General features: G+C 61.5%; 107 protein-coding genes and 3 pseudogenes (1 of these 110 running past the window's edge). 62 read left to right on the top strand and 48 right to left on the bottom strand.

The window, feature by feature from the left end:
• The 17 genes from ABJ076_RS22840 to ABJ076_RS22760 form a co-directional block, all read right to left on the bottom strand.
• Window positions 1-415, bottom strand: partial view of an ABC transporter ATP-binding protein gene (locus ABJ076_RS22840; RefSeq protein WP_348195900.1) — the 5' portion only. Its footprint begins 377 nt before the window's first position; the window shows 415 of its 792 coding nt (coding positions 1-415); the start codon lies at window positions 413-415; the stop codon falls past the left edge of the window.
• Between the two features lie 61 nt (window positions 416-476).
• On the bottom strand, window positions 477-1,715 hold the full coding sequence (locus ABJ076_RS22835) for an ABC transporter substrate-binding protein (protein WP_348195899.1): 1,239 nt from the start codon (window positions 1,713-1,715) through the stop codon (window positions 477-479).
• 35 nt (window positions 1,716-1,750) lie between these two features.
• Window positions 1,751-2,803: a branched-chain amino acid ABC transporter permease gene (locus tag ABJ076_RS22830; protein WP_348195897.1), complete on the bottom strand. Its 1,053-nt coding sequence runs from the start codon at window positions 2,801-2,803 to the stop codon at window positions 1,751-1,753.
• Window positions 2,804-2,806: 3 nt separating this feature from the next.
• A complete protein-coding gene (locus tag ABJ076_RS22825) occupies window positions 2,807-3,691 on the bottom strand; it encodes a branched-chain amino acid ABC transporter permease (protein WP_348195896.1) in 885 nt (294 codons plus the stop codon).
• Between the two features lie 15 nt (window positions 3,692-3,706).
• A complete protein-coding gene (locus ABJ076_RS22820) occupies window positions 3,707-5,704 on the bottom strand; it encodes an AMP-binding protein (protein WP_348195895.1) in 1,998 nt (665 codons plus the stop codon).
• Window positions 5,705-5,708: 4 nt separating this feature from the next.
• Window positions 5,709-6,488 (bottom strand): ABC transporter ATP-binding protein, encoded by a 780-nt coding sequence (locus ABJ076_RS22815; protein ID WP_348195893.1) that lies wholly within the window; start codon window positions 6,486-6,488, stop codon window positions 5,709-5,711.
• A 223-nt stretch (window positions 6,489-6,711) separates the two neighbouring features.
• Window positions 6,712-7,557 carry a MaoC family dehydratase N-terminal domain-containing protein gene (locus tag ABJ076_RS22810; protein WP_348195892.1) on the bottom strand — a complete coding sequence of 282 codons (846 nt, stop codon included), beginning with the start codon at window positions 7,555-7,557 and terminating at the stop codon, window positions 6,712-6,714.
• A 10-nt stretch (window positions 7,558-7,567) separates the two neighbouring features.
• On the bottom strand, window positions 7,568-8,731 hold the full coding sequence (locus ABJ076_RS22805) for an acyl-CoA dehydrogenase family protein (protein WP_348195891.1): 1,164 nt from the start codon (window positions 8,729-8,731) through the stop codon (window positions 7,568-7,570).
• A gap of 3 nt (window positions 8,732-8,734) precedes the next feature.
• On the bottom strand, window positions 8,735-9,529 hold the full coding sequence (locus ABJ076_RS22800; RefSeq protein ID WP_348195889.1) for a citryl-CoA lyase: 795 nt from the start codon (window positions 9,527-9,529) through the stop codon (window positions 8,735-8,737).
• A complete protein-coding gene (locus ABJ076_RS22795; protein WP_348195887.1) occupies window positions 9,529-10,443 on the bottom strand; it encodes an SDR family NAD(P)-dependent oxidoreductase in 915 nt (304 codons plus the stop codon). Before ABJ076_RS22795 ends, ABJ076_RS22800 begins: the two co-directional genes overlap by 1 nt.
• Before the next feature lie 12 nt (window positions 10,444-10,455).
• Window positions 10,456-11,415, bottom strand: a complete 960-nt coding sequence (locus tag ABJ076_RS22790; protein WP_348195885.1) for a hydroxymethylglutaryl-CoA lyase — start codon at window positions 11,413-11,415, stop codon at window positions 10,456-10,458.
• A gap of 4 nt (window positions 11,416-11,419) precedes the next feature.
• Window positions 11,420-13,426 carry a biotin carboxylase N-terminal domain-containing protein gene (locus ABJ076_RS22785; protein WP_348195884.1) on the bottom strand — a complete coding sequence of 669 codons (2,007 nt, stop codon included), beginning with the start codon at window positions 13,424-13,426 and terminating at the stop codon, window positions 11,420-11,422.
• A gap of 10 nt (window positions 13,427-13,436) precedes the next feature.
• Window positions 13,437-15,044 carry a carboxyl transferase domain-containing protein gene (locus tag ABJ076_RS22780; protein ID WP_348195882.1) on the bottom strand — a complete coding sequence of 536 codons (1,608 nt, stop codon included), beginning with the start codon at window positions 15,042-15,044 and terminating at the stop codon, window positions 13,437-13,439.
• Window positions 15,041-16,432, bottom strand: coding sequence for an AMP-binding protein (locus tag ABJ076_RS22775; RefSeq protein ID WP_348195881.1), 1,392 nt, complete (start codon window positions 16,430-16,432; stop codon window positions 15,041-15,043). Before ABJ076_RS22775 ends, ABJ076_RS22780 begins: the two co-directional genes overlap by 4 nt.
• A gap of 26 nt (window positions 16,433-16,458) precedes the next feature.
• Entirely contained in the window at window positions 16,459-17,619 is a 1,161-nt protein-coding gene (locus ABJ076_RS22770; RefSeq protein WP_348195880.1) for an acyl-CoA dehydrogenase family protein, read from the bottom strand.
• Window positions 17,620-17,629: 10 nt separating this feature from the next.
• A complete protein-coding gene (locus tag ABJ076_RS22765) occupies window positions 17,630-18,409 on the bottom strand; it encodes an enoyl-CoA hydratase/isomerase family protein (RefSeq protein WP_348195878.1) in 780 nt (259 codons plus the stop codon).
• Window positions 18,406-19,587, bottom strand: coding sequence for an acyl-CoA dehydrogenase family protein (locus tag ABJ076_RS22760; RefSeq protein WP_348195876.1), 1,182 nt, complete (start codon window positions 19,585-19,587; stop codon window positions 18,406-18,408). Before ABJ076_RS22760 ends, ABJ076_RS22765 begins: the two co-directional genes overlap by 4 nt.
• A gap of 93 nt (window positions 19,588-19,680) precedes the next feature.
• Between ABJ076_RS22760 and ABJ076_RS22755 the strand changes: the two genes are divergently transcribed.
• Both ABJ076_RS22755 and ABJ076_RS22750 read left to right on the top strand, forming a co-directional pair.
• A complete protein-coding gene (locus ABJ076_RS22755) occupies window positions 19,681-21,717 on the top strand; it encodes an NADPH-dependent 2,4-dienoyl-CoA reductase (protein WP_348195875.1) in 2,037 nt (678 codons plus the stop codon).
• Window positions 21,718-21,744: 27 nt separating this feature from the next.
• Window positions 21,745-23,265, top strand: a complete 1,521-nt coding sequence (locus tag ABJ076_RS22750; protein ID WP_348195873.1) for an AMP-binding protein — start codon at window positions 21,745-21,747, stop codon at window positions 23,263-23,265.
• 81 nt (window positions 23,266-23,346) lie between these two features.
• Here ABJ076_RS22750 and ABJ076_RS22745 read toward each other — a convergent pair whose 3' ends face one another.
• From ABJ076_RS22745 to ABJ076_RS22725, 5 genes are all read right to left on the bottom strand, one after another.
• Window positions 23,347-23,802, bottom strand: coding sequence for a PaaI family thioesterase (locus ABJ076_RS22745; RefSeq protein ID WP_348195871.1), 456 nt, complete (start codon window positions 23,800-23,802; stop codon window positions 23,347-23,349).
• A 22-nt stretch (window positions 23,803-23,824) separates the two neighbouring features.
• The gene (locus ABJ076_RS22740; RefSeq protein WP_348195870.1) at window positions 23,825-24,565 is read right to left on the bottom strand and encodes a helix-turn-helix domain-containing protein; all 741 of its coding nucleotides are present in this window, start codon (window positions 24,563-24,565) and stop codon (window positions 23,825-23,827) included.
• The gene (locus ABJ076_RS22735; RefSeq protein WP_348195868.1) at window positions 24,549-25,403 is read right to left on the bottom strand and encodes an SDR family oxidoreductase; all 855 of its coding nucleotides are present in this window, start codon (window positions 25,401-25,403) and stop codon (window positions 24,549-24,551) included. Before ABJ076_RS22735 ends, ABJ076_RS22740 begins: the two co-directional genes overlap by 17 nt.
• Window positions 25,400-27,337, bottom strand: coding sequence for an AMP-binding protein (locus ABJ076_RS22730; protein ID WP_348195867.1), 1,938 nt, complete (start codon window positions 27,335-27,337; stop codon window positions 25,400-25,402). Before ABJ076_RS22730 ends, ABJ076_RS22735 begins: the two co-directional genes overlap by 4 nt.
• Window positions 27,338-27,451: 114 nt before the next feature.
• Window positions 27,452-28,213 carry a glucose 1-dehydrogenase gene (locus ABJ076_RS22725; RefSeq protein ID WP_348195865.1) on the bottom strand — a complete coding sequence of 254 codons (762 nt, stop codon included), beginning with the start codon at window positions 28,211-28,213 and terminating at the stop codon, window positions 27,452-27,454.
• 138 nt (window positions 28,214-28,351) lie between these two features.
• Here ABJ076_RS22725 and ABJ076_RS22720 point away from each other — a divergent pair, with 138 nt between their 5' ends.
• Entirely contained in the window at window positions 28,352-29,707 is a 1,356-nt protein-coding gene (locus ABJ076_RS22720; protein ID WP_348195863.1) for a TetR family transcriptional regulator, read from the top strand.
• Here the strand turns inward: ABJ076_RS22720 and ABJ076_RS22715 are convergent.
• The 6 genes from ABJ076_RS22715 to ABJ076_RS22690 are packed head-to-tail and all read right to left on the bottom strand — an operon-like array spanning window position 29,696 to window position 34,675.
• Window positions 29,696-30,097 carry a PaaI family thioesterase gene (locus ABJ076_RS22715; RefSeq protein WP_348195861.1) on the bottom strand — a complete coding sequence of 134 codons (402 nt, stop codon included), beginning with the start codon at window positions 30,095-30,097 and terminating at the stop codon, window positions 29,696-29,698. The genes ABJ076_RS22720 and ABJ076_RS22715 overlap by 12 nt on opposite strands.
• 1 nt (window position 30,098) lies before the next feature.
• On the bottom strand, window positions 30,099-30,578 hold the full coding sequence (locus ABJ076_RS22710) for a PaaI family thioesterase (RefSeq protein WP_348202925.1): 480 nt from the start codon (window positions 30,576-30,578) through the stop codon (window positions 30,099-30,101).
• 12 nt (window positions 30,579-30,590) lie between these two features.
• The gene (locus tag ABJ076_RS22705) at window positions 30,591-31,394 is read right to left on the bottom strand and encodes an enoyl-CoA hydratase-related protein (RefSeq protein ID WP_348195858.1); all 804 of its coding nucleotides are present in this window, start codon (window positions 31,392-31,394) and stop codon (window positions 30,591-30,593) included.
• Complete coding sequence (locus tag ABJ076_RS22700) at window positions 31,387-32,202, bottom strand: SDR family oxidoreductase (RefSeq protein WP_348513299.1); 816 nt, start codon at window positions 32,200-32,202, stop codon at window positions 31,387-31,389. The genes ABJ076_RS22705 and ABJ076_RS22700 overlap by 8 nt, the downstream gene beginning before the upstream one ends.
• Window positions 32,203-32,246: 44 nt before the next feature.
• Window positions 32,247-33,446 (bottom strand): acyl-CoA dehydrogenase family protein, encoded by a 1,200-nt coding sequence (locus ABJ076_RS22695; protein ID WP_348195857.1) that lies wholly within the window; start codon window positions 33,444-33,446, stop codon window positions 32,247-32,249.
• 14 nt (window positions 33,447-33,460) lie between these two features.
• The gene (locus ABJ076_RS22690) at window positions 33,461-34,675 is read right to left on the bottom strand and encodes an acyl-CoA dehydrogenase family protein (RefSeq protein ID WP_348195856.1); all 1,215 of its coding nucleotides are present in this window, start codon (window positions 34,673-34,675) and stop codon (window positions 33,461-33,463) included.
• A 136-nt stretch (window positions 34,676-34,811) separates the two neighbouring features.
• On the opposite strand from ABJ076_RS22690, the gene ABJ076_RS22685 reads away from it, so the two are divergent.
• The 5 genes from ABJ076_RS22685 to ABJ076_RS22665 are packed head-to-tail and all read left to right on the top strand — an operon-like array spanning window position 34,812 to window position 41,009.
• The gene (locus ABJ076_RS22685; RefSeq protein ID WP_348195855.1) at window positions 34,812-35,597 is read left to right on the top strand and encodes an enoyl-CoA hydratase-related protein; all 786 of its coding nucleotides are present in this window, start codon (window positions 34,812-34,814) and stop codon (window positions 35,595-35,597) included.
• A 19-nt stretch (window positions 35,598-35,616) separates the two neighbouring features.
• Entirely contained in the window at window positions 35,617-37,416 is a 1,800-nt protein-coding gene (locus ABJ076_RS22680; protein ID WP_348195854.1) for an acyclic terpene utilization AtuA family protein, read from the top strand.
• A 10-nt stretch (window positions 37,417-37,426) separates the two neighbouring features.
• Window positions 37,427-38,896: a biotin carboxylase N-terminal domain-containing protein gene (locus ABJ076_RS22675; protein WP_348195853.1), complete on the top strand. Its 1,470-nt coding sequence runs from the start codon at window positions 37,427-37,429 to the stop codon at window positions 38,894-38,896.
• Window positions 38,896-39,399 (top strand): biotin/lipoyl-containing protein, encoded by a 504-nt coding sequence (locus tag ABJ076_RS22670; RefSeq protein WP_348195852.1) that lies wholly within the window; start codon window positions 38,896-38,898, stop codon window positions 39,397-39,399. Before ABJ076_RS22675 ends, ABJ076_RS22670 begins: the two co-directional genes overlap by 1 nt.
• Before the next feature lie 2 nt (window positions 39,400-39,401).
• Window positions 39,402-41,009, top strand: coding sequence for a carboxyl transferase domain-containing protein (locus ABJ076_RS22665; protein WP_348195851.1), 1,608 nt, complete (start codon window positions 39,402-39,404; stop codon window positions 41,007-41,009).
• 54 nt (window positions 41,010-41,063) lie between these two features.
• On the opposite strand, the gene ABJ076_RS22660 is transcribed toward ABJ076_RS22665, so the two are convergent.
• Window positions 41,064-41,675, bottom strand: a complete 612-nt coding sequence (locus tag ABJ076_RS22660; protein ID WP_348195850.1) for a transferase hexapeptide repeat family protein — start codon at window positions 41,673-41,675, stop codon at window positions 41,064-41,066.
• Between the two features lie 336 nt (window positions 41,676-42,011).
• Here ABJ076_RS22660 and ABJ076_RS22655 point away from each other — a divergent pair, with 336 nt between their 5' ends.
• The 27 genes and pseudogenes from ABJ076_RS22655 to ABJ076_RS22525 all read left to right on the top strand — a co-directional run bounded on the left by ABJ076_RS22655 (window position 42,012) and on the right by ABJ076_RS22525 (window position 70,129).
• The gene (locus ABJ076_RS22655) at window positions 42,012-43,196 is read left to right on the top strand and encodes a lipid-transfer protein (RefSeq protein ID WP_348195849.1); all 1,185 of its coding nucleotides are present in this window, start codon (window positions 42,012-42,014) and stop codon (window positions 43,194-43,196) included.
• 24 nt (window positions 43,197-43,220) lie between these two features.
• Window positions 43,221-44,051: an SDR family oxidoreductase gene (locus ABJ076_RS22650; RefSeq protein ID WP_348195848.1), complete on the top strand. Its 831-nt coding sequence runs from the start codon at window positions 43,221-43,223 to the stop codon at window positions 44,049-44,051.
• A 174-nt stretch (window positions 44,052-44,225) separates the two neighbouring features.
• On the top strand, window positions 44,226-44,855 hold the full coding sequence (locus tag ABJ076_RS22645) for a TetR/AcrR family transcriptional regulator (RefSeq protein WP_348195847.1): 630 nt from the start codon (window positions 44,226-44,228) through the stop codon (window positions 44,853-44,855).
• A 3-nt stretch (window positions 44,856-44,858) separates the two neighbouring features.
• Entirely contained in the window at window positions 44,859-46,457 is a 1,599-nt protein-coding gene (locus tag ABJ076_RS22640) for a carboxyl transferase domain-containing protein (protein WP_348195846.1), read from the top strand.
• A gap of 9 nt (window positions 46,458-46,466) precedes the next feature.
• Entirely contained in the window at window positions 46,467-47,261 is a 795-nt protein-coding gene (locus ABJ076_RS22635; protein ID WP_348195845.1) for a crotonase/enoyl-CoA hydratase family protein, read from the top strand.
• The gene (locus ABJ076_RS22630) at window positions 47,258-49,261 is read left to right on the top strand and encodes a biotin carboxylase N-terminal domain-containing protein (protein WP_348195844.1); all 2,004 of its coding nucleotides are present in this window, start codon (window positions 47,258-47,260) and stop codon (window positions 49,259-49,261) included. Before ABJ076_RS22635 ends, ABJ076_RS22630 begins: the two co-directional genes overlap by 4 nt.
• Window positions 49,258-50,424 (top strand): acyl-CoA dehydrogenase family protein, encoded by a 1,167-nt coding sequence (locus ABJ076_RS22625; protein WP_348195843.1) that lies wholly within the window; start codon window positions 49,258-49,260, stop codon window positions 50,422-50,424. The genes ABJ076_RS22630 and ABJ076_RS22625 overlap by 4 nt, the downstream gene beginning before the upstream one ends.
• A 45-nt stretch (window positions 50,425-50,469) precedes the next feature.
• Window positions 50,470-51,048 carry a biotin transporter BioY gene (locus ABJ076_RS22620; RefSeq protein WP_348195842.1) on the top strand — a complete coding sequence of 193 codons (579 nt, stop codon included), beginning with the start codon at window positions 50,470-50,472 and terminating at the stop codon, window positions 51,046-51,048.
• A gap of 607 nt (window positions 51,049-51,655) precedes the next feature.
• On the top strand, window positions 51,656-52,870 hold the full coding sequence (locus ABJ076_RS22615) for a CoA transferase (RefSeq protein ID WP_348195841.1): 1,215 nt from the start codon (window positions 51,656-51,658) through the stop codon (window positions 52,868-52,870).
• Window positions 52,867-54,033: an acyl-CoA dehydrogenase family protein gene (locus ABJ076_RS22610; RefSeq protein ID WP_348195840.1), complete on the top strand. Its 1,167-nt coding sequence runs from the start codon at window positions 52,867-52,869 to the stop codon at window positions 54,031-54,033. Before ABJ076_RS22615 ends, ABJ076_RS22610 begins: the two co-directional genes overlap by 4 nt.
• Window positions 54,034-54,137: 104 nt before the next feature.
• A complete protein-coding gene (locus ABJ076_RS22605; protein ID WP_348195839.1) occupies window positions 54,138-54,995 on the top strand; it encodes an SDR family oxidoreductase in 858 nt (285 codons plus the stop codon).
• The gene (locus tag ABJ076_RS22600; RefSeq protein WP_348195838.1) at window positions 54,956-55,846 is read left to right on the top strand and encodes an ABC transporter ATP-binding protein; all 891 of its coding nucleotides are present in this window, start codon (window positions 54,956-54,958) and stop codon (window positions 55,844-55,846) included. The genes ABJ076_RS22605 and ABJ076_RS22600 overlap by 40 nt, the downstream gene beginning before the upstream one ends.
• Window positions 55,839-57,758 carry an AMP-binding protein gene (locus ABJ076_RS22595; protein ID WP_348195837.1) on the top strand — a complete coding sequence of 640 codons (1,920 nt, stop codon included), beginning with the start codon at window positions 55,839-55,841 and terminating at the stop codon, window positions 57,756-57,758. The genes ABJ076_RS22600 and ABJ076_RS22595 overlap by 8 nt, the downstream gene beginning before the upstream one ends.
• Window positions 57,759-58,646, top strand: coding sequence for a branched-chain amino acid ABC transporter permease (locus ABJ076_RS22590; RefSeq protein WP_348195836.1), 888 nt, complete (start codon window positions 57,759-57,761; stop codon window positions 58,644-58,646).
• A gap of 4 nt (window positions 58,647-58,650) precedes the next feature.
• Window positions 58,651-59,724 (top strand): branched-chain amino acid ABC transporter permease, encoded by a 1,074-nt coding sequence (locus tag ABJ076_RS22585; RefSeq protein WP_348195835.1) that lies wholly within the window; start codon window positions 58,651-58,653, stop codon window positions 59,722-59,724.
• Between the two features lie 5 nt (window positions 59,725-59,729).
• Window positions 59,730-60,548, top strand: coding sequence for an ABC transporter ATP-binding protein (locus ABJ076_RS22580; protein ID WP_348195834.1), 819 nt, complete (start codon window positions 59,730-59,732; stop codon window positions 60,546-60,548).
• 34 nt (window positions 60,549-60,582) lie between these two features.
• Window positions 60,583-61,827, top strand: a complete 1,245-nt coding sequence (locus ABJ076_RS22575; protein ID WP_348195833.1) for an ABC transporter substrate-binding protein — start codon at window positions 60,583-60,585, stop codon at window positions 61,825-61,827.
• A gap of 40 nt (window positions 61,828-61,867) precedes the next feature.
• The gene (locus tag ABJ076_RS22570) at window positions 61,868-63,160 is read left to right on the top strand and encodes an ABC transporter substrate-binding protein (protein WP_348208676.1); all 1,293 of its coding nucleotides are present in this window, start codon (window positions 61,868-61,870) and stop codon (window positions 63,158-63,160) included.
• 90 nt (window positions 63,161-63,250) lie between these two features.
• Window positions 63,251-64,027, top strand: a complete 777-nt coding sequence (locus ABJ076_RS22565; protein ID WP_348195831.1) for an enoyl-CoA hydratase-related protein — start codon at window positions 63,251-63,253, stop codon at window positions 64,025-64,027.
• 11 nt (window positions 64,028-64,038) lie between these two features.
• Complete coding sequence (locus tag ABJ076_RS22560) at window positions 64,039-64,821, top strand: enoyl-CoA hydratase/isomerase family protein (RefSeq protein WP_348195830.1); 783 nt, start codon at window positions 64,039-64,041, stop codon at window positions 64,819-64,821.
• Window positions 64,822-64,865: 44 nt separating this feature from the next.
• Window positions 64,866-65,624, top strand: a complete 759-nt coding sequence (locus ABJ076_RS22555) for an electron transfer flavoprotein subunit beta/FixA family protein (RefSeq protein WP_348195829.1) — start codon at window positions 64,866-64,868, stop codon at window positions 65,622-65,624.
• On the top strand, window positions 65,624-66,550 hold the full coding sequence (locus tag ABJ076_RS22550; RefSeq protein ID WP_348195828.1) for an FAD-binding protein: 927 nt from the start codon (window positions 65,624-65,626) through the stop codon (window positions 66,548-66,550). The genes ABJ076_RS22555 and ABJ076_RS22550 overlap by 1 nt, the downstream gene beginning before the upstream one ends.
• Window positions 66,551-66,866: 316 nt before the next feature.
• On the top strand, window positions 66,867-67,895 hold the full coding sequence (locus tag ABJ076_RS22545; RefSeq protein ID WP_348195827.1) for an IS110 family transposase: 1,029 nt from the start codon (window positions 66,867-66,869) through the stop codon (window positions 67,893-67,895).
• Window positions 67,896-68,215: 320 nt separating this feature from the next.
• Window positions 68,216-68,374: pseudogene (locus ABJ076_RS22540) on the top strand (transposase); the annotation flags it as partial.
• A gap of 40 nt (window positions 68,375-68,414) precedes the next feature.
• Window positions 68,415-68,564: pseudogene (locus tag ABJ076_RS22535) on the top strand (transposase); the annotation flags it as partial.
• A pseudogene (locus ABJ076_RS22530) lies at window positions 68,550-68,711 on the top strand (IS3 family transposase); the annotation flags it as partial. The pseudogenes ABJ076_RS22535 and ABJ076_RS22530, both read left to right, overlap by 15 nt.
• Before the next feature lie 260 nt (window positions 68,712-68,971).
• Window positions 68,972-70,129 carry an acyl-CoA dehydrogenase family protein gene (locus ABJ076_RS22525; RefSeq protein WP_348195826.1) on the top strand — a complete coding sequence of 386 codons (1,158 nt, stop codon included), beginning with the start codon at window positions 68,972-68,974 and terminating at the stop codon, window positions 70,127-70,129.
• Between the two features lie 25 nt (window positions 70,130-70,154).
• On the opposite strand, the gene ABJ076_RS22520 is transcribed toward ABJ076_RS22525, so the two are convergent.
• Window positions 70,155-71,321 (bottom strand): CoA transferase, encoded by a 1,167-nt coding sequence (locus ABJ076_RS22520; protein WP_348195825.1) that lies wholly within the window; start codon window positions 71,319-71,321, stop codon window positions 70,155-70,157.
• A 4-nt stretch (window positions 71,322-71,325) separates the two neighbouring features.
• Window positions 71,326-72,495 carry a CaiB/BaiF CoA-transferase family protein gene (locus ABJ076_RS22515; protein ID WP_348208673.1) on the bottom strand — a complete coding sequence of 390 codons (1,170 nt, stop codon included), beginning with the start codon at window positions 72,493-72,495 and terminating at the stop codon, window positions 71,326-71,328.
• Window positions 72,496-72,591: 96 nt separating this feature from the next.
• On the opposite strand from ABJ076_RS22515, the gene ABJ076_RS22510 reads away from it, so the two are divergent.
• From ABJ076_RS22510 to ABJ076_RS22465, 10 genes are all read left to right on the top strand, one after another.
• A complete protein-coding gene (locus tag ABJ076_RS22510) occupies window positions 72,592-72,969 on the top strand; it encodes an OB-fold domain-containing protein (RefSeq protein WP_348195823.1) in 378 nt (125 codons plus the stop codon).
• A 3-nt stretch (window positions 72,970-72,972) separates the two neighbouring features.
• Window positions 72,973-74,124, top strand: coding sequence for an acetyl-CoA acetyltransferase (locus ABJ076_RS22505; protein WP_348195822.1), 1,152 nt, complete (start codon window positions 72,973-72,975; stop codon window positions 74,122-74,124).
• Window positions 74,125-74,146: 22 nt separating this feature from the next.
• The gene (locus ABJ076_RS22500) at window positions 74,147-75,004 is read left to right on the top strand and encodes a MaoC/PaaZ C-terminal domain-containing protein (protein ID WP_348195821.1); all 858 of its coding nucleotides are present in this window, start codon (window positions 74,147-74,149) and stop codon (window positions 75,002-75,004) included.
• Between the two features lie 11 nt (window positions 75,005-75,015).
• Window positions 75,016-76,149: a CoA transferase gene (locus ABJ076_RS22495; RefSeq protein ID WP_348195820.1), complete on the top strand. Its 1,134-nt coding sequence runs from the start codon at window positions 75,016-75,018 to the stop codon at window positions 76,147-76,149.
• A gap of 67 nt (window positions 76,150-76,216) precedes the next feature.
• Window positions 76,217-76,936, top strand: a complete 720-nt coding sequence (locus ABJ076_RS22490; RefSeq protein WP_348195819.1) for a transglutaminase family protein — start codon at window positions 76,217-76,219, stop codon at window positions 76,934-76,936.
• Complete coding sequence (locus ABJ076_RS22485; protein ID WP_348195818.1) at window positions 76,933-77,382, top strand: MaoC family dehydratase; 450 nt, start codon at window positions 76,933-76,935, stop codon at window positions 77,380-77,382. Before ABJ076_RS22490 ends, ABJ076_RS22485 begins: the two co-directional genes overlap by 4 nt.
• Window positions 77,369-78,496 (top strand): acyl-CoA dehydrogenase family protein, encoded by a 1,128-nt coding sequence (locus ABJ076_RS22480; RefSeq protein ID WP_348195817.1) that lies wholly within the window; start codon window positions 77,369-77,371, stop codon window positions 78,494-78,496. Before ABJ076_RS22485 ends, ABJ076_RS22480 begins: the two co-directional genes overlap by 14 nt.
• Window positions 78,493-79,644: an acyl-CoA dehydrogenase family protein gene (locus ABJ076_RS22475; RefSeq protein ID WP_348195816.1), complete on the top strand. Its 1,152-nt coding sequence runs from the start codon at window positions 78,493-78,495 to the stop codon at window positions 79,642-79,644. Before ABJ076_RS22480 ends, ABJ076_RS22475 begins: the two co-directional genes overlap by 4 nt.
• 33 nt (window positions 79,645-79,677) lie before the next feature.
• A complete protein-coding gene (locus ABJ076_RS22470; RefSeq protein WP_348195815.1) occupies window positions 79,678-80,487 on the top strand; it encodes an enoyl-CoA hydratase/isomerase family protein in 810 nt (269 codons plus the stop codon).
• A gap of 27 nt (window positions 80,488-80,514) precedes the next feature.
• Entirely contained in the window at window positions 80,515-81,711 is a 1,197-nt protein-coding gene (locus ABJ076_RS22465; protein WP_348195814.1) for a hypothetical protein, read from the top strand.
• 231 nt (window positions 81,712-81,942) lie between these two features.
• On the opposite strand, the gene ABJ076_RS22460 is transcribed toward ABJ076_RS22465, so the two are convergent.
• Window positions 81,943-83,069 (bottom strand): IS3 family transposase gene (locus ABJ076_RS22460; RefSeq protein ID WP_348195813.1). Its coding sequence is split into 2 segments (ribosomal slippage): window positions 81,943-82,805 and window positions 82,805-83,069, totalling 1,128 coding nucleotides; the frame shifts between segments, so codons are not numbered across the junction.
• A gap of 118 nt (window positions 83,070-83,187) precedes the next feature.
• On the opposite strand from ABJ076_RS22460, the gene ABJ076_RS22455 reads away from it, so the two are divergent.
• From ABJ076_RS22455 to ABJ076_RS22415, 9 genes are all read left to right on the top strand, one after another.
• Window positions 83,188-83,979 carry a CoA ester lyase gene (locus tag ABJ076_RS22455; protein ID WP_348195812.1) on the top strand — a complete coding sequence of 264 codons (792 nt, stop codon included), beginning with the start codon at window positions 83,188-83,190 and terminating at the stop codon, window positions 83,977-83,979.
• Window positions 83,980-84,506: 527 nt separating this feature from the next.
• Window positions 84,507-85,352, top strand: a complete 846-nt coding sequence (gene panB, locus ABJ076_RS22450; protein WP_348195811.1) for a 3-methyl-2-oxobutanoate hydroxymethyltransferase — start codon at window positions 84,507-84,509, stop codon at window positions 85,350-85,352.
• Window positions 85,349-86,212 (top strand): pantoate--beta-alanine ligase, encoded by an 864-nt coding sequence (gene panC / locus ABJ076_RS22445; RefSeq protein ID WP_348195810.1) that lies wholly within the window; start codon window positions 85,349-85,351, stop codon window positions 86,210-86,212. Before panB ends, panC begins: the two co-directional genes overlap by 4 nt.
• Window positions 86,213-86,319: 107 nt before the next feature.
• Window positions 86,320-88,017, top strand: coding sequence for an electron transfer flavoprotein-ubiquinone oxidoreductase (locus tag ABJ076_RS22440; protein WP_348195809.1), 1,698 nt, complete (start codon window positions 86,320-86,322; stop codon window positions 88,015-88,017).
• A gap of 28 nt (window positions 88,018-88,045) precedes the next feature.
• Entirely contained in the window at window positions 88,046-89,050 is a 1,005-nt protein-coding gene (gene coaA, locus ABJ076_RS22435) for a type I pantothenate kinase (protein WP_348195977.1), read from the top strand.
• Window positions 89,051-89,125: 75 nt separating this feature from the next.
• The gene (locus tag ABJ076_RS22430; RefSeq protein WP_348195808.1) at window positions 89,126-90,154 is read left to right on the top strand and encodes an MBL fold metallo-hydrolase; all 1,029 of its coding nucleotides are present in this window, start codon (window positions 89,126-89,128) and stop codon (window positions 90,152-90,154) included.
• Window positions 90,155-90,259: 105 nt separating this feature from the next.
• Complete coding sequence (locus tag ABJ076_RS22425) at window positions 90,260-90,997, top strand: LuxR family transcriptional regulator (RefSeq protein ID WP_348195807.1); 738 nt, start codon at window positions 90,260-90,262, stop codon at window positions 90,995-90,997.
• A gap of 83 nt (window positions 90,998-91,080) precedes the next feature.
• Window positions 91,081-91,749 (top strand): acyl-homoserine-lactone synthase, encoded by a 669-nt coding sequence (locus ABJ076_RS22420; RefSeq protein ID WP_348195806.1) that lies wholly within the window; start codon window positions 91,081-91,083, stop codon window positions 91,747-91,749.
• Between the two features lie 296 nt (window positions 91,750-92,045).
• Window positions 92,046-92,372 (top strand): transcriptional repressor TraM, encoded by a 327-nt coding sequence (locus ABJ076_RS22415; protein WP_348195805.1) that lies wholly within the window; start codon window positions 92,046-92,048, stop codon window positions 92,370-92,372.
• A gap of 57 nt (window positions 92,373-92,429) precedes the next feature.
• Here the strand turns inward: ABJ076_RS22415 and ABJ076_RS22410 are convergent, their stop codons facing one another.
• From ABJ076_RS22410 to trbB, 12 genes are all read right to left on the bottom strand, one after another.
• Window positions 92,430-93,134, bottom strand: a complete 705-nt coding sequence (locus ABJ076_RS22410) for an autoinducer binding domain-containing protein (RefSeq protein WP_348208665.1) — start codon at window positions 93,132-93,134, stop codon at window positions 92,430-92,432.
• An 80-nt stretch (window positions 93,135-93,214) separates the two neighbouring features.
• Entirely contained in the window at window positions 93,215-94,507 is a 1,293-nt protein-coding gene (gene trbI, locus ABJ076_RS22405) for an IncP-type conjugal transfer protein TrbI (protein WP_348195803.1), read from the bottom strand.
• A complete protein-coding gene (gene trbH, locus ABJ076_RS22400) occupies window positions 94,504-94,941 on the bottom strand; it encodes a conjugal transfer protein TrbH (protein ID WP_348195976.1) in 438 nt (145 codons plus the stop codon). Before trbH ends, trbI begins: the two co-directional genes overlap by 4 nt.
• Before the next feature lie 35 nt (window positions 94,942-94,976).
• A complete protein-coding gene (gene trbG / locus ABJ076_RS22395) occupies window positions 94,977-95,801 on the bottom strand; it encodes a P-type conjugative transfer protein TrbG (RefSeq protein ID WP_348195802.1) in 825 nt (274 codons plus the stop codon).
• Between the two features lie 19 nt (window positions 95,802-95,820).
• Complete coding sequence (locus ABJ076_RS22390) at window positions 95,821-96,483, bottom strand: conjugal transfer protein TrbF (protein WP_348195801.1); 663 nt, start codon at window positions 96,481-96,483, stop codon at window positions 95,821-95,823.
• 8 nt (window positions 96,484-96,491) lie between these two features.
• A complete protein-coding gene (gene trbL, locus ABJ076_RS22385) occupies window positions 96,492-97,655 on the bottom strand; it encodes a P-type conjugative transfer protein TrbL (protein ID WP_348195800.1) in 1,164 nt (387 codons plus the stop codon).
• Window positions 97,636-97,857, bottom strand: coding sequence for a hypothetical protein (locus tag ABJ076_RS22380; RefSeq protein ID WP_348195799.1), 222 nt, complete (start codon window positions 97,855-97,857; stop codon window positions 97,636-97,638). Before ABJ076_RS22380 ends, trbL begins: the two co-directional genes overlap by 20 nt.
• Complete coding sequence (gene trbJ / locus ABJ076_RS22375) at window positions 97,854-98,603, bottom strand: P-type conjugative transfer protein TrbJ (protein WP_348195798.1); 750 nt, start codon at window positions 98,601-98,603, stop codon at window positions 97,854-97,856. Before trbJ ends, ABJ076_RS22380 begins: the two co-directional genes overlap by 4 nt.
• Before the next feature lie 19 nt (window positions 98,604-98,622).
• Entirely contained in the window at window positions 98,623-101,073 is a 2,451-nt protein-coding gene (locus ABJ076_RS22370; protein WP_348195797.1) for a conjugal transfer protein TrbE, read from the bottom strand.
• A 6-nt stretch (window positions 101,074-101,079) separates the two neighbouring features.
• Entirely contained in the window at window positions 101,080-101,379 is a 300-nt protein-coding gene (locus tag ABJ076_RS22365) for a conjugal transfer protein TrbD (protein ID WP_348195796.1), read from the bottom strand.
• The gene (locus tag ABJ076_RS22360) at window positions 101,372-101,746 is read right to left on the bottom strand and encodes a TrbC/VirB2 family protein (protein ID WP_348195795.1); all 375 of its coding nucleotides are present in this window, start codon (window positions 101,744-101,746) and stop codon (window positions 101,372-101,374) included. Before ABJ076_RS22360 ends, ABJ076_RS22365 begins: the two co-directional genes overlap by 8 nt.
• Window positions 101,736-102,707, bottom strand: a complete 972-nt coding sequence (trbB, locus tag ABJ076_RS22355) for a P-type conjugative transfer ATPase TrbB (protein WP_348195794.1) — start codon at window positions 102,705-102,707, stop codon at window positions 101,736-101,738. Before trbB ends, ABJ076_RS22360 begins: the two co-directional genes overlap by 11 nt.
• A 518-nt stretch (window positions 102,708-103,225) precedes the next feature.
• On the opposite strand from trbB, the gene repA reads away from it, so the two are divergent.
• From repA to repC, 3 genes are all read left to right on the top strand, one after another.
• Window positions 103,226-104,437 carry a plasmid partitioning protein RepA gene (repA, locus tag ABJ076_RS22350; protein ID WP_127524575.1) on the top strand — a complete coding sequence of 404 codons (1,212 nt, stop codon included), beginning with the start codon at window positions 103,226-103,228 and terminating at the stop codon, window positions 104,435-104,437.
• A 208-nt stretch (window positions 104,438-104,645) separates the two neighbouring features.
• A complete protein-coding gene (repB, locus tag ABJ076_RS22345) occupies window positions 104,646-105,650 on the top strand; it encodes a plasmid partitioning protein RepB (protein ID WP_348195793.1) in 1,005 nt (334 codons plus the stop codon).
• A 193-nt stretch (window positions 105,651-105,843) separates the two neighbouring features.
• Window positions 105,844-107,160 (top strand): plasmid replication protein RepC, encoded by a 1,317-nt coding sequence (repC, locus tag ABJ076_RS22340; RefSeq protein WP_348195792.1) that lies wholly within the window; start codon window positions 105,844-105,846, stop codon window positions 107,158-107,160.
• A 43-nt stretch (window positions 107,161-107,203) separates the two neighbouring features.
• On the opposite strand, the gene ABJ076_RS22335 is transcribed toward repC, so the two are convergent.
• The 3 genes from ABJ076_RS22335 to ABJ076_RS22325 all read right to left on the bottom strand — a co-directional run bounded on the left by ABJ076_RS22335 (window position 107,204) and on the right by ABJ076_RS22325 (window position 110,026).
• Window positions 107,204-107,419, bottom strand: coding sequence for a hypothetical protein (locus ABJ076_RS22335; protein WP_348195791.1), 216 nt, complete (start codon window positions 107,417-107,419; stop codon window positions 107,204-107,206).
• Window positions 107,420-107,506: 87 nt separating this feature from the next.
• Entirely contained in the window at window positions 107,507-108,448 is a 942-nt protein-coding gene (locus ABJ076_RS22330) for a recombinase family protein (RefSeq protein ID WP_348195790.1), read from the bottom strand.
• Between the two features lie 447 nt (window positions 108,449-108,895).
• Window positions 108,896-110,026: a tyrosine-type recombinase/integrase gene (locus ABJ076_RS22325; RefSeq protein ID WP_348208658.1), complete on the bottom strand. Its 1,131-nt coding sequence runs from the start codon at window positions 110,024-110,026 to the stop codon at window positions 108,896-108,898.
• Window positions 110,027-110,153: 127 nt separating this feature from the next.
• On the opposite strand from ABJ076_RS22325, the gene ABJ076_RS22320 reads away from it, so the two are divergent.
• From ABJ076_RS22320 to ABJ076_RS22310, 3 genes are read left to right on the top strand one after another with little or no spacing between them, the layout of a single operon-like run.
• Window positions 110,154-111,107 carry a DUF1403 family protein gene (locus tag ABJ076_RS22320; RefSeq protein ID WP_348195789.1) on the top strand — a complete coding sequence of 318 codons (954 nt, stop codon included), beginning with the start codon at window positions 110,154-110,156 and terminating at the stop codon, window positions 111,105-111,107.
• 3 nt (window positions 111,108-111,110) lie between these two features.
• On the top strand, window positions 111,111-111,821 hold the full coding sequence (locus ABJ076_RS22315) for an SMC-Scp complex subunit ScpB (protein WP_348195788.1): 711 nt from the start codon (window positions 111,111-111,113) through the stop codon (window positions 111,819-111,821).
• The gene (locus ABJ076_RS22310) at window positions 111,818-112,750 is read left to right on the top strand and encodes a restriction endonuclease (RefSeq protein ID WP_348208656.1); all 933 of its coding nucleotides are present in this window, start codon (window positions 111,818-111,820) and stop codon (window positions 112,748-112,750) included. Before ABJ076_RS22315 ends, ABJ076_RS22310 begins: the two co-directional genes overlap by 4 nt.
• Before the next feature lie 111 nt (window positions 112,751-112,861).
• On the opposite strand, the gene ABJ076_RS22305 is transcribed toward ABJ076_RS22310, so the two are convergent.
• Window positions 112,862-113,050 (bottom strand): hypothetical protein, encoded by a 189-nt coding sequence (locus ABJ076_RS22305; protein WP_348195786.1) that lies wholly within the window; start codon window positions 113,048-113,050, stop codon window positions 112,862-112,864.
• A gap of 135 nt (window positions 113,051-113,185) precedes the next feature.
• Here ABJ076_RS22305 and ABJ076_RS22300 point away from each other — a divergent pair, with 135 nt between their 5' ends.
• Complete coding sequence (locus tag ABJ076_RS22300; RefSeq protein WP_348195785.1) at window positions 113,186-113,467, top strand: metal-sensing transcriptional repressor; 282 nt, start codon at window positions 113,186-113,188, stop codon at window positions 113,465-113,467.
• Window positions 113,467-114,161, top strand: a 695-nt coding sequence (locus ABJ076_RS22295; protein WP_348513298.1) for an MFS transporter, incomplete at its 3' end; no start/stop codon positions are given. The genes ABJ076_RS22300 and ABJ076_RS22295, both read left to right, overlap by 1 nt.

Raw genomic sequence — 114,161 nt, 5'->3', positions numbered from 1 at the left:
CGGCGGTGCGACTGCGCAGGTCCGCAAGGCGCGGCATCAGGGAATATACGTGATCCAGCCGGTGTTTCAATTCGGTCGCGTTGGGCGCCATATGCCCGCCCACGATCAGGTTTTGCTCGGAGGTCAGGTGACGCAACACGCGTCGGCCCTCCATCACATGGATCAGTCCGTTCTTTACAACATCCGACGCTTCCAGATTCTGGACCGGCTTGCCGTTTAAGATGATCGATCCCGCCGAAACTTTCCCGTCTTCGGATTTCAGCGTCCCGGAAATGGCTTTAAGCGTTGTGCTTTTTCCGGCCCCGTTGCCCCCAAGCAGCGCGACGCATTGACCTTCGCGTACAGTGATGGAAACACCCTTGAGCGCCAAGATAACGTCGGAATAGATCACTTCTACGTTGTTGAGTTCCAGCATGGCCTTCGCGCCTGGGTTTCGGGACGGAAACGGGCGCCGCTTGTGCGGCGCCCGGTTCATCTCACCATTTTTGAACGACGGGAATGTCGACGCTCGTCGCTTCGATGACGATCTTGCCGTTTCTGACCGTGCCAATATTCACCTTGAGGCCTTCCAGCGGGAAGGGCGCATCAGGGGTAAAGGTTAGCGTCGGCAGGAAACCGTTCGTTTCCTCGGTGGTGATCGGCTTGGAAAAGAGCGCCTTGCGCACAGCTTCGCCGGTCAGACCTTCGGCGCCGTTTTCCTGGATCGCGTGCTCGATGACCGTGGCGACAAAGAGACCTTGAGAAATGCCCATGGCGGTCACCACGTTCCAGGGCGCTTTAAGCCCGTAGTCCGAGGTCAGGGTGTTATAGAACTGCCGGGCCGGGCTGTCCTCGTCGGCCGCAATCGCCATACCGTAGGCTTCGTAATCGCCTTCGAGCTGTTCGAGACCGCCCAGGGCCCCTCCGGAGGCCGGCAACCCGTTGTGCGAGCTCATCATGATCGGGACGTTGGCGCCGTTGGCCTGCAATCCGCGCTTCGCGGCCACGACGATCGAAGTGTTGGTCTGGATGACCAGCGCCTCGGCCCCTGAACGTGCGACGCGGCGCATCTGGGTTGTCAGATCGGTGGGCTGCACCTCGGTATAGATAACCTCGACGATGTCGATATCATCGGGATTCTGTTCGGCATAAAGCTCGAGACCCTTCGCCATGTCCACATAGGCAGGAGAAGCTTCGGAGGCCAGGATCGCAACCTTGATCGGCTCGTCTCCGCCCCGCTGCTTGCGCAGCCAGGACAGAAATCCTGCGCTCTCATGCGAATAGGTCGGGCGCGGATTGAAAATCCAGGAATCGGGCTTCCAGGCAAAGCCATAAGCGGCCGTGGACATGAACATGGGGATCTTGTCTTCCGGCAGCCGCTCAGACAGAGCGGCGACATCGGGCCCGCCCAAACCAACAACCGCTATCGGATTCAGTTCCGATTTGATGCCGGGCCACAGGCTTGCAACCTGTGCTGCATCGTAGCGGGTTTCATAGTTCTTGAAGTTCAGCGTGACCCCAAGTTCCTTGCCGCGTGTCTCATTCCACCAGTTGAACACGGTCTCGCGGCCGCTTGCCAGAACAGGCATGATATCGGCATAGGGACCCGAGAAGTCCGACAACAGGGCAAGGTTATAGCTCGTTTCGGCTTGCACCTTCGCAGGCACGACGGTTGCGAAGGCGATAGCGCTCACTGCCAACAGACTACGAAGGCCTGAATGTGTTTTGTAGGTCATTTTGCTTCCTCCTTGGTTGCTGGCCGCCCGATCCGTCAATAAGGGAACGGCCAGATGCGATAAGATGACTTCAGGATGTTCCAGCGATGCATCAGCCCTTTCGGTTCGAGGATCATGAATAAAGCGATCACGCCGCCGAGAATTACATTCATGCCGGCGAACACGATGTCGCCGCCCACGAAAGGCACTGACTCGGCGATGTTGGGGCCAACCGTCGCGATAATTTCCTGAATGATGCGAATGACGAAAACACCGATCAACGCCCCCACGATCGACCCCATCCCTCCGACAATGATCATCGCTACGAAGAAGATGGAATGGAACAGCGTGAACTGATCGACCCCGACAAAGCGGATCATATAGGCCCAAAGCGCCCCACCCACGCCGGCGTAGAAAGCACCGATCAGAAAGGCGTTGGCCTTGGTGGCCGCGACGTTGATCCCCATGATACCCGCAGCCACGTCATCGTCCCGGACCGCGACGAAGGCACGGCCGAACCGGGACCGGACGATCCCGAATGCGCCCGCAATCATGATCGCGGCAACAGCGAAACTCAGATAGAACTGCGCGGTCTCGCTGACGAAGCGCAGGCCGAAAAGTTCCGCAGGCGGCACAGTGATACCGTTTGATCCACCCATCCAGGTCGACGGCAGATTCAAGACCGCGAAATGAAAGATGAACTGTGCCGCGATCGTCGTCAGGGCAAGATAGAAACCCTTGATCCGGGCCGCGGTCAGTCCGAAGAGAAAGCCGAATACCGCGGCTGCGATTCCCGCCAGGGGAATGACCAACAGGAATGTAAGCCCGGTTTTGGAGGCCAGTATCGAGGCGGTATAGGCTCCGACACCCATGAATGCCGCTTGGCCCAGATTGATCTGGCCGGCATAACCCGTGCATATCTGAAGTCCCACGGCGATGACCGCGCTGATCAGCATCATGTTCAGGACTGCGATGATGCGCGCGCCCACCAGATAGGGAGCGGCCAGCATGAGAGCGAGGAACAGGACGAGGGCAAGTGCCTGCCAGCGCGTGCGTATGAGGCGTCTGTCGGCTTGATAGCTTGTCGGGAAGATGCCTGAAGGATCCATGGCTTATACCCGCTCGATGGTGCGCCAACCGAACAGGCCGGTGGGACGGATCAGCAGAATGGCAAGCATGATGATATAGGGCACGACACTGCCCAGGGAGCCGCCGATAACTGGGTCGAGGTAGTTTGTTGTCAGGCTCTGGACGATGCCGATGATGACCCCGGCCAAAATCAGCCCTCCGATCGATTCCAGCCCGGCGAATAGCGCCACGGGCAGCGCGGCAAATCCGATATCGGAGGCCAGGAAGGTCAGGGATTTGCCGCTGAGAAAGATCATCGCGCCAACCGTGGACAGGATTGCGCCGAGAACCCAGGCGAAGGCGATCGAACTCTTCACGGAGATCCCCATTGAAGACGCAACGACATGATCTTCGGCCACCGCTGTCATCCGCAGCCCGGGTCGGGTCCGGTTGAAGAACCACGACAGACCGGCGGCCGCGACAATGGTGATGATTCCACCAATCAGCAGGTTCAACGGAATCAGCATGTCCCCAAGGAAGAGGGGTTTCAGCGGGAAGATTACCGGGAAGGGCCGAACCGCGGGGCCGAACAGCAGCAGAACAAACCCGCGAAGCAAAATCAGCAGGCCGACTGTCACCATGACCATCGAAAAGACTGATTCACCGATCAGTTTTGTCAGAAATATCCGCTCGATCAGGTATCCTACAAAACCTGCGAGAAGCAGCGACAGCGGTATCGACAGCCAAAGGCTCAATCCGGCCTGCAAGGTGGTGAACCAGACGATGAAGCCGCCGATGATCACCAGTTCGCCCTGAGCGAAATTGAAAACCTTGCTGGCGCGGTAGATCACGACAAAGCCCATGGCCACCAGCGCGTATAGCAGGCCGATCAATGCCCCGGTTATGATATCATTGACGAAGTAGACCACTGTTGCCGACCTCCCTTATGTTTCCGACTGCCGGTTGACAGTCTTTGATATGCTCTCGACATCCAACACGAGAACCTTGGCCTCAAGCGTGCCCTGGCGGCCGTCCTGATAGGTCACGGCGATCTTGAGATCGGCCTTGTCGGCACCGCTATAGATAGCCGCGACAAGGTCCGCATATCGCTCTTCCAGAAATCCGCGCCGAAGTTTCCGGCTCCGGGTCAGTTCACCTTCGTCCGGGTCGAGTTCTTTCGGAAAATTCGCAAACCGCGCAACGTGTGAACCTTCCGGCAGCAAGGCGTTAATGCGCGTAATCTCGCCCTTTATGAGATCCAGAATCTCGGGCTTTTGCGACAGATCGGTATAGGTCGAGAAGCTGATATTGTTCTCTTCCGCCCAGCGGCTGAGGACTTCCATGTCGATATTGATCAGCGCGCCGACGAAGTCACGGGATTCGTCACCCAATGTCATTAAATCTTTGATGAAGGGGCTGTAGCGCAACCGCGTTTCAATGAACTGCGGCGGATAGCTGTGACCGTTTGCCAGGCGGCGCATGTCTTTCACCCGGTCATAAAACAAGAGCTCTCCATCGTCGGTCATCGAGACCGCGTCGCCGGTGGCATACCAGCCGTCTTCGGTCTGCGCCTCGGCCGTCTTGTCCGGTTTGCCGAAATATCCGCCAAAGCCCGACCCGCCGCGCACCTGCAATTCGCCCTCAGGGGAGATCCGGAATTCGAGCGGATCGCCATAGGCGGGATTGGTCTGCATCCAGCAGCCGCTGGTTTCCAGCTGATAGCTTTCGCCCATATGCGCGGTCATCAGCCCGACCTCGGTCGCGCCATAGACGTTGCGCAGCTTGACGCCCATCGCGTGGAACATGCGGAACACGTCCGGAGCCATCAGTGCGCCGCCGCTCATGGCGTTCCGGGCCTTTCCCAGGCCGAGATTGTCGCGCAGGTGGTGCAACACCAGAGCCTCGGCAAAGGGCAGTTGAAGCCGCGCGGCAAGCCTTGGCGTCCGGCCTTCCAGGCGTTCGACATAGACGCCGCGGCCGACCTTCATCCCCCAGTTGTACAGCGCCCGGCGTATCGGACCGGCGCCCAGCATCCGCGCCTGCACGATCGAGGCGAGGTTCTCCCACTGGCGCGGACTGAAAACCAGCGCGTCCACCGCTAATTCGCGGATATTGGCGAGCACGTCTTCGGGACCTTCGGGGAAATTCACCACCATCGGGCCGATCAGGCCGATGGACAGGCCAAAGATCTGCTCGGTCACCCAAGCGGGGGAGATGTAGGTCAGGTATTCCGTCCCCGGGGTGATGTCGATCGCACCCATCACCCGCGACGTGTTGTCGAACAGGTAGCGGTGGGTGATGATCACACCCTTCGGCTTGCCGGTGGTGCCGGAGGTATAGGACAGAACCGCGATGTCGCCGGCCTTGCCGCGCCGCACATGGTCTTCGAACCTTTCTGGGTCCTTGGCGTGGACATGCCTCCCGGTCTGGCTGACCCTCTCGAACGAGCGCAGCATGGGGTGATCGTAGTTCCACAGCCCGGAATCATCCCAATAGACGATCCCAAGCACCCCCTCGACCCGGTCGACGATCTCCAGGCATTTGTCGACCTGTTCCTGATCCTGCGCCAAAAAGACACGGGTGCGAGAATCCTGCGCCAGATAGAGGATCTCTTCGGTTGTCTGGTCGGGATATACCGACAGGACCTTGCCGCCCAAAGACTGAACCGCGTATTCGGCCCAGAAATGTTCGGGTTCGTTCTCGCCGATCAGCATCACCGAGTCGCCGGCCGAAAGACCCATCTCCTCCAGACCAAGCGCCAGCGCCCGGACGCATTCCAGCACATCGGCCCAGGTGAACTCGCGCCAAATGCCCAGCCGCTTGTGACGCTGGGCCAAGGCATCGGGGGCGGAGCCCGCCCGCGCCAACAGGACCTGCGGCAGGGTTTCGCTTTGCGTGACGGCGGGGTCGGTGAAGGTTTTGGCAGATTGCTGCGTGACCATGAAACTATCCCAGATAAGCTTTGATCACGGCCGGGTTCTTCTGGATTTCCGCCGGCGTGCCCTCGGCGATGACCCGCCCGAAATCCAGCACCACCACGCGGTCGGCAAGATCCATCACCACGCTCATGTCATGTTCGACAAGGACCACCGGGATCTTGCGCGCCTCGCGCACGTCCAGGATGAACCGGGCAAGGTCCTCTTTCTCCTCCGAATTCATCCCGGCCATGGGTTCGTCCATCATCAGGATCGACGGCTCTTGCGCCAAGGCGCGGCCCAGATCGACCCGTTTGCGCAGGCCATAGCCCAGCGTGCCCACAGGCTTGTTGCGGATCGCCTCGATTTCCAGAAAGTCGATGATCTCCTCGGCAGCCTTGCGGTGCTCGGCCTCTTCGCGCATCACCGGGCCAAAGTGGAAAAAGGCCTGAACAACGTTCGAATTCATCAGGGTGTGCCGGCCGATCATGATGTTTTCGATCACGGTCTGCCCGGCGAAAAGATGGGTGCCCTGAAAGGTTCGCGCCAGACCGCTGCGCGCGATCTGGTCGACCCGCAGCCCCGTCACGTCCTTTCCCGACAGTTCCACATGCCCCTGCTGGGGGCGGTAGAACCCGGCGGTCACGTTCAGAAGAGAGGTCTTGCCGGCGCCGTTCGGCCCGATGATCGCAAGCAGTTCGCCGTCGTTGACGGTGACCGAAACATCGTCAAGCGCGGTCACCCCGCCGAATTTGAGCGTCGCGCCGCGCACCGCAAGCGGTGCCGCACTGGTTTCCGCCGCGGCGCTCATGACATGGTTCCGCAGATGCTGCGACACACACTGCGCGGCTGCAGTTCAACACAGGTTGCCGCCGCAGAAACAGCGAGACGACTCTTTGGCAATGTTCTCCTCCCGGCCCCGTTTTTGTATCGGGCCGTCAAGTCCGTTTTTGCGAACTCTGTTAGTATTTTTCTAACATACGTTAGAAATATGAGTCAATATGAAACGCCGCGTGACCGACGTTGCCGTTGCGTCATTTTCCGGCGTAGTTCGCGATGAAACTGCGCAATCCGGTCTGGTCCTGACACCAGACCGCGCCTTCGCCGCCATCGTCCCTGCAATGCAGATGCAACCTGCAGGGAAGAGTGACCGGCGCGGCCCCGCGGAACGAAAACCGCCCCGGCGTATGCCCCAGCGCATCGGCCGCGATATTCAGGAGTAGGGTCGCCTGCAACGGTCCGTGAACCACCAGGCCCGGATAAGCCTCGGTTCGGGTCGTGTAGACATGGTCATAATGGATACGATGCGCATTGAACGTCAGCGCGGAATACCGGAACAGAAGCGTGGGATCCGGAGTGACCACGGATTTCAGCGTGTTCGGTTCCGTTTCGTCGGGCGCTGCGTGTGCCGGCGCGGTCCGGGGGGGCGCGACATCCTTGTATACGATGTCCTGGCGTTCCGAGATGCAGACCTGGCCGCGGCAGGTATATTCGTGCCGCACGGTGACGAACACCAGTTCTCCGCTGCGGCCCTGTTTCGCGGCGATGTCTTCGACCACCGAATGCCGAGTGACGGTTTCGCCAACCGTGAGCGGGGCGATATGGGTCACGTCACCTCCTGCCCACATCCGCGAGGGCAGGGGGACCGGCGGCAGAAAGGCACCCTTCTTGGTGTGCCCGTCAACGGCCAGGGCGTCGGACGGCACCGCCTCTAGCGCCAGGCACCAGTGAATCCCCAGCGGGGCCGCGCCCGCCCGGTCGCTAAGATGTGTACCAAGAGTGGCGCGGAACCGTTCGATCAGCCCCGGGGTCAGGATGTCGTCCTTGGTGTCGGTGCGCCCCAGCCAGGGCTTGAGTGTGCCAAGATCGGTTTTGCTCATGGTCCCCGCCTCAGAAGGATCGCGGCATACCCAGGATATGCTCGCCGACATAGGACAGGATCAGGTTGGTCGAAATCGGGGCCACCTGATACAGCCGGGCCTCGCGGAACTTTCGCTCCACATCATATTCCCGCGCGAAACCAAAGCCGCCATGGGTCTGGATGCAGGCATTGGCCGCTTCCCAGCTGGCCTCCGAGGCCAGCAGCTTGGCCATATTCGCCTGCGCCCCGCAATCCAGCCCGGCATCGAACCGTCTGCAGGCCTCAAAGCGCATCAGGTTGGCGGCCTCGATGTTCACATAGGATCTGGCGATGGGAAACTGCACGCCCTGGTTCTGGCCGATGGGACGGTCAAAGACCACGCGGTCGCCGGCATAGACGCGGGCCTTATCCACGAACCAATAGCCATCGCCGATGCATTCCGCCGCAATAAGGGTCCGTTCGGCATTCAGACCGTCAAGAATGTGGTAAAACCCGCGCCCCTCGGTGCCGATCAGGTTCTCGGCGGGGATTTCTAGGTTGTCGAAGAACACCTCATTGGTTTCGTGGCCGGGCATATTGGCGATGGGGCGGACCTCCATGCCTTTGCCGATGGCCTCTCTCAAATCGACCATAAAGATCGACAGGCCCTGCGACCTTTTCTTGACCTCGTTCAGCGGCGTGGTGCGTGCCAGCAGGATCATCAGGTCGGAATGCTGGATGCGGCTGATCCAGACCTTCTGGCCGTTGATCACATAGCGGTCACCCTTTTTGACCGCCGTGGTCTTCAGTTTGGTGGTATCGGTCCCGGTGGTCGGCTCGGTCACGGCCATGGATTGCAAGCGCAACGCGCCGCTGGCGATGCCGGGCAGGAATTTCTGCTTCTGCTCCTCCGAACCGTGTCTGAGAAGCGTGCCCATATTGTACATTTGCCCGTGACAATGGCCCGCATTGCCGCCGCAGCGGTTCACCTCTTCCATAATGATCGAGGCCTCGGTCAGCCCCAGACCCGAACCGCCGTATTCCTCGGGGATCATCGCGGCCAGCCACCCCTCGCGGGTCAGCGCATCGACAAACTCCTCGGGGTAGGTTTCGTTTTCGCCGAACTTGCGATGATATTCTGGCGGAAACTGCGCGCAGAGTGCGCGCACGGCGTCGCGCAGATCGGTGTGAGTGTCTGGGGCTGACGTCTGCATTGGTTACTTCGCTCCCGGACCCGACGTTTCAAGAATTTCCTGCTCGGCACGCTGCCAAAGCTCGTAGGAAATCGGGTTTTCGCTCTCTTCGAGGATGTGACCGACCAGACCGATCGCCCTCGCCATCACGCCAAAGCCGCGCACGATCTTCCACGGGAAGCCGAATTCGCAGCAGATCGCGCCGATCGCGCCGGTGGCGTTGATCGGCAGCATCTTGCCCGATTTCTCCTCGGCCACGGCTTGAATCTTCTGGATCAGCGCGATGTACTCGCCCGACTTGCCGTTCTCGGCCGCGATCTGGAACAGACGCGGCGCGCGCGGGTCGACGGGCTTGTGGACCGGATGGCCCAGACCCGGCACGATGGCCTTCCTGGCACGGAACTTCTCGACGGTCTCGACGGCGATCGCGTCCAGATCGGCGCTGGTGCCCAGCTTGTCCTGGGGCAGCGCCTCGTAGAGCATCTTCGATGCGCCTTCCATCGAGCCGACAAAGACTGTGCCCAATCCGCACAGCCCGGCCGCAACGGCGGCCTGAAGCGATTCCGGCGCGCCCATATAGGTCATCCGCGCGGCCAGGGCAGAGGGCGTGATGCCATGTTCCACCAGCGTGATGACGATGGCGTTGAAGACCCGGCTTTCCTCGGGCGTGGCCTTGCGGCCCGTCAGTTGCAGAAACGCCAGATCGCCGAGGTTCATGTGGCCGAGGATTTCGTTGGGCAGGTCGAGCCCGCGCACGTTGATCTGGTCGGGCGTGCTCCAGCCGATTTTCGAGCTGATCTTTTCCTTGCGTTTTCCCATCAGACCGGATCCCACGAAAAAACATCCGCCGAAACCTCGAGCGGCGTGAATTGCGATTTGAGCGCGGGAATGGCGCGCTCGGCGATTTCATCGGCGGTCCAGCCATCACCGGAATGGACCGACCGCACCGGGCGGGGCTGGTTGAACAGGAAGATCTCGTTCTTGCGCACCGCGAAGATCTGTCCCGTGACGTCGACGGAGCGGTCGCTCATCAGGAAACAGGCCATCGGCGCGACCTTGGCCGGGGTCATTTCCTTGATCTTCTCGACGCGCGCCTTCTGTTCGGGCGTGTCGGTCTTGATCGACGAGATCATCCGGCTCCAGGCGAAGGGAGCGATACAGTTCGACCGCACGTTCCAGCGCTTGAGGTCCAGCGCGACCGACTTGGAGAAGGCCGCGATACCGAGCTTGGCGGCGGCGTAGTTCGCCTGGGCGTAATTGCCGATCAGACCCGAGGTCGAGGTCATGTGCACCAGCGCGCCGCTTTCCTGTTCGCGGAAATAGTCGGCCGCCGCGCGGCTGGTGTTGAAAGAGCCGTAAAGATGGACCTTCACCACCGCGTCGAAATCCTCATAGGTCATCTTGTGAAAGAACCCGTCGCGCAGGATGCCGGCGTTGTTCACCACCGCGTCGATGCGGCCGAATTCCTTGACCCCGGCTTCGATCATCGCGCGTGCGGCGTCGGGATCGGTGACGTTGCCGCCATCGGCGATCGCGTCGCCGCCTGCGGCCTTGATTTCCTCTACGACCTTCTGGGCCGCGGTCTCGGTCTGGCCGGTGCCCTTCAGCGACGCGCCCAGGTCGTTCACTACCACCGCGGCGCCTTCCGCCGCCGCCATTAGGGCGATGTCGCGTCCGATGCCGCCGCCGGCGCCGGTGACAAGGACCACCTTTCCGTCAAGTGCCTTCGCCATCTTCGTCCTCCCTCAGCTTGCCTTGCGGTAATTGTCGAGACCGCCTGAATGCATGACCCGGCCCATTAGTGGTGCGCCGATAATCTCTTCGGCCTTGACGGCCGCTGCGATCAGCTTGTCCAGGTCGATGCCCGTCTCGATGCCCATTTCGTGGCACAGGAACACCGCGTCCTCGGTGCAGACATTGCCGGCGGCCCGCGCATGGCCGTGGCCCGCGAAGGGACAGCCGCCAAGCCCGGCGACCGAGCTTTCGAACATGTCCACGCCCATCGACAGGGCGGCATAGACGTTGGCGATGCCAAGGCCACGGGTGTCGTGGATGTGCATGCCAATGCGGGCCTCGGGCGCCATTTCGCGCAACGCGCCGATCATGCGCTTGACCGCCTCGGGGTTTCCCCAGCCCATGGTGTCGGCGATCACGAGGATCGGCACGGGGATGTCCTCTTCCTCGCACAGATCAAGGATAAAGCGGAAATCGTCCAGAATGCGTTCCTGCGGGATCGGGCCTTCGTAGTTGCAGCCGAAGGCGGTCATCACATAGGCCGCGTCGACGGCATAGCCCTCTTCCTTGTAAAGGCGCACCCAGTCGCGCTGCCGCTCGCGCATTATGGCGGAGGAGCAGTTGTTGTTGGCTTGCGCGAAGGCTTCGGAGGGGTAGAACAGCAGGCGCGGGTCGATATCGACCTCATGCGCCGTCAGGGCCTTGCGAAACCCCTTGTCGTTCAACCAGAGCGAGGTGTAGTTCACGCCCGGCTTGCGCTTGATGCGCTGGAACAGCTCGCCCGTATCGGCCATCTGGGGCACGAATTCGGGGCTGACGAAACTGCCCACCTGGATACGCTTCAGCCCTGTCTCGCTGAGCATGTCGATCAGTTCGATCCGCTGTTCGATCGGATAAATCTTCTTTTCGATCTGGAAACCCTCGCGCGGGCCTTCCTCGCGGAATTCAACGAATTTGGGAAAGTCGCTCATGCGGTCACTCCTCGGGTGGCAGGATCTCGGCGATGACCTGGCCGCGGTCGACCATGTCCCCATTCGAGACGGTGATGTTGTTGGCCGTACCGGCAGCCGCGGCGCGAATCGAGATCTCGAGTTTCATGGACTCCATGACGGCGATGACATCGCCCTCGGCCACGATCTGGCCGTTGGTGACCTTGACCTCGACGATCATGCCGGTCAGCGGCGAGGTTACGGCGCGATCCGCGGCCGCGTCGCCGCCGGCAAAGTCGAGCGGCGCGGCGGGGTGGAAAACCAGCCGTCCCTCGGGCGTATCCAGCTCGACTACGCCGGCATGGAGCCGCGCTTCGATCAGGTGGACGGTGTCGCCTTCGCTCAGCCGCCAGCGGCCCGGCGTGATTTCACGTGCCGACAGTGTCAGCGCCTCGCCGTTTTCCGAATAGACGGTGAATCTGGCACCCGGTTTGACAGGACCGACGCGCAATTCCTCGGACTTGTCGTCAGAATCGGTCAACGCCACACGCTGCCCCGCCTCCAGCGCGTCGCCGCCCAGGCCCAGCCGCCAGCCGGTGAAGGTATCGCGGTTGGTCCAGGGCTCGGCCGCCGTGTCGCGCCGCCCCGCGGCCACGAACAGCACCGCCGCCGCCGCTTTCCACAGCACGGGGCGGGCCAGCGCGGGCGGTTGCGTTAGCTGATCTATGCGGCCGTCGATCCAGCGGGTATGCACCTGCATCCGTTCGAATTCATGGTTTCGCGCCAGCGCCGTCAGAAAGGCGCGATTGGTCTCGACGCCTTCGACCGCGACATGATCAAGCGCCGTGGCAAGACGCGCCAACGCGGTTTCCCGGTCGGGCGCGTGGACGATCAGCTTGGCGATCATCGGGTCGTAATAGGGTGTGACCGCATCGCCTTCCTCGACACCGCTGTCGATCCGCAGGCCCGATGGCAGGCTGAGCGTGGTGAGCGTGCCGGTCGACGGGGCGAATTGCATCGCCGGGTCTTCGGCGTAAAGCCGCGCCTCGACCGCGTGTCCGTTGATCTTGAGGTCATCCTGCGCCAGGCCCAGGCCCGCGCCTTCGGCGATGCGCAGGTGAAGCGCGACAAGGTCCAGCCCGGTGATCGCTTCGGTGACAGGGTGTTCCACCTGAATGCGCGGATTTACCTCAAGGAAGAAATACTCGTCCCCCGCGACCAGAAATTCCACAGTGCCGAGGCCGCGATAGTCCAGCGTTTCGCCCAGACGCACCGCGTCATGGGCGATCTCGTCCAGAAGCGTGCGCGGCAGACCCCAAGCGGGCGCTTCCTCGATGACCTTCTGGTGGCGGCGCTGAAGCGTGCAGTCGCGTTCGAACAGGTGCACCACGTGGCCCTTGCCGTCGCCGGCGATCTGCACCTCGATATGGCGCGCCTCGGGCAGGAACCGTTCCAGCAGCAGCCCTTCGGAGCCGAAGGTGGATTTCGCCTCGCGCAGTGCGCCCTGGATATCCTCCATCAGCGTGGTCTCGTCGGTCACCAGGCGCTGCCCGCGCCCGCCGCCGCCGCCGACCGCCTTGAGCAGCACCGGCAGGCCCATCTGGCGCACCTCGTCTGCAATTTGCTGCGGATCGGACCGCGCGCCTTCGGCGCCCGAAATCACCGGGACGCCGGCAGCCACGGCGGCCACTTTGGCGCTGGCCTTGTCGCCGAAACGCTCCAGCGTCTCCGGCGTCGGCCCCATGAAGATCATACCGGCGGCTTCGACCGCGCGGGCGAAATCGGGGTTTTCGGCCAGAAAGCCGTAACCGGGATGGATCGCATCCGCGCCCACCGATTGCGCGGCGGCAATCACCGCGTCGATTTTCAGATAGCTCTCGGATGCAGGACCGGCACCGATACAGACAGATTTGCCGATCTCGCGCACATGCAGGGCATTGGCGTCGGCCTGCGAATGCACGCCGACAGGGGTGATACCGCTGGCCCGCGCGGTGCGCGCGATCCGGCAGGCAATTTCGCCGCGGTTGGCAATCAGAAGCGTTTTGATTTTCACGGTTCGCTCCTCACATCCTGAACACGCCGAAGTTGGTATCGACCTTGGGTCTGCGCGATGTCACATCCAGCATCAGCGCCATGACGTCACGGGTCTCACAGGGCTCGATCACGCTGTCGATCCAAAGGTTGGAGGCGAAATTATAGGCTCCTTGAAAATCTTCGTATTCCTTGCGGATCGGCGCCTTGAAGGCTTCCTCCTCCTCGGGGGTCCAGCTTTTGCCTTCGCGTTCGTTGATCTGCGCGCGGACCTGCGCCAGGACGCTGGCGGCTTGTTCCGGCCCCATGATCGCCGACCGTCCCGTCGGCCAGGCGAACATCGCGTCCGGCTGGAACGGGCGCCCCAGCATCGCCAGGTATCCCGCGCCGTAAGAGCCGCCGGTGATGATGGTGAATTTCGGCACCCGGGCCGAGGACATGGCCGTGATCATCTTGGCACCGGCCTTGGCGATGCCCATCTGCTCGACCTCGCGGCCCACCATAAAGCCGTTCACATCGGCCAGGAACAGCAGCGGAATATCGCGCTGGACGCAAAGATTGATGAAATGTGTCGCCTTCAACGCGGCTTCGACGAACAACACGCCGGTATTGGCGAGAATGCCCACTTCGTGCCCATGAATACGGCCCCAGCCGGTCATGATCGTATCGCCATAAAGCGGCTTGAACTCGTGGAAATCGCTGTCATCCACCAGCCGCGCTACGATCTCGCGGTTGTCGGTCGGCACTTTGGGGTCGCGGCTGACGATGCCGTAGATTTCCTCGACCGGATAGGCGGGCGCACGCGGCGCTTCGGGCGTTTTGCGGGGCTTGGGCTTTTCGCCCAGATGGCTGACGATCTCGCGCGTGATGGCCAAGGCGTGGGCGTCATCCTCGGCCAGATGGTCGGTCACACCGGAGACGGACGAATGCATCTTGCCGCCGCCCAGCTCCTCGGCATCCACCTTTTCGCCGGTTGCGGCAAAGGTCAGCTCTGGCCCGCCCAGATACATGAAGCCCTGGCCGCGCACGATTACCACCTCGTCGCAGAGCGCCGGGATATAGGCACCGCCAGCGGTACAGGGCCCCATGACCACGGCGATCTGCGGCACCCCGTCACCGGACATGCCGATCTGCTGGTGAAAGATCGACCCAAACTGCCCTTCGTCGGGGAAGATGTTTTCCTGATCGGGAAGGAATGCACCGCCGGAATCCACCAGCGTGATGACCGGAAGCTGGTTCTTCCAGGCAATCTTCTGGGCGCGGACGTGCTTGCGCGAGGTCATGCCGAAATAGGTGCCGCCCTTCACAGTGGCGTCATTGGCGATGATCATGCACTGGCGGCCCTCGATCACGCCGATACCGGTGATGATACCCGCGCCCGGTGGCACGCCATCGTATTTTCTCAGTCCGGCCAGCTCGCCGATCTCGAGGAAGGGCGTGCCGGGGTCGATCAGGCGCTCGATGCGTTCGCGCGGCAGGATCTTGCCCTTTTTTACATGCCGTTCGCGCGCCTTTTCGGGGCCGCCGACGCGTTGCAGAAGCCGAAGCGCATGCAGTTTTTCGACCTTCTCGCGATAGCGCGCGTCGTTTTTCCGGAAGTCGTCGGACCCGGTATCGAGTAGGGATTTCATTCGTGTCATGGCAGGTCTGGGTATTTCCTGAGAACAAAGGCAACCTTGGCGGCGCTGGGTTTTTCGAAAGTGTCGGCCGCAACCAGATGCACGTCGGCCTTGAAGACCAAAGAGTCGCGCAGCCGCTGCTCGATCTTCTTTTTGAGGGCGGCGTCGTCGGCCGGATCGCGGCCGGGGCCGCGTTCGACAATCACCGTCAGCGCGCCCTGCGTTGTGTGACCCTCGAAATCGGCCACGATACGCATGACGCCATTGGTCTCCGGCACCATCTCGGTGATGACGCTGTTGATGGCCGACGGAAAGACATTGGCCCCGCGCACGATCAGCATGTCGTCGGTGCGGCCGGTGCAGCGGATCTTCGGCCCGGTGCGGCCGCAGGTGCATTCGGTGTCGATGACTTCGATATAATCGCCAGACCGGAACCGCACCAGCGGGCTCGCCTGTCGGCCGATCGCGGTATAGATCATCTCGCCTTCGGCCCCCTTTTCCCAGGGGATGATTTCGCCGCTGTCAGGGTCGAGCAATTCGGTGATGATATAGTCCATGTTGACCATATGCATGCCCGACTGCTCCTCGCATTCGGCCCAGTAGGTCACGCCCAGATCGGTGCCGCCCAGCATTTCGGTGCATTTCGCACCCCAGGCGGCCTCGATCTTGGCGCGGATTGCGGGAATGCCGCCGCCGGGCTCTCCGCCGACGATCACATGTTCGACCCCCAGTTCGCTGGCCTTGCACCCCAGCACCTCGGGCGCCTTTTCCGCCAGGTGCAGAACGAAATTCGGCGCGCCGACGATACAGCGCGGGCGCGTGTCGGCACAGGCGCGCAACAGGCGGTCCGCACCGCCATCCGCCCCCACCGGCACATCGATCGCGCCCATGTACTGCAACCCCTGCATCACCGGGATACCGCCGACAAAGCCCTTGGCCAGCGAAAACGCATGCAGCACCATGTCGCCGGGCCGAACGCCGTTGGCAAAGAAACAGCGCGCTGTCATCTCGTGCCACATTTCGGCGTCGGATTCTGTCAGGGCCACATATGAAGGACTGCCTGTGGTGCCCGACGAGGCCTGCATCTGGATGATCTCCGACATGGGCGCGGCACGATGCTTGCCAAAGGGCGGCTCGGCGGCAAGGCTCTCCCTGATCTCGGTCTTGTAGGTATAGGGCAGCTTCCGCAGGTCTTCGATGGTACGAATATCGTCGAATTCCACACCGGCTGCGGCGAACTTTTCCTGATAGAAGGTCGAGTTCGCCCTGAGATAGGCCATCTGATCGCGCAGCCGCTCTTCCTGAATGCGGCGGACCTCGTCCAGGGGCTTACCCTCGATCTCGTGCCAGAAACGATCATTCAACTTGTCGGCGGCGTCCTCCCGCCGGAAGCGCATTCCAAATTGCATGTCATCCTCCGTGACGTGCAGCGCGATCAATAAGACCGCGGCATGCCCATGACCTTTTCACCGATGAAGCTCAGGCACAGTTCGCGGTTCACCGGCGCCGTGCGCAGCAGACGCACCAGCGGGTACATCTCGTAGAGCCCCGTGTCTTCGGTGAAACCCGATCCGCCATGCGCCTGAAGCGCGGCATCCACCGCTTCGATCCCGGCCTCGGCGGCGGCGTATTTCGCCATGTTCGACGACGCCCCCGCCGGCAGCTTGTTATCGAACTCACATGCCGCGCGGCGGGTCATCAGGCTGGCCATCTCGACCGCTGTATGCGCCTTGGCCATCGGGTGCTGCACCCCTTGGTGCGCGCCAATGGGCTGACCAAAGACATTGCGCTCGGACGCGTAGCTCACCCCCTTGTTCAGCGCGAAACGCCCGATACCGCAGCACAGGGCGGCCAGGATGATGCGTTCGGGGTTGAGGCTGTCGAACAGGATCGAGAAGCCCTCGTCGACCTCGCCGACCACATCCTCCGGGCCCAGGTCCACCTCGTCGAAGAACAGCGTCCACTGTTCCTCCGGCAGGGGGATCGAGATCTTCACCCGCTGCTTTTCGACACCTTTTTTCTTCAGATCCACGGCGAACAGGGTAAAGCCGTCGGTCTTGCGACTGACCTCGGTATGCGGCTTGGTCCGCGCCACGACCAGGCAATAGTCCGAGACCTCGGCCCCGGTGATAAAGGTCTTTTCGCCTGACAGGCTGAACCGGTTGCCCCGGCGCTTGGCCAGCGTGGTGGCCTTCATCGTGTTCGACCCGGCCCCCGGTTCGGTGATCGCGAAACAGAACTGGATATCGCCGCGGCAGGCCGCCGGCAGCAGCTCTTTCTTGTGGAATTCGCTCCCGTGGCTGGCGATATGGGCCAACGACATGGTCGGCCCGACCACCATCATCAGAAGCGGAATGCCGTGGTTCGCGGTGCCCTCCATGAACAAGGCCATTTCGGTCATGCCAAGGCCCGCGCCGCCGTATTCCTCGGGCACCATGATGCCCAGGAAGCCGTCATCGGCAATCTGCTTGAACATCTCCCGCGGGAACTCGTGCCTGCGCGCGTGGTCCAGCCAATAGGCATTGTCGTATTTCTGCGCCAACTGGCCGCCGTATTCGTAAATCTGGCGCTGTTCGTCGTTTAAAGTGAAGTCCATAGTCTCTTCCTCAGGCCTTGAATTCGGGCGCGCGCCGGTTCTCGAACGCGTCGAGCCCCTCGGCGACGTCATCGCTGGGCAACGCGCGCACGGCGGCGTCACGCTCCAGCCGCATTTGCTGGTCGATGCCGAGATCCGCGCCTTCGCGTGCCAGCCGCTTCATCTCGGCGATACCGGGACGCGAGCGGGTGGCAATCTTCTGGCAGTATTCCAGCGCGGCCTGATGCAGATCCGCATCCGGCACGATGTAGTTGACCAGGCCGGCATCCTTGGCCTCGTCCGCCTTGAGCCAGCGGGCCGAGAACATCAGGTCCAGCGCACGGCGCAGGCCCATCAGACGCGTCAGCCGCTGTGACCCACCCCAGCCCGGGATCAGGCCGAACTGCGCGTGCTGATCGCCGAATTGGGCGGTCTCGGCGGCGAAACACACGTCACAGGACAGCATCAGTTCGATCCCGCCGGCCAGACACAACCCCTGCACCGCCACGACCACTGGGAGGGAGGAGGTTTCGAGCGCGCGCAGGTTGTTCATGCCGAAGGCGATGAAATGATCCAGCGCGGCGGGATCGTTCAGTTTGCCTTTCACTTCCACCAGATCGGCACCGGTGCAAAAGTGCTTGCCTTGCGCCCGGATGAGGATCGCCCGAATAGCCGGGTTCGCCTCAAATTCCGCACGTGCGGCAGATATGCGCTCATGCACCTCAAGTGACAGGCAATTGAATTTCTCGGGGCGGGCCAGTTCGATGATGCCGACGTTGCCCTCGGCGCTGACGATGACGGGATCGCTCATTTCGCGGACCCCTTCGCCTTCTTGTCATATTGCAACGCCATGCGACCGACCTTCTCGCGGGCGATCACCAGCTTTTGGATCTGCGCGGTCCCGTCGCCGATCTGAAGGCCCAGAACGTCGTTGTAGCGCTGATGATGCGGCAGGTCTGTGGTATAGCCGTAATGCCCGTGCAGGATCAGACACTGGTGCAGGATCTCGCAGGCGGTCTTGGGCAGGTACCATTTGCACATCGCTGCCTCGGAGGTGTGGGGCAGGCCGCGGTCCCGCAGGTCCAGCGTGTAGTAGCAAAGCTGGCGCATCATGGTCAGTTGCGTTTCCGCCTCGGCCAGCGGAAAGCTGACGCCCTGATACTGCACGATCGGCGCGCCGAACGCCTCGCGCTCCTGCACATATGCCCAGGTCTCGTCCACCGAAGCCTGCGCCGCGCCCAGGCATTCCAGACCGATCAGCGCACGGGAATAGTCGAATCCCATCATGATGGTGCCAAAGGCGCGGTCCTGCTCGGCCATCATGTTTTCGGCCGGCACGAAGACATCGTCGAAGAACACCGATCCACGCCCGACGGGCTTGGTGCCGATGTCGTCGAAATGCGTGCGCTTGATGCCGGGTTGGTTCAGGTCGATGAAGAAGGCGCTGACCCCGCGCGAACCGCCATTGGGATCGCCGGTACGGGCAAAGACTACCGCCGCATCGGCCTGGCTGGCAAAACTCATGGAGGTCTTTTCACCGTTCAGCCGCCAGCCGTTTCCGGATTTCTCGGCCTTCAGAATCAGGTTCGCCGCATCCGAACCGCCGCGCGGCTCGGTCAGGCCCAGACCAATGACGGCATCACCCGAAACCACCTTGGGCACCCATTCCGACGCGATGTCGCGCGAGGCGTGCTTGGCGACCATGCCGCCCATGAGCGATCCCAGTAGCTGCACGTAACTTGCGTTGAAATCGGCATAGGCGATCTCTTCGACGATCAGCCCCGACGTGACAGAGCTTTCGCCCAAGCCGCCGAATTCCTCGGGCAGGTCGGGGCCGATCAGGCCGAGCGCCCCCATTTCCCTGATCAGGTCACGGTCGAATTCGTGCTTGGCGGCCCGCTCCTGATAGCTGGGGGCCAGCTTTTCGGTGGCAAAGCGTTTCGCCGTCTCGCGGAACGCTTGTTGGTCCTCTGTAGGCTGGAACTGCATTCCCTCCGCCCTCCCATTGCGGTGAATTCCTCTTTAAAAAAATCTAACAAACGTTAGAATGCAGCGCAAGAGGTGTTTTCAAAGGAGGGGAGCATGATGAAGTCTTTGGATGAAACGGGCTACGGGGCGCTGCTTTCACCAATCAGCGCGGGCAGCAGGACGTTGCGCAATCGCGTGATAATGGGCTCGATGCATACGCGCCTTGAAACCGAACCTGACGGTATCGCCAGGCAGATTGCCTTTTATGCGGAGCGGGCCCGCGGCGAGGCGGCGATTTTGGTCACGGGTGGTTTTTCGCCCAATGCCGATGGAATATTTGATCCCGACGGTCCGCGTATCGATGATCGGGACGAGGCGCTGAAACTGCGTCCCATCTGCAAAGCAGTCCAGGCCGAAGGTAGCCTGATCTGTGCGCAGCTTCTTCATGCCGGCCGATATGCAAAGATTGAAGACTGCGTTGCTCCGTCGCCGATTCGCGCGCCGATCAATCGTTACACGCCCCGCGAGATGAGTGATGCAGATATCCGCCGTACAATCTTGGATTTCGCAGAAGCCGCTGCCAATGCTCAAGCTGCCGGATTCGACGGTGTCGAGATCATGGGCTCCGAGGGTTATCTCATCAACGAGTTCACCGTCACGCACACGAACAAACGCGAGGATGACTGGGGCGGAAGCGTCGAGAACCGGCATCGCTTTCCGGTCGAGATCGTGCGCGCCGTTCGCGCGGCCTGCGGACCGGATTTCCTGATCATCTACCGGATCTCCGCCGCGGACCTGATCGAAGAGGGGGCACCGACCGAGGAGATCGCAGCGCTGGCACAGAAGATCGAGAAGGCAGGAGCCGACATTCTGAACACCGGAATCGGCTGGCACGAAGCGCGTGTACCGACCATAGCCTATCCCGTGCCACGGGGGGCCTGGCGAAAGGCCGCGGCCAACGTGAAGGCCGCGGTTTCAATTCCGGTAGTGGCCTCGAACCGCATCAACACTCCCGATATCGCGGAGGATATTATTGTTTCCGGTGAGGCGGATATGGTCTCGATGGCTCGGCCATTCCTGGCGGATCCGCTTTTCGTGAAGAAGGTGCGCGAAGGCCGCGCCGAGGAAATCAATACCTGCATTGCATGCAACCAAGCCTGTCTCGATTTCATATTCTCCGACCGACCGGTCGGGTGCCTCGTCAATCCACGAGCCGGGCGCGAAACGGAATTCCGGGACACGCCCGCGGAATTGCCGAGGAAGGTGGCGGTTGTCGGCGGCGGGGCCGCGGGAATGGCGGCGGCGGCCGAAGCGGCGCGGCTTGGCCATGACGTCACGCTTTTCGAAGCTACGGACGAACTTGGCGGTCAACTGAACCTTGCGCGCGCGGCGCCGGGTAAGGACGAGTTCAACGAAACCCTTCGTTATTATGCTGGTCAGATGAGAAAGCACGGAGCAAAGCTGCGGCTGGGACAGCGGGCGCAAGCCGATGATTTGGAGGGTTTCGATCATGTGGTGATCGCGACCGGGGTGGTCCCGCGCATTCCCGATCTGCCGGGCATAGACCATCCCAGTGTCGCAACCTACGCCGAGATTCTCTCTGGCGCGCGCGTCGCAGGCGAGACTGTTGCGGTGATGGGCGCGGGCGGGATCGGGCACGACGTAGCCGAGTTCCTCGTGACCGAGCCAGCCGAGGTCCACAACACCGGAACATTCTGCTCGACATGGGGCGTCGATCCGGAATTCGCCGCACCGGGCTCCTTGGTAAGCGATCCATTGGCGCCAAAACCCTCGCGGCGTAGAGTTGTCATGCTCCAGAGAAAGACTTCGAAGCCCGGTGCAGGGCTCGGCGTCTCGACGGGATGGATCCTGCGCAACGCCCTGCGCAAGCATGGAGTCGAGGCCTTGTGCGGCGTGGTCTATGACAGCATCGACGACGACGGGCTGCATATCCTCTTGGACGGCAAGCCAAGGGTCATTGCCGCCGATACCATCATATTGTGCACTGGCCAGGAACCCGAGCGGAGCTTGGCCGACGAGCTTGCATCGCGCGGCGTTGCGGTCACAATGATCGGCGGTGCCAAGGAAGCCGCCGAACTCGATGCATTGCGCGCCATTGATGAAGGGGTGCGCTTGGCTCAAAGTTTCTGAGATGGCACCGTAACAATGGAGGATGCGATGCTGCCTGAGGTGCTGCGCGCGGGCCGCGCTGATCTGTACTCGGTCTTCCGCACCTGCGCGGTGGGGAGGGACGGCGCGCTTGCGGTCGAGGATGGCGAGACCCGCCGCAGCTATGGCGAACTGGTCGACCGTGTGGATCGCTTGGCGTCGGTGCTTCTGTCGCGAGGGGTGGCGCCCGGCGACAGGATCGCCATCCTGTCGCATAACCGCGTCGAGTATCTTGAGCTGGAACTTGCGGCGGCGGGAATCGGCGCCATTGTCGCCTGCCTGAACTGGCGGCTCGCCGCGCCCGAGCTGAAGCATTGCATCGAACTGGTCGAACCGGTGCTGGCCGTGGTCGAACCCGAATTGCGTGATGCCTTTCGCGCAGTGTCGGATCTGCCCGGCCTGGAGATCGGACCCGAATGGGAGCAGGCGCTGGCCTCGGCGAACCCGGACCCGCGCACCGGCACGCTGGTGGATGATCCTGAGGCTGGCCTCACGATACTCTATACCTCGGGAACAACCGGGTTGCCGAAAGGCGCCCTAATCAGCCACCGTGCCCATATCGCGCGTGCCATGGCCTTTGCGGCGCAGCTTGCGCTGGATCCCGATGACGGTTTCATCGCATGGGCGCCAATGTTTCACATGGCATCGACCGATCAAGCGCTGGCGACGCTTCTGCGTGGCGGGACTGTGGTGATGGTGGATGGACTGCAGCCCTCGGTCATGAATGAGGCGCTGTCACGCCACAGGATTGGCTGGTTCGTGATGATGCCCGGGGCGCTTGAGGCCTTCATCGCCGAACGGCGCGCTAATCCACTGCCGTTGAAAGGGATCAAGGTCTGCGGCGCGATGGCCGATCTGGTGCCGCCGCACCAGATCGCGGAACTGACGAGTCTTCTCGGTGCGCCCTATCTGAATTCCTTCGGAGCCACAGAAACCGGTCTGCCGCCGGGCACCGCCGATCTGATCGCCCCCGGTGTCGCGCCCGAGACATTGTCCAAACGGATCAGCGCATTTTGCGAGGTTCGACTGGTGGATCCCGAGGATCGTGACGTCCCGATCGGATCGCCCGGCGAAATGGCGTTGCGTGGACCGACCCTGTTTTCAGGATACTGGAATGCCGACGACACCAACGTCAGCGACTTCCGCAACGGTTTCTTTCATATGGGCGATCTGTTCCGCCGAAACCGCGATGGTACAATCGATTTCGTGGACCGGGTGAAATACCTGATCAAGACCGGCGGCGAGAACGTCTATCCAGCTGAAATCGAGCGTGTGCTGCTTGCGCATCCAGGTGTGGTCGATGCAGCGGTTGTGCGGGCGCTCGATGCGAAATGGGGTGAAAGCCCCGTTGCGTTTGTCGCATGCGGCAACGATGGACCGGGCGCCGAAGAGTTGATGCAGTTATGCCGCGAGAAGCTAGCGGGCTACAAGCGACCGCGCGAGTTCCAGTTCATCGCATTCGAGGATTTTCCGCGCTCGACGAGCGGCAAGATCCAGCGCCACATCCTGGAAAGCCGGTTGACGAACTGAGAGGCCGCCGGCGGGAGAACCGGAGTTGAAGCTCCGGGCAGCCGATCGACCGGCCGTCAACCGACCAAGCGGCTTGCAGCCTTATCCGGCCACGCCCGTCCGCCCGACAAGGGCCATCAGCGTTCCGGTCATCGCGGCGACGAGCCTTTCGTCCCCGCCCTTCACCGCAAAGGCGCGCGCCTCGCAGATCGTCAGGGTGCGCCCCGGTTTGACCACATCCGCGACGAATCGAAACCGCTCGCCGTCTGCCGGGTTGAGCAGGTTGATCTTGAATTCCACAGTCAGCACCGCGGCCTCGGCGGGCATCAGAGAGAAGGCCGCATAGCCGCAGGCACTGTCGAGCGCGGTCGACACGATCCCGGCGTGCAGAAATCCGTGCTGTTGAGTCAAGGCATCATTATGTACCATCTCCAGCACGATACGACCGGGCGAGAGTCCGGCAATACCGATCCCCAGCGTTTGCATCACCTTCTGGCGCTCGAAACTGTCGCGCACGCGCGCGTCATAGTCAGGATTCTTCGGTTCGAATTCCGGCATAGACTGTCTTGCACTCCCTTTTTCAGCGATCGATGATCAGTCTTAACCGGCTATTCAACCTGTTATCTTGGAAAAAACGGCCATCGGATGGTGCTGCTGCCTGAAGGCGAATCGCGCCGGGGGGCTTCCCGGCGAAGGCGCGGCAGGCGGCCGACATGTGCGACTGGTCGTAGTAGCCGGTGTCGAGCGCCAATTCGCCCAGGGGTTGTGCGTGTTTGGCAAGCCCGCCCAGTAGATGACGAAATCGACGGGTTGCGGCTAGCCGACGGCGCGACATGCCCGTTGCCATCCGGATGCTGCGCCTCTCGCTGCGAGCGCTGGTAGGCGCCGTGCCGATCGCAGGGAAGCCAAGTTCGCAGGCAAGCCGGTCAAGCGCGGCTACAAGCGGAACAAGAGGCTCGTTGCCGGTGGTAAAGTCGTGCAGGAAACCGGCCAGTTCGACGAGAGATGCCTCGGGCGGAAGCCGTTCGGGCGCGGAAGCGAGTCGCAGCCCTGCCGACACTCCCCGGAAGGGCGCGATCCGCGGGCTGAACGCGGGGCGGGGTGGCGTGAGGGTCGGGCGGGGGAGGGCATTCTTCCCCAGAAGCGGGTCGAAAGCGAAGGAAAGCGTGAAGAGATCCGTGGCAAAACGGCCGCTGCCATGTCCCGTGAGATGACCCCAATCGCGGAAGACGAACATGTGGTCGACCGGGGTGGCCCCCCCGGGCGGCGGTGCGAGCTCGAGATAAAGCGGCGCGGGCGCCGCCTCATCCGGTGAAGGCATGCCTGTTCTCGGTCACGAAATCGGCAAGACGGCGCGCCGGGTGTCCAAGCACGTCGCTCACCGTGGTCTCGATGCCGGCGAGGTAACCCTTGGGTGCGATCGAGGCCAGTTCCACCATGGCCGCGGCGACCTCGTCCTGCATCCCGCCGGCGATCTTTGCCGCCTTGGCGTCCTCGGCGGACAGGGGCGCGCAAGCGACCTGCCGACCCGTCGCTTCCGACAGAATTGCCGCAATCTCTTCTCCAGACAGGGCCTCGGGACCGGTCAGGCCATAGGACTTGCCTTCATGCCCCGCGCCGGTCAGCGCATCGGCCGCGACGTCAGCAATGTCGCGGGCATCGATCCAGGCCACAGGCCCCCCCAGATCGTCGTAATAAACCCCGTCCCTTGCGATGTTTCCGGCCTGCCACAACAGGTTTTGCATGAAATAGGTCGGTTGAACAAAGGTCCAGTCGAGGCCGCTTTCCTTCAGCAGTTCCTGGGTTTCCGAATGCCACATGCCAAAGGTCAGCCTGGCTTTGGGCGAGGCACCAAGTCCGGTGGCCAGAACGACGTGGCGCACCCCTGCCGCCTTCGCCGCTTCGATCGTATCGGCCTTCCAGCGGCGCATGTGCCGGTGCGCGGGTGTCACCAAATAGATCCGTTCAGCCGTTAAACAGGCACGATTCAGCGCAGCGGGATCAGTGAAATCGGCAACGACGGCTTCGCACCCCTTGGCCTTGAGCGCGTCGAGCTTGGCCGGGTCGCTGGTGACGGCGCGCACTTTCGCGCCCTTGGCCAATAGCGTATCGACAAGGGGGACGCCGGTGGTGCCGGTTGCTCCGAAGACGGTAATCATGATCTGTCCTTTCGCAGGGCGGCGATGGCTTCCATCGTCTCGGGGTTGCTGACAGAGGACAGGTCGCCCGGATCCTCGCCCAGAAAAGCGGCGCGCACGAGCCGGCGCATCGTCTTCATGCTGCGGGTCTTGGGAAGCGCCTCGACGAAATGGATCTCGCGCGGGCGGAAGGGCTTGGAAACGATCTCTCCCACGCGGTCCTTGAGCTGCTCCACTAGTGCCGCGTCGGGCAACACACCGGGCGACGCGACGCAGACGCAGACCACCGCCACGCCTTTCAGATCGTCCGGGGCAGCGATGGCCGCCGCGTCCACCACCTTCCCCGTCTCGGTCAGCGCCGCCTCGATCTCGGGCGGGCCGATGCGCTTGCCGGCAATGTTCAACGTATCGTCCGAGCGGCCGAGGATATACCATGTGCCATCCGGATCGCGGCGCACCCAGTCGCCGTGCCGCCAGATGCCGGGGAAGGTAGACCAGTAGGTTTCGAGATAGCGTTCCCGGTCTCCCCAAATGGTCGGTGTCAGCCCGATCGGCGGTTGGGTCACGACCAGTTCGCCAACCTCGCCCGGCGCGGCTTCGCTTCCGTCCACGCGCAGCACTTTTGCGCCGACCCCCAGTGCTTGAGCAGAGAATCCACCGGGTTTGACCTCGTGCAATACGGTTGAAGTCAGGATCGCGCCGAACAACTCGGTCCCGCCTGAAATGTTGAGCGGTACCGCGCGGCGGCGGCAGATATGGTCGAGATGCCACAGCCAGGCGTCATCGGTCCAAGGTTCGCCGGTCGAGGCGACGATGCGTAACGGCGAAAGGTCGTAGCCGGAAAGTGGCCCGGGATCCTGAGTCATGAACTGCCGCACCAGCGTGGGGGCGACGCCAAGGTGGGTGACGCCCATCTCCGAGGCTAGGCGCAGCAGCCGGAAGGGGTCGTCCGGCATCGAGGGCGCACCCTCGGCGAGCGCCAGCGTGGCGCCCGAAAGCAACACCGACAGAAGCGTGAGTGGCCCCATCACCCAGCCCATGTCAGTCATCCACAAATGACGATCGTCGCGTTTCATGTCGAGGCACAGCAAGAAGTCGGCCGTGGCCTTGGCCTGGACACCGAGATGGGTATGAACCACGCCCTTGGGCTTGCCAGTCGTACCCGAGGTGTAGGCGATAAGCAGGGGCGCATCGGCGTCTACCGGATGGGCGGGACGCCTCGCGTCAGCTTTGCCGACGGTCTCCTGCCAGTCGAGATCGCGGACTGGATCGGCCACTATGCCGCCGAACCGCCGCAGGCTGAGCACGGTATGGACAAGTGGCACCTCCTTCAGGGCTTCGGCCAGCGTCTCCTCCATCCAGACGGGTTTTCCCCGCCGGGGCGTCGCATCTGCCGTCAGCACCGCAACGGCACGGGCATCGTTCAGACGGGTGGCGATGGCGTGCGCGGCAAAACCGGAGAACAGCGGCACCGCCACGGCGCCCAACCGTGCGATGCCCAGAAGCGCCGCCTCGATTTCCGGAATCATCGGCATGTAGATACCTACCGCCTGTCCGGGCTCCACCCCGCGAGCGGCAAGGGCCGATGCGACGCGGGCGGCCTCGGCGGCAAGCTCGGCATAGGTCCAGCGGCGGCGGCTTCCATCCTCGCCAACCCAGTCGATCGCGGTCTTGTCGCCAAGTTTTCCCGCGATGCGGGCGTCGAGACAGGTCTCTGTCAGATTCAGGGTACCCCCGACAGCCCATCGGATCGAATCTGGTCCCGCGGATATATCCCGCAGTTGCGTATAGGGACGATTGAACCGGATGCCGGCATAGCCGATTATCCGGCCCCAGAACCATTCCGGTTCGGCGTTGGCACGTTTGACGAGACCTTCGTAACTGCCCGCACCACAATCATCAATGAACGCCGCGAGCGTGCTTGCTCGTTGAATAACAGGGTCCGGTTGGAACATTCTCTGCCTCGCATGAAACAAAAAAAGGCCGCACCTGAGGCGCGGCCAGTTGGGGAGGATACTTAGACACGCCTCGACCGCGATGGCACTTGATTGGACGTATTCATTTTTCGATCAACCGTGCATCGACAAGCCGCCCGAAACGGAAATCACCTGGCCGGTGATGAATCCTGCATCGTCGGAAGCCAGGAAGCAGATTATTCCGGGGTAATCGCTCGGCTGCGCCAGGCGCTTCATCGGAATGGCCCGCTTGAGGCCTTCCGCGATCTTTTCACCAGCGTCGCCCTGAGCGACCTGGGCGAAGAGGGGCGTATCGGTCGGGCCCGGCGCAACCGCGTTCAGCTGAACGCCTTTGCGCGCCAGTTCCCGCGCCACGGTCTTGGTAAAGGAGATGATGCCGCCTTTGCAGGCCGAATAAACCGCCTCGCCCGACGATCCGACGCGGCCGGCGTCGGAGGCGATGTTGACAACGCGGCCGCCGCCATTCTTGACCATGCCCGGAAGCACCGCGTGATGCATGTTCAGCGGACCGTAGAGGTTAATGTCGATGATTTTTTTCCAGAGATCCGCGTCTGTATCGAGGAATGGCTTGATCACGTCCCATCCGGCGTTGTTCACCAGGACGCTTATCGGACCTCCGGCCTCGAACTCGGCAACGGACTTGTCAACCTGGGCGCGATCGGTGATGTCTACCTTGAAAGCCACGGCCTTGCCGCCCGCATCCCGGATCAGGCGGACGGTCTCCTGTGCGCCTTCTTCGTTCAGGTCGAACACCGCGACCTCTGAACCTTCCTCGCCGAACCGTTGACAAACGGCGCGGCCAATGCCGCTTCCGCCTCCGGTGACAATGACACGTTTGCCATTCAATCCATGCATTTGGGCTGCCTTCCTACTTCTGTGAGCACCTTTGTGAGAGCTGCTGAGCTAGAGGGTGCGCTTAACAATATTCTAACAATCGTTAGATTTATCGCAATAGACAGTCCTTTGTCCAGTTGTTATGTAAGCCATATGTGTATGCAGCCGCCTCAAGCATGCCTTGCCGGCGACGTTCAGAGCAAGGCGGAAAGGACCCGCGAGGAAATCCTCCGCGCGGCAGCGCGTCTATTCCGCTATGAGGGATTTAATTCGACGTCGATGCGGGAGATCGCACGTGAAGCGAACATCGAAGCCGGGAGCATCTATTACCATTTCGACTCAAAAGAGAAGATACTGGATGTGGTGCTCGACATCGGTGTCCGGCGTCTATACAATGAGGTGGCTAGGATAATTAGGTGTGCGGGTGCAAATGACGAACCCTTCCGCGAAACTTTCGCGAAACTGGTCGACACGCATCTGACCTTCCTTTTGATAGATAGCGACTTCACGTCTGCGAATATCCGAAACTACCCGATGTTGTCGGAGGAAGCACGACGCGCTCACCGGGAACTGCGCGGCTCATATGCTAAGTTGTGGGGTGGATTCCTGCAGAACGCCCGCGACAAGGGTCTATTGCGCAAAGACATTTCAGTTTCTCCCATCCGCCAATTCATCTTGAGTGCGATGAACTGGACCGTTGAATGGTACGAAGTGAAACGTTATCCGGTCAGTATTCTCTCAGAACGCATGAGCAGATTGATCCTGGACGGAATGTGCGACAAGCGTCGTCCGGGAAGTAGCCTCCCCAAGCCATACGTCATAGCCCTCCCGGAGCCGGTCGAGCCCCACGGAAAAGCGGCCAGGACACGTAGCGAAGTCCTGCGCGCGGCCGCGCGCGTTTTGAGAGATAGGGGGTACAAGGCTACGACGATACGCCAGATCGCTGTTGAGGCAAATATGGAGGCGGGCAGCGTCTACTATCATTTCAAATCAAAAGAGAAGATAGTAGACGAGGTGTTGCAAACCGGATTGAGCGACCTACTTGTCGGTGTCAGTCGCGTCATTGAGCAGTTCGGGGAGCCCAACGATCATTGTGCCAGAATATCGGCGGCCATTTCGGCTCATATGGATTTCCTATTCAGGGCCAGCGAGTTCACGTCGGCAAATGTCCGTAGCTATGGAATGTTGCCCACGAAGCTTCGTCGCAGGCACCGGGTTATCCGTCACGAATACGCGGCTGTTTGGGACAAGATGTTGTCCGATGCGCAGCAAAGCGGTGCTGTGAGAAAGGACATACAGATCGTTCCTCTGCGCCAGGTCATGCTGGGAGCCTTGAACTGGACCGTTGAATGGTTCGACCCACGGAAAGCGGGACTGGAAGGATACCACACCCTGTCCGTGTTTTCCGACATGCTGGTAAGGCTCCTTTTCAACGGAATCAGCGAGGCGGAACAACCGCTTAGAGAGGGGAGCTCTAACGGCTTACTTCGCGCTCGCGAAGGCTCAGACCAATAGGAAGTGATACAAGCCCTCGGCGACGGATTTCTCCGGGCTTGCCTGCCAGGACAGTACTCTTACACTTGCGATACGCGATCCCTTCCGCGTCACGGTCGCCTGCGCAGTCAGCGGTCCCTTCACACCAGGTCTGAGGTAGTCGACGGTCAGGTTGATCGGCTTGGCTGGCACATCCGCGAAATCGGGTTGGACTGCAATGGCGGCTGTGGCTTCCATGAAGCTGGCGATAATCCCCCCGTGGTAATGCTCCATAATCGGGTTTCCGATATGGCGCGAATCAAACGCCATCTCGGCTTTGGCATGGAACTTGCCCACTTCCAGAATATCAAAGTTCAGAAAGCGGAAGAACGGAACCCGGAAAACATTCATGTTGACGGCTTGCAGGTCCATCTTATGGCTTTCCCCTGGTCATTGCCTCAAACAGGCTGGTTTTGCCGCGCGTCAACGCAAACGAGGCAGTCCCGCGCGCGATTTCATCATCGACATGATTGTCAAACCAGATGCTGCCGGAATTGAAGGCGATATGGCGTGTCTTGCGATAGCAATGGGCGCGGACGATCACATCGGCGCGCGATCGGGCGGGGCGCAGGTAATCGACCCGCAGATCCAGCGTGGCCATGGTGCTGACGCCCTCGATGGCGACGAAATTCGCGAGCCCGAAAACACTGTCGAGCAGCGCGGTCAGAATGCCGCCATGCAGCAGGGTCTGATCGCTGTCGACACAGAAATCGGGATTGAACGGCATCCGCACCTGGACAGCTTCGGTCGAGACCTCCTCGATCTTCAACGCCATGTGGGTGATCAGCCCCTTCCCGCGCGCGTTCCACATCTGCGCGATCTGGTCCATCTTTTCTTGCGTGATTTCGGACATTCAATCTGTCTTTCAGCGGCCGGTGAAATTCGGTTTTCGTTTTTCCAGAAAGGCCGCGATGGCTTCGTGATGGTCTTCGGTCTGGTGCATCAAGGCCTGATATGCCGCGGCCGCATTCAGGAAATCGGGAAGATCCATGCGTTCGGCGTTGCGCAACAGGCGTTTGGCGACGCGCACGGCCCGAGGCGGCTTGGATGCGATGACCGCGGCGCGTTCGCGGGCACATTCCATCAGCATATCATGGGCGACGACTTCTAGCACCATGCCCAGCTCGAGCGCCTCTTCGGCGCCCACCATCCGGCCCGAAAAGGTCAGGTCCGCCGCTTTCTGATGCCCCAGTCGGCGCAACAGGAACCAACTGCCCGCATCGCCGGGAATGATGCCGAGATTGATGAAGACCTCGCCGAACTTCGCGTTCTGCGAGGCAATGCGCATGTCGCACATCATGGTCAGATCGCACCCGGCGCCGACGGCCGCGCCATTCACGGCCGCGATGGTCGGGATGTCGAGGTTGTAAAGAGCCTGGGGCAGGCGCTGTACCCCATCGACATAGCTTTGAGCGGTCGCAAGCGGCTCCTTGCGGAACACGCTGTCGGGGTCGTTCATCTCCTTGATGTCGCCGCCCGCGCAAAAGGCCGGGTCGGCGCCTGTCAGGATCATGACGCTGACTTGCGGGTCTGCCTGCACCTTCGCGAAGGTCTCCAGAAGCGCACCGATCATGTCATTTCCGGTAACCGGGTTCCGGCGCGCGGGGTCGTTCAGCGTGACCGTGGCGATCCGGTCGGAGATGTCCAGCAGGACTGGGGTCTCACTCATTCTTTCCATCTCCGCGCTCGCGCTTTTCGAACATCTCGGGGTTGATCATGTCACGTGCGTCGTGTCCCAGATGCAGGGTTTCGCCACCATCCACATAAATGTCTTCGCCCGTGATGAATTCCCCCAATCTGGACGCAAGGAATATGATCGTGCCGGAAATGTCCTCGGCCGCGCCCATCCGGTTCAGAACCGAACGGTTCAGCTGTTTCCAGTGGTCCGGCGAAATGGGATAGCGTCCGAGCGCCTCGGTCTTGATCGTGCCCGGGGCGACGCAGTTCAGGCGGATGCCGTATTCGCCCCACTCGGCGGCCAGCGTTTTCATCATGCCCGTCACACCGGCGCGGGCGGCGACGGTGTGCGTGAACCCGGTCAGCGCGGTTCGGGCCGAAATGGCCGTGACAAAAACGATCGATCCGCCGTTGTCGTACATGAAATGATCCGCCGCGGCGCGGGTCATCTGCCACGATCCGATCAGATTGTTGCGGATCACGGCCTCAAAGCCCTTGTTGGTGATATCGCGGGCGGCGGCGATGTATTGCCCGCCCGCGTTGTTCACCAGCACGTCAAGCCGACCGTAATGGCCCTTGATGCGCTTCATCGCCGCTTCGATGCTGTCTTCGTTGCGGGTGTCGCCCGGCACCACGAAGGCCTCGCCGCCTGCCGCGCGGATCATCTCTGCGGTTTCCTGCAGGGGGTCTTCGCGGCGCGCGAACAAGGCCAGCCTGGCTCCGCAAGAGGCCATTTCAAGCGCTGTGGCGCGCCCCATGCCGGACCCCGAACCTGTCACCAGGGCAACCTGGCCGGCCATGAGATCGGATGCGTATCTCTGTTTCTGCTGTGTCATGGCGCGCCTCAGTTCTTCAGAAGCTCACCGGAGATGATCAGCTTGCGCACCTCCTGTGTGCCCGCGCCGACCTCCAGCACCCGGCCCGTGCGGAACAGCCGGTTCACCTCGGTGTCGCGCATATAGCCCGAGCCGCCGTGGATCTGCACCGCCTTGTCCAGCACGAACGAGGTTGCCGCGGCGGCCTTGAAGATCGCGGCGGCGGTCAGCTTGTGGATCTCGCCGCGCCCGCCGGCGCCCTCTTCCAGGCCCTCGCACATGGCCGCCGTCTTCAGCGACAGGCTGCGCGCCGCCTCGATTTGGGTGTACATGTCGGCCAGCATCGCCTGTACCATCTGGAAACTGGCGATGGGCTTGCCGAATTGCTGGCGGGTCTTGGCGTAGTCGATCGAGATATCGAGCGCCCGCTGCGCGATGCCGAGCGCGTTGAAGCAGACGATGGCGCGTTCCAGATCCAGACCGGACATGGTGACGGCCACGCCGCCGTCGAGCTTGCCGACCATGTTGCGGGCGGGAACGCGGCAATCCTCGAACACCAGTTCCCCGGTGGGCGAGCCGCGGAACCCCATCTTGTTCAGCTTCTGTGCCACCTTGAAACCGGGCGTGTCGGTTTCCACGATGAATGCGGAAATGCCCTTGGCGCCCTTCTCGGGCGAGGTCTTGGCATAGACCAGCACCAGATCGGCGACCGGCCCGTTGGTGATGTAGATCTTGGCGCCGTTCAGGATGTAGTCGTCGCCGTCCTTCCGCGCGGTAGTGCGCATCGAGCCGAGCGCGTCCGACCCGGCACCGGGTTCGGTCAGGCCCAGGGCGCCGATCAGCGAGCCGTCGCAGAGGCCTGGCAGATATTTTTTCCGCAGATCATCATTGGCGTTGCGGTAGATGTTGTTGACGCACAGATTGTCGTGGGCCACATGGGTCAGCCCGATGGCGGCCGAGGCGCGCGACAACTGCTCAGTGATGATGCAGGCCGAGGTGAAATCCAGCCCGGCGCCGCCGAACTCGGGCGGAACGTTCAGCCCGAGATAGCCCATCTCGCCAAGTGTCGGAAAAACCGAGGCCGGCAGGTCGTCGGTGTTGTCCATCTCCGCGTTCAGGTGATGGAACTCGGAGAAAAAGAACTTGCCGGCCTGATCGGCCAGCGCCTGCTGCTCATCGGTCATGAAATGCGAGGGCAGGTCGGGGGCATTGCGGAAAGTCTGGTTCATAGTCATGTCCTCCCTCAGGCGCGCAACAGTTCTTCGGCGATGATGATCTTGCGCACCTCGCTGGTGCCGGCGCCGATCTCCAGAAGCTTGTTGGCGCGATAGAGCCGGTTGATCTCGGTGTCCTGCATGTAGCCGGAACCGCCATGGATGTGGCAGGCCTCGGTCACCGCCTTGTTGAACGCCTCGCCGGCGTAAAGACAGGCCGCCGCGGTCAGCTTGTGGATCTGGCCGCGGCCGCCGGCGCCCTTGGGCAGGCCGACGCAGGCCGCCAGTGCCCGGTGGCCAAAGGCGCGGGCGGTCTCTAGCTCGATATAAATCTCGGCCAGTTTCGACTGCACCATCTGAAAGCTTGCGATCGGCTTGCCGAACTGTTCGCGGAGCTTGGCGTATTCCAGGCCCAGTTCCAGGGCGCGCTCGGCCATGCCGACACAGACCGAGGCGACCATGGCACGTTCCAGGTCCAGCCCGCTCATCACCACCGATACGCCGCTGTTTTCGGCGCCGACCAAGGCCGAGGCCGGCACCCGGCAATCCTCGAACAGTAATTCCCCTGTGGGCGAGCCGCGGAACCCCATCTTGTCCAGCTTCTGCGCCACCTTGAAGCCGGGATTGTCCGTCTCGACGATGAACGCGGAAATTCCCTTGGCGCCCTTGGACTTGTCGGTCTTGGCATAGAGCAGAATCACGTCGGCGATCGGGCCGTTGGTGATGTAGATCTTCGAGCCGTTGATGACATAGTCGTCGCCGTCTTTCCGCGCCGTCGTCGCCATCGAACCCAGCGCATCGGACCCCGCGCCGGGTTCGGTCAGGCCAAGGGCTCCAACGAGTTCGCCCGAGCAAAGGCCGGGAACGTATTTCTTCACCTGCTCTTCCGAGCCGTTGCGCAGGATGTTGTTAAGGCACAGGTTGTCATGTGCCCCGTGCGACAGCCCGACGGCCGGGTTCCATTTCGAAATCACTTGAGATACCAGTGCCTGGGTGAATTCGTCCTGACCTGATCCCCCCAATTCTTCTGGGGCGGTGACGCCCAGAAGCCCAAGTTCGCCCATCTGCTTGAACAGATCCTCGGGCCACCATTCTTCCGCATCCATTCTTTCCTGCAGCGGATGCAGCAACTCGCGCGAAACGCGGTCCACATGATCGACGATCTGACGCTGTTCGCCTGTCAGCGAGTAATTGGCCTTTATGGCCTCTAGCTCGGCCAACTTCGGCCCTGCCTGAACACTCATTCCAAATCCTCCCAATCGGCTTGGCAGCTTCCACTGTTGACCAAAATCAAACATATGTTAGAAAATATTTCAAGGCACCGCGTTCATGGTCGGGCGTTGAGTGCGATTGGGTGGCGCAAATGGGGGGGCAGGGAAAATGACCGATCAGGTTGTGCTTTGTAAGAGCGACGGACGCGAGATCCGCATCACGATTAACCGTCCCGACCAGCGAAATGCGTTGAACCGGGACGTCGCTGAGGGGATCATTGCTGCGATCTCAAAAGCGGAGGCCGATCCCGGCTGCCGCGTAATCGTGCTGACGGGGGCGGGCGAACGCGCCTTTTGTGCTGGTGGCGACATCAAGGCGGGTGCCGATGGTGGCCCGTTTGTGATGGACCCCTCCGAGCCGGGCCACTTTGCCGGTCAGTTGTTCGAGAAAATCGAGGCCTGCAAGAAGCCGACCATCGCGCGAATCAATGGTGTGGCGATGGGCGCGGGCGCAGGTATCATCTGCGCCTGTGATCTCGCAGTAATGGTCGATCACGCCCGGATTGGAACGCCGGAGGTAAAGGTGGGCCTGTTTCCCATGACAATTGTGCCGTCGATGATGCGGGTGCTGCCCAGGCGGCGGCTGATGGAGATGTTCATCACCGGTGTACCTCTGACGGCAGAAGAGGCGCTGCGCTACGATTTGGTGAATTACGTGACAGAGTCAAGCAGCCTGGATGCCAAGGTCGATGAGCTGGTCGCCCAGATCGCCGCGCAATCGCCGACCGCGATCCGGCTGGGCAAATACGCCTGTCACGCGATGGAGGACATGACCTATCCGCAGCAAATGCGGTTTGCCGAATCGCTGTTACCGCGGGTGGCGCAGACGGAAGACGCGCGAGAGGGCTTCGCGGCCTTCATCGGCAAGCGCATGCCGGAATGGACCGGGCGCTGAGCCCAGGCAGGAGGACGATATGCCGGATCGAAAGCTGCGCATAGGATGCGCGTCCGGCTTCTGGGGCGACACGCCGGAAGCCGTTGGGCAATTGGTGAACAAGGGCGGGATCGACTATCTGGTGTTCGATTACCTGGCCGAGGTGACGATGTCGCTGATGGCGCGTGCGCGGGCGAAGTCGCCCGAGGCAGGGTTCGCCCCGGATTTCGTCAGGGCGCTGGTACCCTGGCTGGCCGAGATCAAGGCCAAGGGGATCAAGGTAGTGGCCAATGCCGGCGGGGTGAACCCGCGCGGCTGCCGCGACGCGCTGGCCAGGGCGGCCGAGGCGGCGGGCGTCGACATCTCTATCGGCGTCGTGCTGGGCGACGACCTTCTGGACCGCGCGGACGAAATCCGCGCCCGCGGCGAGACAGAAATGTTCTCGGGCGCCGCCTTCCCCGGGGATGTCTGGAGCATGAACGCCTATCTGGGCGCTCGCCCCATCGCCGTGGCGCTGGATGCGGGAGCCGAGATCGTGATCACGGGGCGCTGCGCCGATAGCGCGGTGGCGCTGGGCTCCTTGATGCATGAATTCGGCTGGAAGGATGACGATTGGGACAAGCTCAGCCAGGGCTCGCTGGCCGGCCACCTGATCGAATGCGGCCCGCAGGGCACGGGGGGCAACTTCACCGACTGGAGGGACGTGCCCGGCTGGGACGACATGGGCATGCCCATCGTCGAGGTCTCCGAGGACGGCAGCTTCGTCATGACCAAGACGCCGGACACAGGCGGCCTGGTGGTGCCCGGATCGGTCGGCGAGCAGATGCTGTACGAGATCGGCGATCCGCGCGCCTACCTTCTGCCGGACGTGATCTGCGACTGGTCCGGGGTCACCCTGGAGCAGGTCGGCCCCGACCGGGTGCTGGTCAAGGGCGGCAGGGGGTTGGGGCGCACCGGCAGCTACAAAGTCTCGGCGACCCATGCCGACGGGTGGCGCGCCATCACTACGCTTACGCTTGCCGCTATCGACGCCCCCGCCAAGGCTGAGAGGGTTGCCGAGGCAATTTTGACACGCTGCCGCCGAATTTTCCGCAACAGGAACCTCGCTGATTTCCGGCAGGTCAGCGTCGAGGTGCTGGGCGCCGAGGCCGCCTATGGCGCCAATGCCCGGGCACAGACGCGCGAGGTGGTGCTGAAGATCGGCGCGGTCCATGACGATCGCGCCGCGCTGAATATCTTTGCCGGAGAAATCGCACCGATGGCGATTTCGACCGCGCAGGGTCTGACCGGGTTCTTCGCCGGACGGCCCAAGGTGCAGCCGGTGGTGCGGCTGTTCTCTTTCCTGATGGACAAGGCCGATACTCCCCTCGCGGTCGAGGTCGACGGCGCGGGTGTGCCCGTCGCCATCGCTGCCGAGGCGGTGCGCCTCGATCCGCCCGCGGCGCCGTCGGCGGAAGGCCGCGAGGCCGGTCCGGACGCGGTCAAGGTGCGGCTGGTGGACTTGGCCTGGGGCCGCTCCGGCGACAAGGGGGACATCGCCAATATCGGCATTCTGGCGCGCAAGCCGGATTACCTGCCCTATATCCGCACCGCCCTGACCGAAGAGGTGGTGAAGGGCTACTTTGCACACCTCTGCAACGGAGTGATCGAGCGTTTCGACCTGCCGGGCAGCAATGCACTGAACTTCCTTCTGCACGAGTCTCTGGGCGGCGGCGGCATCGCCTCGGTCCGCATCGATCCGCAAGGCAAGGGCTTCGCGCAGATGCTGCTCGACATCGAAATACCCGTGCCCGCCGATCTGGCCGCGCGCGACGGGCTGCGCCCTGCCAAGAGTGCGTGAAAGGAAAAAAATGAGCATTTCCAAACTGCTTGTCGCCAACCGGGGCGAAATCGCGGCACGCGTGCTGCGCACCGCCATGGCGCAGGGGCTGGCAACTGCCGTCCTGCGGCATACCTTCGAACAGGAGGGGCCGGCCCACCTGATTGCCGACGAGGTGGTGACGATCGAGGGGCCGACCCCGGTGGCGGCATATCTCGATATCCCGCAGATCGTCGAGGCGGCAATGCGGATCGGCGCGGATGCGGTGCATCCCGGCTATGGATTTCTCTCCGAGAACGCGGGCTTCGTGGCCGCGCTGGAACAGGCGGGCATCACCTTCGTCGGCCCGACGTCGCAGGTCATCGACCTGATGGGCGACAAGGTGCGCGCGCGGGCCTTCGTCGAGGAGCGCGGCTTTCCCGTCGCTCCCTCCGCCATTGAGGACGACGATCCGGCGAGTTTTGTCGAACGCGCCCGCGCCGTTGGCTATCCGCTGCTGATCAAGCCCTCGGCCGGCGGCGGCGGCAAGGGCATGCGCGTTGTGCGCGAGGACCGCACGCTGGAGACCGAGATCGAAACCGCGCGCCGCGAGGGCGAGCGCTATTTCGGCGACGGGCGGCTGTTCGTGGAACGCTACATCGAACGCCCGCGCCATATCGAGGTGCAGGTGATGGGCGACGGGCAGGGCGATGTGGTCCATTTCTGGGAACGCGAATGCTCGATCCAGCGCCGGTTCCAGAAGATCATCGAGGAAACGCCCTCTCCGGCGCTCTCACCCGAGCAACGTCTGAACATCTGCGAGACCGCCGCCGGGATTGCCCGCGCCGTCAACTATCGCGGCGCCGGTACGGTCGAGTTCATCTATGCCCCAGATGGCGCGTTCTATTTCTTGGAGATGAACACGCGTCTTCAGGTCGAACATCCCGTGACCGAGATGGTAACGGGCTTCGATCTGGTCGCCGAGCAGTTGCGCATCGCGGCGGGCGACGGGCTCAGCGTCTCGCAGGCCGACATCCCGCAGATTGGTCATTCTATCGAACTGCGTATCTGCGCCGAGGATGCGACGGCCGATTTTCGCCCCGCGATCGGCGATATCCTGCTGCTGGACGAACCCCGTGGCGAAGGCGTCCGCGTGGACAGCGGCATTCTTGACGGCGGCAAGGTCACGACCGACTTCGACCCGATGCTTTCCAAGCTTATCATATACGGCGCCGATCGGGCCGAGGCTATTGCTCGCGCGCGGCAGGCGGTGCGGAACTACGTCATCCTCGGGGTGACGACCAATACCGGCTATCTGGATGCGATCCTCGCCCATCCCCGCTTCGCCTCGGGTGACGTCTCGACAGGTTTTCTGGCCGAAGAGGCAAAGACGCTGACCACGCCGGGCGATGACGTGTCCGACCTGCTGATGGCGGCGGCGGCCCTGTCGGACGAACGGTTGGTGGCCGAAGTGATGCAGATACCGGCGATGCACCGCAAGATGGGTGGGTGGAGAAACTGATGCGCAGGATATTCCAGGTCGGCGGCGTCGAAACCGAATGCTGGCTCATCCATGATGGGAGCCGCTTTATCCTGAACACGCCCGATGGCGCGGTTCCCTGCCAGTTGGACGCAACCGGGGAACCGGGCGGCCATGTCCTTCGGACGCGGGGCGTCGTGCAAGAGCTGCGGCTCGCCATCGGACCCGATTCGACCTTCGTGCACCTGAACGGTCGGGCGTACGAGATTGGGCGGGTCGATCCCGCTCGGCGTCTGGCCGGAAGCGATGGCGGCGCAGCAGATGACCGCATCGTGGCGCCGATGCCGGGGGTCGTCGTGTCGGTGGCGTTCAAACCCGGAGACGCCGTCAAGGAAGGGCAGCCCCTGCTGGTAATCGAAAGCATGAAGCTGGAGACCACCCTGTCCGCGCCGCGCGACGGCGTGATCGCCGAGATGCCATTTGCCGCCGGCGACAGTTTCGGGCTGAAGGCCGTCCTTGCCCAGTTGGCACCGGAGGAGAAGTGACCATGCGCCGGATTGAAAGCCAGATCGACACCAACGCGGCCGACTTCAAGGCCAATTTCGCCGCGATGTCAGAGCGGTTGAAAGAGTTCCACGCCCGCCAGCACGCGGCCCGCTACGAACGCCCGCAGCGCGACATCGAGCGTCTGGCCCGGCAGAACAAGCTGGGCGTGCGCGATCGGCTGGAACTGCTGCTGGACCCCGGCACGCCGTTCCTGGAGTTTTCAACCCTGGCCGCCTGCCGCGAATACGATGGCGCGGTCCCCGGCGCCGCCGTGGTGACCGGCATCGGCATCGTACAGGGTCGCGAGGTCGCCATTCACGCCAACGATGCCAGCGTCAAAGGCGGCGCATGGTATCCCCATACGGTGAAAAAGGTCGTGCGCCTTCTGGATGTGGCGCTGGAAAACCGCCTGCCGGTCATCCATATCTGCGACAGCGCGGGCGGTTTCCTGCCCTTGCAGCACGGCGTCTTTCCCGACCGGTATCTGGGAGGGCGGGTGTTTCGCAACCAAGTCAAGCTGAGCCAGGCCAATATCCCGCAGATCGCCGTGGTCGGCGGGCACTGCACGGCTGGCGGCGCCTATGTGCCGACGCTGAGCGACTACAACATCATCATCGAAGGCACAGGGGCGATCTTTCTGGGCGGTCCGCCGCTGGTCAAGGCGGCCACCGGCGAGGAGGTCGGCGTTCAGGAACTAGGCGGCGCGGTCATGCACACCTCAGTTTCGGGCACGGGCGACTACCGCGCCGCGACCGAACAGCACGCCTTTTCACTGGCCCGCGAGATTGTCGGCCAGTGGAAGCGCACGCCGAAAACGATCATCGAAACCGCGGCCTTCGAGGAGCCTTACTACGATCCAAAGGAACTCTACGGGATCATTCCCAAGGACCGGAAAACCCAGTTCGACATGCGCGAGGTTCTGGCCCGGATCGTGGACGGTTCGCGCTTTCACGAATATCAGCCCGACTATGGCACCACGATGGTGTGCGGCTTTGCCCATATCTGGGGCTACAAGGTCGGCATTCTTGCCAACAACGGGGTGCTGTTCAACGACAGCTCGCTCAAGGCCGCGCATTTCATGCAGCTTTGCAACCAGAACCGCACGCCTCTGGTTTTTTTCCAGAACATCACCGGTTACATGGTGGGCCGCGAATACGAAGAACGCGGCATCGCCAAGGACGGCGCCAAGATGCTGATGGCGCAGGGCGGCTCGGTCGTGCCTAAATTCACCGTGATCGCCAATGCGTCTTACGGGGCAGGCAATTACGGCATGTGCGGGCGGGCCTGGGATGCGCGCACGCTGTTCATGTGGCCCCAGGCCGAGATCGGCGTGATGGGCGCGGATCAGGCTGCCAACACCATGGCGGACGTCAAGATCCGGCAGCTTCAGCGCGAAGGCAAAGAGCTGACCGAAGAGGAGATCGCCGCGATCCGCGAACCGGTGCTGGAAAGATACAAGCGCGATGTCGAGGCCTATACCTCGACCTCGGAATTGTGGGACGACGGCATCCTCGACCCGGCCGATACGCGCAACGCGCTCGGCATGTCGATCTCCGCGTCTTTGAACGCGCCGATCGACGAGCCGCATTACGGGATATTCCGGCTGTGAGGACCCCGGGGGCGGCACTGTATCGCCGCCCCGACAGAACAGGTCCCAAGCGTTTCAGTTGGGCTGGCGCCGTGCCTCCTGGATGGACACGACGTCCGAGGCCGCCATTTCGGGGCGGTTCTCTTCCACCCTTCCTAAAGGCGCGACGGGCTTTAGCCCGGCCAGGCAATCCCGCGCAAGTTGCTGGTATTCCGCGGTGCCGCGCGTCTTCCATGCCACTTCCTTTTCGGTGACCTCTCGGATCACCTTGGCCGGCGATCCGACCACCATCGAGCGCGGCGGGACCACCGTCTCGCCGCGCACAAAGGCTTGGGCGCCGACGATCGATTCCGCGCCAAGGATCACCCCGTCCATGATGACGGCATTCATGCCGACCAGAGCGTTTCGTCCGATGGTGCAGCCATGTAGGATCGCGCCGTGGCCGATATGGCCGTCCGGTTCCACCACCGCGTCGCGGCCAGGGAAGGAATGCAGGATGCAATTGTCCTGAACATTCGCGCCATCCCCGACCACGATCCGTCCGAAATCGCCGCGCAGGCTGGCTCCGGGGCCGATGTAGCAACCGTGACCGAGGATCACGTTTCCGATCAGCATCGCCTGGGGATGAACGAAAGTGTCCTCGGGAATGACCGGAACGAAGCCTTTGAATTCGTAACAGTTCGCCATGTCGTGCTCCATCGACTGCCGCGGTTATCCGTCAATGCTGGACCCGTATGCAGGAGTTCCCTCAATTGCCTCGCCAGTCTGGTTCCCCTCCAGGCTCGCGGAATTTGCAAACGCTGACAACCGGGATGCTCCTGCTTTTTACCATAAAGCGCCAAACCGTATCCTTGATTGGCTCATGCGACGTTATCCAAACAGTTGTTAGAAAAATGTTCAAGCACGTCGCGCCCTAATGTAGGATATTGACACGACTTCATTCCGGCATCTAAAAATCTAACAATTGATAGAAAATGCGTGGCGCCGGTATCGGAGTGCCCGAACGAAAAGGGAGCGAGAGAAATGAAGGACAAAGCGTATGTCGCCGGCGTCGGGATGGTCCCGTTCCAGAAACCTGGGAAATCGGAAAGCTATGACGTGATGGCCGCGACTGCCACGCGCGCCGCGTTGGCCGATGCGGGGCTCGACTATGACAAGGTGCAGCAGGCCTATGTGGGCTATGTTTATGGCGACAGCACCTGCGGCCAACGGTCGCTGTATCAGGTCGGCATGACCGGAATTCCGGTCGTGAACGTGAACAACAACTGCTCGACCGGATCCTCGGCGCTGTTTCTGGCGCGCCAAGCGGTCGAGAGCGGCGCTGTGGACTGCGCCCTGGCGCTGGGTTTCGAGCAGATGCAGCCCGGCGCGATCGGCGCGATGTTCCACGACCGGGTCAGCCCCTTCGCCTCGTTCGACGAGGAAACCGACGATCTCGTGGGCAACCCGGAGATCCCGCTGGCGCTGCGCTATTTCGGCGGCGCCGGCAAGGCGCATATGGAGGAGTTCGGCACGACGCTGGAAACCTTCGCCAAGATCCGCGCCAAGGCCAGCCGCCACGCCGCCAGGAACCCGGTTGCCCTGTTCCGGCAGGAAGTGACGCCCGAAGAAGTCATGGCGGCCCAGGTCGTCTGGCCGGGCGTGATGACAAGGCTGATGGCCTGCCCGCCCACCTGTGGCGCGGCCGCGGCGATCATCTGCTCCAAGGAGTTCGCCGACAGACACGGGCTCGACAGCTCGGTGCGGATCGCGGCGCAGGCGATGACGACGGACGGCCCCGAGACCTTCAACGCCCATGACATGCGCGAGGTGGTCGGCTTCTCGATGGCCAAGCGCGCGGCCGATCAGGTCTACGAGGCGGCGGGCATCGGGCCGCAGGATATAGACGTGGTCGAGCTGCACGACTGCTTTGCCCATAACGAGCTGATCACCTACGAGGCGCTCGGCCTTTGCGGGCGCGGCGATGCGGCGAAATTCGTCGATGATGGCGACAACACCTATGGCGGCAAATACGTGACCAACCCGTCCGGCGGTCTGTTGTCCAAGGGGCATCCGCTGGGGGCGACCGGCCTTGCGCAATGCACCGAGCTTGTCCAGCAGCTGCGCGGCCAGGCCGATGCGCGCCAGGTCGACGGCGCGCGCCTGGCGCTGCAGCACAATCTGGGCCTCGGCGGGGCCTGCGTGACCACGCTTTATGAAAAAGCCTGACGAAACGGATCGGGAGGAGACGTCATGACGGGAAAACTCGACGGGCGCGTGGCGCTGGTTTCGGGGTCGGGCCGGGGGATCGGCCGGGAAATCGCGCTGAAACTGGCCTCGGAAGGGGCGCGCGTGGTGATCAACGATCTGGACGCCGATCCGGCCAATGAAACCGCCGAGGCGGTGCGCGCGATGGGTGCCGAGGCCGTGGTCTGCGCCGGTAGCGTCACCGAAGGCGGGTTCGCCGAACGGTTCATCAAGACCGGCGTAGACAGCTTCGGCGGGCTCGATATCATCGTGAACAACGCAGGCTACACTTGGGACAGCGTCGTTCAGAAGATGTCCGACGAACAGTGGCAGGCGATCATCGACGTCCACCTGACGGCACCCTTCAAGATCCTGCGCGCCGCCCAGCCGGTGATCAGCGCCAAGGCCAAGGAAGAAGCCGCCGCCGGGCAGGAAGTGTTCCGCAAAGTGGTTAACATTTCGTCCATCGCGGGGACCGGCGGCAATGCCGGTCAGATCAACTATTCCGCCGCCAAGGCAGGCATTCTGGGGGTCACCCGGACGATGGCCAAGGAATGGGGGCGCTACAAGGTGAATGTGAACGCGGTGGCGTTCGGTCCGATCCGCACCCGCCTGACCGAAGGCAGTGCAAAAGGCGACAGCACGATCAAGGTCGAGGACAAGGAGATCAAGGTCGGCGTGAATCCCGATCTTCTGTCGCAGATGGAGCGGATGATTCCGCTGGGTCGTGTGGGCACGCCGCAGGAGGCCGCCGGCGCCGTCTATCTGTTCTGCTCGCCGGAATCGAACTTTATCTCGGGCCAGCACATTATTTGTGGCGGCGGGTTCGTGATCTAGAACTTCGACCCGGGCCCTGTAATCGGGTCCATTGAAGAACGTGCTCGTCCGGGCGGCCATAAGAGGTTTGCTCGGATTTTTCCAAACTCCAATCCAAAACGTTCAGGACGGTTGACTCACTGGCTTCATGTGCCTAACAGTCGTTAGTTAGGTGTTGAGGTAAAATGAAGACCCATGGCTGATACCCACGCGAGCAAGGTCAACGAGACATCGCGCAGCGCGGTCGGGCGGGATGGCGTGCTGGATATTGCGGCGCGGCTTTTCCGTGAACAGGGCTACGGGTCCGTATCGCTCAGAAAAATCGCCGATGCCGCCGGGATCAAGGCGGGCAGCATATATTACCATTTCGGCTCTAAGGACGAGATCGTTGCGGCGATCCTCGATGCCGGCATCCAAGCGGTTCACGACCGGATGCGCCAGGCGGTGTCGGCGCAGCCGGCCGGCGCAAGCGCCGAGGCCGTCCTGCGCGCCGCGATCGAGGCGCATCTGCGCGCGCTTCTGGATGTCAGCGATTATTCCTCGGCCAATGTGCGCATCTTCGGGCAGGTTCCACAATCGGTCCGCGATGCCAACCTTCCCACGCGCCGCGCCTACGAGGCCGAGTGGGACAGCCTGCTGGCGCGGCTCCGCGACAAGGGAGCGCTGAAACCGGATGTAGACATCCGCCGCCTGCGCCTGATGCTGATCGGCGCTCTCAATGCCACGCTGGAATGGTTCGATCCGAAACGCGGCAGCGCCAGCGCGCTATCGCAATCCTATGCCGATGTGTTCCTGCACGGCATCCTAGACGATACCGGGGGTTGAGGGTTGGCGCGACTTGAAACCGCGGTACTGACCGCATCCGAAGTCTTTACCCGCAACCACGCGGCGCAGCGCGCGCGGGTCCAGACCCTACGCGACCGCGTCGCCGCGGCAACGGCGGGCGGACGTCCCGATATGGTCGCGCGGCACCGCAAGCGCGGCAAGCTTCTGGTGCGGGAACGGATCGACCTGCTGGTCGATCCCGGCACCGCGTTTCTGGAACTGTCGTCGCTGGCCGCTTACGGGCAATACGGGGGCGAGGTGCCCGGCGCCGGGATCGTCACCGGCATCGGCATCGTCCACGGGTTGCCCTGCATGATGATCGCCAATGATGCCACCGTGAAGGGCGGCTCCTTCTACCACGAGACAGTCCAAAAACACATCCGCGCCCAGGAAATCGCGGCTGAAAACCGGCTGCCCTGTCTCTATCTGGTGGATTGCGGCGGGGCCTATCTGCCTGAACAGGACCGGGTCTTTCCCGATGCCCGCCATTTCGGCAATTCCTTTTATCGCCAGACCAACATGTCCGCCAGCGGCCTGCCGCAGATCTCGGCCGTGTTTGGCGGCTGCACGGCGGGCGGGGCCTATATCCCGGCGCTGTCGGACGAGGTCATCATGGTGCGCGGCAACGCGCGCATCCATCTGGGCGGGCCGTCGATCGTCAAGGTGGCGATCAACGAAGAGGTCGATGGCGAAACGCTGGGCGGAGCCGAGATGCATTCGCGCGTTTCGGGGGTGTCCGACCATCTGGCCGAAGATGAGTACCACGCATTGGCACTTATGCGCGACATCGTGGCCGAACTGGGCCAGTCGCGCCAGATGCATCCGGACCAGCCCCCCGAAGCGCCCGCCCACGATCCTGAAGAGCTGCTTGGCGTGATCAGCGCCGACCGCAAACAGCCCTATGACATGCGCGAGGTGCTGTTGCGGATGATCGACGCGGGCGAGTTCCGCGAGTTCAAGCCGGGATGGGGCGAAACGCTGGTTTGCGGTACGGCGCGCATCCACGGCTATCGCGTTGGTATCCTGGCCAACAACGGGGCGCTTTTGTCCGACAGTTCGCTGAAAGGTGCGCAATTCGTGTCGATGTGCGATCAGCGCAATATCCCGCTTCTGTTCCTGCATAACATCTCAGGTTTCATGGTCGGCACCGAGGCCGAGCGCGGCGGTATCGCCAAGGACAGCGCCAAGCTGGTCTATGCCATGTCCGTTGCCAAGGTGCCGCGCCTGTCGGTTCTGCTGGGCGGCTCATACGGGGCCGGAAACTACGGCATGTGCGGGCGCGGTTTCGCGCCGAATTTCCTCTTTGCCTGGCCCACGGCGGAACTTGCCACCATGTCCGCCGACATCGCCACCAACGTGATGCTGGAACTGCGCCGCCATAAGGGGGGCGAGCCGGAAAAGCTGGCGGCCGACCTTGCGAAGATCGAGGCTGAGGTGCGCGCCCAGTATGGCGAACAGTCCGATCCCTATTACGCCACTTCGCGGCTTTGGGATGACGGGCTGATCGAACCGGGCCAGACACGCGACATCCTCGGGCTTTGCCTGGCCATTGTCTCTTCGGTGCCCGAGGCCAGGCGCCATACCCCCGTGTTCAGAATGTGAGGGCCGGACGTGACCGAGAGCCATGAAACGATCCTTGTCGAAACGGATGCGCGCGGCGTCGCCACGGTAACGCTGAACCGCCCGGACAAGCACAATGCCCTGAACGGCGATCTGATCGCCGAACTTTACGGCGCAGCCGTGAAGCTGGCCGCCGATGACACGGTGCGCGTCGTGGTGCTGACCGGCAACGGCAAAAGCTTCTGTGCCGGGGGGGATTTCAACTGGTTCGCCTCCAACGTCGAAAAATCGCGCGCCGAGCGGGTGGACCAGAGCGCCACGCTGGCGCGTTTGCTGCGCCGCCTTGATACCCTGCCCAAACCGCTGATCGGAAAGATCAACGGACCGGCCTATGGCGGCGGGGTCGGCATGATTTCGGTCTGCGACTACACGATCGGTGCCGAAGGCGCGCGGTTCGGTCTGACCGAGGTCAGGCTCGGCCTGCTGCCGGCCAACATCTCGCCCTACGTCGTGGCCCGCATCGGCAAGGTGCATTCCCGCGAAACCATGCTCTCCGGGGCGCTCTTCGACAGCACACGCGCCGAACGGATCGGTCTGTTGACCGAAGTCGTGGCCGCCGATCAGTTGGATGCAGCGGTTGAGAAAGTGGTGCATGATCATCTGCAGGCCGCCCCTGGCGCCGTGGCCGATACCAAGGCGCTGGTCGCCTATGTCGCGTCCCACGATCTGGAAACCAACATGATCTACACCGCCGACCGGCTGGCCGATGCCTGGGAGACGGAGGAAGGCATCGAGGGGATCAACAGCTTTATCAACAAAGCCATCCCGTCATGGCGGGTCAAATGAGTTTCACTCGCGTCCTGATCGCCAACCGGGGCGAGATCGCCCGCCGCATCCAGCGCGGGTGCCGCAAGCTGGGGCTGGAAAGCGTGGCGGTGTTTTCGGAGGCCGACCGCGACGCGCCCTTCGTGACCGAGGCCGATCACGCCCTGTGCATTGGCGGGGCCGCGCCGTCGGAAAGCTATTTGAACGTCGATGCCATCCTGGACGCCGCCCGTGCGGCCGGGGCAGGGGCGGTGCATCCGGGCTATGGCTTTTTGTCTGAGAATGCCGGTTTCGCCGCTGCGGTCGAGGCGGCGGGCCTCGTGTTCATCGGGCCGGGACCTGACGCGATCGCCCGCATGGGATCCAAAATCGAGGCCAAGGCCGCCGCCGAAGCCGCAGGTGTGCCTGTGCTGCCGGGCTATCGCGGCGAAGGTCAGTCCGACGCGCGATTGCTGGAAGAGGCCAAGGCGCTTGGCACGCCGTTTCTGGTCAAGGCCAGCGCGGGCGGCGGCGGGCGCGGGATGCGGCTTGTCACCGACCTGGGCGACGCCCCCGGGGCGATTGCATCAGCTCGGGCCGAGGCGAAAGGCGCCTTCGGCGATCCGGCGGTGTTCCTCGAACGCTATGCGCCCCGTGTCCGCCACGTCGAAGTGCAGGTGCTCGGCGATACCCACGGCACCGTGCTGCATCTGGGCGACCGCGATTGCTCGCTGCAACGCAACCACCAAAAGCTGATCGAAGAAGCCCCCGCCGCCGATCTTCCCGAGGCTGTGCGCGACGACATGCGCGCCGCGGCGGTGCGGCTGGCGCAGGCAATCGGCTACCGCTCTGCCGGCACTGTGGAATACCTCTATGATCTGGCCCGTGGCGAATACTACTTCCTCGAGATGAACACCCGCTTGCAGGTGGAACACCCCGTGACCGAGGCGATCACCGGCATCGACCTGGTCGAATGGCAGTTGCGCATCGCGCGGGGCGAGCCGCTGACACTGGCGCAATCGGATGTGCAATTCGACGGGCACGCAATTGAAATCCGCATCGCCGCCGAAAACCCGGGCGAAAATTTCCGCCCCGAAACGGGCCAGATCACCCTTTGGGCGCCGCCCTCAGGCGTGCGGCTGGATACGGGAGTAGAGTGCGGTTCGGTCGTCGGCCACCACTACGATTCCATGATTGCCAAGCTGATCGTCCACGCGCCGGACCGGGCCGGGGCGATCCGCCGGGCGATCACCGCGATCGATGCTTTTGCCGTCGGGGGCGTCGGCCTGAACCTGGCCTATCAGCGCGCGCTTCTGATCCATCCCGATTTCCGGGCGTTCCGGCATCACACGTCGGGCCTGGCCGAGATGTTCCCCGACGGCTGGACGCACCCGGCCCCCGAGGCGCAGGACATGGCGCTCGCCGCGATGGCGTTGCATCTGCATCTCGCCCCGGCGGGCGCATCGCCATGGGAAAGCCTCGGGTCATGGCGGCTCACCGCGCCCGCAGGGCGAGCCGGCGCGGTATCTTATTGGGACACAGCCAATGAAGAGCCGATCCGCATGACCGGCTCAGGGGCAGAGCTTGCCGCCGGGCTGCCGGACGGCCAAACGGTCGCTGCCGAGGCCGCCGCCTTGGCCGGGGACCGCCTGCACGGACGTATCGGCGGCGTCCCGTTCTCGCGCATAGCCCATGTCGAACGCGCCGGCGATCGTTGGCGGGTGCATCTGCAAACCCCCGCCGGGATGATAGCGACGGACCTGCGCACGCTGGAGGGCCGGCACCTGAGCCGCGCGGCGGGCGGGCCCGCCGGAGTCGACACCCTGGTGGCGCCGATGCCGGGCGCCGTGGCCGAGATTCGCGTCGCGCCCGGCGACCATGTCGCCGCCGGCGACACGCTGGTGGTGCTGGAAGCGATGAAGCTCTTGCAGAGCCTGCGCGCGCAGGTCGCGGGCGTTGTGGCTGAAATCTATTGCGCGCCGGGCGACACCGTCGCCGGGCACGCCCCCCTCGTCAAACTCGATCCGGAGGACAAGAGATGAACAGACAGGATGCAATCACCTCCGCCGGCGGGCCGTTCAGCGATGACCTCGAGATGATCCGCGGCCAGTTACGGCGCTTCATCGAGACCGAGGTGACGGCCAAGGCCGACGCCTGGGAAAGGGACGGCATGGTACCGCGCGACGTGTTGCGCCGGATGGGCGATCTGGGCGTGCTCGGCATGCGCTATGACGAACGATACGGCGGCGCGGGCCTCGATGTGATGGCTAGCGTGATGCTGGCCGAAGAGGTGGGGCGTTCCACCTTCGGCGGCTTCTCGGCCACGGTTCTGGTGCATACCGACATGGCCTCGCCGCATCTGGAGAACGCCGGTACGCCCGAACAGAAGGCGCGCTGGATGCCGTCGATCACCTCGGGTGAAAAGATCACCGCCGTTGCCGTGACCGAACCGGGCGCGGGATCCGACGTGGCCGGCATGCGCACCCGCGCGGTGCAGGACGGGTCGGACTGGGTGCTGAACGGCACCAAGATGTTCATCACCAACGGCGTTCATGGTGACCTTTACTTTGTCGGGGCCAAGACCGACCCCGATGCCAAGGGTTCGCGCGGGATCACCATGTTCGCGATCGAAAAGGGTACACCGGGCTTTTCGATCGGCCGGGCGCTGAACAAGACCGGCTGGCTGTGCTCGGACACGGCCGAGCTGATCTTCGAGGATGTGCGCGTGCCGGCCGAGAACGTGCTGGGCGAGGTCAACCGGGGTTTTTACTCGGTGATGAAGAACTTCCAGAACGAACGCATCGTGCTGGGCGCAATGGCCTGCGCAGAGGCGCAGACCGCGCTGGACATGACGGTGGATTATGTCAAGCAGCGCAAGGCCTTTGGCGGCGTTTTGTGGGACAAGCAAGTGGTGCGTCAACGCCTGGCCGACTGTCAGACGCGGATTGCGGCAGGACGTCAGCTTGTCTATCACGCCGCGGGTCTGGACGCGGCGGGCCGTGACTGCGTGAAAGAGGTCTCGATGGTCAAGGCCTATTGCGGCGAACTGGTGAACAGCGTGCTCTACGACTGTGTCCAGTTCCATGGCGGCATGGGCTACATGCGCGAAACACCGGTGGAACGCATGTCGCGCGATGCCCGCGTTCAGGCCATTGGCGGCGGCGCCAGCGAAGTCATGCTGGAAGAAGTCGCCAAGCGGATGTGAATGAACACGCCATAGTTATGGGAAACTATTGAAAGGAAGAACGGCATGCTTATTGAAGCAGGAAACCAGCGGTCTGTAATGAGCCTCGCTCGCGATGTCGGCGTTATCATTCTAGGTACACTTCTTCTTGCAATCTCCGCCAAAGTCGTGGTGCCGTTTTACCCGGTGCCTATGACAACCCAAACTCTCGTGGTCCTCTGTCTGGGGCTGTTCCTCGGACCGGTTCGCGCCGGCGCGACCGTGGCGGTTTATCTCTTTGAGGGTCTGATGGGGCTTCCGGTGTTCGCGGGCACGCCGCCTGCCGTCGCCGGTCCAGCCTATCTTCTTGGGCCAACTGGCGGCTATCTGATTGGGTTCTTGCTTTGCGCAGTTGTATCCGGCTTCGTTGCGCAGAGATTGAGCGGGACTCGACCTGTGTCCGGCGCCTTTCTGGCTGTCCTTTCGGGTTCGATTGCCATTTACATGCCGGGACTTGCCTGGCTGGGGAGCTTCCTCGGTTATGATGAAAAGCTGCTCGCCGCCGGCCTGTATCCGTTCGTATCCGGGGATGTCACAAAAGCCGCGATTGCCTGCGTCCTGTTCATGATATTCCGCGATTCTCATGTGATGCGGAGGATCAGGTAGTTATCTGATTGGCGAGTTGCACAAAGGTCAGTTGCTGTCTGATTGCCAAACTCGCCTACGCGCGATAACCAAGATGAGATGAGGCGTCTGTTCATATCGGTAGCTGCAGCGGCCGTGTAACGAAGGGTCAGCGTGCCCCGACTCTGGTTCACACCGCCGCAGCGCCTTTTCTTGGAACTGTAACCGCGGCCGATCCGACTTATTGATGATCTGAATGGATTGGAGAATCGTCTTTGAGCGGAGTTGTCACCCAACAGATCGTCGGACGAGCTTTTTAACCTTGCCGACACGACATTTCCATCGAGCCGCACGTCCTCATACGCCCGTAAATATCCTCGAAGCGGAAACGTCGCTCTGCCGAAACGAAGCCAAGAGGTCGTGCCATTGCATCCAACGGGAGATCACAGCGGCAGTCTGGGTCTTGCGTGGTGGCTACCTTGATCTGAATGCCCACCGGAACCGCGCGGCAGGGCGACTGGCAGGCTATTTGAGGCGCAGCGGGCAATTGTGTCACGAATTTTTTGCGTTCGGCTGGATGATGACTTGAGAATCTAACAGATGTTAGAATAAGGTGATTGGAAGCTGCCTCGAGCGAAAGGTCGGAATAATGGTTGGGCCACTGGAGAACCTCCGCATCGTTGAACTCGGGCATGTTATCGCCGGACCGCTTGCCGCTTCTCTGCTTTCCGACTTTGGAGCGAAGGTCGTCAAGGTGGAGACGCCGGGACGTCCGGACATGATGCGTGACCTGGGCCCCACGGCGATCGATGGCGTGGGGGTGTGGTGGAAGACCCTTGCGCGCAACAAGCAAATCCTTGGTCTCGACTGGAAAAGCGAAGAGGGGCTGAAGGTACTCCGCAAGCTTGTGGAACGCTCGGATGTCCTGGTCGAAAACTTCCGGCCTGGCGTTTTGGAGCGCGCCGGGATCGGGCCCGAGGTGCTGCACGGTTGGAATCCCGATCTTGTGATCCTTAGAGTGTCGGGATACGGCCAGGATGGCCCGATGCGCGATACGCCTGCATTCGGGCGCGCGGCGGAGGCGATGAGCGGCCTGGCGCATCTGACCGGATTTGCCGATGGTTCGCCGATGCACCCGGGGTTTCCCGCCGCTGACAGCACGACGGGGTTGATGGGGGCGCTTGGGCTGATGATCGCGCTATATGCGCGGGAACGCGGTGTGGTGCGCGGGCAGGTCGTGGATCTGGCCGTTTTCGAGGCGCTCTTGCGACTGATCGATTATCATGTCCCGGCGGCGACGGGCGCCGGCATCGCGCCGATCCGCAATGGATTACGACAGCCAATGGATTTTGCGCCGGGCGGAATGTTCCGCACACGCGACGGAATATGGGTCACTGTTTCGGCCGGCAGTGCCGAAACAGCGCGGCGTCTCCTGCGCGCGGTTGGCGGCGATTCCTTGGCCGACGATCCGAGATTTGCGAGCCTGCACAGCATGTCACAACACATGACGGAGGTGTTTGACACGCTGAACGCCTACATCACGGCACGTGATTTCTCAGAGGTTCAAGTGGAGTTCGAACGTCACGATGCGGTGGCAGCTCCCGTTTTATCGGTCGAGCAGATAATCGACCATCCGCAGATTTGCCATCGGGGCGATATAGCCTCGGTAGAAGGCGACCCGACACATGTTGTCGGTCCGGTCCCGCATTTCAGCATTACACCAGGTGTCTTGCGCTGGCTCGGCCGCCCGAGAGGGGCGGATACCGCCGCCGTGCTGGAGGCGCTTGGTTATGATGACGTACAAATCGCAGATCTGGCGAGGACAGGATGTATTGAGACCGCCCTTGAGGAGGAACGGACATGACATTCAGGATGTCTGAGCAACAGAGCGAAATCCGCGAAAGTATTCTGCGGATTTGCGCGCGTTTCGACGACGAGTACTGGCTTGAACGGGACAGCAAGGGAGGCTTTCCGCACGATTTGCACCTGGCCATGGCGCAAGGTGGTTGGCTGGGGATCGCGATGCCCGAGGCGGTCGGCGGCGCGGGATTGGGGATCACAGAAGCAACGGTCATGATGCAGGCGATCGCAGAATCGGGCGGCGGCGCCAGCGCCGCTTCCGCCATCCACATGAACATTTTCGGGCTCAATCCGGTCGTGAAATTCGGAACGGCTGAGCAGAAAGCACGGATGCTGAAGCCCCTGATCGAAGGGCGGGAGAAGGCGTGTTTTGCGGTAACCGAACCGACTACGGGCCTCGACACCACCAAGCTCAGGACCATGGCGGTGAAAAAGGGGGATCACTATGTGGTGCATGGTCAAAAGGTATGGATCTCGACCGCACAGGTTGCCGACAAAATGTTACTTCTGGCGCGGACAACGCGGCTCGAGGATGTTGAGAAGCCAACCGAGGGACTGAGTCTGTTCTATACCGATCTCGACCGGACATTCGTTGATGTGCGCGAGATCGAAAAGATGGGTCGCAAGGCGGTTGATTCCAATGAAGTATTCATCGACGGGCTGCCGGTTCCGGCCAATGACCTGATTGGCGAAGAAGGGCAGGGTTTTCGTCAGATACTTCATGGCCTGAATCCCGAACGCATCCTGGTGGCCGGCGAATGTATCGGCATCGCGCGCAACGCGATCATGCGCGCAGCGGACTATGCCAAGGAGCGCTCCGTATTTGGTCGTCCCATTGGTCAAAATCAAGGCGTTCAGCATCCTCTGGCCAAAGCTTGGGCGAAAGTCGAGGCAGCCAACCTCATGGTCATGCATGCTGCTGAGCTGTACGACTCACAACTGTCCTGCGGTGTGGAAGCCAATGCGGCAAAGCTCCTCGCCGCGGAGGCAGCCGTCGAGGCGACACAAGTCGCCCAATTGACCTTTGGCGGGTTTGGGTACGCCAAGGAATACCATGTTGAACGTCTCGTGCGCGAAGCGCTGTTGTTCCACATCGTGCCTGTCACGCCTCACATGCTGATGTCTTTCATTGCGGAAAAAGCGCTCGGACTTCCAAAGTCCTATTAGTTTCGAGCCTGATCTCTGTGCGTAGCACGACGCAGGCTTGACCACTTTTCTAACGTGTGTTAGATTAATTCTGAAAATGACCCTTAATGGGTACGGGAGGAGACATGACGGCGAAGGCTGTGTTCGGGTCGTCGATGGACGACCTGAAACAACGACCAACTGTGTATGCGAGTGATCTCTTCGCCGGCAAAGGCGTCATGATCACGGGCGCCGGCGGCGGGCTTGGCTTGGCAATTGCGGTCCTGTTTGCGCGGCTTGGCGCCAACATAGCTATCAATGGCCGAAACGAAGAGAAGTTGGCTGTGGCTGCAGAATGCCTGCGCGGCTTTGGTGGTAAAGTCCTGTCACAGCCCATGTCCATCCGCGATCCGGAGCAGGTAACGTCGTTTGTAGAAGCGGCCGAGAGTGAGCTGGGCGGCATCGATATCCTTGTCAACAATGCCGGCGGCCAGTTCCCGCAGCCTGCCATCGAATATTCGGTGAAGGGTTGGAACGCCGTCATCGACACCAACCTCAACGGGACCTGGTGGATGATGCAGGCTACGGCGCGGAGATGGATTGAGGCGAAGCGGCCGGGTTCAATCATCAGCATCGTCGCCGATGTCTGGCGAGGCATGCCGGGGATCGCTCACAGCTGCGCTGCGCGAGCGGGCGTCATCTATCTTTCCAAATCGATCGCCGTGGAATGGGCGCCCAACAACATCAGAGTGAACTGCGTCGCTCCCGGCTGTTGTGAAAGCAATGGTTTCCACAATTACACCGCTGAAGGCGCTGCGACCTTCGAAGAATCAAATCCGATGAGACATGCCGGCGACGAATGGGACGTTGCCGAAGCGGTTGTCTACTTGGCTGCACCGTCCGCCAAATTCGTTACCGGAGAGGTCCTGAATGTCGATGGTGGTCAGCAGTTGTGGGGTGATCCGTGGCCGACGGGGCGCCCAGACTATTTCCGCATCGCTTAAATTTCTTTGGATATCTCGAACATGCCGGTAGCGCAAAGCAGATGAAGTACATGCGACCTGAAAAAAACCAATCCCACGACGAAGCGATTCTGGAATGTGTCGGGATCGAGCGCAGGTTCGGAGGTGTCGTCGCCGTAACCGGTGTGGACCTCGCCATCAACCATGGCGAGATTTTTGGTCTTGTTGGCCCGAATGGAAGCGGCAAGACCACGCTGACAAATGCGATCTCGGGATTTTATCCGCCGAACAAGGGTATTGTTCGCATGGCGGGAAAGGACATCACCGGCGTGGCGCCACACAAGGTGGCCAGACTTGGTGTTGCACGGACGTTTCAGAATCTCGCCCTCTTCAACGGAATGAGTGTGCTCGACAACATTCTTTTGGGAAGACACATACATATGCACCCAGGTGTTCTTCCCACGATGCTCTATTGGTGGGTGGCGCGGCGCGAGGAAATCGCGAACCGAATGATTGTCGAGGAAGTGATCGAGTTCCTTCAGCTCGAGAGCGTTCGCAACGAATTGGTCGATGGCCTTCCCATCGGATTGAAGAAACGGGTCGAGCTCGCCCGAGCTTTGGTGTCGGAGCCGAGAATGTTGATTCTTGATGAGCCAATGGCCGGCATGAATCAGGAGGAGAAAGGGTATATGGCTCGCTTCATTCTGGATGCGCGTGCCGAACGGGGAATCAGCGTTCTTCTGATTGAGCACCACATGGATGTGATTGTCGGCATTTGCGACAGGATGCTCGCGCTCAATTACGGCGAGATGATCGCCGGGGGCATTCCGAAGGATGTCGTCAAGGATCCGCGGGTTATCGAAGCGTACATCGGGGGTGGTGCGCATGGCTGATTCTGTTCTTGATCGGCCGATCGAGGCCGAAACCATCGGAACCCTGCTCGCGCGAAACGCGGACAAGTACGGATCGGATATCGCTATTCGAGAGAAGGAGCTTGGTATCTGGAAAGAGACCAGTTGGGCTGAATACACTGAGGAAGTGCTCGCGTGTTCGGCTGGCCTCGAAAAAATCGGCATAAAACCCGGTCAGGCAGTCCTGATTTTGGGTGACAACAGAGCGCGCTTGTACGCAGGAATGCTCGCACTCGCGTTGGTCGGTGCCTACGCGATGCCCGCTTATCCCGGCGTAACGCTTGACGAGCTCCGGCATTTTGTAGGCGAGGTCGAGATCGTCGCCGCCTTTGCCGAAGATCAGGAACAGGTGGATAAAATCCTGGAGCTGCGCGATGCTGAAGCGAAGGGAATTCTACATATTGTATATGTCGAAGAACGTGGGCTCGGATTCTATGAAGCCGACGGGCTGATGTCATGGGAACACCTGACCGATGTCGGCAGGCATCATCTCAACGAAGACCCGAAGCGGCGCGGTGAACTCATTCACCGGACCAAGCCGGAAGACCCGGCGGTGTTCCTGCATTCGTCAGGTACCACGGGTAAGCCCAAAGGCGTGGTTCTCAGTCAGAAGAACGTTATAGCCGCAGCACGCAATGGTTTCGCCGCCGGTGCGTTCGAGGTCGGCGAAGAGGTTCTGGCCTATTTGCCGATGGCATGGGTCGGCGACTACGCCATAACTGTCGCGGCAGCGTTGCTTCTTCGTTTCACCGTCAGTGTACCAGAGCGGCAGGAGACCGTTATTCGAGACATGCGCGAAGTTGCCCCCACATTCTACCTGGCCGCGCCCAGGAGCTGGGACAACATCCTTACCACGATACAAGTCGGTATTGAAAATTCGACACCATTGAAGAAGTGGCTGTACCAATTCTTCATGAACAGGGCGGTGGCTGCGGAGTCGCGCAAGCTCGCCGGCAAAGGTGGCGGTGTGCTGGAACCCCTGAACCGGCTGTTGGGCGAGGCACTCATATTCGGTCCGATCAAAGACCAGTTCGGCATGAATCGACTGAAAAACGCATTTACCGGTGGCGAAGCCATTGGTGAGGATACGTTTGTCTTCTACCGTGCAATCGGCATCAAGTTGCGCCAGCTTTACGGCCAGACCGAAAACAGCGCGATCAATACGATCCAGTCACCGAGTGAAGTGCGCCTTCACTCCGTGGGCAAGCCAGCTCCGGGTGTAGAGGTTGCAATCGCCGATGACGGCGAGATCCTCTTGCGGTCCGAAAGCGTGTTCGAGGGCTATTACAACAACCCCGAGGCCTCGGCCGAGTCTCTGAAGCGCGGGTGGCTGCACACGGGCGACGCCGGGTATCTCGAAGAAGACGGGCATCTTGTGGTCTTGGGCCGCGTTTCGGAGGTTATGTATACTGCAGGGGGCGAGCGTTACGTGCCCAACTACATCGAAAACCGCCTGAAATTCAGCCCTTACATAAAGGATGCCGCTGTGATTGGCGCCGGGCGGGAGGAATTGACCGCGATGGTTTGCATCGATTTCGATGCTGTCGGGCACTGGGCCGAGGTCAATGGTGTGCCTTATGTCTCGTATGCGGATCTTTCCCAGCGCGACGAGGTTGCCACGCTTCTTCACGAAGCCTTTCGGCGAGTGAACGCCGTGATATCCGAGCCACTGCAAATCAAGCGCTTCGTAAGTCTACCCAAGGAGTTCGATCCAGACGACGGCGAGATAACCCGGACACGCAAGTTGCGCCGGAGCGTGGTCGAGGCTCGATACGACGTCGTGATCGGGGCGCTTTACGATGGCCGCAGCGAAGTTCGAGTGAGTGCCCAGGTGACTTATGAGTCCGGCGAAATCGGGAAGGTCGAGCGGACCCTCCCCATCAGGGAGGTATAGATGGATCCGGTTTTCCTAGCTGAACTCGCGATCAACGGGGCCCTCACAGGTTTGCTCTACTCGCTTTTCGCGATCGGTCTTGTACTGATCTACAAGGCTTCCTCGGTGCCAAACCTTGCCCAAGGCGGGCTGACCATGGTTGGTGCCTATGTCGTTCTGGCATTGGCGCGTGACGTCGGCATGCCGCTGTGGCTGGCGATTCCGCTCGCGATCGCCATCATGTTCGGACTTGGCTTTGGAATTGAACGTGTTGCGCTACGGCGCCTTGCTGGGCGCCCTGTCGTGATGATCCTGATGCTTACGCTGGGCCTCGACATCTTCCTGCGCGGGACAACACTTGCGGTCTGGGGCGGGACGTCGAGATCGATGGAACTGGGCATCAGTTATGAACCGCTGTTTCTCGGGGATATCCTGATCAGCAGGATTCATCTCGTCGGATCGGTCGTCGCGGTGATCTTGCTCGCCGCCTTCCTGCTCTTCTTCCGCACCCGCCTGGGCGTCAAGCTTCGCGCGATAGCCGACGATTACATGGCGTCATGGTCAGTCGGAATTTCGGTTGAGCGAGGGGTGGGGCTTTCCTGGGGCTTGGCATCTGTTGTCGCGGTTTCCGCCGGGGTGATTTGGGGCGAGATACAGGGTGTGGACCAAGCTCTTTCGCTGCTGCTGCTGAAAGGCCTGACGGTGGCTGTGCTGGGCGGGCTCGACAGCATCCTGGGCGCCGTAGTCGCGGGTATCATTCTTGGCGTTGTCGAAAACGTCGGAGCAGACTTCTTAGATCCGCTTGTGGGTGGCGGAAGTCGTGAACTGATTGTAGCCGCGGTTCTCATTCTCACAATCATGATCCGTCCGCACGGCTTGTTCGGACGCCACGACATAGAAAGGGTGTAATTGAATGTTCTACCGCCTTTCTGGTGTGTATCACACCAATTACATCTCGGACAGCCGTATTTACAAGGTTCCCGCTGACCGGAACCTGGCTCTGACCTTCCTTATACTTGGCGTGGCCGCGCCGTTTATCGCTCCGTCGCTATACGTTAACAGCTACATGTTGCCTTGGCTTATCTGGACTTCGGCGGCGCTTGGGTTGAACCTTGTGACCGGCTGGGCGGGACAGCTGCATTTGGGTTACGCGGCGGTCATGGCGGTGGGCGCATATTCGGCGATCCACGCAGCCCGCTTTGGGGTGCCGTGGGAATTCGCGCTGATCATCGGCGGGCTTTCCGCTTCGGTAATTGGCAGCTTGTTCGCGTTCGCGGCATTGCGGGCCAAGGGCCTCTATCTTGCACTGACGACATTGGCCATGCAGTTCATCATGGACTGGGTGCTGACGCACTCCCCGGCGATTTCGGGCGGTTCGCATGCCTCACTGCAGGCGCCAACGCTGAAATTGCTTGGCCAGGAAATCACGTCGGATACAGGTCTGTACTATGTGGCGCTCGCCTGGTGTCTGTTGGTCACCATCTTCATGCTGAACCTCAAGCGCACCGGCCTTGGACGCGCCTTGGTTGCGGTTCGCGAAAAGGATTATGCAGCTGCCATTCTGGGCGTGTACAGCTTTTACTACAAAATCGTGGCGTTTGCGATGTCGTCCTTTATCGGCGGCGTTAGTGGCGCCTTGCTCGTTGCGACCTTCTTCTTCCTGGCTGCACCGGAGCAGTTCTCGGTGGCGGTTTCAATCCAGGCGCTGGCGATGGTTATCGTTGGCGGTTTGGGGAGCATCATTGGATCCTATTTTGGTGTCGCGCTGATTCTCTTGGTTCCAGGATTGGTCAACGGGGTGGTGGTCGCCGCCTCTGAGCAGTTGGGGATGCAACTCAACGTCGAAACACTCGCGCATATCCCCAACGCTGTCTACGGCGCGCTGATTGTCATCATACTTCTAATCGAACCTCTTGGTCTTGGAAAACTCTACGGCAACATCCGGGATTACCTAATGGTTTGGCCGTTTGATCAGCTTAGGAAATAGAATTCATGTCGATGGAAGACCAGACTGTCGCCGAGCCCATTTTGTCGATGAACAGTGTCGAAGTGCTGTACGATAACGTTCTATTGGCAATCAAAGGCGTCTCGATCGAGGTTCCCAAGGGCAAGATGGTTGCTCTTCTGGGGTCAAACGGGGCGGGCAAAAGCACGACACTCAAGGCAATCAGCGGCCTGTTGAAAGCCGAGCGTGGTCATATCAGCCGCGGTGAGATCCGTTTTGGCGGAACCGTTATCACCGAGGCTCTCGCGCAAAAACGAGTGGAGATGGGCATTTGCCATGTCATTGAAGGCCGTCGCGTTTTCGAACATCTCACACCCGATGAAAACCTGATCGCCGCGGCGCCACTCGGCATGAGCAGGGCTGCGTTGAATGCGGAGAAAGACAGGATCTACAATTATTTTCCTCGACTGGCCGAGCGGCGCAACTCCTTTGCGGGATATCTGTCTGGTGGCGAACAGCAGATGCTCGCCATTGGCCGGGCTCTGGTGACGCAACCGGACCTGTTGATGCTTGACGAGCCAAGCCTTGGACTTGCCCCGTTCCTGGTGGCCGAGATCTTCGACATGATCAAGAAAATCAATCGGGAAGAGGGCTTGTCAGTTCTTCTTGTGGAGCAAAACGCACTCGCGGCGCTGGAGATCGTGTCCGACGGATACCTGATCGAGAACGGCCGAGTTGTCATGCATGACACGGCGGAGGCGCTCAAGTCGAACTCCGACATTCAGGACTTCTACCTCGGTGGCAAAGAGGGAAGCAATTTCCACAACGTGAAACATTACAGTCGGCGTAAACGGTGGTTGAGTTGACCGGGCGCCCCGGTCGTTTCTACGGGAGGTAAACATGAAACTACTCAGCAGTGCCGCATTTATTTCTACCATCGTCTTCGGGATGGCAATGTCCATACCTGCAGCTGCATTGGCCGAACCATTCAGGGTCGGTGTCTGCTACGATCTGAGCAAGGCCTATACCTTTGCAACGCCGCAGGTTGCTCAAGCCGCGAAAGATCTGGCAGCGCTTGTGAACCGCAAAGGCGGGATCGGAGGCGAGCCGGTTGAAGTGATCGTGCGCGATCACGGCAATGAACCGCAACGAGGCGTGGAATGCTACGAACAGTTGAGCCGCGAAGGAGTGTTTGTATTCGATACATTGTCGACACCCGTATCGCTTGCGGTTCTGCCGCGGGCAATGGAGGACGGACGCGTCCTCATGCAGTCCCTTGTTGGGCGGGGCGACGCGGTTGATGGGACTGTCTTCGATTGGGTCTATCCGATCGGGCCTACTTATTGGGGCCAAGCGGCAAATGACATTGCATATATTAAACAGCTGCATGACGGCGACTTATCGAATGTCAAGGTTGGCTTCGTTTATTTTGACTATCCTTTCGGCCAGGAGCCGATCGAGATTCTGAAGACGCTTTCCGAAAAGGAAGGTTTCGAGCTTCTGCTCTACCCGGTGCCGCTTCCCGGCAATGACCAGTCAGGTGTCTGGTCCAAGATACGCCGCGACAAGCCCGATCAGATTGTCGTCTGGATGCTTGGCGGTGCACATGTCGTCGCTTCAAAGGAAATGAAGCGGAACGGTATCCCGATGGACAAATATATCTCGGTCAACTGGCTGAACGAAGTAGATATCGCCAACATCGGCGCAAAGAACGCCATCGGCATCAAGCGCGGGACGAATGTGGTCGGCGGCCAGGACATACCGCTCTACAAGGAAATCATGGCCGAGCTCTATGATAAGGGCAACGGGAACGGTCCGATCGAAAAGACCCAGGACGTTTTCTATAATACAGGCCTCGCGATGTATTCGATCATGTTCGAGGCCGCGCGCAAGGCAGTTGAGCTGCAAGGGCTTCCCATAACGCCCGATTCCTACCGTGCCGGATTAGAGTCGCTACGAGGCTTTGATGCGAACGGATTGATGGCTCCGATCACCGTTACCGCGCAAGACCACGGAGGCGGCGGAGCAACAAGGATCGAAATGTGGGACGGCACAGCCTGGGTCCCACAGACTGACTGGCTTTCCGAATATTCGGATCAAGTTTGGGCGGTAGTAAAGGAAAGCTCATCGAAGTTCGGCAAATGATGCAGCATCAATTCAGCCTGTTCGGCGTCCGAATGAGGAGATGCAGGGCGACCGGACAAAACCACAACCAGGGAGAAATGAAATGAAACTTCTGTCTACTGTTACTACGGCCGCCTTCGCCACGATGTTGGCGTTAGGGGCTACCGAGGCGTCCGCACAAGACAAAGAGCCGGTGCGTTTCGGCCTATGCTTCGATCTCAGCAAGTCCTATACCTTTATCTCTCCGCAGGTCGCACAGGCGGCGCAGGACTTGGCGAAGTACGTCAATTCAAATGGCGGTGTGGAAGGGCATCCTGTTGAGGTTGTCATTCGCGATCACGGTAATGAACCCCAGCGGGGCGTGGAGTGTTATGAACAGCTCAAGCGTGAAGGTGTTTCCATCTTCAACATGCTGTCGACTCCGGTGACGAATGCCGTATTGCCGCGGGTGATGAAGGATGGGAACATCCTGATGCAGTCCTTCGTCGGTCGCGGTGATGCCGTCGACGGCGAGGTGTTCAAGTGGATATTTCCTGTCGGTCCGACCTATTGGCAGCAGGCGGCAAACGATGTCGCCTTCATCAAGGGCCAGATGAACGGCGATCTGAGCAAGGCCAAGATCGGGTTCATTTACCTCGATTATCCCTTCGGCCAGGAACCCATCGAGATTCTCAAGACACTGGCCGAAAAGGAAGGATTCGAACTCGAACTCTATCCGGTTCCGCTGCCCGGTTCGGATCAGTCCGGCGCCTGGAGTAAAATTCGCCGCGACAAGCCCGACTATGTGATCAGCTGGCTGCTCGCCGGTGGTCACGTGGTTGCCGCGAAGGAAATGCGGCGAAACGGATACCCGATCGACCGTTATCTGTCGGTGAACTGGCTGAACGAAGTCGACATCAACAACATCGGTGCGGCCGACGCCAAGGGCATTCTCCGCGGGACCAACGTGGCCGGCGGCCAGGAAGTACCGATCGTGAAAACAATGCTCGAAACGTATTATGCGAAGGGTGAAGGTAGCGGCCCGGAAACCCTTGTCCGTGACGTGTATTACAACACCGGTATGGCGATCTATTCCGTCGGTTTCGAAGCCGTCCGTCTGGCCATCAAGCAGAACGGTTGGCCGGTGACGCCGGAGAGCATGAAGACCGCCTATGAATCGATCTCCGATTTCGACGGCAACGGGCTCATGGCTCCGGTCACGGTGACCGCATCCGATCACGGCGGTGGTGGCAAAACCCGTGTCGAGCAGTGGAACGGCGAGACTTGGGTTCCGCTGACCGATTGGAGCGCTGACTACACCGATGTGGTGTGGGAGGTTATCAAGGAAAGCTCCGCGAAGTTCACGGTCGAATAATACCAATCCTCCCCGCGGCCTTTGTGCCGCGGGGAGCCCCCCGGCTGTCCGCTGGCCGAAAGCGGTTCCCAGATCAAGATAGGCAGGAATATGAACCCGATCGAAGTGACGGTTGAAGAAGGGATTGCGACGGTTTGCATCAACCGTCCAGAGCGCAAGAATGCTCTTTCCGTGGCGGCCACCAACGGGCTGACCGAGGCTTGGGAAAGGGTCGAGGCCGACAATGCGATCCGCGTGGCGATTCTAACCTCTGCAGATTGCGGCGTGTTCAGCGCCGGGCTCGACCTTAAGGAAGCCACCCAGATCGCGCGCGCCGAAGGCGTGGATATCCTGACCAAAATGCGCGATCCCTTTCACGAGACCATGCGTGCCTGCAAGAAACCGATCATCGCAGCGATGACCGGATCGCTGATGGCAGGCGGCATGATGCTGACCCTGAACTGCGATTTGCGTGTCGGTTTGAAGGGCACCAAGGTCGGCATTACCGAAGTCAAGATCGGCCGCGGTTCGCCCTGGGCGTCGCCGGCGCTGTCGATGCTGCCGCAACCCGTGTTGATGGAGATCGTCCTGACCGGCGACCTGTTTCCGATCGAGCGGCTGCACGAATACGGATTCACCAACTATATCGAAGATACGCCCGACGCCGTGCGCGCCCGCGCCCGGGATCTGGCAACGCGGATCGCCAAGGGCGCGCCATTATCGGTGATCGCCGCGAAGGCGAGCGTACGCGCCACAATGGATCTGGGCTGCGCGGGCGGCTTGGAAGAGGGCAAGCGCCTGCACGAAGTGGTCTATGCCAGCAATGACGCCATCGAAGGTCCCAAGGCCTTTGCCGAAAAGCGCGAGCCGGTGTGGACCGGAACCTGAAGGAGACCGCGATGAGCGAGCTGATGCGCCTGGACAGGGATGGCCCCATCGGCATTCTACGATTTCTCCAACCCGGGAAGCGGAACCCGTACAGCATTGCCTTTGTCGACGCGCTGATCGAGAACCTGCGCGAGGCTGATCGGGACGACGGCGTTCGCGCCGTGGTGATGACCGGCGGCGATCATTTCAGCAGCGGTGGCGATCTGGTCGGGTTTCGGTCGGAAATCGCCAAAGGGGCCAGGGCCACATCGGAAATGGTCGAAAAAGTCCACGATGGCGGGCGCGCCGCCTATCTCTTTCGCAAGCCCCTGATCGCGGCCGTGAATGGCGTTGCCTATGGGGCCGGATTGAGCCTTGCGCTGTCGGCCGACATTGTCGTTGCCGCAGAAGATGCGCGCCTCTGCGAAGTGTTTGCCCGTGTTGGAGGCTGTCCTGATACCGGGTCGAGCTGGTTGTTGCAGCAAAGGGCTGGCGCGGGCGTCGCCCGGATGCTGGTGCTGACGGGGCGTGAACTCGACGGGCGCGCGGCAAGAGAGCTTCGCGTGGTCGAGGAATGCGTTCCCTCGGGGCAGGTCGAAAGCCGCGCCGTGGAGATCGCCCGGGAGATTGCGGCGCATCCGATGTTCGGTGTGCAGACGGCCAAGCGCGTCATGCGCGCTTCGGCCGAGTGCAGCTACATCGAAGCGCTGGACATCGAGCGCGATACTCAAAGCGTTCTGCTTTGCGCGCATGACTTTCCAGAGGCCATGTTGGCTTTCTCGGAGAAAAGAAAACCAGAGTTCAAAGACCGCTGACACGGTCGAGGCCACATCAAGAGACTTATGGAGAGACCGCAGTTATGAAGGTGCTTGTGCCCGTCAAACGCGTGATCGATTACAACGTGAAGGTCCGCGTAAAGGCGGACGGATCGGATGTCGATCTTGCCAATGTGAAGATGTCAATGAACCCGTTCGATGAGATTGCCGTGGAAGAGGCGATCCGGTTGAAAGAGGCGGGAAAGGCGGAAGAGATTGTTGTCGTTTCCGTTGGTGTCAAGCAGGCGCAGGAAACGTTGCGTACCGCCTTGGCCATGGGTGCCGACCGGGCGATTTTGGTGGTTGCCGCCAAAGACGTTCATACGGATATCGAACCTCTGGCCGTTGCCAAGATCCTCAAGAGCATTATCGACGAAGAAAAGCCGGGAATCGTGCTGGCCGGCAAACAGGCGATCGACAATGACATGAATGCGACCGGCCAGATGCTTTCTGCATTGCTGGGCTGGAGCCAGGCGACTTTTGCCTCGAAGGTCGAGATAGACGGCAATCATGCGGTGGTCACCCGCGAGGTCGATGGCGGTCTGCAGGCGATCAAAGTGAAGATGCCGGCCGTCGTGACTGTCGATCTGCGCCTGAACGAGCCGCGCTATGCCTCACTGCCCAACATCATGAAGGCGAAGAAGAAGCATTTGGATGAAAAGACCCCGGAAGACTATGGCGTCGATGTAAGTCCGCGCCTCGAGGTCGTTTCGATAGCCGAGCCAAAGGCACGCAAGGGGGGCGAAATGGTCGACTCGGTCGACATGCTCGTTTCGAAACTCAAAGAGGCAGGAGCAATCTGATGGCAGTCCTACTACTGGCAGAAGTGAACAATGGCGAACTCGCCTTCGACGCTACGGCAAAGGCGGTTACCGCTGCCAAGGCGCTTGGCGATGTCACGGTGCTTTGCGCCGGCGCTTCGGCAGCTGCGGCGGGTGAAGCCGCGGCCAGGATCAACGATGTCGCCAAGGTGCTTGTGGCCGAAGATGCCTCGCTCGGGCACCGCCTAGCCGAACCGACAGCCGCTCTGATCACTTCATTAGCCGGTGACTTTTCCCATATTTGCGCACCGGCCACGACCGATGCCAAAAACATCATGCCCCGTGTGGCTGCGTTGCTTGATGTCATGGTTATCTCAGATGTCTCCGGGGTCGTTGACGCCGATACATTCGAGCGCCCCATCTACGCAGGCAACGCAGTACAGACCGTGAGGTCAAAGGATGTAACCAAGGTTGTGACCTTCCGGACATCGACATTCGACGCTGCCGGCGATGGCGGCTCGGCGAGCATTGAAACAATCGGTGCCGCGCACAACCCAGAGCTATCTGAATGGGTTGAAGACAAGGTTGCCGAGAGCGACCGCCCTGAACTCACCTCGGCCGGCGTGGTCGTTTCCGGCGGTCGCGGTGTCGGCTCCAAAGACGATTTTGCGTTGATCGAGAGGCTGGCCGACAAACTGGGCGCCGCCGTCGGCGCGTCGCGTGCTGCAGTGGATTCGGGCTTTGCACCGAATGACTGGCAGGTCGGACAGACCGGCAAGGTGGTGGCTCCTGACCTTTATGTCGCAGTGGGCATTTCCGGCGCCATCCAGCATCTCGCGGGAATGAAAGACAGCAAGATTATCGTGGCGATCAACAAGGATGAAGAAGCGCCGATCTTCCAGGTCGCCGACTTCGGCCTCGCCGCAGACCTCTTTTCCGCTGTACCCGAACTGATCGAAAAGCTGTAAGTCCAGTTCCACTTCGAATATGAAAAGGCCCGCCATCCCGGCCTGTTTGGAAACGATTGGAGGCTCCGGCAAGACCGGGGCCTCTTTTGGTGTCAGAGTAAGCGCCCACCGGACCCGGCGTTTCGTCTTGCGGTGAGTTACGCGACGTTCGCGTGCTGATTCTCGTTGCAGAATAGTTTGCCGTATAAGCCAAAGTCCAGACACGGAACGTAAGCTGTCATCAAGGCGGTGCCGGATTTGAGCTAATGGAATGAACTGCCTTCCCGCCGAGACGCAGCTATTGTCGCGCGTTTGGTGGAGAAGAAGGAGCATTCTGATGGATATCACGGTTCTTGGGATTGATCTGGGCAAGACGGTTTGCAGCCTTGCGGGGCTTGATGCCAGCGGCGCTGTGATTTTCCGCAAACGCATCCAACGGTTTCGACTGCTGGATTTTCTGGCGGAGTTGCCGGCTTGTATTGTCGCGATGGAGGCCTGCGGGGGCGCACATCACATTGGGCGCTTCTGCCTCCAACATGGGCATGAGCCCCGATTGATGTCGCCGCTGTATGTCCGGCCTTATGTGAAGGTTCACAAGAATGACGACCGCGATGCAGAGGCGATCGCCGAAGCCGCCACCCGACCAACAATGTCGTTCGTTGCAATCAAATCTGAAGAGCAACTCGACCTCCAGGCTTTGCACCGTGCGCGGGAACGTCTGGTGTCGGATAGGACGCGCCTGATCAATCAAGGTCGTGGCTTTCTGATGGAACGCGGTATTCGTGTCGGTACAGGCCGTCACGTATTTCAGAAAGAACTGACAATTCTGGCGGCGGGGGGCACTGTCGATCTATCGCACCGCATCGTCCTGATGTTGTCGGACATGGCAACAGAACTGGCAGACATCAACCGCCGGGTTGCGGCCATCGATGCCGAGATCAAGGAACTCGCCAAGACAAACGCCGACATGCGGCGGCTGATGGAGATCCCCGGTGTTGGTCCGACGATCGCCTCGGCCCTCGTAGCGGCCGTCGGTACCGGCAGCAGCTTCGGCAAGGGCCGCGATCTCGCTGCTTGGCTCGGCCTTGTTCCGCGACAAATCACGACGGCTGGCAAGGCAAAGCTTATCGGTATCTCGAAGCACGGCAATCGCTACTTGCGCAAACTCTTCATCCACGGCGCACGAACGGTGCTGCATCTCGTGCGCGACAGGACGTCGCCGATAACGCGATGGGCGGATGGTCTGAAGGAGCGAGCGCATGTGAACGTCGCTACGGTTGCCATGGCCAACAAGTTAGCGCGCATTGCCTGGGCCGTCTTGACGAAAGGCGAACGATACCGAGCCGCTGCGCTGGTCGGTTCGTAAGTCCAGCGAGACGAAAAATAGAGGAATCTGCGGGCGAGAAGGAGATGGACCAACGACCAATCGGCGTTCTGTAAGTCTGACGGGGAGCATGGCCCCCGAGTGCCGATGAGCTAACGAGACACAGGACGCGCGACTTCCCATCTTGGTCAGGGGCAGATCGAATGGCCTCACAAACAGACCGAATACATAGAAGCAGGGTCAGCGGTGCATCGACAAATCGCTTGCAGGGGAAGGCAGTTCATACATACCCCCCGGAAATCGGACACTGACGTAAGCTACGATTTGTTGTCTGCTGGTCTTCGACGAGAAGGAGATCAGAGATGTCGAAACGCAAGCAGCATTCGCCGGACTTCAGGGCGAAGGTCGCCCTGGAAGCAGTAAAGGGCGAGGAGACGGTATCGGAACTGGCAAGCCGGTTCGGTGTTCACCCGACGATGATCCATCAGTGGAAGCGTGTGTTGCTCGAAGGCGCTTCGGGCGCGGGCCGACCGAAGCCGGAGATCGACGAGGATCAGGTCAACGGTTATGCAGGTTGCGGACGACTTGGGGATCGGATTATCGAGCCTGACGCGCTGGAAGCGGCAATACCGGGAAGCTGATTTGTTGGCCGGTCCGCACGAGGATACGGCCAAGGAACTGGCACGACTTCGCAAGGAGAACGAACTGGTCTGAAGAACGATCTTCCAGACCCGCACCGCCGCAGAACTGGCTCTTGGCCGACATATCGATGGCATTTTCAATCCACGTCGGCGGCATTCCGCTCTGGGATACGAATCGCCGGTATCATTCGAGGCCGAAATGGCCATCGCAGAGTGAAAGCCGCTCCACAAAATCCGGACAAGTCCAAACACATCAAGACCGGCGAAGGGGCATAATGTTATTTTCTACGGCGAACCGCGAGCACGGCGGGTGCTGAAGCCCAACAACTCGCGTGAGGACCTGCATGTCGCGAAAGCTCATTTCGCTGCCGATGAGAAAGCGCGTGACACGGCGTTTTCCACGGGTCAGGTCGGTTGCTGAAAAATTAAACATTTGTTAGATTTTTGCAACGCAACCGCAAACATACGGGTTTCACAATGTCGCTGATCACGAATTCCTCGGCCTGGGCTTCGGACGAACACAGGATGTTCGCCGAAACGACGCGCAAGCTGTTCGACGCCGAGATGGCGCCGAATGTCGACAAATGGGCCGAACAGGGGATCGTCGACCGCGATTTCTGGCGCGAGGTTGGCAAACAGGGCGTCATGGGCGGTTCCATCGCCGAGGAATATGGCGGGTTCGGCGGCGGCATCGGTTTCGACGCGCTTACTGTCTACGAACAGGGGCGCACCGGCGACACCGGCTGGGGGTACGGTATCCAGAGCATCGTGATCCATTACCTGGACGCCTATGGCAGCGAAGAGCAGAAGAAGAAGTGGCTGCCCCGACTGATCAGCGGCGAGAGCGTGGCGGCGATCGCCATGACCGAACCGGGAACGGGTTCGGACCTGCAAAACGTCCAGACCTATGCGGAGAAGGACGGCAATCACTACAAAATCAACGGCTCGAAGATATTCATCACCAACGGGCACACCGCCGACATCATCGTGATCGTGACCAAAACCGACCGCAGCGCCGGGGCCAAGGGCGTGTCGCTGATCGTGCTGGAAACCGAGGATGCCGAAGGGTTTCGCCGCGGGCGGAACCTGAAGAAACTCGGCATGAAGGGGTCGGATACGGCCGAGCTGTTCTTCGAGGATGTGCGGGTGCCGATGGCGAACCTGCTGGGCCAGGAGGAGGGGCAGGGGTTCTATCAACTGATGAAGCAACTGCCCTGGGAACGGCTGATGATCGGCATCACCGCGCTTGGCTTCATCGACTTCGCAATCGCCGAGACGGTGAAATACGTCCAGGACCGCAAGGCGTTCGGCAGCCGGATCATGGATTTCCAGAACACCCGGTTCAAGCTGGCGGAATGCAAGACGAAGGCCGAATTGCTGCGCAGCTTCGTCAATGACGGGATAGCCCGCCTGGAAACCGGCAGGCTGGATGCGGCTACCGCGTCGATGGCGAAATGGTGGGGCAGCCAGACGCAGAACGAGGTCATGCACGAATGCCTGCAACTGCATGGCGGCTATGGCTTCATGATGGAGTTCCCGATCGCGCGGCTCTACGCCGACAGCCGGGTGCAGATGATCTATGGCGGCACCAACGAGATCATGAAGGAACTGATCGCGCGGTCGATCGACATCTGACCCGCGCCACCGGGCCGGTGCGGCGTCAGTCGTCGCCGGCCCCCAGGATCTCGGCGGTATGCTCGCCCAGGCGGGGCGCCGGGCGGTGGTCGGACCGCGCCGGCGTGGCCGAGAACCGTACCGGCGGGCGTGTCGCCCAAATCGTGCCCTCGCTGGGGTGGTCCAGCCGCTGAAAGAAGCCTGTCGCGGCAAGATGCGGATCGGCTGGCAGATCGGCAAGGTTTCGCACCGGCATCGCCGGGATGTCGGCCTTTTGCATCAGCTCCATCCATTCATCGGTGGTCCGGGTCGGTGCCAGTTCGGCCACCATGTCGTAGACCGCGCCGATATTGCGGCTGCGCGCATCCATGTCCGTCACCCAGGGATGATCGACCATGTCGGTGCGGCCGACCGCCTGGAAAAAACGTGCCCATTGGACATTGGTATAGGGTAGGATGGTGATGTAGCCGTCCCGTGTCTGCACTGGTCGGCGGTGCGGCACCAGCATACGGGCATAGCCGAAATCCTGCGGAGTCTCCTCGAACGTGGCACCGTCGAGATGCTCGACCAGAAGGAAGGAAGAAAGCGTTTCGAACATCGGCACTTCGACATGCTGTGCCTCGCCGGTGCGTTCGCGGTGAAACAGCGCCGCCATCACCGCATAGGCCGCGGTCACGCCGCCCAGCTTGTCGGCCAGGATTGTCGGCGCATAGGCAGGCGGCGCGTTGGGGTCGCGCAGGGCGGCAAGGCTGGCCAGCCCCGAAACCGACTGTACGATGTCGTCGAAGGCGGGCCGATCGGCATAGGGCCCGTCCTGGCCGTAGCCTGTGGCCGAAACGGTGATCAGGTTCGGGTTCTCGCGCCGCAGGGTTTCGGGGTCGAGAGACAGGCGCGCGAGCGCGGCGGGCCGGATGCTGGAAATCATCACATCCGCATCGGCAAGCAACCTGCGCAAGCGTCCCTGGTCGTTAGCGGTCTTCAGATCGAGAACGACGCTGCGCTTGTTGCGGTTGGTGCCGAGAAAGGCCGCGCCCATCTTCTTGTTCCGCGACGGCTGGACCTGCCGCAAAAGGTCGCCCTCCGGGCTTTCGACCTTGATCACGTCGGCACCCAGCTCGCCCAGCATCTGGGTCGCCAGCGGGCCGAACACCACCGAGGTCAGGTCGACGATCGTCACGCCATCGAGAATCGATGCCTTGGGTTCCGTTTTCATGGTCTCAGCGGTCCTTTCTGGACATCGCGCCGAATTCCGTCCGGATCGCCGCGCCATCCGCGTCGAAGCCGGGCGAGGGGCCGAGCGCCGGATTCCCCCCGCTTCGCCTGATCGGCGGCGCGGGCATGCGAAACGCGCCCGCGGGCGACGCGATGGTCGTGCGGTCGAGCTGGGGGTGTTGGGACAGGGCGGCAATGTCGTTCACCGCGCCATAGGCGATCATCGAGCGCGCCAGCAGATCGAGCATGTCGGGCCGGTCCCGCGCCGCAAAGGCGGCCTCGATCATCGGCTGCAGCACGCCCCGGTTGCTGTTGCGGCTGTCATTGCTGTCAAAACGCGGATCCGTGGCCAGGTCCGGCTGTGACAGCACCGTGTCGCAGAACCGCGCCCATTCCCTTTCGTTCTGGATCGAGATCACGATCTGTTCGCCATCGCGGCAGGTATACGCGCCATAGGGGCAGATGTTGGGGTGGCTCAGACCGACCCGCGGCGTGTGCCGGTTCGCGTATTCGTGAAACACCAGCGGCACCGCCATCCAGTCCGCGAGCGTGTCGAACATCGCCACCGAAACGCCGGTTCCCCGGCCTGTGCGGCCGCGCTCCACGAGCGCCTCGCAGATCGCGGCATGGGCGGTCATGCCGGTCGAGATGTCGCACACCGACACCCCCACCCGGCCAGGGCCGTCCGGCGTCCCGGTGACCGATGCCAGGCCGCTTTCGCATTGGATCAGAAGGTCGTAGGCCTTGGCATCCCGCATCGGCCCGTCGGCGCCATATCCGGTGATGTCGCAGGTGATCAGCTGCGGGAACCGTTCGCGAAGCGTCGCCGAATCGAGCCCGAGCTTTTCCAGCGCGCCGGGCAGAAGGTTCTGGATGAACACATCGGCGCGTTCCAGCATCGCAAGCAGCAGCGCGCGGTCCTCGCCGGACTTGATGTCCAGCGCGACCGATTCCTTGCCGCGGTTCAACCAGATGAAATAGGCGCTTTCGCCATGTGCCGCAGTGTCGTAGCCGCGGGCAAAATCGCCGGCTCCCTTGCGTTCGATCTTGATCACCCGTGCGCCGGCATCGGCCAGCCGCGACGTGCAGAACGGCGCCGCGACGGCCTGTTCCAGCGCGACGACCAGGGTGCCGGCCAAAGGTCCGGCCTGCGGCCCGCAATTCTGATTGCTCATGATCTTCTCGCTTTCGACTTACCAGCTTGAATAAAATCTAACATCTGTTAGAAATGATATCAACACACTCGGATGGCAATTAAAAGCAGGGCCATAATGCAAGACAAGACCGGATCGGATCAGGTATTCCGGCGCGCGCTGGCGGATGGCGAGATCGCGCTCCCAAAATGCGACAGTTGCGGAAAATTTCATTTCTTCCCGCGCGTCGTCTGCCCGCATTGCCATGAAACGGCGTTGTCCTGGCACAAGGCCAGCGGTTGTGGAGAGGTGCATACGACGACCGTGGTGCGCCGCAGGTCCGAGCAGGGCGGGGACTACAACATCTGCATGGTCGAGCTGGAGGAAGGCGTGCGGATGATGAGCCGGGTCGAGGGGGTCGCGCCCGCGGATGTGGCGATCGGTATGGCGGTCACCGTCTATGTCGGCGAGATCGACGGAAAGCCTGCGGTGCTGTGCAGGCCGGTGGAGGGCTGAGCGATGACGGGAGGTTTGCGGGGAAAGACTGCCATCGTGGGCACCGGCCATGCCGGATTCGGCGAGGCGCGTGGCCTGACCGCCTATGACATCATGGCCCAGGCCGGGCTGGCGGCGGTGGCCGACGCGGGGCTGTCGCTGGCCGATGTCGACGGGCTGTTCTGCACCATGATGGAAGACAGCATGCCGGCGCTGATGGCGGCCGAGTATCTTGGTATCCAGCCGCGATTCGTCGATGGTACGATGACCGGCGGGTCGTCCTTCGTGAACTACTTGACCTCGGCGGCGATGGCGCTCGATGCGGGACTGTGCGACGTCGCGCTGATCGTCTATGGCTCGAATCAGAGAACCGCGTCGGGACGGCTGGTGACGGCCTCGCGCCCACCCGAATACGAGGCCCCGTATAAGCCGCGCTATCCGATCTCTGCCTATGCGATGGCCGCGGCCCGGCATATGTACGAATACGGCACCACCCGCGAGCAACTGGCCGATGTGGCGGTGGCCGCGCGCGCCTGGGCGCGGCTCAATCCCGAAGCGTTCGATCGCGGCCCGCTGAGCCGCGAGGACGTGCTGGCCGCGCGCATGGTAGGCGACCCGCTGACTGTGCGCGACTGTTGCCTGGTGACTGACGGTGGCGGCGCGGTGGTGATGGTGCGCGCCGACCGTGCCAGGGATTGTCCGAAGCCGCCAGTCTATCTGTTGGGCAGCGCCGCAGCCAGTTCGCACCGGCAGATATCACAGATGCGGGATTTCACCACCACCGCGGCCCGCGAATCCGGCGCGCGCGCCTTCGCGGCGGCCGAAGTGGCGCCGGGCGATATAGACCTGGTCGAGCTCTATGACGCGTTCACGATCAATACGATCCTGTTCCTGGAGGATCTCGGGTTCTGCGCCAAGGGCGAAGGGGGCGCCTTTGTCGAGGGTGGACGCATCGCCCCGGGCGGGGTGCTGCCGGTGAATACCAATGGCGGCGGGCTGTCCTGTGTGCATCCGGGGATGTACGGCATCTTTACCGTGATCGAAGCCGCGCGGCAGATTCGTGGCGACGCGCCCGGACAGCAGCTAGAGAATATCGACCTGGCGCTTGCCCACGGCAATGGCGGCGTTCTGTCCAGCCAGGTCACGGCGATCTTGGGATCGGGAAACACGCTGTAGGGCGTTCTAGGGAGGAAGAAACATGCCACTGGATTTCGAGGCGCTTTCGAATTGGGATTTCGAGGAAATCGAACAGACGCTGAGCGAAAGAGACACGATTCTCTATGCGCTCGGGCTGGGTTTCGGCGAAGACCCGACCGACAAGAAGGAACTGGCCTATGTCTACGAGGACGGGCTGAAGGCGGTGCCGTCCATGGCGGTCACGATGGGCTATCCGGGGTTCTGGCTACGCGACCCGAGAACCGGCGTGAACTGGCAGAAGGTTCTGCATGGCGAGCAGTGGCTGGACATCTACAAGCCGCTGCCGGTGAAGGGCAATATCGTCGGTCGCAGCAAGATCGACTTCATCTCCGACAAGGGCGAGGGCAAAGGCGCCGTCATCTATCAAAGCCGCGAAATCATCGACGCCGATACCGGCGAAAAGCTGGCTCGCGTAGCGATGTCGGCCTTTTGCCGTGGTGACGGCGGCTTCGGCGGGGAAAACCGCCCCGGACCGACGCCTGCCGAGTTGCCCGACCGCGCACCCGATCATGTCTGCGACATCGAAACGCTGCCGCGGCAGGCGCTGATCTATCGGCTCAGCGGCGATTACAACCCCCTGCACGCCGATCCCGACGTGGCGCGCTCGGTCGGGTTCGACCGGCCGATCCTGCATGGGCTGGCCACCTATGGCTTGGCGGCGCGCGCGATCCTCAAATCGCTGCTGGACTACGACGCCAGCCGTCTCGTCGGGCTTGATGTGCGGTTCTCGGCGCCGGTCTATCCGGGTGAAACCGTGCGGTTCGAGATCTGGGAAGACGGGGGCGAGGCCCGGTTCCGTGCCTCGGTTCCTTTACGCGAGGTGGTGGTCCTGAACAATGGGGCCGCCAGGTTCGCGTGAGGGCGGGAAAGATGCAGCCGCTCGACGATATCCTGGTGCTCGATTTCAGCACCCTTCTTCCGGGTCCGATGGCGACGCTGATGTTGGCCGAGGCCGGCGCTGAGGTGATCAAGTTCGAGCGCCCCGGTACAGGCGAGGGCGCGCGCCATGCGAATCCCAAATTAAATGGTGAAAGCATCGGCTTTGCCGTGCTGAACCATGGGAAGCGGTCAGTAGCAATTGATCTGAAGGCAGAGGGCGCGGTGGAATCGCTGCGCCCCCTGATCGAGAACGCCGATGTGCTGGTCGAACAGTTTCGCCCAGGCGTCATGGATCGGCTGGGGCTGGGGTATGACACCCTTCGCCGGATCAATCCGGGGCTCATCTATTGCTCGATCACCGGCTATGGCCAGACCGGGCCAAAGGCGGCGTCCGCCGGGCACGATCTGAACTATGCAGGCGATTCGGGCGTACTGTCGCTCAGCCGGGGCCCCGACGATCATCCGACGATGCCATCTGGTCTGATCGCCGATGTTGGCGGCGGCACCTATCCTGCCGTGATGAACATCCTGCTCGCGCTTCGGGCTCGCGACCGGAACGGGCAGGGGATCCACCTGGATATCGCGATGGCCGAGGGCGCCTTTGCCTTTGCCTATTGGGCCCATGCCGAAGGCGTGATCGCTGGCCAGGACATCGACAGCGGCGGCAGCCGGCTGACAGGCGGGCTTGCGCGCTACCGGCTCTATACTGCAGGCGACGGACGGCAGGTCGCGGTTGGCGCGCTGGAAGAGAAATTCTGGCAGGCCTTCTGCGACGTGATCGGCCAGCCGGCCGATCTGCGCGACGATTGGGCTGATCCGGAAACCTGCGCTGCAGAAGTGGCGCGGCGTTTGGCAGAGAGGCCTTCGTCCGATTGGGCGCCGCTTCTGGAGGAGGCGGATTGTTGCTGTACGGTCGTGAAAACCCCTGCCGAGGCCGCCGCAGACCCGCATTTCGCGGCGCGCGGGGTGTTCGGCCGGAAGCTGGCGATTGCCGGCACCAAGGTGCCGGCCCTGCCATTGCCGATCGCGCCCGGTTTTCGTGGTCCGGCGGATCAAATCGGTCGCGCGCCATCTTTGGGAGAAGACAATGCGCGCCATGCTGTGGTGGAACTTGAGCCGAAATGAATCCCGTTGACGCGTGGGCTTTCGGACATTATTCTAACATTTGTTAGAAATATGAGGGAGAGTTGCGATGGCACAGTCCAAGGAGGGCTTGTCTGCTGAGGCCGGTCAGTATGTGATGCCATCGCGCTTTGTTGAGAGCGACAGCGTGGAAGTGCAGGATTTCGTTTCCTCAGCATTGCGTGATCTGCCTGCGGATGCAATCGACCGGGACAAGGCGATCCGCCTTTTCGAGGCGGTACGCGATGGCATCCGTTACGACCCATATTGTTTTGCATTGGACGAGGATTCTTATCGAGCCAGTCGGATCGCGGGCGCCGAGGCGGCGTTCTGCGTCCCCAAGGCCATTCTTCTAGCGGCTTGTCTGCGGGCCGCGGGCATACCGGCGGCGCTGGGTTTTGCCGATGTCCGCAACCACCTGAACACACCCAAACTGCAAGAGCTGATGGGCACGGATCTGTTCATCTATCACGGCTATGTACAGCTGTGGCTGGATGACGAGGTCTACAAGGTCACTCCAGCCTTCAATATCGAGCTGTGCGAAAGGTTCGGGGTGAAACCGCTGGTCTTCGACGGCCATCACGATGCCCTGTTCCACGAGTTCGACGAAAAGAACAATCGGCACATGGAATACGTGAACGACCGTGGTCTCTTTTTCGATGCGCCGATAACGGAGTTCCTGCGCGTTTTCCGGGAAACCTATCCCCAGCTGGAGGAGTTCAACCGCGTTCGTATTGCCAACGGGTCCAAGGGCTATGATGCCGGGTTCTCGGTAGAAGGCGAGTCATGAAATACTTGGAGGATTTCCATCCAGGCCAGGTGTTTCGCTTTCGAAGTGCACCGATGAGCGCGGAGTCGATAAAGGCCTTTGCCCTGGAATGGGACCCGCAGCGGCTGCATACCGACGAGGATTATGCCACCGCCATGCACGGAAGCCTGATTGCCTCCGGTTTTCAGACCATGCTGGAGGCGTTCAAGCCCATCATGATCGAAATGATGGTCGACGTGGCCAATATCGGCGGCATGGGCTTTGACAATCTGCGCTGGTCGCGCCCCGTTCGCCCCGATGAACCGCTCGATATCGAGATGCAGGTCAACTCGGTCACGCCGTCGCGCAGCAAGCCCGACCGGGGTGTTCTCCACTATACGCTGCGTGCCAAGAACCCGGCGGGCGAGGTCGTTTTCTCCACAGACACGCCTGTCATGATCAAGCGAAAACCAAATGAAACAGACTGAAGACAACACCCAGGATCAGGAAGACCTGCGCCTGCTGAGGGAAAGCGCCCAAACCCTGTTCGCCCGGGCAGGCGGCAGCGACCGCGCCAGAAAACTGCGCGATGCCGGTGGTCGGTGGGGTGACGGCATGATTACCGAACTTGCCGGCGCTGGCGTTTTCGGCGTCGCGGTGCCGGAGGAAAACGGCGGCCTGGGCATGGGTCTTGCTGCTGCCGGCGTGCTGGCCGAGGAGGTCGGCCGTGTCATTGCCCCCGAACCTGTGGTGGCAACAATCGGGCTGACGATCGGTCTCTTGTACCGTCTTTGCCCGGATCACGGGATGTTGGAAAAGGCCATCGGGGGCGAAACCGTGCTGGCGACGGCCTGGCAGGAACGCGGCGCGGCGGGGGTCGCGCCGGGCAGGGACTGCCGCTTTGCGGGCGGCAGGCTGACCGGCGCGAAAGCCTGGATCGCCGGTGCGGTCGGGGCCGACGGCTATCTGGTGGTGGCCGAAGGCGACGGCGGCGCGGTTCTTGCCTATGCGGAGGCGGGCGCGGCCGGGCTGAACGTCGAAGGCCGCCGGCAGGCCGATGGCAGCGCATTGGGCGAACTGTCCTTTTCGGCGACGCCGGCCGAGCTTCTGGCCGAGGGGGCGGCGGTCGAGGCGGCTCTGGCCGAAGCGGTCAGCGACACCACCGCGCTGGCCGCGGCCGAGCTTGTCGGGCTAAGCGGTCGTGCCTTCGAGATCGTGCTTGATTACGTCAAGACTCGCGAACAGTTCGACAAGCCCATCGGTGCCTTTCAGGTCATCCAGCACCGCGCTACCGACCTGTATGTGATGCAGGAGGTCGCCCACGCAGCGGTGCGCGAGGTGTTGTCGTCGATGGACCGTGCCGCGGCCGGACCCCAAGCGCGTGCCCGCCTGGCCAGCCGCGCCAAGGCTCGCGCCGGCGCGGCGGCAAAGAAGATCACGCGCGATGCGGTCCAGCTTCACGGGGCGGTCGGATATACCGACGAATTCGACATCGGGCTATTCCTGAACCGGGCGCTGGTGCTGTCGGCTTGGCTCGGGGACGACACCTATCACCGGCGGCTCTGGCTTGATGCCCGCGACAAGGAGGGGGCGGAAAGATGACGGACTGGAATGCGATGACCGACGAGAATTTCCGCCGCGAGGTCCATCAGTTCTTTGAATCCGAGTACCCCGAGGAATTGCGCCACCTTCCGCACCGCCCGACCTTTGCCGAGGTCGAGCATTGGCATCGCAAGCTCCATGCTAAGGGCTGGGTCGCTCCGGCCTGGCCCGCCGAGTATGGCGGCATGGGGCTGAGCGCCGCGAAACTTCTGATCTTTTACGAAGAACAGCAACGCTGGGGTGTGAACCGTGGGCGCGACATGGGCGTGCAGATGGTTGGCCCACTCATCATCAAGTTCGGTACCCAGACGCAAAAGGACTATTGGCTGCCGCGGATCCTGAGCTGTGAAGACATCTGGTGTCAGGGCTATTCCGAGCCAGGCGCCGGGTCCGATCTGGCCAACTTGCGCACCCGCGCAGAGATCGACGGGGATGACTTTGTCATCAATGGCCAGAAGATCTGGACCACCATGGCGCATGACGCCACGCATATCTTCATGCTGGTGCGGACCGATCCCGACGCGCCGAAAAAGCAGCAGGGCATTAGTTTTATTCTGGCGCCGATGGACCAGCCCGGGGTCGAGGTGCGCACGATCCGGACGCTGGCCGGCGAAACCGAGTTCTGCGAGGTCTTCTTCGACGATGCCCGCACGCCTCGCGCGAACCTTGTGGGCGAGCTGAACAAGGGCTGGACGATGGCCAAGGCGCTCCTGAGTTTCGAGCGTATCTTCATCGGTTCGCCCAGCCTTGCGCAGAATGCTCTGGGTCAGTTGGAGGTTTTCGCCCGCGGCCGCGGGGCGTTTGACGATCCGGTGTTCCGCGACCGTTTTGCCCAGGCCGCGCTCGACGTGGAAGACCACGCCGCGCTCTATTCCCGGTTCGCCGATCAGCTCAAGCGTGGCGAAACGCTGGGCGCGGATGTCTCGATGCTCAAGATCTGGGTGACCGAGTGCTTTCAGCGCATCACCGAGTTGATGATCGAGGCGGCCGGACCGGATGGTGGCACCATCGGCCCGCTTCAGGTCGGAAATGTCAGCGTCGATGTCCTGGCCAGCTTTTACAAGGCCCGGCCGACCACGATCTACGGCGGATCGAACGAGATCCAGCGCAACATCTTGTCCAAGGCAGTCCTCGGACTGCCGGGCTGAACCGATACCAACGTCCAAGGGAGGAACCCCACAGTGTCAAACCGTTATGCGAAGTATGACAAGCTGAAATTTGACTACCCGGCGGATCGCGTCCTGCGCATCACTTTCGATCGGCCCGAGAGCTTCAACTCGGTCGATGCAGAAACCCATACCCAGATGACCGATATGTGGATCGACATCGATCGCGACCCCGATATCAATGCGGTCATCGTGACCGGCGCGGGCAAGGCGTTTTCGGCCGGCGGCGATTTCAGCCTGATCGAAAGCATGATCGGCAATTCGCACGAGATCATGAAGACGTGGAAAGAGGCCAAGGACCTCGTCTACAACATCATCAATTGCAATAAGCCGATCATCTCCGCCATCAACGGCCCGGCCGCCGGTGCGGGTCTGGTGGTCGCAATTTTGGCCGACATCTCGATCGCGGGCAAACGGGCCAAGATCGTCGACGGACACCCGCGGCTGGGCGTGGCCGCGGGCGACGTCGCGGCGATCATCTGGCCGCTGCTGACCTCGATGGCCAAGGCCAAATACTATCTGATGACCTGCAAGCCGGTTTCGGGCGAAGAGGCCGAACGCATCGGGCTGGTCTCGATGTGCGTCGAGGATGACGAGCTGCAGCAGATCGCCCTGGATACGGCTGTCGAACTGGCCAACGGGTCGCAAAGCGCGATCCGCTGGACCAAGTATTCGCTGAACAACTGGCTTCGTCAGGCCGGGCCGATCTTCGATGCCTCGACCGCGCTTGAAATGCTTGGCTTCATGAGCGAGGACGTCAAGGAAGGCGTTCTGTCGCACCGCGAGAAGCGAGCGCCGAACTTTCGCAAGGACTGTCCGCTTTAAGGGGCGCAGGGTCGAGGAGGTATGGTCATGTCCGAGAGCATCTATCAAGACATCGCGCAAGCCTATGCCGCCGCGGCCGAAAAGGCCCCGGGCCTGAAATCGCGATTTGCGGCGGCCGGGTTCGATCCGGCAGCCATGACATCGCTGGAGGACCTGTCGCGTCTGCCGGTGATGACGAAGGAGGAGCTTCTGAAGCTTCAGCGGGACAACCCGCCTTTTGGCGGGTTCCTGGCCGCGGACATGAAGGATATCGGGCGGATCTATGTTTCTCCCGGTCCAATCTTTGAGCCGGCGCTGCCGGGCGGTGGCGGCCATGGGCTGGACCTGCTGTTCAAATCCGCCGGGGTCGGGGCGGGCGACATCATCCTGAATACCTGGATGTATCACCTGGTGCCGGCGGGTCTGCTCTTTGATGAGGCGGCGCAGGCCGCGGGCGCCACGGTGATCCCCGGCGGGGTTGGCAACACCGAGCTTCAGGCGCAGATCGTCGTTGAAACCGGCGTGACCTCGATCTGTGCCTCGACCGCGTTCTTTCTAACCCTGGCGGACAAGGTGATCGAAACCTATGGCCGCGATGCCTGGAAGGTGAAGACCGCCTTTCTTGGCGGCGAAATGGGCGACTGGATGGCCAAGCGCCGCCGGATCGAGGCCGATTATGGCGTGTCAACCTGGGCGGCCTATGCTACCGCGGATCTCGGTTTGGTGGCCTATGAAGATGGGGGCGAGGGCTATGTCGTGCATCCGGATTGCGTGGTGCAGATCTGCGATCCGGTCAGCGGCGAACAGCTGCCTCAGGGCGCGCGGGGCGAGATCGTTGTGACCGCACGACACGCAACCTGGCCGATGATCCGGTTTGGCACCGGCGACAGCGCCTATGCGCTGGACAGCAACGCGGATGGCAGTGTCAGCCGCCTGTCGGCGTTGCAGGGTCGGGTCGGAGCGGCGGTGAAGGTGCGCGAGATCTTCGTCTATCCGCGCGTGGTCGAGGAGGTTGTCATCGCCACGCCGGGTGCCAAGGCGGCTCAAGCCATCGTGACCCGCGAGAACGACCGCGACACGGTCCGCCTGTCCCTAGTGCTGGAAGAGTGCGCGGACGAGCAAGCCGGCCGTGAGGCCGCCAACGAAGCGTTTAAGTTGCATGCCCGCATTCGCGCCGACGACGTCGCTGTTGTTCAGTCGCTGCCGGAAAACGCTCCACTAATCGTCAACCAGAAGGATGGTTGATGGCGCAGACTTCGCCATACAGGACTGTAATGTTAAAGCTCAAGGCTGGCTCAGCACTAAGACCTGATCAGGGCGTAAATGTGACACAGGTTTTCATATGCGGAGAACCACCCGATGTCGGGGACAGCAGTCGTGGCAGGTGACGCGATGCGAGTTGTAACATCAGAAGAAACATGTCGCGTTCGGTGTCCTGCCCGTGGTGTGCCCCTATCGGGTGGTCCGGTTTGATTGTTAGTGCATCGCGGGCCTCTGGTCTATCGGGACGATGCTTTCCGGCGCGGGTGGGCGGTAGCCCAGAGCGCTGTGCGGCCTGACCGTGTTGTAGTGAACTCGCCATTGCTCGATCAGGATCTGGGCCTCCCGCAGGCTATAGAACAGCTCTCCGTTGAGGAGTTCATCGCGGAACCGAGCGTTGAAGCTTTCGCAGTATCCATTCTCCCAAGGTGACCCTGGTTCGATGTAGGCCGTCTTGGCACCGACCGCCGCGATCCAGTCGCGCACCTTCTGGGCAATGAACTCGGGGCCATTGTCGGATCTGATGTATTCCGGCGGACCGCGCAGGATGAACAGGTCCGTCAGCGCATCCAGCACGTCAGTTGAGTTGAGTTTGCGATCGACGCGGATCATGAGCGCCTCCCTGGTGTATTCGTCGATGATGTTGAGCGTCCGGTAGACCCGACCATCAGCTGTGCGATCCTGGACGAAGTCGTAGGACCAAACGTGGTTTGGCCGTTCGGGCCGCAAACGCACGCACGACCCTTCATTCAGCCAGAGCCGTCCCTTTTTCTTCTGCTTTTGTGGGACCTTCAGCCCTTCACGTCGCCAGATGCGCTCCACGCGCTTGTGGTTCACATGCCAGCCCGCGTTGTTCAACAGACCGGTGACCATCCGATATCCATAGCGCCCGTACTGGTCAGCCAGATCGATGATGTCGTCGGTCAGGCGTTCTTCATCGGCCCGACCCTGGGGCACCTTGCGCTGCGTGGATCGGTGCTGCCCGAGCGTGCGGCAGGCGCGGCGTTCCGATACGCCAAGCTCCCGCCGCACATGGTCGATGCATTTCCTGCGACGCGAAGGGCTTAGAAGTTTCCCCGTGCCGCCTCGGTCAGAATGAGCTTGTCCAAGGTCAGGTCAGACACCGCCCGCCGAAGCCGCTGGTTCTCTTTCTCCAGTTCCTTCAGCCGAGTGAGCTGAGATCGCTGCATCCCGCCATACAGCTTACGCCATCGATAGAACGTCTGCTGCGTCACGCCGATCTGGCGCACCGCTTCGGCAATTGTCGACCCTTGTCCCTGCAGCACTTCAACCTGCCGAAGCTTCGATACAATTTCTTCGGGCTTCTCTCGTTTCCCAGCCATCGCTGATCCTCCAATTCGCGGGACAAATCTATCCCAGTTGGCGGACCACTTTCAGGGGGCTATTCCAATTGTGGACCTCACGTCGCGATGGTCCAATAGCAATGGAGGCGTTCGCTGAATGGTAGGCTTTATACAAGCGCCGCTGTTTGTCCCCGCGTCACGGCCCACGCTATTTCCCAAAGCAGTGCTTTCGCGTCCAGACGCGGTAATCCTTGATCTTGAGGACGCCGTGGCGGAACATCACAAGGAGGTCGCGCGGGCGAACATTGACTGCGATTTCACCAGTCTTCCGGTCATCGTCCGGATAAACGGCAGAGGCACGAAATGGCACGAGGCCGATATTGCCGCAGTGAGCAACTTGCGTGGAGTGGCAGTCATGCTGCCCAAATCGGAGTATCCCGAGGAAGTGGCAGGCGTTGTTTCCAAATTGAACGGCAATCCACTAATAGCACTTATCGAGACGGCGCGGGGTGTGGCGCAGGCTCGCGCCATTGCGGCGCAGAAAGGGGTGGCTCGTCTCGCATTCGGGTCGATCGATTTCTGCGCTGATATGGGGTGCGGACACCTGCGCGAAGTCCTCTTGCCGGCAAGGTCCGAGTTGGTTCTGGCATCGCGTCTTGCCGGAATCATGGCGCCAATCGATGGAGTAACGATGCAGTTGAATGATAGAGCACTTGCCTATGACGACGCAGCGCACGCGCGCAATCTTGGTATGACCGGAAAGCTCTGTATTCATCCGAGCCAAATCGCGGAAGTAAAACGCGCATTCGCGCCAACAGAGTCAGAAATTGACTGGGCGCATCGGGTAATAGCTACCGGCGATGGTGCTGTCTCTATTGACGGTATCATGGTGGACGAGCCTGCGCGCGCCCGGGCCCGAACCGTTCTTGCGACCGTGGAGCGGAGATAATGTTATCGTCGAAGCTTACAAAAAGGATATGGCTAGAATAAATACGCCATGTTGTAAGCAGCCAACAAGGATAGCAAGGAGGATTTGCTATGGAAGCAGCGAGCATGCAGAGAGGAATGTCAAGGGCTGGGTATATGAATTCATCTGAACCGCGCTCTTTTCTTGGGCACCGCAGGAGTACACCAGAGAGAGTCAGTGATGTACCGAGCTCCTCGCGATTTTCACCTGTAGGCGATTGGATGTGCCATTCGGGGGTGGGAGAGCTTCTCAGCGAAATCTCGGGTCCGACCGCGCTCAATGATCCAGATAGACAGAAAACCATTAAACATGCGATGTAAATATGAAATATAAATTACTTATCAGACTCCGATCAGGGCAAAAAATCGATCGTTCTTGAACTTAGGACCTGTTATCTTAAGAATAACATCAGAGTGCTATATTTCATGCCTTCAACGAGAGCCTCGTTCTCTCTGTGGGCATGGCGATGGGCGGAGAATCATCAATTCAATCCTGTTTGTATTTGACATATGAGCGTTCCAGGTAAGTCGAGGCCCATCTCGGTGCCTAACATCATCGCGCGCAAGGGTGGAGCGCCGCTGGTGTGTCTGACGGCATACACGACCCCGGTCGCGAAGCTTTGCGACGCGCATTGCGACATCGTCCTGGTCGGCGACAGCGTCGGCATGGTTCTGCACGGGCTCCCGTCGACGCTCGGCGTGACCATGGAGATGATGGTGTTGCACGGCAAGGCAGCGCGGCGCGGCGTGGAGACAGCGCTGCTGGTCATAGACATGCCGTTCGGTTCCTACGAGGAAACCCCCGAGCAGGCGTTCCGCAACGCGGCGCGGCTGATGGCCGAAACCGGCTGCGCGGCGGTCAAGCTGGAGGGCGGGGAGAGCATGCGCGAAACGATCCGCTTTCTCACCGCGCGCGGCATCCCTGTGATGGGGCACGTGGGGCTGACGCCGCAGGCGGTCAACGCCTTCGGTGGCTACAAGGTGCAGGGACGCGGCGAGGGCGCCGAACGTATCCGGCGCGATGCCCGTGCGGTCGCTGAGGCCGGCGCGTTCGCCGTGGTGCTGGAAAAGGTGACGGAACCCCTTGCCCGCTCGATCACGCAGGAAATTCCCGTGCCGACGATCGGCATCGGCGCGTCGCCGGCCTGCGACGGACAGGTGCTGGTCGTTGACGACATGCTCGGCATGTTCAGCGACTTCCGGCCGAAGTTCGTCAAGCGCTACGCCGAACTGGGGAGTGAAGCGGATGCGGCGATCGAGTCCTACGCCGAGGAGGTGGCCGCGCGGCGGTTTCCGGGCGGGGAGCACGTGTTCGTGGAGGCCGCGCCGGGCGCGTCAGTGGGAGGAAACAGATGAGCGTACCGATCGCCAGAACGGTCGACGAGTTGAAGCGAACCGTGGCCGAGTGGCGCTCCAAAGGAGAGAGCATTGCCGTCGTGCCGACGATGGGGGCGTTGCACGCGGGGCATTTGAGCCTGGTACAGGCGGCGCTGGACACCTCCGACCGGGTGATCGTGACGCTTTTCGTTAACCCGAAGCAGTTCAACAGCGCGGCAGATCTCGCGGCCTATCCGCGCACCGAAAAGGAAGACGCAGCGAAGCTTACGCCGCTCGGCGCGCATCTCCTCTATTGTCCCGACGGTGAAGAGATGTATCCAGCGGGTTTCGCGACGACGGTCTCAGTCTCCGGTGTCAGTGAGGGCCTGTGCGGCGCGTATCGTCCGGGCCATTTCGACGGCGTCGCGACGGTCGTTGCAAAGCTGCTTATGCAGACGGACGCGGATTTCGCCTTCTTCGGCGAGAAGGACTTCCAGCAGTTGCAGGTGGTGCGGCGGCTCGTCGCCGATCTCGACATACCTGTCGCGATCATTGGCTGTCCGACCGTGCGCGAAGAAGATGGGCTAGCGATGTCGTCCAGGAACTTACGTTTATCGGCTAGCGAAAGGGCAATTGCGCCGATTCTCGCCAGACAGCTCTTTCAAGCAGCAGACAAGATTGTTGCAGGCGAGCCTATTGCACAATGTTTAAACCGTGCGCGCTCGTGTATTCTTGCGCAAGGGTTTCAATCTGTCGAATATTTAGAGCTATGCGATGAATATAAACTTATTCCATTGGTAAAAGCTGATCAGCCTACTCGGATACTATCGGCGGTTTGGCTTGGCGGAATAAGGTTAATTGACAATGTCATAGTCACAAAAACGGAGGCATCAAAGTAGAGATAGAATATTTCTTTTATTACATACTTTATTCCTGTATTGGGTTGGGATAATTCTTGGAACCCGCGGGGAGGGATTCAGCAGAGCAAGCTAGTGGAGAGACCGAAATGAAAACCGAACCGCGCGAAAGCATGGAATTCGACGTGGTGATCGTCGGTGCCGGACCGGCCGGTCTTGCCGCCGCGATCCGGTTGAAACAGGCCAATGCCGATCTGTCCGTCGTGGTGCTGGAAAAGGGCGCCGAGGTCGGCGCGCATATCCTGTCGGGCGCAGTCGTCGATCCAGTCGGCATCGACAAGCTCATCACCGACTGGCGCGACGACCCGGATCATCCCTTCAAGACCGAGGTGAAGGACGACCAGTTCCTGTTCCTCGGCCCCGCCGTCTCGATCCGCCTGCCGAATTTCGCCATGCCGCCGCTGATGAACAATCACGGCAACTACATCGTCTCGCTCGGCAATGTCTGCCGCTGGCTGGCGGGCCGGGCGGAGGCGCTCGGCGTCGAGATCTATCCGGGCTTCGCCGCCGCCGAGGTGCTCTATAACGAGGACGGCTTGGTGAAGGGCGTCGCCACCGGCGACATGGGCGTCCAGCGCGACGGCACGCCGGGCCCGATGTATGCCCGCGGCATGGAGCTGCATGGCAAGTACACGCTGATCGGCGAGGGCGTGCGCGGTTCGCTCGCCAAGCAGCTGATCGCCAATTTCAAGCTGGATGCCGAGAGCGACTACGCCAAGTTCGGCATCGGCATCAAGGAACTCTGGGAGGTCAAGCCGGAGAACCACCGCCAGGGGCTGGTGCAGCACTCCTTCGGCTGGCCGCTCGGCATGACGACCGGGGGCGGCTCGTTCCTCTATCACCTGGAGGACAATCTCGTCGCGGTCGGTTTCGTCGTCCATTTGAACTACAAGAACCCGTATCTCTACCCGTTCGAGGAATTCCAGCGCTTCAAGACGCATCCGGCGATCCGCGGCACCTTCGAGGGCGGCAAGCGCATCGCCTACGGCGCGCGCGCCATCACCGAGGGCGGATGGCAGTCGGTGCCGAAGGTTTCCTTCCCGGGCGGCGCTCTGATCGGCTGCTCGGCCGGTTTCCTCAACGTGCCGCGCATCAAGGGCTCGCACAACGCGGTGCTCTCCGGCATCCTCGCCGCCGACAAGGTCGCCGAGGCGCTTGCCGCCGGCAAGGCCAATGACGACGCGCTTGATGCCTACGAGAACGAATGGCGCGGCAGCGAGATCGGCAAGGACCTGAAGCGGGTCCGCAACGTCAAGCCGCTCTGGTCGCGTCTCGGAACCGTGCTCGGCGTCGGCATCGGCGGCATCGACATGTGGATCGCCCAGCTGACCGGCGGCTGGTCGCCGCTCGGCACGTTGAAACACGGCAAGCCGGACTATGCCGCAACCGAAAAGGCGTCGCACTTCAAGCCGATCGCCTATCCCAAGCCCGACGGCGTGCTCACCTTCGACCGCCTGTCCTCGGTGTTCCTGTCGAACACCAACCACGAGGAGGATCAGCCGGTCCATCTCAAGGTCAAGGACGAGAACCTTCAGAAATCTTCGGAATATGTTGATTTCGCAGGACTTTCGGCTCGCTACTGCCCGGCCGGCGTTTACGAGTGGATCGATGCCGACGGCAACTCGGTTCCCGCCGACGCTGACCGCAAGCCGGGCGACAATGTCCGCTTCCAGATCAACGCGCAGAACTGCGTGCACTGCAAGACCTGCGACATCAAGGATCCGAACCAGAACATCAACTGGACGGTGCCGCAGGGCGGCGAGGGGCCGGTTTACAGCGTTATGTGAATGCTCAAGGGAGTAATCGGCGATGTTGATGGACCGGGTCGACAAGAGAAGCGGAATCCCGACGCAATCGCGCCCATCTGACCAGCTTTCCGGCTTGGAGTTATCGCCGTACCGCCGCTTCCCAGCGGCGATGTGGGCGGAACTCCGAGCTGACACGCCGCTAACGCTTTACGAGGATGAGGTCATGCGGCTGCGCTCGCTCGACGACCCGGTTGATCTCGACGAGGTGCGGCGCATCTATCTGTCCATGTCGCGGCTGCTCTATTCGCCTGTCGAGGCCTCGCAAAGCCTGTTCGAGCAGCGCCAGCAGTTCCTCAACATCGACGGGGCGATCAAGACGCCCTTTATCATTGGCATCGCCGGCTCGGTCTCCGTCGGCAAGTCGACCACAGCGCGTTTCCTTAAGGAGTTGCTGGGACGCTGGCCGTCGAGCCCGAAGGTCGATCTAGTCACCACAGACGGCTTTCTGCTGTCCAACGCCGTGTTGGGCGAACAGGGGCTGATGGAGCGCAAGGGTTTTCCCGAGAGCTACGATGTCGGCGCGGTGCTGCGCTTCCTCTCGGCGATCAAGGCAGGTGAACACTCGGTGCGTGCGCCGCTTTATTCGCACATGGTCTATGACGTGCTGCCGGACGAATATGTCACGATTGACCGCCCCGACATCCTGATATTCGAAGGGATCAACGTTCTGCAGGTTCGCGATCTGCCGGAAGACGGCAAGATGGTGCCTTTCGTCTCGGATTATTTCGATTTTTCGATCTATATCGACGCCGACGAGGAGCAGATACACGACTGGTACGTGACCCGCTTCATGCGGCTGCGCCAGACGGCATTCCGCGACCCGAAATCCTTCTTCCATCGCTATTCGGAACTGTCGGAGGACGCCGCGCTCGGCATCGCGGAAGGATTGTGGACCAATATCAACCTGAAGAACCTGAAAGAAAACATCCAGCCGACGCGGCCGCGCGCCGACCTGATCCTCAAGAAGGGCGCGAACCACCTCGTCGAGGAAGTCCTCCTCAGGAAGCTTTAGGTTCGTCCAGTGAATACCGTGCGGGTATCGAACTTGCCGGACCGGTGCAGAAAAATCCCGGGAATAGGGAACGTGATGACAAACTATCGTTTTCCATATCCGGAGCCGCCGGCCAATGGTGCGCTTCTGGAAGTAGCCCCCGGCGTTCTCTGGTTGCGCATGCCGCTGCCATATCGTCTCGATCATATCAACATCTACCTGATCGCGGATGGCGACGGCTGGTGCGTGTTGGATGCGGGTATCCATGACGACCGCACGATCGAATTGTGGAAAGCGCTGCTTGCGGGACCGCTCGCCGGAACCCGATTGACCCGACTGATCGTTACGCACCATCATCCGGACCACATCGGGATGGCAGGCTGGCTGTGTCGCGAAACCGGCGTTCCGCTGGCCACAAGCCAGACCGCCTATCTCGCCTGCGCCAATCTGGCGCTCGATCCGGAATCGGTGAAGAACCGGCAGTTCCACGATTTCTACACCAATCACGGTGTTTCCAACGAAGTTGCCGACCTGATGGGCACCAATGGCCTCAACTACCTGCGGATGGTCTCGGCGCTTCCGAATAGCTTCCTGCGTCTGGTCTCGGGCGATACGCTGTTGGTGGGTAAACGGCGATTTCGGATCTTTACGGGCGACGGGCACGCGCCCGAGCAAGTCATGCTCTATTGCGACGAGGATCGGCTGTTCTTCTGCGCAGATCAGGTGATTGCAAAGATTTCGCCGAATGTCGCCGTCTGGCCGAGCGAGCCCGATGGAGACCCTCTCGGCCATTTCCTGCGAACTGCGCGGGAGATCCGCGACAACGTGCCGGACAACGCTCTCGTCCTGCCCGGCCACCAACTGCCGTTTCGTGGCCTGCATGCGCGTTGTAACGAACTGCTCGAGCATCACGAACGGCGTTGCGATCTGATCCGCGAGGCGACGCTGGATCGGCCCATGACGGCCAATGAACTGGTGCCTGTGATCTTTCATCGCGAACTGGACTTGCACCAATTCGGATTCGCGTTTTCCGAAACGCTCGCGCATATCAATCGCATGCTGCGTCGTGCGGAACTGGCCAAAGTCATTGTCGGTGACGGTGTCGCCCGCTACCGCACAAGCTAACCGTCCCGAATGACCGGGGGGGCGGGTTTGCGGACGCCAACTCGGGGCGAAACCCGGAGCCGGCTGTTAAGTCACTCTCGGTAGTGAAAAGGATTTGCTGTCCATATGAAACTCATTGAAAACAACAATCTGGTCAATTCCCTATGTGAAATCACCAACGCTGCAACTAGCGCGGCTCTGAATGCCGTCATGGCAAGCCTGGCTTCCCGCCATGGCGTCCGGTCTGCCGCCTATCTGGGGGCTGGTATGTCCGGCGCTTCGAATAGAGAACCTTACCTTGCTGTAACCTACTCCCCGAATTGGGTGGAACACTACAAAGACCGGGGCTATGTGAAAATTGATCCCGTCATCCAGACGGGAATGCGCCGGCTGCTGCCGCTGGACTGGGACGAGTTCGGAAAACTGGAAGGGGCGCTCAAGACCTTCTTTGGAGAGGCCGCTGAATTCGGCCTTGGTCGACGCGGTTTGACCATTCCAGTCCATGGTCGACGAGGCGACCGCGCTTTGTTTAGCGTCACATCGGATCTGTCCGAACGGGAATGGGAGCAAGAGAAAATCGAATACATGCGCGACTTCCAACTCCTTGCGGTGCATTTGCATGACAAGGTGCTGGAGCTTGAGGGGGAGCCGGTCTTGCGTGCGAAGCTCACACCACGTGAGCTTGAATGCCTGCAGTGGATATCCGATGGCAAGACAGCCTGGGAATGTTCGGTCATTCTTGGTCTCTCCGAACATACTGTGCGCTGTTATCTTGAGAGCTGCCGCTACAAGCTCAATGCGAGCAGTAACACCCATGCTGTCTCTATCGCTTATCAGACCGGTTTGTTCTCGCAAATCGTGTAAATCCGGCCGTTTGACCGGATAACAAGGCTACCCGTCAGCCGATACTTGGTCTTCCGTTGTGAACACACCAACGGAGACCATAAATGATCATGACTATCGAAAGTATCGACCGGCAAAAGCATCCTGTCCTTATCGATCAGATGTTCCGCATGCGCGCGGAGGTGTTTTCCAGCCGGCTCGGATGGGAGGTGAGCGTCAATGACGGCCGCGAAACCGACCGCTTCGACGACGAAGATCCCCTATATCTTATGTCAGTCAACGACGAAACCGGCGTACTCCGGGGTGCTGTCCGCCTGCTGCCGACAACCGGACCTTACATGCTGCGCGACGTGTTTTCGGTTCTGGTTCCCGGCGGTGCGCCGGAGAGCCCGCTGATCTGGGAAAGCTCGCGCTTCGCCATCAATCCGCGTGTCTTCTCAGTGGCCGAACGAGCGGAAGCCAACCACATCGTTCACAAGACGACCCTGGAGCTGCTCTGCGGCATCGTCGAGGTCTGCCGGAGTGCGGGCATCGACCATGTCGTTTCGGTGTTCGACGCCCGCATGGCAAGGATTTTCCGGGCCGCGGACTGTCCGTATGAGGTCATCGGGACGCCGACGCGCATCGGCAAGACCATGACTTATGCCGGCGTCTTCGAGATGACGGATACGATGCGCAGCCGACTTGGCGCCGTGGGCGATCTTCCTTCGACTGTCCTTGCCGGCCCGTCAAGGCAACCGGAAGAAGGATTAGCGGAACGGCACGTCGCTTGACACGATGATGTTGCAATTCGGTTCGCATGGCTGGTAAGCGGCGACCGGATGGAATATTAAGGCCTCGGGACGGTACGCGCCGTTCCGGGGCTTGGAAACCCCACCACAGCGGTTTGGTGCCGGCCGATGCGGCACCGAGGATCCTCTGGCCAACGGCCGGGGGCCTGTGACGCATGTCCAGGTGCCTCGGTGCTAAAGGTCGCAGGACCGTCTGTGGCGGTTTTCCAACCCCCGGCTTGGGGTCGAGATCTTATCTTGTCGCGGGGGCGCACCGCGGCGCAAGCCGCGGGCCGTGAATGCCGAACCGAGCGTCGATCAGTAGTTTTCAACCTGGTCAGGTCAATGACCGACCGATCGTGACCATCCTCGAAGGGTTGTCAAATGACGAACTCTCGCGCCTCGCGGTTGATGTCATCGTCAAGAATCGCCGGCTTGTCGATCATGCGCAATCGCTGTTCGAGCAGCTCGAGAAGCCGACTTCGAGGGGCTGCGATAACGAAGATCTGAGGCACAGCTACCGTCTAGCGTTGCTCGAGTTGAAGCTGTATCACGAACTGGTCCGGATCGTCGTCGATACGCTTGGCCACGTGCCGGAGGTGCCGCCGGACTCCGGGCTTCACTGACTGTCTTCAGTTCCATAACGAAACTTATGCGGCATGTGCCACCTGATCCGTACGTGCTCAGATCAAGCCTAACCGGGTAGCGATTGTTGCAGCCTGGCGACTATTGCCGGCGTCAAGTTTCCGTGTCGCCTCGTCGAGATAGGATCGCACTGATCTGTAGCCAATCCCGAGCGTATCCGCGATATCCGGCATGGACATGCCGTCTGCGAACCATCGCAGGCATTCCGCCTCTCGCGGTGACAATCGAATGTCCGACGCCAATTCTGCGTCACGCGTTGCGGATCCCAGGCGAGAATGAACGAACGCCACAGCGATCGCGGCGGTCACGGGGTCCGGTTCCTCATCAATACACACGCTCGGTTTGTCTGAAGCAAGGGTGAAGACCATGCGGTCCTTGAAGCCGACCGGAACCGAGACGGACAAGCCCGATCGTATGCCAAACCGTTCCGCATCCTTGAAGAACTGTGTCACGTCCCTCCGACCAAGCCGCCTTGCCTCTTCGGCCGACCACAGAAAGATCGGCGGACCGTGCTTCGCCGTCGTAACCACGGGGTCAACCCGAAGATAATTCATTTGAACGTATCGGTCCTGCCATTCCTGGGGATAGTTCGATACGGCGAAGCTCTCCTGCCCCCGAAGGTTCAGATACGCAAAGAACTCGAACCCGGCATCTTCGGCAAAATTGCGCAACACTCGACGCGCCGCCCGCTCCTCGAGCGGCAGCGAAAGCGTATCGATCAAATGCAAAAGTAGCTCGTTCAATATGATCAAAATCCGACATTGTAAGGTGCTGCGAACACAGCCTCCGTGACGCGTTGAGACGAGGACCTCCGACCTCAAGCTCATGGATATGCCTTCGGAAACACGATGTCCTGATCCACCAGGACGTTGAAAGGGTAGCCCGGCCGAATTTCGAGGGTCGGCTGGACGTTGAGATTTCTCGATACGGTTTGCTCCGAAATCTGGCCAAACGTCTCGGCGAATGATCTGCGGGCGGCGTCCGGGGGGCTGTTGCCATTCAAAGAATTGCCCTGATCCTTGGGAAGCAGCATTTCCGTGCCGGCGCCAATCAACGCCACCAGGATCGCAGAGCCGAATGTCTGCAGATAGTGATTGTCGACCTTGTCCCGGAAGCCGCCATACCCGGCGGCATCGGTGCCAGCCATGCCGCCGATCCGCAGGGTCGATCCGTTCGGGAAGATGATGTCGGTCCAGATGACCAGCACGCGGTTCTGCCCAAACGAGACCTCGGAATCGTAGCGGCCGAAGAGCTTCGCGCCTTGCGGGATGAGAAGCCGGTGCCCGGTCGCGCTGTCATAGACGTTCTGCGAGACCTGTGCGGTGATGCGCCCGGGAAGGTCGGAATTGATGCCGGTCACCAGCGTGGCCGGGATGACCGATCCGCGCTTGAGCTCAAACGGCGACATCTGCGGCACGACCGAATTTGGCAGATAGCCGAGATCGGCGATGTCCTGATTGAAGAATTCCTGTTTTGCCGCCTGGCCGTTCGGATCGGCGTTTTGTTGGCCGATCCCCGCCTGGAGGGCGACGCTGTAAAGATCCAGGGCGCTTGTCCCGCGATTAATAGCGGAACCTGGCTGCGGGACTGCCGCCGGCGTCGTGTCGCTGCCGGTCTCAAGTCCTTGCAGGTTGATGGCGATCGGCGAGTTCGCAGCCGCCTCATCCGCCTGGATGCTTGCCATCTGCTGGCGGTTATATTCGCGCAGCATCTGCTCGTCGAATTCGCGCTGCAACCTCGCCCGCCAGACCTCCTCGGGTTCAAGCGCCGGTGCCTGCGGCGGGGCCGCGGCTTCCTCTTCGTTTCTCTCGAAGGGATTGCGGGCCGGGTCAGGATCGGCGGTAGGCACCGGTTGCAGCTGCACGGCCGGTTGCGGCTCGCCGATGATCCCGTCGGGCACACCCTGCTTGAGCCGCTCCGCATCATTGGAAGCCGGCTGCGCCGAGGACGGCTCGATCTGGCCGTCGCCGAAGCGCAGGCCGCGAGACGACAGACCGTAAAAGATCACGGCGAAGAAGATGACCACGAGCGCGATCGCCAGGATGATGGGGACACGGTTCAGCCGCCTGATCTTCGGCCCCTCAGATGATCCGCCAAGTTTGAGCGATTCCGTCATATCGCCTCACCCGGTCCACGCTGCATCACCGAGAGCGGGCTGGCGGGTGTCGCACCCTCGGCGGTGAGCGTGTACATGCGCGTCAACTCGGCCTTCCGGGTCGAGAGCCGCACAAGCACCCCTCCTTCGAACGGATCGGCGACATAGGCGAGCGGTTCCGTGATCGCCTCTCCCGTCTCCTGGTCGGTGACCACGGCATAGCCCCAGCTTCTAAGCGACGCTTCGAGCGCGGCGCCGAACACGGATCCGTCGGAGAGCAACGCGATCGTCGTACTGCCCGGCCCGATCTGTTCGGCCAGCTTGGCCACCATGTCTTCACTGATCGCGCCGGCGCTCTCTGGCGTCAGCTCGGCCGTGACCTCGCTGGTGGTGAGACCCGCACCGCTCATGGTCTGGCACGCAGCGAGCGTGCTAAGCCCTGCCACAAGGACCATCGAGCGGAAGTAAGAACGAACCTTGGTCATCCTGACTACCCTCCCCGCCTGATGGTGATTTTCTGCCGGCGCATTCCGACACCAGACACGAGGATCGCGCGGTCGATGTTGAAATCGACGACCATCATCGAGCCGTTCATACGGTAGTTGACGATCCGGTTCTCGCCACCGGACACAACGAACAGCACCGGGGCGTCCTGTCCAGCCAGTGACGAAGGAAACTGGATGTAGGTCTTCGTCCCGTCGCTATAGATCCGCGTCGGCCGCCAGCGCGCCGATCCGCTCATATGAAAGCCAAAATCCAGTTGCTCGGCCGGCACCCCTGCCCCCGGCACGACGCTCGCCTCGATGCGGGCGTTGATCTCGGCAAAACGGGCATTGATGTCCTCGGGATATTCGAACCCGACCCGCGCCATGTAATCGCGATGATGGGATTTGAGCTGGATATGATAGGTCCGCCGCGATGTGGTGACGACCATCGAGGTCACGAGGCCCGCCTCGGACGGCTTGACGATCAGGTGGACGGCCTGGGCATTCGGTGCGCCCGATGTCGCCGGCTCGACCTTCCAGCGCACCGTGTCGCCGAGCAGGACGTCACGGACGATCTCGCCTAGCTGCAATTCGATGTCGCAGACCTGTAGCGGCGAGCAGACCACCGAAGGCTGGATTTCTCCGAACAGGAAGATCACCTTGCCATCGGGACCGCGCGCGACGACGCCCGGCCCGTGCTGCCATTGCGCCGAAAGCTCAGTGCCCCGGGTTTCGTTTCCGCTCAATTGCTGCGCGGAGCTTGGCGAAGCATCCAGCGCCGCCAAGAGGGCTGCGCACAGGATGGGTCCGCGGTTCGTGTTCTTCTTCATTCAATTCCCTCCGCGGCACTCACAATTGCGCCGTCCAGTCAAAATCCTTCAGGTAAAGGCCGATCGCGTTGAGGCGGATGACCGCCTCGTCCTGGGGCGGCGTCAGGGTCACCGTCGCAATGCCGCGGAACCGCCTCGTGGCGATTTCCCTGCCCTGCCGGTCACGCTCATATTCCGTCCAGTCGATCTGGTAGCTCTGGTTGGAGAGCGGAATGATATTGTTGACCTCGATCGCCACCGTCTTCTCACGCGCGCGGTCAAAGGGTGAGTTGCTCCGGAACCAGGCATTGACCTTCTCGGTTGCCGGGTCCGACGATCTGAGATGCGCGTAGGCGCGGTCGATATATTGCTTCTGGACGACGGTATCGGGTGTGACTGAGCGGAAGTTCGTGACGAAGCTGCCGAGCGTCGCACGCACCACGCGCGGATCGGCATATTCGATCTGTTGCGGATATCCGGCCGTTGCGGCCGTTCCCAGCTTGTCGACTTCCACAATATAGGGGACGAGCTTGACCTGTGTGCTCTGATAGAGCGCATAGGAGAAGCCGATCACCGCCATGAGCATGCCGGTAATGCCGACGATGCGCCAGGCGGAGGCTGCTTTCACGTAGGAACCGTAGCGTTCGTTCCACTCCATCCGCGCCGCGATATAGGGATTATCAATCGTTGGTGTCCGGGCCATGCCTCACCTCAAGCCTTATCGTCGCTCGAGGGGCGGCGTGCCGGCCGGCCCTGAGACTGATCGAGTTTTGCGTTGGCGAGCCCAAGCGTGGATGCGCCCCATGTTCCCGGCACACCGATCGCCTTGTCGCGCGCTGCCGATGCGGCCGCGCCACCGGCGGCGCCGACACCCGTCGCCATCCCCTTGAGCGCCGCGGCACCGAATGAACTGCCCGAGGCCCTGGCGTCGGAGAAGGCCGCGCCCCCTGCCCTTGCACCGCCCACCGCGAGCGCGGCGCCGCCGGCGGCAAAGCTCGCGGCCTGACCGCCATGGCGGATGACCTCCATGCCACCGGTGACCGAGACGCCCTGCACCATCCCCTGAATGATATTGGGCACATACATGGCGATGACGAAGACAATGACCGAGATTCCGGCGATGGCGAGGGTCGCCAGAAACTCGTCCCCGCCCGATGGTGCATTGGCAAGATCGATCAGGACCTCGGAGCCGATGCGGGCGATCATCACCAGCGCCATCAGTTTCATCCCGACCGAGAAGGCGTAGACGAGATACCGGACGGAGAAATCCTTGGTGAACGAGCTGCCCCCAAGCCCCAGCATGATCATGCCGGCGAGCAGGCCCACATACATCTCCGCCATGACGGCAACGAAGATCGCTGCGACCAGGCTGAACGACACCACCACGATCACCATGGCAAACACGACGGCGATCGCCAGCGCGTTGTCCTCGAAGAGCCCGAACTGAGCCTTCGATGACAACGCGCTCGCGACCTGCAGCCCGGCATTGAACACATTCGCAGGCGAGGCCGAGCCGCCGCCCGCCCCGATCTGGAACAGGCTGTCGACCACGGCCTTGGTCAGGTCCGGACCCTGCTCGAGGATGAAAACGAACAGACCGATGAACATGATGCGCCGCACCAGCTCGGCGAACCAGGTATCGAGCGATGCGGCGGCGATCGCAAGCCAGACTGCCGCGATCCCGACCTCGATGCCAGCGAGGATCCAGAACAGCGACCGCGCTGCATTGAGGATCGTCGTCTGCCAGCCCTGAGCCGCGTCGGCGATCTCGTTCTCAAGCGTCGTCAGCAACGATCCGTCCTGCGCCAGCGCGGGACCAGCAAAGGCAAGGAAGGCGACTGTAAGAAGGGCAACTCTAGTTGTCGGCCGCGCCATCGGCTCCTCCGTTCCCCTGCCCCGCCGGCGCATTCCAACGCGGTTTCATTTCCTGTCCCGACGTTGTGTCGAATTTCTGAGGCACCGTCGCCGGCGATGCTGTCTGGCCGATATCGTCAGACGGACGGATGGCGACCCAGACGGAGACGGCGGCGATCACAACCACAGTGACGGTCGCAACGATGATCAAGGTCCTGCTCACCAGCGTGGCTCCATGGTCTGGCCGCCAGAGGTCGAAGGTGCGGTCGAGTTGAAAAACTCCTCCCGGCGGTTTTGTGCGAGGTCCCTGGCCGCCTGTTCAGACTGATACCAGGTGCCCATCATCGTCACCTGCTGGGAGACGAGTCCACGCAGCTTCTGCGCCTGGGCGACCTGCTGCGCCGCGATCTCGTGGCCGACCTGCAGCGCCTGCATCTGGCCCACAGAACTCTCGGACATTGACCGCAACTGGTTCATCGTTGCTTCTTCCGAACCGAATTGTTCGGCCGTCAGACCGGCCGCACGCAAGGTCGACGCGATCGTGTCGCGATTGGTGTCCGACCAGTCCTGATAGCTCGACGAGAAGGTCTGGCCATTCGCGAGGCCCGATTTGAAATCGGCGAAACTCTGGAAGCGCTGCCGCAGCACGTCATCGACATTGCCCATCGAAAACGCGATCCCCTGGCCCTGATTGACCAGGCTTTGCAGCCGCATCAGATCGCTTTCGACCTGACCCCAGATATGATTGGGCAGGGTCAGCGTGTTCTGCAGCATGTTCTCGTAGATCTTGAGCTGGTTCTGGATTTGCTCCGCCAGCTGAGTGATCTGCGTGATCTGGTTCTGCACTTGCTCAGCCGACGATCCGACCAGACTGACAAGCTCGGTGTTGTTGAGGATCTGCGTCCATTCGGTCGCACCGCCGAGTCCACCAACGCTGGCCTGTGCATTCGAGAACGTCGAGACCGACATCAATGCTGCGATTGCGAATCTAGCTTTGCGTGAGAATGCGTTTGGCATCATCCACTCCCCTTTCTTCGAGCCAATGGCGCGGCCATTCGGCACCGTGCGATTGCCGGAGCTCGTCAATGCGTTTCAAATTGTCCTTGGACGACGCTGCGACGAAGGCGAGCGCCACCGGGCCAAGCGCCATATCGAACAGCCGCCGGCCTTCCGGTGACGCGACGTAGTATTCGCGCTTTGGAATGGCGGTCGCGACGATCTCGATCTGCCGCTCGTTGAACCCGATGCGCTCGTAGAATTCCCGTGTGCCGGGCTCCCGGGCGGCGCCATTCGGCAGGCAGATCTTGGTCGGGCAGCTTTCCTTCAGGACGTCGATGATGCCGGACTGCTCGGCATCCGAGATCGACTGGGTGGCCATGATGACGGCGCAGTTCGCCTTGCGCAGCACCTTCAGCCATTCCCTGATCTTGTCGCGGAACATCGGATGCCCCAGCATCAGCCAAGCTTCATCGAGAATGATCAGGCTCGGCGCGCCGGTGAGACGCTTTTCGATCCTCCGGAACAGATAAAGGAGGACCGGCACGAGATTGCGCTCCCCCATATTCATGAGTTCCTCGACCTCGAAGGTCTGGAACGTCTCGAGCCGCAGTCCATCCTCTTCGGCATCGAGAAGTTGCCCGATCGGGCCGTCGACCGTGTAGTGCTGTAGCGCGTCCTTGATCTCGCGCAGCTGCACACCGCTGACGAAATCCGAAAGAGACCGTCCCCGTGCCGAACCCATCAGCCCGATCTGACGCGCGATCGCATTGCGATGATCCGGGGTAATCGAAACGCCCTGAATTGCGATCAGCGTCTCGACCCATTCGCTCGCCCAGGCGCGGTCCGCTTCGGACGTCAGGTCCGCAAGCGGACAGAAGGCAAGAGCTTCTTCCCCCTCCCCTGCCCCGATCTCGTAATGGTCGCCTCCGGCCGCAGTCGTGAGCGGGTAGAGCGACTTGCCCTTGTCGAATGCAAAGATCTGGGCGTGCTCATAGCGCCGGAACTGCGCTGCAATCAGTGCCAACAGCGTCGACTTGCCCGACCCCGTCGGTCCGAAGATCAGTGTGTGGCCGACATCGTCGACATGTAGGTTCAGCCGGAAAGGAGAACTGCCGCTGGCGACCTGCATCAGTGGCGGAGCATTGGGAGGATAGAACGGGCAAGGCGCGGTCGCGCTGCCGGCCCACACGGAATTGACGGGAATGAGGTCGGCGAGGTTGCGGGTATTGATCAGGGGTTCGCGGACATTCGCATACCAGTTGCCCGGCAGGCTGCCGAGATAGGCTTCGGTGGCGTTGAGCGTCTCGATGCGGGAGCCAAAACCCTCGGCCTGGATCAGACGCCGGACGGCTTCGGCCTGGTCCTGCAGCCGGGCATCATCGATATCGAACATGACGATGACCGGCGTGTAATAGCCATAGGCCACCAATTGCGACGAGGCTTCGGCAATTGCATCTTCCGTTTCGGCAACCATGGTCAGCGCGTCCTGGTCGACCGCACGGCTCTGAGTCTGGAAGAGCTGGTCGAAGAAGGGCCTGACCTTTTGCTGCCATTTCTTTCGGGTGCGCTCGAGCTTTTGCCGCGCCTCTTGGTCATCAAGGAAGACGAACCGGCTCGACCAGCGATAGGTCAGCGGCATCAGGTCGAGCGTGTTGAGGATCCCCGGCCAGCTCTCGGCCGGGAACCCGTCGATCCCGACGACGGCGAGGAACCGTCCATCGACCATGGGTGACAGGCCGTGGTGAAACTCGGCCGTTGCCAGCCAGTCCAGATACATCGGGATCGCCGGAAGGCGGACCGGATGGCTCTCGCCGACGATGCAGAAGCGAATGAACTGGAAGAGCTCGTCATAGCGGGCTTCGTGTCCGGAATCTGGGTCGGTCACAGTGCGCGTCACCATGCGGCGGATCGACAACACGTTGCCGAGATATTGCTCGACCTCGCGGATCGAGGTCTTGAACGAGGTCAGCACGCTATCGGCGTAGGTTTCGGTCCGGCTCGCCTCGTCTGAATAGACATAGCGCGCCATGGCCGAACGCCGGGGCTCCGGCGGCCGATAGGTCAGGATCAGGGCGTGCTGGCTCTCGTAGTGTCCCCTCTCCGCCATGAAATGCGCACGCCGCTGCTCGTCGATCGCGCGGGTGACGGGATCGGGAAAGTGGCAGGCCTCGCGCGCGGGATATGCTGTGGTCGGCACGCGAACCGCCTCGACCTGGATCATCCAGCCCGATCCCAGCCGTCCTAGGATGGCGTTGATCTGGCGCGACACCTCGTTGCGCTCGATATTGGTCGAGCTCTCGCTGTCCGGCCCCGCGAAATACCAGCCCGCCATCAGCGAGCCGTCCTTCAACAGGATCACGCCATCATCGACCAGGCCCGCATAGGGCAGCAGGTCGGAGAATGACGGTTTGGTATCCCGGAACTGACGAAGCGCGACCATGACGGCTCAGTACCTCCGCCAGGGCGACGAGGTCGGCCGGTAGCTCGGCCGGTAACCGATATGGCGCAGATAGACCTGCCGCATCATCGGATCGGCCTTTGCCATGATGCGCAGGACCCCGACCACGGCGATCCAGATGGCGAGCCCCAGGAGCACCGAGTACCAGGTCAGAACCACGAACATCAGGATGACCGTCGCCAATCCCGTAAGAAGCACGAGTTCACGATCAGCGCCCATCAGATGATTGGGCCGGGACAGGGCGCGGTGAATACGCGAATGAGCGAGGGGAGCGACGGATTCAGCCATCACTCCCCTCCCCCGCCGCACTCAGGTCCGCCTGACCAGGGAGGGCAATCGTGGCACCCGAGGCGCCGAACAAGCCGACAATCTGTGTCGCGCCGAGCAGGATGCCGGCGACGAGCACCACATACATCAGACGACGCGCGAAATCGTTGAGCTCGCCGCCGAAGATCAGCATGCCGCCGGCGACTGCCACCGCGGCGAGCGCGATGAAGCCAGCCACCGGTCCGGTGATGGATTCCTGGATCTGCTGCAGCGGTCCTTCCCAGGGCAGGCCGCCGCCCGAACTGGCGAGCGCCGGTGTGGCAACTGCCACCAACAGCACGACAAGTGAAAATCTCAGGATCGGGTTACGCTGGAAATTATGCGGCATGGCTGTCCTCGTCGATTTGGGAATGATGATCGGTCTCGTAGCGGTCGCCCGCGTACTGGTGGACGCGGACGACATCGCGCACGCGCCGTCCGGTCGCGGTCCGTTCGATGGAAATGACGAGGTCTACGGCCTCCCCTATGACTTCACGCATCGGCTGCTGGCTGACCTCGGCCGTCAGCTGCTCGAGCCGACGCAAGGCGGAATGAGCCGTGTTGGCGTGGATCGTGGTGATGCCGCCCGGATGGCCGGTGTTCCACGCCTTGAGCAGGGTGAGCGCGGCGCCGTCGCGGACCTCGCCGACAATGATGCGATCGGGCCGCAAACGCATGGTGCTCTTGAGAAGCCGCGCCATGTCGACGGTATCGGATGTGTGCAAGGCCACGGCGTTCTCGGCTGCACATTGGATCTCGGCCGTATCCTCGAGGATGAGCAGACGGTGCGCCGGCGTATCGTTGACGATCTCGGCGATGACCGCGTTTGCGAGCGTGGTTTTGCCCGACCCCGTGCCGCCCGACACGACAATGTTGAGGCGATCGCGAACCGCTTGCCGGACGATCGAGGCCTGCAGTTTCGTCATCACGCCGGCGGTCACATAGTCGGCCAAGGGAATGAGCCGTGAGGCCCGGCGGCGGATTGTGAAGCTCGGAGCGCTGACCACTGGCGGCAGAAGTCCCTCGAAGCGGTGCCCGCCGATCGGCAGTTCCCCTGAGATGATCGGCCTGTCTTCGTCAGCCTCGGTCTGCAGCGCATGGGCGACGCTACCGATGATGATCTCGGCCGCACCTGGTGCCAGCTCCCCGATGCCTTCGATCCCCTCCCCCAACCGTTCCACGAACAAGCGGCCATCCGGGTTAAGCATCACCTCGACGACGTCGGCATCCTCAAGCGCAGCACAAATAACCTCGCCGAGGGCATCACGCAGTTTGCGAACCAGCCGGGCATGGGAAGACGAGGAGCTCATTGGCGAACTCCATTGCGGATCAACTTCCGATGATTTCGACCGAGTTCAGTTTGCATTGCATGCGCCGCCACTACCCCTGGATGAGATGCGCTGTTTTCACCTGCGCATGCGTGGAGGTCACCCCGGCAGAACTGCCGGGATCAATCCTGCGCTGCCTGTCCAAAACGTCGTTGAGGTGACCGAGACAGCGCGACTCACTTGGTTGAGTCGGGTCGATTCTGGCCGATTTCTCCCAAATTGGGCTCGCCGCCAACCGGCCAAAGATTATTCTCTCAAGAAGACCCGGCAAATTTGCCGGGGAAAGAATCTGGCCTCATAAACGACGACGTAAAGATAAGTATCGGAAAACAAACAGAAATATTGCGCCTGCGAGGGCTTTGCTCCCAATTCGAGCCGACTCGTGTTAAGGCCTTGTTAACCAAAATAATCTTGCTGCGCCACGCTTCCTGGGTATGATCACGGAAATTCGCCCGTTCTGCGAAATAACCGTGATTGAAGAGATTAGCGTGAACGCTCCGATGCAGATTAACAGATCAGACCTTCCTGATGTCGACGATGTAATCGGCGCCCACGCTGAACTCCTCGGCTCGCAGTTGCACAGTATCAGCGAAGCCCTTTTCCCTCCCGCGGCAAGCAAGGCGCTTCGAAAATTCACTTCAGGCGAAGCGGCGAAATTGATCGGCGTTTCGGATTCGACCCTGCGAAAAATGTCATTGGCGGGTGAAGGCCCACAACCAGAGACCACGACAAACGGACGACGCTTATACTCGCTCTCCGACATAAACGAGATACGGCGGATGTTCGCAAGAAGCGCCCGCGGGCGCGAGGCGATCGAGTTTGTTCCGCACAGGCGGGAGAACGAGCACCTCCAGGTGCTCGCTGTTACCAATTTTAAGGGCGGCTCAGGCAAGACCACCACCTCTGCGCACCTCGCACAGTATCTGGCGCTTCAGGGGTATCGCGTCCTCGCTGTTGATCTTGATCCTCAAGCGAGCCTGTCTGCGCTGTTGGGTGTTCTTCCTGAATTGAACGTCGGCCATAACGAGACGCTCTACGCGGCGATTCGATATGACGAAGACCGTCGGCCATTAGGCGATGTGATACGCAACACGTATTTTGACGGTCTCGATCTTGTTCCTGGCAATCTCGAGCTCATGGAGTTCGAGCATACGACGCCGAAAGCCCTCGCTGACGGAAGTGCGTCCGACGGCGGGGCGATCTTCTTCGCGCGGATCGCAAGTGCCCTCGACGACGTCGCTGATGACTACGATGTCGTCGTAATCGATTGCCCTCCCCAGCTCGGGTTTCTGACGCTAAGCGGCTTATGTGCTGCTACGTCGATGATTGTCACGGTTCATCCGCAGATGCTTGACGTGTCATCGATGAGCCAGTTCCTTCTGATGACCCGTGATTTGCTTGGGGTGGTTCGTGACGCTGGCGGACAGCTCAAGTTCGACTTCGTCCGATATCTGCTGACGCGCTACGAGCCGCAAGACGCTCCGCAAACCAAGGTGGTTGCGCTGCTCCGCAATCTTTTTGATGACCATGTTCTCACCAACCCAATGGTCAAGTCCGCCGCGATTTCCGACGCTGGCCTGACGAAACAGACACTGTACGAGATCGGGCCCGGCAACCTGACGAGAAGCACATACGATCGTGCAATGGAATCCCTGAGCGCGGTGAACGGTGAGATCGAAGAGCTGATGCGCGCAGCATGGGGGCGATCATGACGGACACGGGCGGCCTCTATGAATCGAGCGTGTTGGGAGCTCCCAACACGCGACGTTTCCTTCGATGTACTGAGCCTATTGCCTTGGCTGTTGGGAGCTCCCAACACATCCACCGGGGAGACAGAGCAATCGTCCCAAAACAGTGTTGTTGGGAGCTCCCAACAAGCCCCCTGCCCCGAAGCGGTTGGCCAAACTCGGGTGTGCAGTCATGAGCCGCAAAGACGCAATCAACTCTCTCTATCTCAAGAAGCCAGAGCAGGCTGCTGGCGAAAGCGATAAACCGTCGGAGCGCGTACGTACCGGCGCTATTTCGGCGATGGGAACGTCCCTGAAGCAGATGACCGATGGCGCCAAGCTGGCGACCCGGCTGCAGGAGCAACTCGAGAAAGGCGATGTCGTCGTCGAAATCGAACCCGATACGATTGAGCAGTCTCCAATAGCAGATCGCATCCCGATTGATGTTGATCCGGCCTTTGACGAACTCGTGCAGTCCATATCCGACAATGGCCAGCAGGTCCCAATTCTCGTTCGGCCGAGTCCTGCGGGACAAGGGCGATTCCAGATCGCATATGGTCGCCGTCGCCTAAGAGCCGCGAAGATGCTCAATCGACCGGTTCGGGCAATAATCCGAAAGCTTACAGACCAGGAGCTGATCGTCGCCCAAGGCCGGGAGAACCTCGATCGCGAAGATCTCTCATTCATTGAGAAGGCGCTCTTTGCCAAGAATCTGGAAGAGTCCGGGTGCGATCGGTCGACAATTGTCTCTGCGTTATGTTCGGACAAGGCTGACGTCAGCAGATACATTGCTGTTGCACGCCGCGTCCCGGAACACCTCGTGAAGCGTATCGGACCAGCACCAAAGGCCGGTCGTGCGCGCTGGCTCAAGCTGGCGGAGGGGCTCGAGCATGCCGGGGATTCCTTCGAGGCGGATACTATCTTCAGCGATGACAAGATTGCCGGCGCCAACAGCGACGCACGATTTCAAGCAGTTCTGCGCGCGGTTGAACGCAAGAAGACTGGGAAGAAATCCGCAAGCTCCAATATTTGGAAAACCCCGACCGGAAAGCGTGCGGCCAGGATAGAGGACCGCAACGGCCGAACGACCCTCACTTTCGAAGACAAGGTCGTTCCGGAGTTTGCGCGGTACATCTCCGCGCAGCTCGACGACCTTTATCGGGAATTTCAATCCAGCAGAGAGGAGGGCGGCGAGTGAATCAACGGCCGGTATGCCCGGCCAGAAGGAAATCTGGCAAAGAAAAAGGCCACCGAAATCGCTTCCGGAAGCCCCTTCTTTAGTCTCAGCAGCTAGAGAATCGCACTTCCGAGAATCACAGTCAAGGCTCTTTTGAGCCGCGAGCGCCTTTTCGGCGAGCACTTTTCTATTGCCTAGCGATAGGTGAAAGAAAATGCAGACGCATATTACAACGACGCCCTTCGGGCGGCGGCCGATGACGCTTGACCTGATGGCAAGCCAAGTCGCCGCAAAATCTATGCGGGAAGGTGCAGCGGTTGAAAAGTGGAAAGTCTTCCACACGATCCGCGACGCCAAGGAGCCACTCGGCGCTACCGATCGCGCTTTGGCGATCCTCAACGCGCTCCTGAGCTTCCATCCGGAAAACGAGCTGATTGCTGAAGGTGAATTGATCGTTTGGCCTTCCAACGAGCAGCTGACGGCCCGTGCCAATGGAATGTCGCCGGCGACGCTTCGGCGTCATCTGGCCTGCTTGGTCGACTGTGGGCTGATCATCCGCCGCGACAGCCCGAACGGAAAGCGGTTCGCCCGCAAGGGCAGGGGCGGCCAGGTCGAACAGGCCTACGGCTTCGATCTCTCGCCGATCGTCGCACGCGCTGATGAGTTCGCGGAGCTCGCTGAGGCCGTCCAGGCCGAGAAACGCGCCTACAAAACCGTCAGAGAGCGTTTGACGCTATTGCGCCGGGATGTGGTCAAGATGATCGATGCCGGCCTCGAGGAGGGAGTACCGGGCGATTGGGGCTTGATGACGCGGACTTACCAGGAGATCATGGCTAGGCTTCCACGAACGGCGCCTCGCCAGGTCCTCGAGGACATCTGCGAGGATCTCGAACTGCTCTGGGCGGAAGTGCATGAGGCACTGGAATCATTCGCGAAATCAGAAAATATGAGCGCCAATGAGTCTCATTCTGATCGCCACATACAGAATTCAAACCCAGACTCCATATCTGAATCTAAAAGAGGCTCTCGAAAAGAAAATGAAGCGAGCGGCACCGCCGAGGAAAACGACAACCTGCGGAGCTTGCCGAAGCGGGAGTTGCCATTGGGTATCGTGCTGGATGCGTGCAAGGGCTGGCGCGATCTGGCCAAAGACGGGGAAATCCGAAACTGGCGGGACTTTCTGGCGGCCGCGGAGGTCGGTCGCGTTATGCTGGGGGTCAGTCCAAGCGCCTGGCGCGAGGCCTGCGAGGTTCTCGGCAACAAGCACGCGACGATTACGCTCGCTGCGATCTATCAGCGAGCCGATCAGATCAACAGTCCCGGCGGTTATCTGCGCAGCCTGACCGACAAAGCGCGGGAAGGCAAATTCTCTGCCTGGCCAATGATCATGGCTCTGCTGAACGCCAAGCTCGAGGCGGATAAGGCCGCCGCCCAGGCTTCTTCTCAGACCCAGCAACCACCGGAGAGCCGGGAAGGGGGCCTCGAAGTGTCTGATGCTCTTCGCCAATCGATGAAGAAATGGGATTCATGACGCGGATAGGGGCCGGAGAGGTGGGTTTCGTCCAGCTCGCTCGTCACTCGTCGACGACGAGGCAGTCGAAGGCATCGAGGAGGGTGTCGACGATCCTCTGGCCGAGAGCGTTCGCGGCATTGGTCATTTGCTCCTCATCTCCTGACCGGGCGGCCGTCGCGAGGTTGGAGCCCTGTTCGACCAGGACAGCATTGGCGCGCTCGATGGCCCACTGCGCGAATTCCTCGCGACTGTTGATGATCAGCGTCTCTGTTTCCATGCGCGTGCGCTCCGGGCTTTACGTTTTGTTTGCCATGTTCTGGCTAGGCTCGAGGTGCGCGATTTGTACTGCGTTCGCGCCTATTGTTCACCCCGGCACTTCTGTCTCACCGGCGTCGATCAGGCCACTGCGTTTTGCGCGGTCAAGGAGGTTCTTGACAGAGGAGGGCGCCCACTTGGTGCCACCACGCGGCGTGCGTTCGTGCAATCGTTCTAACTGGTTGGCGATCTCGCGCAGTGTGAGGTCCGGATTGGAAGAGTGGATTCCGGCCACGAGTGTCATCAGTCGATGCTCCGGCGGCCGTGGTGGCGACTTCCGCAAAAGTGACGCATCGGCCATGCCTTCCGAGACCATCCATTTGACCGCGCGCCGCAGCCGTTCCGGCGTCCAGTCGAAACCGCGCTGTTTAAGAACCCGGGCAATGTCGTCCCATGTGTGGTCCGGGCGCATCCGCTTCACAGTCGGAAGCCATTGTGAGGCTGTTGCCTGAAGGCGATCGCCATAGGCCGCTTGTTGCGCCAGCTTCATCTTCGAAAGCATCTCCGGCCGCCGCTCGCGGATCCCCGGATTGCCAGGTAGGCGTCCCTTGGCCTTTGCCGCGGCGATCCCGGCCTTGGTCCGCTCGGAGATCAAGGCTCGCTCGAGCTGGGCCACGGCACCGAGCACCTGCAGCGAGAACATGCCCTGGGGCGTACTGGTGTCGATCGGGTCCCTCAGGGACCGGAAATGCGCACCCTTGGCGGTCAGGTCCTCGATAACATCGAGAAGATGGCTGACGGAGCGCGCCAGGCGATCGAGCCGCACCACGATAAGCGTGTCGCCGGCGCCGATGTTCTGAACAAGCCTTGAAAGGGCAGGGCGGGCTCGAGAGGCGCCGGATCCATGTTCCTCTACGATCATTTCGCAGCCGGCCGACCGCAGCTCCATTTCCTGCGCCTGTGTCGCCTGCTCGTCCGTAGAGACGCGCGCATAGCCGATGAGCCGTCCCTGTGGTCGACGGGAGGTGCGATTATGCGTGTCAGCAGCCATTTGTAGCGCCTGAGAGATCTTTGAGGGCCGGTTTTCCAAACATAGAAGATACGGATAACTGATCGTTTGTAAACGTCTCGTGAGTGCCTTATTGACAGCCGAACGCCCCAAAAACCCCGGAAAAACGGGCTCTCTCGTCGATCACAGCGCTGATTGCCGGGCCTCTGTACAATCCCGAAGGCCGCAGTGCTCATTATATATAGAGGGGCTTGAGAATTATCGGTGTGACGGAAGCGAGAAGCGTGTTAGCTTCCGTATGAAAACCGAAGCGCCGTTTTATCAATGACTTATGAAATCGGGAAATTGGACCACGAGACCCTCCAAACGCCGATGGCGGCCTCGGATGTCGGTTTTACTTCCCGATTTCAATTGAAACGCTAAGGTAAAATTCCTGGTCTCCCGGATGGCGCCACTTCGCCTGCTGTCGGGGGAGGGGAGGGGGCTTTTCTACAGCCCGGACGCCTTGGTGAGGTTGGTCCGGAACCGATCACGCCGGCGCTGATACTTTCGGGTCATCTCAGCCGACGCATGGCCGAGCTGCTTCTGGACGTAACGCTCCTCGATGTCGGCCGAGGATGCGAGACCCGAACGCAGCGAGTGACCGGCAAACAGAAGCACACGCTCCGCATCCGGCAGATCGGCGCGGACGCCGGCGGCAAGCACGGTCTGCTTGACCAGGCGGGCGACGTGCTTGTCGGAGAGTCGCTCGACGTTGACTGTTTTGTTGTCCTTGAAGATGCGGCGGAAGAGGGGGCCTCGCGCAATGCGGCCGTACCGGATCCAGGTCTCGAGCGCGACCACAGGGCAGGTGTGATCGCTGGAGCCGCGGCCGACCTCGACCTCGCGCCAGCGGCTGCCCTTGCCACGCAGCGTCACTAGGACACCCTTGCCCGAAAGGATCTCGATCCAGCCTGCGCCGTCGCTGTCGTCATCGCGGGTGACGTCGAGGCCTACGATCTCGGACCGGCGTAGACCGCCGGCGAAGCCGAGGAGCAGGATGGCGCGGTCGCGGAGACCTCTCAGGTCGTGGCCGAGTGTGGCCAACATGGCGACGAGATCATCGCCGATGACGGCTTCCTTCACGCGCGGCGGCCTGGTGTGCTTGCGGCGGATGCCGGCGAGCACGGTGGAGATGTGGCGATCGGCCCGGTCCATCGAAAGGCCGCGCTGCGTAAAGTTCCAGGAAATGCCGGAGAGACGGCGCTCAATCGTCGAAACCGACAGGGCAGGAGCGCCGAGCTTCGCGCCGCCCGCGGCGCAGGCGCCGATATAGAGGCCGATCACCTTCGAGTCCGGGGGTAGGGGATCGAAGCCGTTGCGCCGGCACCAGGAGGTGAAATGCTTCCAGTCCTTGGCGTAGGCGTCGCGGGTGTTCTCCGAGCTGGCGTTGTCGGCGTAGTCCCGCGCGGTTTCGACGAGCTCCTCGACATGCGCCGGGACGCGGGGTGTCGGGGCGGGCTGGCCCATCTCCATGACGAGATCGACGATATCGGGCAACTCCCCCTCAAGAGGGTCGACGTCGAGCGGATCTTTGGCTGGGAGATCGCTTTTGGCGGGTTTTCGCGGGGGATTTTCCATGATTTGGGAGCCTATCAGAATACGTCCGGTAATGGAACCTTACCGGACATAAAACAAGAACGACAAGTGGTGCGGTTCGTGCGGAAAGTGCTCGCCTAAACCGCACATCCCGTTTAGGCTGTTCACGATGAGTCGGCAGCACGCACCCGCATCACAAGCCCCCCTCCCGGTCCCGCGCGTGCCGGCGTGGGCGACGCCGCGCGGCCGTCTCGAAGACCCGGTCCAGGGCGCCTTCATGGCCGGCAGCGCCCTGAATGCGCTCGACAATCTCGTGCAGACCGAGCCCGAATGGAGCGGCGCGTGGCGGCATCGGCTGGCGCTGAGAGCGGCTACCGCGTGCATGAAGCTGATTGGGCGCAGCGAGGATGAAGCCGCATTGCGGGATGCCTGGCTGCTGCGTCAGCGTGAGGACGAGCCGGGGCCTGCCGGCAACGTGCTTGCCGCGTGGCGACGCCTCGCCGGCCGCTCGCCGCCGCCCGGCGTCGAGGACGTGCAGACCGTGGCCACCTTGCTCGGCGTCAGCTGGTCGGATGGTTTTGGCGACCTGATCGACATCACAGGAGAAGAAGTGCGCAGTGGCGCGCCAGCCCCGTTGGTCGCCGCGCGCACCGCCGCTGCGGTCATGCGGGCAGAGCCGAAGGCCGAAATCCTGGCTTGGTGGCTGGCAGATTGCGCGCTGTCCTGGCGCATGGGCTGGCGCGTCGCCGTGCCTATCCTCGGCTCGCAGATCCACGCGCCACAACTGCGTTCGGGTTCGGAAGGTCGGCGCGCCCGACCGGGCAACGATGCGTTCGAGCAGGCAGCCTTCGTGGCCGCGGCACTCGGAGCGGCCGAGGCCTGCCGGCTCGCGGCAGCTATGGCGGCGCAGGCCGAACGGCTTCGGGCGGTCGTGCCAAAGCTGCGGTCGAAAGCGGCCGGCGACGTCGTCAACCGGCTGCTCGGCGATGATGCGGTGTCGGGGACATTGACGACCAGAAACCTGTCGCGGTGGGCCAGCCGACGTCTGTTTGATCGTCTAATCGAGCTTGGCGCCGTGCGCGAGCTGTCGGGCCGGCCGACTTTCCGTATCTACGGGCTGTGATCGATGGTCGAGGCTACGCGCACGAGACGAAGCAAGAGCCAGCCAGAGGAGAGTCTGTTTGATCGCGAGCTGGACCACCTTCCGCCCGAAGCCCGTTGGCGCGAGTGGATGAACCGCGTCGAGGCAACCATTTTTGCCGCGAGCGAGCCGGTGACGCGGGAGACGCTGGCGCGGATCGTCGGCAAGAGCTGCAGCATCGATCTGCTGATCGATGACATCCGCGAGGAACTGCGCGGCCGTCCCTACGACCTGTTCGCTATCGCCGGCGGGTGGAAGCACCTGACGCGTCCGGCTTATGCCGACGCGATCCGCACCGCCGTCGGCGCCAGCGAGCGCGCCGCCGACCTCACCCAGGCGGAAGTGCTGGTGCTGATGTGCATCGCCTATTTTCAGCCGATCACCCGCGCCGAGCTGTCCAGCTTCTTCGGCAAGGAGATCAGCCGCGACCTGATCGGCAACCTGCGCTCCTTCGGGTTAATCGCATCCGGCCCGCGCGCGCCGCAGCCGGGCGCCCCCTACACCTATGTCACGACCAAGGAGTTCCTGTTGGAGTTCGGCCTCGACACGCTGCGCGAGCTGCCGGATTTTGAAGCCCTCGAGGACGCGGGCTTGCTCTCCAAGGAGAAGCTGCTGGCGGGCGACATTCCGGTCGCATTGGTCGATGGCGACGATGGTGAGAGCGAGAGTGTTGTCGGCTACAGTGAAGAAGCATGAATGGGCGAATCGAGCTCGGATTGAACGAATTGGATCAGCTAAGGCCCGTTGAACTGAAGGTGGTGGACGAGCTCCTTGGAATGGGCTCCGGCTATGTCCTCGATTTCAGCAACGCGACATTCGACGACTTTTTCCGGCGTGAAGTCGGCGTCGACATCTACGACGATGCCTATGCGCAGGGCTCCGGCAGCAAGGGCAAGCGCCTGCGCGCCTTCCTCACTGTCGGTCAGCCGCGGGCGATCGTCCGCGCGCTTACAGCGCTATGGGAGTATCGCGAGACGGCACGCATCGGTCGCGGCGAGGCGGAAGCCATCACCAATGCGCGCAGGCGCCTCAGCGCGATAGTCGAGCGGCTGGGCGGAGCGCCATTACCGTCCTTCGACCTCGACGGTACTCCTGCCCAGCCGGACCCTTCGTCCGCAAGGAGCGGCGCGGACCACGTCGCACTCGATCGTCTCGAAAGCGAATTTCTGGCGTTGCACGCCATGTCGGACGAACCGCATGCGCGCGGCTATCATTTCGAGCGGCTTCTCACCGCCCTGTTCAACGCCTGGCATATGGACGCCAGGGGAGGGTTCCGCCTTACCGGGGAGCAGATCGACGGCTCGTTCCAGCATGGCGGCACGACCTATCTGCTCGAGGCGAAGTGGCACCGTGCTAAGACCGACGCGGAGAAGCTGCACGCCTTCCAGGGAAAGCTGAGCGAAAGGCTCGAAGGGACTAGAGGACTGTTCGTCAGCTTCGAGGGGTTCACCGACGGCGCGCTCGAGGCTTTCACCGCGCGTCGCATCATTCTAGCTGACGGCATGGACATATTCGATGCGCTGAAACGCCGGCTCTCCGTACTTGACATCATCACCGCCAAAGCGCGCCACGCGTCCGAATACCGGAACCCGTTTGCGCGGGTGCGGGTGCTGTTTCCGCCGTGAGGGATGAGGGTGGCAATGGGGACCGCCCTCATCCGATCAGTTCATCCGCTTGAGCTCGCTGTAGGCGCCGGTGTGCAACGTCAGGGCGACCAGCTCCGCGGACCGGTTCCTCTAGAACCAGCCGTGGTTCCTGGTAAGCGCCACCTCCAGGACACCGTCCTGTTCCCCGACGCTGCTACCCTTCTCATAAGGGACCAAGGTGCCGCCGCCATCGCCGTGCGTGTCGTAGCTCACGACCGTGCCGTTGGCGTCCAGTGAAATGAGCCTGTGCGCCTTGCTCCATGACGAGCTTGACCTCAACGCCCTCGCCGGGAGCCAGGGTAAAGGACACTTCGTCTCGCCATTCCGTGCCGGGAGCTGAGGCCTGCTCTTGCAGCACGTCGGGAGCGGCCGCCACACCTTGGCACATCCTCTACAGGGGGATAGCATATGACAATGGACACTCAACCTCATCGCCACGAAACCCACCCCCAGATCGTCAAGCGGCTCAAGCGTGCCGATGGCCATCTGCGCGGCATAATCGAGATGATCGAGGCTGGCAGGCCCTGCCTCGACATTGCCCAGCAGCTCCACGCCGTCGAGAAGGCTGTCGCCCAGGCCAAGAAGGCGCTGATTCAGGATCATCTCGACCATTGCCTTGAGGAAGTGGTCGGGCCGCTCGCCCGCGACCGGCGACGGTCCATCGACGAGTTCAGGGAAATCGCGAAGTATCTCTGATGCTGGCGATCCTGAAGAATCGGACCTATCGCCATCTGTTTTTTGCCCAGGTCATCGCTCTAGTCGGGACCGGTCTCGCCACCGTCGCCCTCGGCCTGCTCGGCTTCGAGCTGGCAGGGGCCGACGCCGGCGCGGTTCTGGGGACAGCGCTCGCCATCAAGATGATTGCCTATGTGAGCGTGGCGCCGATCGCATCGGCCTTCGCCGAGCGGGTGCCGCGCCGGGCGATGTTGGTCGCGCTCGATCTCGTGCGCGGGGCCGTCGCGATGCTTCTGCCGTTCGTCACCGAAATCTGGCAGGTCTATGTCCTGATCTTCGTGCTCCAATCGGCCTCGGCGGCATTCACGCCTACCTTCCAGGCGACGATTCCGGACATCCTGCCCGAAGAGAAGGAATATACGCGCGCACTGTCGCTCTCGCGGTTGGCCTACGATCTCGAAAGCGTCGTCAGTCCGATGCTCGCGGCAGCACTTCTCGCCTTCATCTCCTTCCATAGCCTGTTCGGCGGAACCGTGATCGGCTTCCTCGTCTCGGCGGCGCTGGTGGTCTCGGTCGTGCTGCCGAGCCCGAAGCCATCGCAGCCGCGCGGCATTTACGACCGCACGACGCGCGGTATCCGCATCTATCTGGCGACGCCGCGCCTGCGGGGTCTGCTGGCGATCAATCTCGCCGTCGCGTCGGCCGGTGCGCTGGT

The organism is Nisaea sp. (genome assembly GCF_039990255.1).
Classification (GTDB): domain Bacteria; phylum Pseudomonadota; class Alphaproteobacteria; order Thalassobaculales; family Thalassobaculaceae; genus Nisaea.
Note: the sequence above shows the minus strand (reverse complement) of the source record. Positions and strands in the feature narration are given on the sequence as shown.

Bases quoted from the DNA above. Each gene is read 5' to 3' on its own strand.
- ABJ076_RS22595 (WP_348195837.1), top strand. From the start codon at position 55,839: ATGGCTGATTCTGTTCTTGATCGGCCGATCGAGGCCGAAACCATCGGA.
- ABJ076_RS22660 (WP_348195850.1), bottom strand. From the start codon at position 41,675: ATGGCGAACTGTTACGAATTCAAAGGCTTCGTTCCGGTCATTCCCGAG.
- ABJ076_RS22430 (WP_348195808.1), top strand. From the start codon at position 89,126: ATGACAAACTATCGTTTTCCATATCCGGAGCCGCCGGCCAATGGTGCG.
- ABJ076_RS22425 (WP_348195807.1), top strand. From the start codon at position 90,260: ATGAAACTCATTGAAAACAACAATCTGGTCAATTCCCTATGTGAAATC.
- ABJ076_RS22765 (WP_348195878.1), bottom strand. From the start codon at position 18,409: ATGAGCGATCCCGTCATCGTCAGCGCCGAGGGCAACGTCGGCATCATC.
- ABJ076_RS22770 (WP_348195880.1), bottom strand. From the start codon at position 17,619: ATGGACTTCACTTTAAACGACGAACAGCGCCAGATTTACGAATACGGC.
- ABJ076_RS22815 (WP_348195893.1), bottom strand. From the start codon at position 6,488: ATGAGCGCCGCGGCGGAAACCAGTGCGGCACCGCTTGCGGTGCGCGGC.
- ABJ076_RS22745 (WP_348195871.1), bottom strand. From the start codon at position 23,802: ATGCCGGAATTCGAACCGAAGAATCCTGACTATGACGCGCGCGTGCGC.
- ABJ076_RS22320 (WP_348195789.1), top strand. From the start codon at position 110,154: ATGAGTCGGCAGCACGCACCCGCATCACAAGCCCCCCTCCCGGTCCCG.
- ABJ076_RS22510 (WP_348195823.1), top strand. From the start codon at position 72,592: ATGCAAGACAAGACCGGATCGGATCAGGTATTCCGGCGCGCGCTGGCG.
- ABJ076_RS22710 (WP_348202925.1), bottom strand. From the start codon at position 30,578: ATGTCCGAAATCACGCAAGAAAAGATGGACCAGATCGCGCAGATGTGG.
- repA (WP_127524575.1), top strand. From the start codon at position 103,226: ATGCAGATTAACAGATCAGACCTTCCTGATGTCGACGATGTAATCGGC.
- trbB (WP_348195794.1), bottom strand. From the start codon at position 102,707: ATGAGCTCCTCGTCTTCCCATGCCCGGCTGGTTCGCAAACTGCGTGAT.
- ABJ076_RS22440 (WP_348195809.1), top strand. From the start codon at position 86,320: ATGAAAACCGAACCGCGCGAAAGCATGGAATTCGACGTGGTGATCGTC.
- ABJ076_RS22390 (WP_348195801.1), bottom strand. From the start codon at position 96,483: ATGGCCCGGACACCAACGATTGATAATCCCTATATCGCGGCGCGGATG.
- panC (WP_348195810.1), top strand. From the start codon at position 85,349: ATGAGCGTACCGATCGCCAGAACGGTCGACGAGTTGAAGCGAACCGTG.
- ABJ076_RS22805 (WP_348195891.1), bottom strand. From the start codon at position 8,731: ATGCAGACGTCAGCCCCAGACACTCACACCGATCTGCGCGACGCCGTG.
- ABJ076_RS22800 (WP_348195889.1), bottom strand. From the start codon at position 9,529: ATGGGAAAACGCAAGGAAAAGATCAGCTCGAAAATCGGCTGGAGCACG.
- ABJ076_RS22645 (WP_348195847.1), top strand. From the start codon at position 44,226: ATGGCTGATACCCACGCGAGCAAGGTCAACGAGACATCGCGCAGCGCG.
- ABJ076_RS22550 (WP_348195828.1), top strand. From the start codon at position 65,624: ATGGCAGTCCTACTACTGGCAGAAGTGAACAATGGCGAACTCGCCTTC.
- panB (WP_348195811.1), top strand. From the start codon at position 84,507: ATGAGCGTTCCAGGTAAGTCGAGGCCCATCTCGGTGCCTAACATCATC.
- ABJ076_RS22525 (WP_348195826.1), top strand. From the start codon at position 68,972: ATGTCGCTGATCACGAATTCCTCGGCCTGGGCTTCGGACGAACACAGG.
- ABJ076_RS22730 (WP_348195867.1), bottom strand. From the start codon at position 27,337: ATGTTCCAACCGGACCCTGTTATTCAACGAGCAAGCACGCTCGCGGCG.
- ABJ076_RS22650 (WP_348195848.1), top strand. From the start codon at position 43,221: ATGACGGGAAAACTCGACGGGCGCGTGGCGCTGGTTTCGGGGTCGGGC.
- ABJ076_RS22625 (WP_348195843.1), top strand. From the start codon at position 49,258: ATGAACAGACAGGATGCAATCACCTCCGCCGGCGGGCCGTTCAGCGAT.
- ABJ076_RS22810 (WP_348195892.1), bottom strand. From the start codon at position 7,557: ATGAGCAAAACCGATCTTGGCACACTCAAGCCCTGGCTGGGGCGCACC.
- ABJ076_RS22720 (WP_348195863.1), top strand. From the start codon at position 28,352: ATGCAGCCGCCTCAAGCATGCCTTGCCGGCGACGTTCAGAGCAAGGCG.
- ABJ076_RS22455 (WP_348195812.1), top strand. From the start codon at position 83,188: ATGGTAGGCTTTATACAAGCGCCGCTGTTTGTCCCCGCGTCACGGCCC.
- ABJ076_RS22420 (WP_348195806.1), top strand. From the start codon at position 91,081: ATGATCATGACTATCGAAAGTATCGACCGGCAAAAGCATCCTGTCCTT.
- ABJ076_RS22675 (WP_348195853.1), top strand. From the start codon at position 37,427: ATGAGCATTTCCAAACTGCTTGTCGCCAACCGGGGCGAAATCGCGGCA.
- trbG (WP_348195802.1), bottom strand. From the start codon at position 95,801: ATGAAGAAGAACACGAACCGCGGACCCATCCTGTGCGCAGCCCTCTTG.
- ABJ076_RS22370 (WP_348195797.1), bottom strand. From the start codon at position 101,073: ATGGTCGCGCTTCGTCAGTTCCGGGATACCAAACCGTCATTCTCCGAC.
- trbJ (WP_348195798.1), bottom strand. From the start codon at position 98,603: ATGTCGGTCTCGACGTTCTCGAATGCACAGGCCAGCGTTGGTGGACTC.
- ABJ076_RS22310 (WP_348208656.1), top strand. From the start codon at position 111,818: ATGAATGGGCGAATCGAGCTCGGATTGAACGAATTGGATCAGCTAAGG.
- ABJ076_RS22500 (WP_348195821.1), top strand. From the start codon at position 74,147: ATGCCACTGGATTTCGAGGCGCTTTCGAATTGGGATTTCGAGGAAATC.
- ABJ076_RS22330 (WP_348195790.1), bottom strand. From the start codon at position 108,448: ATGGCTGCTGACACGCATAATCGCACCTCCCGTCGACCACAGGGACGG.
- ABJ076_RS22315 (WP_348195788.1), top strand. From the start codon at position 111,111: ATGGTCGAGGCTACGCGCACGAGACGAAGCAAGAGCCAGCCAGAGGAG.
- ABJ076_RS22665 (WP_348195851.1), top strand. From the start codon at position 39,402: ATGCGCCGGATTGAAAGCCAGATCGACACCAACGCGGCCGACTTCAAG.
- ABJ076_RS22585 (WP_348195835.1), top strand. From the start codon at position 58,651: ATGTTCTACCGCCTTTCTGGTGTGTATCACACCAATTACATCTCGGAC.
- ABJ076_RS22565 (WP_348195831.1), top strand. From the start codon at position 63,251: ATGAACCCGATCGAAGTGACGGTTGAAGAAGGGATTGCGACGGTTTGC.
- ABJ076_RS22505 (WP_348195822.1), top strand. From the start codon at position 72,973: ATGACGGGAGGTTTGCGGGGAAAGACTGCCATCGTGGGCACCGGCCAT.
- ABJ076_RS22580 (WP_348195834.1), top strand. From the start codon at position 59,730: ATGTCGATGGAAGACCAGACTGTCGCCGAGCCCATTTTGTCGATGAAC.
- ABJ076_RS22555 (WP_348195829.1), top strand. From the start codon at position 64,866: ATGAAGGTGCTTGTGCCCGTCAAACGCGTGATCGATTACAACGTGAAG.
- ABJ076_RS22490 (WP_348195819.1), top strand. From the start codon at position 76,217: ATGGCACAGTCCAAGGAGGGCTTGTCTGCTGAGGCCGGTCAGTATGTG.
- ABJ076_RS22475 (WP_348195816.1), top strand. From the start codon at position 78,493: ATGACGGACTGGAATGCGATGACCGACGAGAATTTCCGCCGCGAGGTC.
- ABJ076_RS22560 (WP_348195830.1), top strand. From the start codon at position 64,039: ATGAGCGAGCTGATGCGCCTGGACAGGGATGGCCCCATCGGCATTCTA.
- trbL (WP_348195800.1), bottom strand. From the start codon at position 97,655: ATGGCGCGGCCGACAACTAGAGTTGCCCTTCTTACAGTCGCCTTCCTT.
- ABJ076_RS22415 (WP_348195805.1), top strand. From the start codon at position 92,046: ATGCCGAACCGAGCGTCGATCAGTAGTTTTCAACCTGGTCAGGTCAAT.
- ABJ076_RS22590 (WP_348195836.1), top strand. From the start codon at position 57,759: ATGGATCCGGTTTTCCTAGCTGAACTCGCGATCAACGGGGCCCTCACA.
- ABJ076_RS22495 (WP_348195820.1), top strand. From the start codon at position 75,016: ATGCAGCCGCTCGACGATATCCTGGTGCTCGATTTCAGCACCCTTCTT.
- ABJ076_RS22570 (WP_348208676.1), top strand. From the start codon at position 61,868: ATGCAGGGCGACCGGACAAAACCACAACCAGGGAGAAATGAAATGAAA.
- ABJ076_RS22325 (WP_348208658.1), bottom strand. From the start codon at position 110,026: ATGGAAAATCCCCCGCGAAAACCCGCCAAAAGCGATCTCCCAGCCAAA.
- ABJ076_RS22685 (WP_348195855.1), top strand. From the start codon at position 34,812: ATGACCGATCAGGTTGTGCTTTGTAAGAGCGACGGACGCGAGATCCGC.
- ABJ076_RS22715 (WP_348195861.1), bottom strand. From the start codon at position 30,097: ATGGACCTGCAAGCCGTCAACATGAATGTTTTCCGGGTTCCGTTCTTC.
- ABJ076_RS22680 (WP_348195854.1), top strand. From the start codon at position 35,617: ATGCCGGATCGAAAGCTGCGCATAGGATGCGCGTCCGGCTTCTGGGGC.
- ABJ076_RS22700 (WP_348513299.1), bottom strand. From the start codon at position 32,202: ATGGCCGGCCAGGTTGCCCTGGTGACAGGTTCGGGGTCCGGCATGGGG.
- ABJ076_RS22360 (WP_348195795.1), bottom strand. From the start codon at position 101,746: ATGCCGCATAATTTCCAGCGTAACCCGATCCTGAGATTTTCACTTGTC.
- repC (WP_348195792.1), top strand. From the start codon at position 105,844: ATGCAGACGCATATTACAACGACGCCCTTCGGGCGGCGGCCGATGACG.
- ABJ076_RS22750 (WP_348195873.1), top strand. From the start codon at position 21,745: ATGCTGCCTGAGGTGCTGCGCGCGGGCCGCGCTGATCTGTACTCGGTC.
- ABJ076_RS22755 (WP_348195875.1), top strand. From the start codon at position 19,681: ATGATGAAGTCTTTGGATGAAACGGGCTACGGGGCGCTGCTTTCACCA.
- trbI (WP_348195803.1), bottom strand. From the start codon at position 94,507: ATGACGGAATCGCTCAAACTTGGCGGATCATCTGAGGGGCCGAAGATC.
- ABJ076_RS22630 (WP_348195844.1), top strand. From the start codon at position 47,258: ATGAGTTTCACTCGCGTCCTGATCGCCAACCGGGGCGAGATCGCCCGC.
- ABJ076_RS22605 (WP_348195839.1), top strand. From the start codon at position 54,138: ATGACGGCGAAGGCTGTGTTCGGGTCGTCGATGGACGACCTGAAACAA.
- ABJ076_RS22515 (WP_348208673.1), bottom strand. From the start codon at position 72,495: ATGAGCAATCAGAATTGCGGGCCGCAGGCCGGACCTTTGGCCGGCACC.
- ABJ076_RS22705 (WP_348195858.1), bottom strand. From the start codon at position 31,394: ATGAGTGAGACCCCAGTCCTGCTGGACATCTCCGACCGGATCGCCACG.
- ABJ076_RS22820 (WP_348195895.1), bottom strand. From the start codon at position 5,704: ATGGTCACGCAGCAATCTGCCAAAACCTTCACCGACCCCGCCGTCACG.
- ABJ076_RS22335 (WP_348195791.1), bottom strand. From the start codon at position 107,419: ATGGAAACAGAGACGCTGATCATCAACAGTCGCGAGGAATTCGCGCAG.
- ABJ076_RS22735 (WP_348195868.1), bottom strand. From the start codon at position 25,403: ATGATTACCGTCTTCGGAGCAACCGGCACCACCGGCGTCCCCCTTGTC.
- ABJ076_RS22545 (WP_348195827.1), top strand. From the start codon at position 66,867: ATGGATATCACGGTTCTTGGGATTGATCTGGGCAAGACGGTTTGCAGC.
- coaA (WP_348195977.1), top strand. From the start codon at position 88,046: ATGGACCGGGTCGACAAGAGAAGCGGAATCCCGACGCAATCGCGCCCA.
- ABJ076_RS22655 (WP_348195849.1), top strand. From the start codon at position 42,012: ATGAAGGACAAAGCGTATGTCGCCGGCGTCGGGATGGTCCCGTTCCAG.
- ABJ076_RS22740 (WP_348195870.1), bottom strand. From the start codon at position 24,565: ATGCCTTCACCGGATGAGGCGGCGCCCGCGCCGCTTTATCTCGAGCTC.
- ABJ076_RS22480 (WP_348195817.1), top strand. From the start codon at position 77,369: ATGAAACAGACTGAAGACAACACCCAGGATCAGGAAGACCTGCGCCTG.
- ABJ076_RS22365 (WP_348195796.1), bottom strand. From the start codon at position 101,379: ATGGCTGAATCCGTCGCTCCCCTCGCTCATTCGCGTATTCACCGCGCC.
- ABJ076_RS22780 (WP_348195882.1), bottom strand. From the start codon at position 15,044: ATGACACGAATGAAATCCCTACTCGATACCGGGTCCGACGACTTCCGG.
- ABJ076_RS22830 (WP_348195897.1), bottom strand. From the start codon at position 2,803: ATGGATCCTTCAGGCATCTTCCCGACAAGCTATCAAGCCGACAGACGC.
- ABJ076_RS22835 (WP_348195899.1), bottom strand. From the start codon at position 1,715: ATGACCTACAAAACACATTCAGGCCTTCGTAGTCTGTTGGCAGTGAGC.
- ABJ076_RS22620 (WP_348195842.1), top strand. From the start codon at position 50,470: ATGCTTATTGAAGCAGGAAACCAGCGGTCTGTAATGAGCCTCGCTCGC.
- trbH (WP_348195976.1), bottom strand. From the start codon at position 94,941: ATGGTCCTTGTGGCAGGGCTTAGCACGCTCGCTGCGTGCCAGACCATG.
- ABJ076_RS22575 (WP_348195833.1), top strand. From the start codon at position 60,583: ATGAAACTACTCAGCAGTGCCGCATTTATTTCTACCATCGTCTTCGGG.
- ABJ076_RS22300 (WP_348195785.1), top strand. From the start codon at position 113,186: ATGGACACTCAACCTCATCGCCACGAAACCCACCCCCAGATCGTCAAG.
- ABJ076_RS22695 (WP_348195857.1), bottom strand. From the start codon at position 33,446: ATGAACCAGACTTTCCGCAATGCCCCCGACCTGCCCTCGCATTTCATG.
- ABJ076_RS22670 (WP_348195852.1), top strand. From the start codon at position 38,896: ATGCGCAGGATATTCCAGGTCGGCGGCGTCGAAACCGAATGCTGGCTC.
- ABJ076_RS22725 (WP_348195865.1), bottom strand. From the start codon at position 28,213: ATGCATGGATTGAATGGCAAACGTGTCATTGTCACCGGAGGCGGAAGC.
- ABJ076_RS22520 (WP_348195825.1), bottom strand. From the start codon at position 71,321: ATGAAAACGGAACCCAAGGCATCGATTCTCGATGGCGTGACGATCGTC.
- repB (WP_348195793.1), top strand. From the start codon at position 104,646: ATGAGCCGCAAAGACGCAATCAACTCTCTCTATCTCAAGAAGCCAGAG.
- ABJ076_RS22690 (WP_348195856.1), bottom strand. From the start codon at position 34,675: ATGAGTGTTCAGGCAGGGCCGAAGTTGGCCGAGCTAGAGGCCATAAAG.
- ABJ076_RS22760 (WP_348195876.1), bottom strand. From the start codon at position 19,587: ATGCAGTTCCAGCCTACAGAGGACCAACAAGCGTTCCGCGAGACGGCG.
- ABJ076_RS22790 (WP_348195885.1), bottom strand. From the start codon at position 11,415: ATGAGCGACTTTCCCAAATTCGTTGAATTCCGCGAGGAAGGCCCGCGC.
- ABJ076_RS22775 (WP_348195881.1), bottom strand. From the start codon at position 16,432: ATGCAATTTGGAATGCGCTTCCGGCGGGAGGACGCCGCCGACAAGTTG.
- ABJ076_RS22615 (WP_348195841.1), top strand. From the start codon at position 51,656: ATGGTTGGGCCACTGGAGAACCTCCGCATCGTTGAACTCGGGCATGTT.
- ABJ076_RS22610 (WP_348195840.1), top strand. From the start codon at position 52,867: ATGACATTCAGGATGTCTGAGCAACAGAGCGAAATCCGCGAAAGTATT.
- ABJ076_RS22485 (WP_348195818.1), top strand. From the start codon at position 76,933: ATGAAATACTTGGAGGATTTCCATCCAGGCCAGGTGTTTCGCTTTCGA.
- ABJ076_RS22795 (WP_348195887.1), bottom strand. From the start codon at position 10,443: ATGGCGAAGGCACTTGACGGAAAGGTGGTCCTTGTCACCGGCGCCGGC.
- ABJ076_RS22465 (WP_348195814.1), top strand. From the start codon at position 80,515: ATGTCCGAGAGCATCTATCAAGACATCGCGCAAGCCTATGCCGCCGCG.